Raw genomic sequence first — 114757 nt, 5'->3', positions numbered from 1 at the left:
GGAGGCCGTAATCTCGCGGATGCGGTTGACCTTCTGGGTGGTACCGATGAGCTCCTGCTTCTCCGGATCCACGGACTTGGTGGACCAGCGAGCGCGGGCATCGGTGGAGCCGGTGCTTGCCGACGCCTCCGGTGCCTTGCCCTCGCCGGCTGCCGCCAAGACGTCCTGCTTGCGGATGCGGCCGCCGACACCGGTGCCGGAGACCGTGGACAGGTCCACGCCGTGCTTCTCAGCCAGCTTGCGCACCAGCGGGGTGACGTACGGGACGTTGTCGCCGTTGTTGACCTTGGTGGAGGTCTCGGAAGCCTTCGGCTCAGCGGACGCGGCCGGCTTCTTCTCTTCGACCTTGTCTTCCTTGGCTTCTGCCTTTGGCTCTTCCTTCTTTTCCTCGGCCTTCGGCTCAGCCTTTTCTTCGGCCTTGTCTTCCTTGGCGGCTGGGGCGGCGGAGCCGTCGCCGACGCGGGCGATGACGGCGCCGACGTCGACGGTGTCGTCTTCCTCGGCGAGGATTTCAACGAGGGTGCCGGCGACCGGGGACGGGATTTCGGTGTCGACCTTGTCGGTGGAGACCTCGAGCAGAGGCTCGTCGACCTCGACGGTGTCGCCGACGGACTTCAGCCACTGGGTAATGGTGCCCTCGGTCACGGACTCGCCGAGTTCCGGCATTTCGACATCAGTCGCGTCGCCGGAGGCGGCAGGCTTGTCCTCGGACTTTGGCTCTTCCTTCTTTTCCTCGGCCTTCGGCTCAGCCTTTTCTTCGGCCTTGTCTTCCTTGGCGGCTGGGGCGGCGGAGCCGTCGCCGACGCGGGCGATGACGGCGCCGACGTCGACGGTGTCGTCTTCATCGGCGAGGATTTCGACGAGGGTGCCGGCGACCGGGGACGGGATTTCGGTGTCGACCTTGTCGGTGGAGACCTCGAGCAGAGGCTCGTCGACCTCGACGGTGTCGCCGACGGACTTCAGCCACTGGGTAATGGTGCCCTCGGTCACGGACTCGCCGAGTTCCGGCATTTCGACGTCGGTAGCGTCACCAGATGCGGGTTCCTCAGCTTCAGCCTCAGCGTCTTCAGGCTGCTTGTCGGGGGTCTCAGCAGCTTTCTCGGAGGAGTCTTCAGGGCTGGACTCATCAGCGGCCGGAGCGGACTCGCCTTCATCACCAATAATGGCGATGACCTCGCCGACATCGATGGTGTCATCCTCTTCAGCCTTGATTTCGAGGATGGTGCCGGACACCGGGGAAGGAACTTCGGTGTCGACCTTGTCGGTGGAGACCTCGAGCAAAGGCTCGTCAGCCTCAACGGTGTCACCGACGGACTTGAGCCACTGGGTAATCGTGCCCTCAGTTACGGATTCGCCCAGTTCGGGCATCACAACAGAGTGTGCCATAAGTTATAAGACTCCTCGAAAGTTGAAAGTAGTGAAACGCTAATGCTTGATTCTACAGCGTGACCGCTCACAGTGCGCACAGGTGGGGTGAATTGGGGCACCCTCTTCACGGGGTAGGCTGGAGAGTCATGTTCAACCTCTTCCGACGCAACAGCTCCCGATCTCAACTGCGCCCGCCCCGCGCACCGGGGGAGACCATCCGTGCGGAGGATGCTCAGGAACTTCAGTCCTGGGCCCAGGGGCGAGCGTATGTCGAGGCGTTTGTTGAACCGGAGACTGTGGTTAATGAGATGTCCGTAGTCGTCGTCGATGAGAACGGGGCCTTTATTCGGCGTCGCATCGGCGGACCGAAAGGCATTGACGCGGTGGCCAAGCTGCTTCGGTGCGATGTCTACGATGTCGAGGAAACCGGCTATCCCCAGCGCATGCGAGAGCGTATCGAACGTGAGCGCATCTTGCGCAAGCGCGAAGAACAGCGCGAACGCCGCGAGCGCTTCGAACAGCGCCAGCAGCGGAACCAGGGTTAACTAGTCTTAGTCGGGGGTTAATCCTGCACGATGGTGGCACCCGCTTCGGCGAGTTCTGCAAGCGCGGCTTCGCCCCGGGAGACGTCGACAGGCGCGCAGTAGTCCGCCAGAACACGCACGGAAAAGCCTTCCGTGAGGGCGTCGGCAGCAGTGGCGCGCACGCAGTGATCCGTGGCAATACCGACGATGTCTACGTCCGTGATGCCACGTGCGCGTAACCAATCCGCGAGCGCGGCGCCGTCAGCGGCTCCCTCGAACCCGGAATACGCCGCGGTGTACTCACCTTTGCGGAAGTAGGCCTCCGCCGGCCCGATGGATTCATGCATGGCGGCACCATAAGAATCAGCCACGCAGTGCACAGGCCACGAATCGACAAAGTCGGGGTTCTCAGAGAAGTGGCTTCCTGGGTCAATGTGCCAGTCCTGCGTGGCGACGATAATGTCGTAGCTGGGCTGGAGGGCGCCGATGCGATCAGCTACCTCGTTGCCCCGCTGCGTGGCGAGCGCGCCACCGGGACAGAAATCGTGTTGGACGTCAACGATGATGAGTGCGGGCTTCATGCGTGACAATTCTATACGCTGGGGGTCAATGAAAACACCGATTCCTTTTTACCTACAGAAAATTCTCAACTCCGTGCGCGAGGAGGACAGCGGCGCTGTCGCTGATTACATCCCGGAGTTGGCCGAGGCGAACCCGGACCAGCTCGGCGTCGCGCTGTGCTCGGTCACGGGCCACCTCTACAGTGCCGGCGATGCGGAGAACCGCTTTACCATCCAGTCCATTTCCAAGCCTTTTGTGTATGCCCTAGCTCTGCAGGAGTTGGGCCTTAATGAGGTCTGCGAGGTCGTCGGCCTCGAGCCTTCCGGGCAGGCGTTTAATGAGCTCTCCTTGGCCAACGATCACCGGCCAGTAAACCCCATGATTAACGCCGGCGCCATCGTGGTTAACCAGCTCATCAACGGCGTGGACTCCGCGGTGGAGGACCGCGTGGAGCGCATCCGTTGCTATGTGTCGAAGTTGGCGGGGCGCGAGGTAGACGTGGACAAGCGCCTGTGTGACTCCGAACTTGAGAACGCCGAACGCAACCTGTCCATCGCCCACATGCTGCGCTCCTACGGCATTATTCAAGACGATGCGCATGACGCAGTGCTGTCTTACGTCTCCCAGTGCGCGCTGTCTGTCGACGTCCGCGACCTCGCCGTCATGTCCGCGACCTTGGCCAACGGCGGGCGCCAGCCAGTGACGGGGGAGAAGATCCTGGACGCTGATGTCTGCCGCCTCACGCTTGCTGTGATGAGCTCGTGCGGCATGTACGACGGCGCCGGGCGCTGGATGGCGGAGGTGGGCATCCCCGCCAAGTCCGGCGTGGCCGGTGGTCTCATCGGCACGCTTCCCGGCCAGCTGGGCGTGGCCACGCTGTCGCCGCGCTTGGACGAGCAGGGAAACAGCGTGCGCGGCACCGCCATCTTCCAGGAGCTGTCCTCCGACATGGGGCTGCATCTGATGTCCACGGACAACCGCTTTGGTGTGCACCCGGTGCGCAGCGTGGATGAGGACGACGAGACTGCGATTATCCGCCTGCAGGGTCACATCAACTTCACCGCGACCGAAGCCATCCTCCACGAGCTGGAGGAGCGCCAGTTCTCCGAGAAGCGTCTGGCGCTGGACTTCTCTCAGGTCTCGGGCCTGCACCAGGTGGGTCGGCGCATGCTCAAGGAGGGGCTGCGCCGCCTCAAGGAGGAAGGCAACGAAGTCGCGCTGGTCGACGATAACGGGCTGGTCACCGACCGGGCCATGTCCGACGGCACCGTCCTCCCGCTGGCGGACAAGGAAGACTACGTCATCGCCGGCGAGGAGGTCTGAGCAGCGTGACGCTGCCCAGACATGGGGCCGTATCGATGCCGCTCAGGCGTGATTAGGACTCAGCAATCTCGCGCAGCACGGCCACCACGGTGCGCACCGGAACACCGGTGGCGCGCTTCGGGGTGTAGCCGCGCGGGGCGGAGCCGTTCCAGGACGGGCCGGCGATATCGATATGCGCCCACTCGATGCCCTCGCCCACGAACTGGCTGAGGTAGGTGCCGGCAAATTCCATGCCGCCTTCGCGCTTGACGTGGATGTTGCGGATGTCTGCCGCCTGGGACTTGAGCTCCTCGTCGTGCTCCTCCAGCAGCGGCATGGCCCAGGCATTCTCTCCCACCTCGCGGCCGATTTCGGCGAGGCGATCGCGGAAGAGCTCGGAGCCCATCACGCCCGCGGTGCGAGCGCCCAGCGCGACGATCTGTGCGCCGGTCAGCGTTGCGGTCTCGATGAGGTAGTCCGGCTTGTCCTCGCTGGCGCGCGCGATGGCGTCGGACAACACGAGGCGTCCCTCCGCATCGGTGTTGAGGACCTCGGAGGTGATCCCGCCGTAGTGCGTAATGACGTCACCCGGGCGGGTAGCGCCGCCGCCCGGCATGTTCTCCGCCAGCGGCAGGGTAGCGGTGATCTGGACCGGCAGCTTGAGCTTGGCCGCGGCGATGATGGTGGCCGCCATGGAGGCGGAGCCGCCCATGTCAGAAATCATGTCCCACATGCCGTTGCCCGGCTTCAGCGAAATGCCGCCGGTATCGAAGGTGATGCCCTTGCCCACGAGGGCAACGTGCTTCTTCGCCTTCTTCGGCTTCCAGCTCAGGCGTACCAGACGCGGCGGGCGGGCCGAACCCTTGCCCACGGCGAGGATGCCGCCGAAGCCCTGCTTCTCCAGCTGCTTTTCATCGAGCACCTCGACGTCGAGCCCGGCGTCCTTAGCCTGTGTGGACAGGAAGGCGGCATAGGTCTCTGGGTAGAGCTCGTTGGCTGGGGTATTGACCAAGTCGCGGGAGAGAAGGACGGACTCGGCCACGATGCGGGCGGCCTCGAGCTCCTCGGCCGCGGACTTGTCAGCAACCACGACGAAGTGGGCCGGCTTCTGGTCTCCGGAAAGCTCCGAGGAGCGAATGCCGCGGTAGGAGTAGCCACCGAGGATGAGGCCTTCGACGGCGGCGGACACACCGAAGTCAGCCAGGGTGGTGACGATGGTGCCTACTCCCGTGGTGGCGCGGGCGGCAGTGCCGGCGGCGCGGCGCAGGGCCTCGTCATCGAGTGCCTCGACATCGCCCAGGCCCAGCGCTATCACCTGCGCCGCACCTGCCTTCTGCGGGGCGGGGACCTTCACGATTTCCCCGGCCTTGCCCGTAGCGCCTACGGCGGCGAGGGCCTCATACGTCGAGCGCAGCGCGGACGAACCGAGCAGGGAGGTGCCCGGCACCTCCAGGCCGTCTTCGCCCGTGAAGGTGGCGATCAGCAGGGCGTCTGCCTGCTTGGGGGCCTTCTTGGCCAGCTCAACGGTGGGGAAAGCGCCGCGTGCGGGCAGTTCGAACGTGGAAGAAGCCACGATGTCCTCCTTGAGAAAGTGACAATGGGATACTCCTCACACAGTACCCGGGGCAGTGGCAGCCGCCGCGAGGGGTTGTACGGCAAGGGGCCGATCTGCGCATATTTCTGCATCTCTATAGGCGCCCAAGGGGTACGCTGTGAGACATGTTGAATTACACCGTGACGCGAACTGACACCCCTACCTCCCCGGAGCGCCTGCAGGAGATCCTGGAGAACCCGGGCTTTGGCAAGTACTTCACCGACCACATGGTGACGATTGACTGGACAGAGGAGAAAGGCTGGCACGACGCGCAGGTGCGCCCCTATGCTCCGTTTAGCATGGAACCGGCCTCCACCGTCTTCCACTACGGCCAGGCCATCTTCGAGGGAATCAAGGCCTACCGCCAGCCCGATGGCAGCATCGCTACCTTCCGCCCGGATCAGAATGCGCAACGTCTGCAGCACTCCGCGCAGCGTATGGCCATGCCGGAGCTGCCGGAAGAGGAATTCGTGGAGTCTCTGCGTCAGCTTGCCGCGGTTGACCAGGGCTGGGTCCCCGAAGCCGGCGGCGAGGCAGCCCTGTACTTCCGTCCCTTCATGATTGCCACGGATGTCTCCCTCGGCGTGCACCCGGCGCACTCCTACCGTTATGTGGTCATTGCCTCTCCTGCGGGCTCTTACTTCTCCGGCGGCATCAAGCCCGTGTCCGTCTGGCTGTCCACCGACTATGTCCGCGCCGCACCGGGCGGTACCGGCGCCGCCAAGTTCGCCGGCAACTACGCGGCCTCCCTACTGGCGCAGGCGCAGGCGGCGGAGAAGGGCTGCGACCAGGTGGTGTGGCTGGATGCCATCGACCGCACCTACATCGAGGAAATGGGTGGCATGAACCTGGCCTTCATCTACGGCGAGGAGGGGGACCAGACCCTGGTCACACCGGCGCTGTCGGGCTCCCTGCTGCCGGGCATTACCCGCAAGTCCCTGCTGCAGGTGGCAGAGGATATGGGGCTGAAGGTTGAAGAGCGTCGCATTTCCTATAAGGAGTGGGAGCAGGACGTTGCCTCCGGCGCGATGACGGAGGCCTTCGCCTGCGGTACCGCCGCTGTGATCACCCCGGTGGGCCACGTTTTGGGCACTGACGTGGATTTCCAGGTCAACAACAACGAGGCCGGTGCGACGACCATGGCGCTGCGCGAGCGCCTCACGGGCATTCAGCACGGCGCCGTGGAAGATACCCACGGCTGGCTGCACACTCTGGTGCCGGCCCAGTAAGAAGTACTGCTGGGCAGTTAGGCGAGCTCGGCGGCAAGCCGCACTAGCGGCAGAGCCGCGAGCGCGCCGAGGGGGTGTCCGGCGCGGAGATCCAATTCGAGAAGCGGGGTCAGCCCCAGCTCCTTGAGCGCGAGGGCGTACGCCGGCTCGGGGGAAGAGCTGCCGGCCCGCAGCCAGCCTTTCACGCCGGGGGCGCTGCGTTCGGCAAGAACGGCGGCGGTGGCGGCAAGGGGGCCGTCGATCAGCACGGGTGTGCGGCGCGCGGTAGCTTGGGCAATAAAGCCGATAAGTGCCGCCAGACTCGGGGAGCCGATGGTCTGCACGACCTCCCAGCCCTCCAGGTTGCGGGCGCGGAACATGGCATCGCGTACAACGGATACGCGGGCCTTCCACATGTCATCCATTACGCCGCCGCCAGTGCGCGTGCCCAGGATCGCCACCGGCTCCGTGCGGGTGATGCGGCCGAGGACAGCCGCGGCGACGGTCTCGCTGCCAATGCCTACATCGGAAGTAATGAGCAGGTCCGCACCAGAATTCACCTCGCGGTCCGCGGTCTGCATGCCCAGCGTGACGTGGTGTTCTAGATCCTCCGGGGACATGGCCGGGGAGGAATCAATCGCCGCGGACGGGGAGCAGTCAATGATGTCGAGGCCGACCTCCGCGCGCTGCGCCGCGGTCGTGAGGTTGTCCTTCCACCGCGCCTGGTCCTCCTTGTCATAAGGGCCAATAGCGGCGCCGTCAGTCGAGGGCTGCGCAATGCCGTGCGCGCCTGCAAAGACGATGGCGCGCGCCCGCGCTACGGGGGCGGCGTGCTCGGCGTCCTGGGCGGCGGCCAACCATGCAGCAATGTCCCCGAGGCGTCCGAACTCCTCGTTAGCGGGCGCAGCGGGATGCAGCTGGGGAACAGCGGTGAATTCAGGCATGGTCAGCTTCCTGGTGTAGGTGGGTGACTTTTCTAGACGGTGGCGCCGCGCTCCACCTGCGGGCGCGGGGTGCGCCACTTGCGCGGCTGAGTAGCGCGGGAGTAGGCGTAGAAGCCCAGCCCGAAACCAGCCTCCGTGGTGCCCGGGAACTTCAGGCGTACCGCGTTGTTGCACTTGCGGGAAAGCCAGAAGCCCTCGACGGCAAAGACCACAATCCAGATCATGGCCACGATGGAGATGGTGTTGGACAGGTTCGGGTTGCTGGCGCTGACGACCATGAGCACCAGCAGCACAACGGCAAAGAGCATGACCCACTCGTTGAGGAAGCGGCGGGAATCTACCCAGTTACGCACGTAGCGGCGCACATCGCCCTTATCGCGGGCGAGGAGGTAGCGCTCGTCGCCCGCCGCCATGCGCTCCTGGGCCTCCTTGTCGCGTGCGCGGTTCTCTTCGCGCTCCTTGCGCTTGTAGGCCTTCCATTCCTCCCTGGACATGGAGGCCTTGAGTTCCTTGCGGTGCTGGTAGCGCTGCGCGTCGGACATACCGTGAGGATCGCGCTTGACGCCGCGCGCAATCTCCTGTGCATCACGCTTCGGGGTGGGGCGGCCCTTGGGTGGGGTGTAGCCCTTGCGGTGCGGTGTCTCGGCGGCGGTTTTCTGCTCCGGTGCCGGGGTGTGCTCAGCAGGGGAGGCGTTCTTATCGTCTTTTTGCCACGGAAGTTTCACGCTGTTTAGCGTACAAGGTTGCCTAGACAAACTGGGAATGGGGCCACGCAAGTGGCGCCGGAAAGCGCTGGAAACAGGCGCGGCGAATGGACCCGGCAGTGTCGCCGGGAATAGCACCGGCAATAGCCCTGGGAATACAGCAGCGGGGCAGACGGTTGCACGTAGGTGACACGACAATAGTGAGCTGGGCATCCTTTATTCCTTGTGTGCAAGGGGGTAGGGTAGTGACCAGAAAATTCCGTACATATTAGAGGAGAAACTATGACCGCTCCCGCGTCTGCAACCGGAGTTATCCTGACCGAGGCCGCTGCTGCTAAGGCAAAGTCCCTGCTTGAGCAGGAAGGTCGCGACGACCTGTCCCTGCGCATCGCCGTCCAGCCGGGCGGTTGCGCCGGCCTGCGCTACCAGCTGTATTTCGACGACCGCACCCTCGATGGCGACAAGGTTGACACCATCGGCGGCGTGAACCTGGTCGTGGACAAGATGTCCATCCCGTACCTCACCGGTGCCAAGATTGACTTCGCTGACACCATCGAGGCACAGGGCTTCACCATCGATAACCCGAATGCGGGCGGTTCCTGCGCCTGCGGTGATTCCTTCAACTAAAAGGAGTCAACAGTAAAGCCCTCGCCGAAAAGGCGAGGGCTTTACTCATGCCGAGGGAGGGCGCTTAGAGCTTCACCGGATAGTCGCGCTGCTCAATCTGCGGGTCGATGCGGTTCTCCACAAAGATGCCGTGCCAGATCATGAAGGACAGTACGGTCCACAGGCGACGGGAGTGATCGGAGATGCCGTCTCGGTGCTCCTTGAGCATCTCGAGGACTTCCTTTTTGTTGAAGATGTCCTCGGTCTGAGACTCAGTGATCTGGTCCTGGGCCCAGCCGTAGAGCTCGTCGCCGGCCAGCCAGTGGCGCATAGGAACCGGGAAGCCCAGCTTCTTGCGGTGCAGCACGTGCGGCGGAACGATCTGCTCCATGGCCTTGCGCAGGGCGTACTTGGTGGTGCCGTGGGAAATCTTGAGCTCGTGCGGAATGGTCTCCGCCACCTTGAAGACTTCCTTGTCCAGGAACGGCACGCGCAGCTCCAGCGAGTTGGCCATGTTCATCTTGTCGGCCTTGACCAGGATGTCGCCGCGCATCCAGGTGAACAGGTCCAGGTGCTGCATGCGGGCCACCGGATCGAAGTCCTGCGACTGTGCATAAATCGGCGCGGTGACCTCGCGGTGGTCCCACTCGCGCTTGGCCCAGGGCAGTACTCGCTGCAGCTGCTCAAAGTTGAAGGAGCGAGCGTTGCCGTAGTAGCGCTCCTCCATGGTCATGGAGCCGCGGTTGAGCAGGGATTTGCCCTTCATACCTTCGGGAAGCACCTGCGACAGCTTGCCCAACCCCTGGCGCAGCGGGGAAGGGATCTTCTCAAACGGGGCCAGGGACAGCGGCTCCTTGTAAATGGTGTAGCCGCCGAAGAGCTCATCAGCGCCCTCGCCGGAGAGCACCACCTTGACGTGCTTGCGGGCCTCCTGGGCCACGAAATACAGCGGCACCAGGGAGGGGTCCGCCACAGGATTGTCCAGGTACCACATGATCTTCGGTACCGCGTCGGCGTATTCCTCGGGGGAAACAATCTTGACGATGTGCTCGACGCCGATCGCCGCCGCGGACTCGGCAGCTACGTCCACCTCAGAATAGCCCTCGCGCTCGAAGCCGGTGGTAAACGTGAGCAGGTCCGGATTGTGGCGCTTGGCCAGGGCGGCGATGGCGGTGGAGTCAATACCGCCGGAGAGGAAGGAACCGACGGTCACATCGGCACGCATGTGCTTCTCGACGCTATCCTCCAGCGCCCGCGCGATCTTGTCGAAGAGCTGCTGCTCTTCGCCCTGCTTGACCGGCTTAACAGGGAAGCGCGGCTTGAAGTAGCGGGAATTGTGTACCTTACCGCCCGGGGTGAGGGTGACGCTGGAGCCAGACTCCACGCGGCGGATGTTGGCGTGCAGGGACTCCGGCTCCGGCACGTACTGCAGGTCGGTGTAGTGCTCGATGGCGCGCTTATCAAGGCTCAGATCTAGACCTAGAGACTCCGCCATGCTGAGGATGCACTTCATCTCCGAGGCGAAAACGGTGCCCTTATCCGTGGTGGCGTAGTAGAGCGGCTTGATGCCGAACTGGTCGCGCGCAGCGAACATCGTCTTGGTCTCGGTGTCCCAGATGACAAAACCGAACATGCCGCGCAGGTGCTCAACCACGTCCTTGCCCCAGTGGTGGTAGCCCACCACGATGGGCTCGCCGTCGCCCTCGGTACCGAAGGTATAGCCGGCGGCGGATAGTTCCTCGCGCAACTCTACGTAGTTGTAGATCTCGCCATTGAAGGTGAGGGCGTAGCGCTCCGGGTTGTCCTCCGGACCCCAGCGCAGCGGCTGGTTGGAGTGCTCCAGGTCAATGATGGAGAGGCGGTTGAAACCGAATGCGGCGTCCTCATCGTGCCAGGTGCCCGCTGCGTCGGGGCCGCGGTGGCGCATGCAGGTCAAAGACTGCTCCAGGGCCGCCAGATGCTGGGCGGCGTTGTGCTCAGCGCTCAAAAACGCGCAAAGTCCGCACATAAACTTGTTGCTCCTTATATATGCAGGTTCGTCTGGCACACACTTTACGGTTCCGCCCCGACATTCGGCGAACCCCGCGCCGCGTTCCCCGTTAGGGTGCGAACTTTCGGTTGATGAGACAGTCTTGGCCTTGTGAATTGGATCATAGGCAAATGGGGGCAAGTGGGGGAGCTGGCGTGATCTTGCGCAGGTGGGCCGGTAACATGCCATCCGTTCAGTATTTATAGGGTGTATTCAGCCTCTATCCAGGCAGCTGAAAAGGTCTGAGATTCGAGGTTGATCCACTATCCTGATTGGGTAGGAATGCTCTGTGAGTATTCGAGAAGTTTGTGTGCACAGAAAGGCAGAACACACGTGGGACAGCGTAAACAACGCAACCTCGCCCGTAAGGCAGGCCTAGCGGGCGTTATCGCTCTGGGTGGCTTCGCACTGGCCGGTTGTGACGTCGCAGCTCCGACCGCCGTGGAGAACCTCCTCGGCTTCGGTTGGCCGAAGGGTATTACCCCTGAGGCGCACTCGATGTACAACTTCTGGATTTGGGTCTGGGTTGCTGCCTGGATCGTCGGCTTCACCATGTGGGGCTTGTTCCTGACGGCCATCTTCCGCTGGAGCGCGAAGAAGGCTAAGAAGGACGGCAAGGGCGAGTTCCCGAAGCAGCTGCAGTACAACGTGCCGCTGGAGATGGCCCTCACCATCATCCCGGTCATCATTATTATGGTGCTCTTCTTCTTCACCGTGCAGGCGCAGCAGAAGGTCACCGCTCTGGATAAAAACCCGGAGGTGACCGTGGATGTCACCGCGTACCAGTGGAACTGGAAGTTCGGTTACGCCGAGAACAAGGTTGACGGCGAGAACTACGAGGGCGCTGACACCGAGCGTCAGGAGCTGGCTGAGAAGACCGCTCACGACCCAGAGGGTGTTCCGAACGCCAACCCGATTCACGGCAAGTCCACCGGTGACATCTCCTACCTGAACTTCAACAAGATTGAGACCGTGGGTACCACTGAGGAGATTCCGGTTCTGGTTCTCCCGGCTGACACTCCGATTGAGTTCCGCCTCGCCTCCGGTGACGTATCCCACGCCTTCTGGGTTCCGGAGTTCCTGTTCAAGCGCGACGTCTACGCTCACCCGGAGAAGAACGCTCAGGAGCGTCGCTTCCAGATTGAGAAGATTGAGGAGAAGGGCGCATTTGTCGGCCGTTGTGCCGAGATGTGCGGTACCTACCACTCCATGATGAACTTCGAGGTTCGCGTTGTGGACCGTGCGGACTTCAACCAGTACCTCAAGTTCCGTGAGAACAACCCGGAGGCCACCAACGCCGAGGCTCTCGAGCACATCGGTCAGGAGCCGTACGCAGTCACCACGTCTCCGTTCAACTCCCAGCGCGATACCCGCGATGCCGACAACTTCGTTGACACCGCCGACGCGGCATAAGAAAAGGAACTGATTCACAATGCGTGCAACATCTAAGGTCTTCTACTCCATTGCGACCTACCTCTTCGTGTCGCTCATCGTATACGTCCTCGGCGTGAACTTCGTCAAGGATGACGGCTACCTCTACGGCCCCGAGTGGGTTGGCATCGTGGGCATGGTCCTCTCCGTGGTGCTTTGCATCATGCTCGGTGGCTACCTGCAGTTCACTGACAACCGTGTGGACGTTGTCCCGGAGGATTGGGAAGAGGCAGAAACTGAGGACGGCGCTGGCATTCTCGGCTTCTTCTCCCCGAGCTCCATCTGGCCGCTGGCTATGACCGGCTCCATCGCCGTTCTTGGTCTGGGTGTCATCTTCCTGTACTACTGGCTCATCGCCCTGGGTGCAGTTCTGCTCGTTACTTCCGTGACCGGCCTGTCCCTGCAGTACGGCCTGCCGAAGGAAAAGCACTAAGCCTTCCGCTTTGCGGCGCGTTAGCCGCGCACGACTTCTCTTGCCTCCGCTTCCCACTGTGTAGGGGAGCGGAGGTTTGTCGGTTTTGGCGCGTCGCACAGTGTTTAAAATAGTTCCCGGAAAAACGAAAATTTTGTGGGGTGGGGGAGTTGCGGGGATGCAGCGCGCTGCCTGGCGGCGTCCCCGTGAGTCAATCGCAGCACGTTATCGGCGGTTTTCTGCGGGGGTCAACCGAAAGTTGCAAACCTGCGATTTCGAGGCGTCAAAGCTTGTGATTTATCTCATTGCGGGAACCGTATCAAAAGCTTGAATTTTGTGACCGGCAGCGGTGTGGGCGGAAGGCCCTCGCGCACGGGGATCTTGGGGAGGTGCGCGACCTGCATCGATGGGGCGTCGGAAAGCGCGCGTAAAAGTTCCCGCAACATTTTGTCGTGCTGATCTCGCCGTCTACCTGTGAGTAGGTTGGGAAAGGATATGGTGCAGGCTCAAAAAGCGGGGGGAATTGAGATGACTTATGGGCTTTGACCGGCCATACTGTTATGCGTGACGAGCGTAGTTTCTAACCAAGGTATGGCAGCATCACGTGTTGCCGCGCTGAACCGACCCAACATGGTCAGCGTCGGCACCATCGTGTTCCTGTCTCAGGAATTGATGTTCTTTGCTGGACTGTTCGCGATGTGGTTCACCTCGCGTGCGAACGGCCAGGAGGGCGACTGGGCAGAGCACACCGCGCACATCAACGTGCCGATGGGCTTCATCATTACGACTGTCCTGGTCCTTTCCTCCGTGACCTCTCAGTTCGGCGTGTTTGCAGCAGAAAGGGGTGACGTATACAAGCTCCGACTCTGGTACTCGGTGACCCTCGCGTTGGGTGTTGTCTTCTTGGGCATCATGGCCTTCGAGTGGTCAGAGTTGATCATGGAAGGTGTGACGGTTCAGTCCTCCGTGTTTGGTTCGGTCTTCTACATTCTGACCGGTTTCCACGCGGCGCACGTGACTGCGGGTCTGATTTCCTTCGGAATCATCTTGGCGCGTATCAGCCGTTCCAAGTTCACGCCGGCACAGGCAACCGCGGCAATGGCAGTGTCCTACTACTGGCACTTCGTTGACGTTGTCTGGATTGGCGTGTTCGTAGTCATCTACCTAGTTCAGTAGGCCGTAGGCGCCGGAGCTTCCGGCCTACAGCCATTCATTTCCGTGTACGAGTTATCTAAAGGAAAATGATGGATAACATCCAGCAGCCCGCCGCAGTGGAGGAGACCACTGCCGCGGCTAAGAAGACCCGCCGTCGCCGCAAGGCGAAGCGCACGCTTGCTGGCGTCTTCGCACTGAGCATCGGTCTCACCGGTGCTGGTGTCTTGGCTTCCGCCTTGACCCCGGACGCTCAGGTGGCTACCGCTGCCAGGGATGACCAGGCCCTCGTTCAAGAGGGTAAGGACATCTACGAAGTCGCTTGTATCACCTGCCACGGCGCGAACCTCCAGGGAATCCAGGACCGCGGTCCGTCCCTCGTCGGTATTGGTGCCGGTTCCGTGTACTTCCAGGTGCACTCCGGCCGTATGCCGATGATGTCCAACGACGCTCAGGCTGAGCGCAAGACCCCGCGCTACACCGAGCAGCAGACGCTGGCTCTGGCAGCCTACGTGGCTGCCAACGGTGGCGGCGCTGACATCGTCTACAACGAGGACGGAACTGTTGCGCAGGAGTCCCTGCGCGGCGCGAACTACAACGGCCAGATTCAGGCCGAGGACGTGGCGAAGGGCTCCGAGCTCTTCCGCATGAACTGCGCGTCCTGCCACAATTTCACCGGCCAGGGCGGCGCGCTGTCCTCCGGTAAGTTTGCTCCGGAGCTTGGACCTGCTAGCGAGCAGGAGATCTACCAGGCCATGCTGACCGGCCCGCAGAACATGCCGAAGTTCTCCGACCGTCAGCTGACCGCGGACGAGAAGAAGGACATCATCGCCTACCTCAAGTCCGCGAAGGAAACCCCGTCTCCGGCCGGCTGGGACCTGGGCGGTCTCGGCCCGGTGGCTGAGGGTCTCGCAATGTGGATCATTGGCATCAGCCTTCTGTGCGTTGCCGCAATGTGGATTGGATCTCGCTCATGAGCAACGTAAAAAAGAATTACTCTCGCAAAGAGCTCGATGCTATGAGCAACGACGAGCTCGCCGCTCTCGGTACCGAGCTTGATGACGTGACCGTTGCGTTCCGCAAGGAGCGCTTCCCGGTTGAGGGCGACCCCGCTGAAAAGCGCGCCGCCGGCAACATCACCGTGTGGCTGCTCATTTCGGTCCTGATGGGTATCGCCTTCTTGGGCGTGTACCTGTTCTGGCCGTGGCAGTACAAGATGCTGGGGGAGGACGGCCTGTGGCTGCACACCCTCTACACCCCGCTTCTCGGCCTGACCGCCGGGCTGTGCATTCTGGGTCTTGGCTTTGCCATCGTTCAGTACGTGAAGAAGATTCTGCCGGAAGAGATTTCCGTGCAGCGTCGCCACGACGGTCCTTCTGAGGAAGTTGATCGCCGTACCCTCACCGCTCTGCTGAATGACTCCTGGAACACCTCCACTCTGGGTCGCCGCAAGACCATCATGGGTCTGCTCGGCGGCGCTGGCGTTCTCTTCGGTCTGACCGTGATTGCTCCGCTCGGCGGCGCAATCAACAACCCGTGGAAGAAGCGCCACGACCTCGACTACGCCGGCGACGGCACCCTGTGGACCTCCGGCTGGACCATGCACGAGAAGGGCGTCAAGCTCTACCTCGCACGTGACACCGGCACCATCGCTGAAAAGCACGAGGGCGAGTCTGGCTCGCACTACACCACCCGTGGCCTTGCCCGCCTGGTGCGTGTGCGCCCGGAGGACCTGGCCGCCGGCGGCATGGAGACTGTCTTCCCGCTCGCTGAGGAAGACGTCAACGATGGCGCCCAGTGGTCCGAGGAGAAGGATGTCTACGAGAATCACATGCACTCCATTCATGGAAACCGCAACGCTGTGATGCTCATCCGCCTGCGCAACGACGATGCCAAGAAGGCCATCGAGCGTCAGGGCCAGGAGGACTTCCACTACGGCAACTACTACGCCTACTCCAAGATTTGTACGCACATTGGCTGCCCGACTTCTCTGTACGAGGCGCAGACCAACCGCATTCTCTGCCCATGCCACCAGTCGCAGTTCGACGCGCTGCACTACGGCAAGCCGGTCTTCGGCCCGGCCGCCCGTGCTCTGCCGCAGCTGCCGATCGAGGTGGACGACGAGGGCTACCTCGTTGCCAAGGGCAACTTCATCGAGCCCGTCGGACCTGCATTCTGGGAGCGTAAGTCATAATGAGTAACAAACTTGCCAAGATGGGCAACAACATGGACGAGCGGTACTCCGCTGCCGGCGTCCTGCGTACCCAGCTAAACAAAGTCTTTCCCACCCACTGGTCCTTCATGCTTGGTGAGATGGCGCTGTACAGCTTCATCATCCTGCTGTTGACCGGTATCTACCTCGCGCTGTTCTTCGACCCGTCTATCACGAAGGTCATTTACGACGGCGCCTACACCCCGCTGAACGGCGTCGAGATGTCTCGCGCCTACGCCACCGCACTGGATCTGTCCTTTGAGGTTCGCGGCGGACTGTTCGTTCGCCAGATGCACCACTGGGCAGCCCTGATGTTCATGATGTCCATGGTGGCTCACATGCTGCGCATCTTCTTCACCGGCGCGTTCCGCCGCCCGCGTGAAGCAAACTGGATCATCGGTTGCGCGCTCATCCTGCTGGGCATGATCGAGGGCTTCCTCGGTTACTCCCTCCCGGATGACCTGCTCTCCGGCGTTGGTCTGCGCATTATGTCCGCCATCATCCTCGGCCTGCCGATCGTCGGCACCTGGCTGCACTGGGCCATCTTCGGCGGCGACTTCCCGTCCGACCTGATGCTGGATCGTTTCTACATCCTGCACGTGCTGGTTATCCCGGGCATCATCCTGGGCCTCATCGCGGCCCACCTCATCATGGTTTGGTTCCAGAAGCACACCCAGTTCCCGGGACCGGGCCGCGCAGAGAACAACGTCGTTGGCGTTCGCATCATGCCGGTCTTCGCCACCAAGGCAATCGGCATGGGCATGATGGTCGCTGGCGTGCTGGCGCTCATCTCCGGTCTGCTGACCATCAACGCCATCTGGACGCTTGGACCGTACAACCCGTCGCAGGTCTCCGCTGGTTCCCAGCCGGATATCTACATGCTGTGGACTGATGGTGTCGCCCGTGTCATGCCGGCATGGGAGCTCTACTTGGGCAACTACACCATCCCGTCCGCGTTCTGGGTAGCACTGCTCTGTGGCCTTATGGTCATCCTGCTGTTCGCTTACCCGTTCATTGAGAAGAAGCTGACGGGCGACGACGCTCACCACAACCTGCTGCAGCGTCCGCGCGACGTGCCGGTACGTTCCGCGATCGGCGCGATGGCCATCACCTTCTTCCTGCTGGTCACCCTGTCCGGTGGTAACGACCACGTGGCTCACTTCTTCCAGATCTCGCTGAACGCCATGACCTGGGTTGGCCGCATCGGTCTAATCGTTCTGCCCCCGATTGCCTACTTCCTGACCTACCGCATCTGCGTTGGTCTGCAGCGCTCCGACCGCGAGGTGCTGGAGCACGGCATCGAGACCGGCGTTATCAAGCAGCTGCCGAACGGTGCCTTCATCGAGGTTCACCAGCCGCTCGGCCCGGTGGACGAGCACGGCCACCCGGTCCCGCTGGAGTACGCGGGTGCACAGGTTCCGAAGCAGCTCAACCAGCTCGGCTTCGCCGACTCCGAGACCCAGGGCATCTTCGCTCCGGACGATCCGGCACTCATGTCTCGTGTCCACGAGATTCATGAGGAGAACCACCGCGAGGAGGCGGACATGTACCGCAACCTCAACGCCGCGAACCGTCGCGACGATGAAGAGAACGGCCGCATCTAGCGCCAGTTCCTTCTGAAACACGCTCACAAGGCCCGCTGCCCCTTAACGGGGCGGCGGGCTTTTGCGTTGCCTGTGTTGCCGCGGCACGTTTGTCGCGGTGTAGCTGGCGGTAGGGCGAATTGGGGTGTTCCAGAGGGCAGCAGCTCAGGCAGCTCACACAGGGCCTAACGCGCCTCCAGCAGCCCCACAACACGGATTGGCTAGGAAGTGGGACACCTCGGCCGCGTGCCTGTTTTCAGGAGTACCTATATATAGGGAAAGGCCGAGCGCACGTAACGCCTACGGAAGGCGAGCGCCATGGGGCAGACGTGAGGAAGTCACCAGGGTGGGAGTAGCTGACTCAACTGCCTCTTCTGCCCTCGCTGGGCGCTGGGATACGCGTGCGGTCATGAGGGGGCCGACTCAAACTGTTCACCTGCAGTTTACGTTGATTTGCGGGGTGGATTTTCATAACGTTGAGTAGCTCCTATTGCTTCTCATTCCGCCCTAACCGTGACCTGCCTGACACTAAAAGTGCAGGCAAACGCGTCGAAGAGCGGGGTAAAGATGGGGCGAAAAATCCCGCTGGGACGCCGCCACATGGCTTGTTTTAGCCCTGTGTGATGAAGGTTACAGTGCAAATTTTTTGCACTAACCACACTCGTGTTATTCGGCTTTGGTCTAGGAATTTGCAGCCGGAAATACGGTTCGTCCTTGCAGCGTGCGGCAAGGATTTGGGTTTCGGTCGGGTGATTTGTAGTGGCGGGATTAAGTTCTGTCTCGGAAGCGTGGAGGTTTGGTAACAGGAAGGTAACGGTGCCGGTTTTGGGGTTTCGACTCGACATGGCTTGTGATGGTTTCGTAACCTATTCGAGACATTGAGTTACAGACACGGTGAACGAACACCGGTGCTCAATACGAACTGAAGATTTAAGCGCCGCATCTGGCCCCTCCTAAATCCGGGGGCCGAGTGGAGATGGCCCTACAGGAACGGGTCATCGTCGAACGCTAGGCCCGCCCCTTGGGTCAGAGCCACCCCGCAGAAGTTTCCAGAACGGTAAACGCGGGGAGGTAGGCGCGCAGGAAGATTTGGAGTTTTTAATCGTGGCTAAGCACCGTCGTCAGGGCACCATGAACACCCGTCGTATCGCGACCACCGCTGCCGTTGCAGCAACCGCCGCCGTGACCGTCCCGGCCGCCGCAAACGCTGCCGAGGTTGTCGTGCCGAACACCGACATTCGCTTTGAGGTCAACGGCCTGGAGAACGTTCCGAACCTGGACCGCGTTCCGGATATCCAGAAGTACGTGCCTTCCATGGCAAGCAACCAGGGCAATGGCTACGCCGCTGCCGTCGAGGCCCCGGCACAGCAGGAGGCTCCGGCTCCGGCCCCGGCGCCGACCACTGCCGGCCAGAAGGCCCTGGAGGCTGCCCGCTCCGCTATCGGTGCACCGTACGTCTACGGCGCCAACGGCCCGAGCGCCTTCGACTGCTCCGGCCTGACCTCCTGGGCTTACCGCCAGGCTGGCGTGGACATCCCGCGTACCTCCCAGGCGCAGGCCGCCGCCGGTACCCCGGTGTCCCTGGACGCCCTGCAGCCGGGTGACATCATCGTGTACTACTCCGGTGCGTCCCACGTCGGCATCTACACCGGCAACGGCACCATCATTGATGCGCTGAACTCCGGCGTACCGGTTCAGGAGCGTTCCCTGAACTACATGCCGATCCACTCCGCCGTCCGCTTCTAAGGGCTGCGCATAATCTAGCTTTCACCCCTTCTGCCACCTTGATCGCTGCGGTGATCTCGGTGGGGAAGGGGTTCGGCTATTGTATGTGTGTGTAGTTTTATCCGGCACTGCGCTGGGTATATAATTCAGCTTGTTATTATCCTGTTCTTAGTTCCTTCGGGGGTGTCTCCAGTGCGTCGTCATCTCGCCACTGCCATCGCGGCTCTAGCCGTCTCCGCTGCTTCGGTGCCGGTTGTTATTCCGACTGCGATCGCGCAGGACGTCGACGAGGTCGGCAGTCCAGAGGCGGAGGACAACGGCGCGGGTGACGTGGCCGCACAGGACACGCAGGACCCGCAGGACCTTGGCGCGCTGATTGAGGAGATGGCGGACGTCGCCCAGCGTGTCTCTGCGAAGGGCGAGGAGGTCAAGGGCCTCGAGGACGAGCTGGCGGAGACGGAGAAGTCCATCGGGGAGCTCGAAGCCAAGGCTGAGGAGGCCCGCCGCGCGTCCGATGAGGCCGCCGGTGCGGTCGTCGAGCAGCAGAAGCGGATTGATGCGCTGGCGCAGTCGCGCTACCGCCGCGATTCGAATTCGCCCATCGCCGCTGCCCTTGACGCCGACGATGTTGCCAGTGCGGTTGAGCGCATGGGCTACCTCGGTGCGCTGTCCAAGGCAGCTAAGCGCGAGGAGGACGCCATGGTCGCGGCGTCGGCAGACGCAAAGAAGGCCCATGAGGACGCCGAGAACGCCACGGAGGAGGCGCGCCGCAAACGCGACGAGCTTGCTGCGCAGCGCGATGCCCTCCTGCAGGAGAAGTCCGATCTGGAGAATGAGCAGAAGGACCTCGAGGCAAAGGTGGACGCCTTAAGCCCGGAGGCCCGCGCGGCCTGGGTGGATCACTTCGGCGGCGCCACTGATGTTGACCTGGACGCCTTGGCCGATGGTTCCGGCTCCGCCGCCGTGCAGGCCGCGATGACCCGCCTGGGTGCGCCGTACGGCTGGGGTGCTGCGGGCCCCGACACGTTTGATTGCTCCGGCCTGATGCTGTGGAGCTACCAGCAGATGGGCAAGCAGATTCCCCGGACCTCCCAGGCACAGCTCGCCGGCGGTACGCCGGTGCCGATGGATCAGCTGCAGCCAGGTGACATCATTGGCTACTACCCGGGCGTGACCCACGTGGGCATGTACATCGGTGATGGTCAGGTGGTCCACGCGTCCACCTACGGCGTTCCGGTGGCTGTGGTGCCGTTGAACTCGATGCCGGTCCAGGGTGCGGTCCGGTACTAGCCGCATGGCACGCACGCTGCTGGTTACCAATGACTTCCCGCCGACTATCGGCGGGATTCAGTCCTACCTGCGGGATTTTTTGTCCACGCTGGACCCGCATACCGTGGTGGTCTTCGCCTCAACCCAGGACGCAGGCGCTGCTGCAGAGTATGACCACAGCCTTGACTACCAGGTGATTCGTTGGCCACGGAAGATTATGCTGCCGACACCAGCCACGGCGCGGGAGATGCAGCGCATCATCCGCGAGCATGACATCGACACCGTGTGGTTCGGCGCGGCCGCTCCTCTCGCTCTCATGGCGCAGCCGGCGCGCGCGGCGGGGGCGCGGCGCATTGTGGCCACGACGCACGGCCACGAGGTGGGCTGGTCCATGCTTCCCGGTGCGCGCCAGGTGCTGCGGCGGATCGGCAACACTGCAGACGTGGTCACCTACATTTCGGAGTACACGCGCCGGCGGCTGGTGGGAGCAATGGGCACGCACCCGCAGTGGGTGCACCTTCCGTCCGGGGTGAGCCTCGAAGACTTCGTGCCGGCCACCCCGGAGTTAAAAGTCCAGGCGCGTGCTCATTACGGTCTGGGGCCAGGCCCGGTCATCGTGTGCATCTCCCGTATGGTGCCGCGCAAGGGCCAGGACCAGCTGTTGCGGGCGATGCCGCAGGTGAGGCAGCGCCATCCGGATGCGCAGCTGCTCATCATCGGCCGCGGTGGGTACGAACCCACGCTGCGGGCCCTGGCAGAACTGTACTGTCCTGACGCCGTGATGCGCCAGGCGCGCGATACGGCGGAGCTGCGGCTGGCGCTGCAGGCAGCGGATATCTTTGCCATGCCTGCGCGCACGCGTGGGGGAGGCCTCGACGTGGAAGGCCTCGGCATTGTTTACCTAGAGGCGCAGGCGGCGGGCCTGCCCGTTATCGCCGGTGATTCGGGTGGTGCTCCGGAGACGGTTACCCCGGATACCGGCATTGTGGTGCGGGGCACGTCACTGTCGGAGTTGGAGGACGCCCTTGACGCGCTGCTTGGCGATGTCTCCCGGGCCGACCGCCTCGGCACCGCCGGGCGCCGCCACGTGAAGGAGAAGTGGACCTGGGAAATCATGGGGAAGCGCTTGCGCGCGGTCTTAGAATGTGACCGCGGGTGAGTTAGGGGTATATCCTACTAGTCATGCTTAATGAGACTCCCTCCGCCGACGGTGGCCAGAGTGGCCAGAGTGGCCTGACCATTGGCTTCGACATCGGCGGAACCAATCTGCGCGCCGCGGTGATTGACGCGTCCGGGGAGATTATTGATTCCACCAGCGTGCCCACTGCCACGACGGCAAAACAGCTGGAGGACGATATCGTGCGCTGCGTGGAGGAGCTTTCGGCATCCCACAATGTCAACGGCGTGGGCCTCGCCCTGGCAGGTTTTCTCGACCCCGAGTGCGAGGTCGTGCGCTTTGCCCCACACCTGCCGTGGAGGGACGCGCCGGTGCGCGAAATCCTGAGCCGGCGCTTGGACGTGCCCGTGCGCCTGGAACACGACGCCAACTCGGCCGCGTGGGGTGAATGGAGCTACGGCGCCGGACGCGGCGCCAAGGAATGGGTCTTTTTCGCCGTCGGCACCGGCATTGGCGCGACGTTGCTGACCGGCGGCACCATCTACCGCGGCGCGTTCGGCACCGCGCCGGAGTTCGGCCATCTCGTAGTCGATCCCGGCGGGCGCCAGTGCTCCTGCGGCAAGCGCGGCTGCCTGGAGCGCTACGCGTCCGGGACCGCGCTGCCGGATACGTGCGCGGATCTGCGCCCGAAGTATGAGACCACGCTCCCGTCCAACCCCAGCGGTGAGCAGATTACCGCTGCCGCGCGGAACGAGGACCCGTTGGCCGTCGCCGTGATGGAGGACTTCGGTCAGTGGCTGGGGCGCGGGCTTTCCATGGTGGCTGACGTGCTCGATCCGGAGCTCATTGTCATCGGCGGGGGCGTGTCGCAGGACGCGGATCTCTACCTCGATTCCGCCCGGAAGCGCATGGCGCAGGAAATCGTCGGTGCCGGGCATCGCCCCCTCGCGCGCGTCGCGACAGCAGAGCTGGGCTCCGCGGCAGGTATGATTGGCGTAGCCGATCTTGCCCGTCAGGGGAAGTAGTACTCACGACGAAAAGTCCCGCCGCGGATGTTACCCGCAGCGCTGGCATAACCAGATAGGAAGTGGAGCGATGCGAAACAAGTGGTATTGGGCTTTTAAGCACATCTTCTTCGGCCCCGCGCTGCGGGTGTGGAACCGCCCCTGGTCCGAGGGCATGGAGCGTATCCCGGAATCAGGCCCGGCCATCTTGGCCTCGTCGCACCAGGCGGTCATGGACTCCTTCTACTTCCCCCTGCTGTGTCCGCGGCAGATCACCTTCCTGGCCAAGAGCGAATACTTCACCACCCCGGGTTTTGAGGGTGGGCTGCAGAAATGGTTCTTTAGCTCCGTGGGCCAGGTCCCCATTGACCGCGTGGACAAGAACGCGAGCGACGCCATGCTCACCAGCGCCCAGCGCATCATGAACCGTGGTGACCTGTTCGGCATCTATCCGGAGGGCACACGCTCCCCGGACGGCCGCATTTACAAGGGCCGCACGGGCATGGCCCGCATCGCACTGACCACAGGGGAGAAGGTAATCCCCGTGGCGATGATCAATTCCCGCAAGGCCAACCCCATTGGCACGTGGATCCCGCGTCCCGCACGCGTGGGCGTGCGCGTGGGCGAGCCGATTGACCCGCTGGCCTGGGCGGCTGAGCGCGGGCTGGATCCGGAGGATCATGACACCGCCCGGGAGTTCACCGACTACGTGATGAAGGAACTAGCACAGCTCACCGGGCAGCCCTACGTGGACGTGTATGCCTCGGACGTGAAGGCCTCCTTGCAGGCGGGACATGGCTACCCGGCGGGGGCTGAGCTCGGCTCCTAGGAGCTCAGGCCGTTGTGCTGAGTGGCGCGCGGCGTGCGCTGCCTGACTGCTCGCTGCTCGCAATACTTGCCACGGCGCTGGCAGCCACCAACACCGCGGTGACGATGAAGTAGCCATTGCCCGGCACGTGCTGCCACCACGCCCACGTCAGCTCGAGTTGGTTATCGTGCGGCACGAGCCAGTGCCCGCGGGCCAGCAGTGTTGCCCAAGCCAAGGCTGCGAGGTACCACTGGCGCTGCACCACCAGGTACGCTGCGGCAAGGCTGAGGTACGTGAAGTGGTGGGACCACGACACCGGGGAACACAGTAAGGCCGCGGAGGAAGCGAGGAGGACCAGCACGGCGTCGGAGGCCGTGTGCTCCATGATCCACCACAGCGCGGCCACAATGAGGACGCAGCCAACCAGCCACAACACGTCGGTATGCTCCGGCGCGATCCTGCTCAGAACTCCGTGCAGCGACTGGTTGCCGGCGTACTCCAGTCTGCCGATGCGGGTGGAATCCCGCAGGGTGGACGTCCAATATGTCGCGGAGCTATCCGGCGCGACGAGGAATCCGAGCAGACCGCAGGAAATAAAGGTAGCCACCGCGGTGGCTAGCGCGCGCCAGTCGCGGCGCACGAAAAATACCGCGAGGAATACCGCGGGGGTGAGCTTGATAGCCATCGCAATTCCTGTGAGCACGCCGCGCCACGGGGAGCGCCGCCGCACCAGCAGGCAATCCACCACCACCGCCGCGGTGAGGAGCAGATTGACTTGGCCAAAGTACAGGGTTTGTGTCACGCTCTCCGTGGCCAGGCAGGCCAAAAGTGCCCAGGATGTCCACAGGATGGGCTGGGAAGTATCGGTACCCCGCGAGATGATCGCATAGAGGCTTATCCACAGCGCGGCCACGGAGGCAACTGTCACCAGGACGGACAGGGCCGGCAGCGGCAGCCAGGACAGGCTGGCGAACAACGCGGCGGCGAAGGGCGGGTAGGTAAAGGGCAGTGAGAATCCGCCGGAGAGCTCATATCCCTGGTCGTAGAGATTCTCGCCGCGCACCAGCGCGCGGCCGCCCTCCCGGTAGACGTCGAGGTCAATGTGATAGAAGGAGTCGATGCTGCCGGAACCGAACAGCGTGTTTACATTGATGAGCCAGTACAGGGACACGATGCCCGCCAGCACGAGCGGTACGAGAGGAGAACGCAGAGACTTGTGCACGGGCCTGAGTATAGGACCCAGTGGGCACGGGAGAGAATCAGGGGACTAGGCTTGGTTTTCGTGCGCTACTTCTACGACACCGAGTTCATCGAGGACGGATCGACCATCACGTTGGTGTCGATCGGCATCGTGGGTGAGGACGGTAGCGAATACTACGCGGTGTCCACGGACTTCAACCCCTCCGTGGCCAATGCTTGGGTGCGCGAAAACGTCTTGGACAAGCTCCCCAGTCCTGGGGACCCGGTGTGGAAGTCGCGGGAGACTATCCGGGAAGAAGTCTTGGAATTCCTGGGCCGGCACTCCACGCCCATTGAGCTGTGGGCCTGGGTAGGCGCTTATGACCACGTGGTCTTTGCCCAGCTCTGGGGGGATATGGCGGGCTTGCCGCGGGGTCTGCCGCGGTATACCCGGGAGCTCAAGCAGTACTGGGAGTTCGCCGGCCGGCCCAAGCTGCCGCCGGTCCCCAGCGGAAACCACGATGCGTTGGTGGACGCGCGCCACAACCTGGCCAAGTTCCGCGTGTGCGAGGAACTGCTGCCGCTCAGCCGCGGTAACCGCGTGATGAATTGCGGAAATTAACTCACGCTCAATTGGCGTAAGGTGGTTAAATACTCTGTGTGAGTTGGACAGTAGATATCCCCAAAGAAGTGCTTCCTGATCTCCCGCCGTTGCCGGAGGGAATCAATGAGAAGTTCCAGGACGCCATCGCGCGCGAAGCTAAGCAGCAGCCCAGCTGGGATCAGCTGCAAGCGGACAACGTGCGCAAGATTCTGGAATCCGTCCCGCCCATCGTCGTGGCCCCAGAGATTGAGGCCTTGAAGCGCAAGCTTGCCGACGTTGCCTTGGGCAAAGCCTTCCTCCTCCAGGGCGGCGACTGCGCGGAGACCTTTGAGTCCAACACGGAGCCGCACATTCGCGGCAACATTAAGACGCTGTTGCAGATGGCCGTGGTGCTGACCTACGGTGCGTCCACCCCGGTGGTGAAGCTGGGCCGTATTGCTGGCCAGTACGCCAAGCCGCGCTCGTCTGATCTGGACGGCAATGGTTTGTACAACTACCGCGGTGACATCGTCAACGGCGTGGAGGCCACGGAGGAGTCCCGCCGCCACGACCCCGCCCGCATGGTCCGCGCCTACGCCAACTCCTCGGCGGCGATGAACCTGGTGCGCGCGCTGACTCAATCGGGCACCGCGGACCTGTACCGCCTGCACGAGTGGAACCGAGAATTCGTGGCGAACTCCCCGGCGGGCGCGCGCTACCAGGCGCTGGCGGACGAGATTGAAAACGGCCTGGCCTTCATGAACGCCTGTGGCGTCTCCGATGAGACGCTGCGCTCGGCGGAGATCTACTGCTCCCACGAAGCATTGCTGCGTGACTACGAGCGCTCCATGCTGCGCTTAGGCCTCGACTCTAACGGCGAGACCAAGCTCTACGATCTGTCCGCGCACCAGCTGTGGATTGGCGAGCGCACCCGTGGCATCGACGACTTCCACGTGGCCTTCGCCGCGCTCATTGGTAACCCGGTGGGCATCAAGCTGGGCCCGGGAGTTACCCCGGAGCAGGCTGTGGAGTACGCAGAGAAGCTCGACCCCAACCGCGAGCCGGGCCGCCTCACCATGATCGCGCGCATGGGCCACGGCAAGGTGCGCTCCGTCCTGCCGCCGATTGTGAAGGCGGTGGAAGAGTCCGGGCACAAGGTGGTGTGGCAGTCCGATCCGATGCACGGCAACACCTTCACTGCCTCCAACGGCTACAAGACCCGTCACTTCGACAAGATCGTGGACGAGGTCCAGGGCTTCTTCGAGGTTCACCGCGAACTGGGCACCCACCCGGGCGGCGTGCACCTCGAGTTCACCGGTGAGGACGTCACCGAGTGCCTGGGTGGTGCAGAAGACATCACCGACGTGGATCTGCCGGGCCGCTACGAGTCCGCCGTGGACCCGCGCCTGAACACCCAGCAGTCGCTGGAGTTGTCCTTCCTCATCGCGGAGATGCTGCGCAACTAGCAGCTAATCCAGCGCTAATACGGCCTCCAGAGAATCGGCCACGTGCCGTATTCTCCGGAGCCAAACCACCACGCCGCCACGGCGACGGCAAGGGTGGCCACGCCCACCACAAGCAGGTAACCGATGAGGGACACCGCGCTGCGGTTGCTCACAGGCCGCTCCTCCGGTTCCTCCTCTGAGCCGGCGGGCGGGTGCGGTTCCTCCATCGGGGCCAAGGGGGCCGGCGGGGCAGGCGCGGGCTGTGTGGGCTGCGGAGGGGCGACCGGGGGCTCGACGCGGGTAGCGGTGAGGGGTGGTTCCTGCTGCGGCGTCTGGATCGCCGAGGTGGCCTCGAAGACGCGCGTATTGCCTGTGCCGGCAAAGTCCGTCGGCACCGCAGCCGTGCGCGCCGCGGCCGAATTGCGGGGTAAAGGAACGGTAAAGGCGGGCAGTGCCAGCTCCCGCGCCACGTCATCCAGGGCGTCGAGGAATTCTCCGGCGTCGGCGAAGCGCTCGGCAGGCTGCCGCGCGGTGGCGGTGGCCACGAGGGCGTCGAAAAGCATGGGCACGCCCTCGATGCGGGAGGAGGGCGCCGACACGTCCGCGTGTACACGCGCCGTCGCGTGCTCCAGCGGGGTATGCCCGTGGAAGGGAACGGTGCCCGTGAGCAGCTCGAAGAGGACGATGCCTGCCGAATACACGTCGGAGGCCGGGGTGATGTCGGCGCCGGTAACCTGCTCGGGGGAGAGGTAGCTGACGGTGCCGACAATCTGCCCGGAGCTATCGTGCTCCGCGCTGGCAGAGCGCACCAAGCCGAAATCGCCCACCTTGACCCGGTGGGTATCGGTGATGAGCACGTTATCCGGCTTAATATCGCGGTGAACCAGGCCGGCGCGGTGGACCTCGGTGAGCCCACTCAGTACCGCATGCATGACCCCGGCTGCGGCATGCGGGGGCATGGGCCCGCGCTCTGCCAGCAGCTCGCGCAGAGTGCCGCCGGTAATGAGCTCCATGATGAGGTAGATGGGAAAACCGTCGGCGGAGAAGTCGTGCACGCCGACCAGGTTGGGGTGGCTCAGTTGCGCCATCGCACGCGCCTCGCGCTCGAAGCGGTGCACGAAGACCGGGTCGTCGTGGTAGCGCTCATCCATGACCTTGGCGGCTACCGCGCGTCCGAGCCGCATGTCGACGCAGCGGTAGACCGTGGACATGCCGCCACGGGCGATCGGCTGATCGATGCGGTAGCGGCCCTCCAGAATGTCACCCACGTTCAGCCTTGTCATGGATTCCAGTATGGTCGATCCGCGCGCCGAAGTGTTATCCCGCTACAGTTGTGTCTGTGACTAATTCCGCGAACTCTGAGAACAATTCCCACCCAGAACTGGCGCAGCTTCTTGCTGATGAGGAGCTGCTGACGCTTAATGAGGTGGCAGAAAAGCTCGACCTTGTCATCACCCGCGTCTTTGACCTGCTTAATGCGCGCAAGTTCATTGCCTGGCGCGACCCGGACGGCAACCGCCTGGTGCCGGCGGCCTTCTTCAACGACAAGGGCGCGATTTCCAAATACGTCTCCGGTGTGATCACCGTGCTGTCTGATAATGGCTGGAGCGACAACGAGATATTGGCGCACCTGTTCACCGAGGATGATTCGCTGCCGGGGCGTCCCATCGACGCCCTGCATGGGCACCTAGCGCGCGAGGTTATTCGGCGCGCGCAGGCCTCGGCGTTTTAGCTTCTCCGTCAGTGGCGTGGGCTGTGGTTTGGGCGGTGGCGTCTACTCCATCAAAGATCCACTGCGTAGCCGACCACGCGGCCACCACCATCGCGATATCCCACCACCAGTTGTAGAGCTGGTGGTTTCCATCGCCGGAGAAGGCGACGCCGATAAAGAGCGTCACGCCGGTGGTGAGCTTGATGAGGTGCAGCGGCGGGCGGAACGTGCCCATGAGGGTGAGCACCGAGGCGTAGTACCACGGCAGCGTCACCGAGTTGAAGACGAAGGCCACCTGGTAGGCCGCGGCGGTGGCGGCGATGGCGCGGCGCACGCCCGTGCGGCCCCACCACCAGGCCAGCACCAAGCCGGCGAGCATGAGCACCATCGACACCGAGCGCAGCAGGGAGAGCACGGTGTTGTACGTGGTGTCGGGGGAGAAGAACTTGATGACGGGCACTAAAACGTCGGCAAGCAGCGTCGGCCCCGCCAGCGGATTGATGACCTTGGCGTTGCCGCTGATCTGGGACAGCCAGCCCCACGAGCTTCCCGACGCCCACGTGATCGCCGCCACGGCCACCGCAACCTCTGCGACCGCGATGATGCCGGAGGCCAAGAACACGCCGACGCGCTTGAGCGCGCCGCTGCCCTTCGGCGCCCAGTGGTGCAGCATCAGCCAGACAATGAAGGGCGCGGCGAAAATGGCCGTGGCCTTCAGCGATACCGCCACACCCACCAGCAGCAGGCTGGCATGGAACTTGTGGTGTACTGCGGCAAGCAGGCCGAGGGAGACCAAGCCGACCATGACGGATTCATTGTGCATGCCGCCGATAAGGTGCAGAAGCATCACCGGGTTTGCTACGCCGAGCCACAACGCCAGCGCCGGATCACCGCCGATGGCGCGGGCCAGGCGCGGGATAGCCCAGGCGATGGCCGCGAACCCCAGCACAGAAATGACCTTGTAGACGATGATGCCGGCAGCCACGTGCTCACCCACGAGGTGAGTCACCCCATTGCCCATCCACAGGTGCAGCGGGCCATACGGCGTGGTGGTATTGCGCCAGTCGTGGGAGACCTCGAGGAGGAACGGGCCGGGATTAACCGCCGCACCCTGGACGTACGGATCGAAACCATCGCGCACCATCGCCCCCTGCATGAGGTAGGAGTAGACGTCGCGCGAGGCCAGGGGAGCAGCAACGAGCAGCGGTGCAATCCACGCGGCCAGCATGCGGCGGATACGGTCCAGGCCGCCATTGGGCTGCGGGTTCTTCAGCTGCGGGGCGATGACCTGCCGGCCGGCCAGCACCCACGCGGCGACGAGGCCGAACAGGCCCACCCAGTAGAGCACCATGCCAATGTTGCGGCCGTGCCCGTAGGCCAAGAAACCAATGTTGAGGGCCTCGAGCACGCCGCCGCGGTTGCGGGTGGCGCCGCCCGAAAAGGACGCGAGTGCGAGGATGGCCGCGGACGCGACGCCCAAGGGAAGGGCGCCGGGAACGCGCACGCTTAGCGACGACTGTGTGCGCACCATGCTACATCCGGCGGGCAGTGGACTTGCGGGCGAGCTCCTCCAGGGTAGCGGTGACCTCTGCCGGCACGTGGGCATCCCCCAGGTGGGCTAGACCCGAGTGGGTAAGGTCCGTGATGCGCTGCTCGACGACGTCCGGTGCGCCCGAGTCCGCAATAATCTGCGCCATCCGCTCAATATCCGCTGGGTCGTCGGTGCTGCCGATCAGCCGGCGCAAGTCAGCCGCGGCGGCCGGATCGGAAGCATCAGCACGCTGCAGGGCCAGCGACAACAGCACGGTACGCTTGCCTTCCCGCAGGTCGTCTCCCGCCGGCTTGCCGGTGACAGTGGGATCGCCGAAGACACCAAGCAGGTCATCGCGCAGCTGGAAGGCTACTCCGATATCGCGGCCGTAGCCGCGGAAGGCGGCGATGAGCTTCTCCGGTGCCCCGGCGATGGCCGCCCCCAAGTGCAGCGGACGCTCGATGGTGTAGGCGGCTGTCTTGAAGCGGTTCACCGAATCCGCCAGGGCGGCGTCCTCAGACCCTTCTGCCTCCAGGCAAATATCGAGGATCTGGCCACCGATAACCTCTCGGCGCATACCTCGCCACGGTGCCCGCGCGCGGGCCAGTGCCTCCTGGCTCAGACCGGAGTCTTGGAACATGTCTTCTGCCCAGACCAAGGCCATGTCGCCGACGAGGATGGCGATGGATTGGCCGAAGAAGTCGGGGTCGCCCCCGAGGTTGAGCTCGCGGTGGCGCGCAGCCACCCCGCGGTGGACGGTGGGATTGCCGCGCCGGGTATCGGAGGCATCCACGATGTCATCGTGGATGAGGGCGCAGCCCTGGATGAACTCCAGCGCGGAGGCGGCGCGCAGCATCGCCTCCGGCGACTCGGGCCCCTCCAGGCCGCGCGCGCCAATAAAGCCCGCCCACGCGTAGAGCGGGCGGATGCGCTTTCCTCCGTCGAGGACGAAGGATTCCAGGTAGGACACGGCGTTGGTTACCGGCTGGCCAATGTTCACCAGCGCTTCGCGCTGTCCTTCCAGGAAGCGGTCAAGCTCCGTGCGGACAGCAGCGGGGATTTCGGCCAAGGATGGAATCTTCGGTTCACTCACACCTGTCACGATACCTGCCCTGGGTGGGTGATTAGGCGCTGGGCTACTCGGGGGGTGTGCGCTCCGCTGGGTGCGGTGGCTGCGGTGACTCAAGTGGCTGCAAGGGGACCGGGGCTTGGAGGATGGCGAAGGCGCGAGAATCAGCCGGATAGTACAGCTGGCGGAGGAAGTCCGTGAACCCCATCTTCCGGTACAGCCCAAAAGCGGAGTTGGACTCCTGCGGGTGCTCCGGCGTGGAGAGCAGGATAAAGCGCGCCGGGAGGTTCCAGGCCAAGGCCTCTAGCAACGCGCGGCCTAACCCCTGGCCTTGTGCGGCGGGCAGCACATGTATTTCAGCAAGCTCGAAGTAGTTATGGAGGACGTCTTCCTGCTCGGGGGAGGCGCCGCCCAGCCGGGTCAAGGCCCGGCGCAGCTCGCGGTCCCACCACGTGTCAGGAGAACCCAGGAAACCGTAGGCAAAGCCAGCAATTCCGGTCTCAGTGGTGGCTACGATGCAGCCGAATCCGGGGCGGATGAGATCCGTCTTCCAGCGGGCGATGGAGCTCTCGCGCACCGTGGGGGAGTAGTCCATGGCCGCGATGTAGATGTCCACCAGCTGGGGGACGGCGATGGCGAACTCTTGGGGCGTTAGGCGGCGCAGTGTGTAACTCACAATTTCAATAACAGCAGATCTGGCACAGAGGCGAAAGCCAGTCACGCCTTCGATGTGTCGAGTGCATGTTCGTTGGAAATGTGAATAGTCTCGAACAGCTATTGCCGTACTCGAACATGTGAACTAATGTGGGGAGTGGGTGTTCGGGTGCGGCTCTAGGGTGAGTCGCAGAACAGCAACAAAGGAGGATGGTCATGGCACAGGTAATTTCGGCAACGGCGGCACGCGGTCGCGGACGGGAGGCGCTGCAGATTGTGCGCCGTGATTGCTTTGTCGAGCAGGCTCTCGATCTGCTGTCGGCGGCCCGTGCAAGTGCGGCGCGGGGGCAGATGGAGGACGCACTGGAAATGGCGTACCGGGCCGCGCTGCGTGCAGCGGGCGCACGGGTGGCAGGTTCTACGGTGGGGCGCCGCAAGCGGTTGCCCTCGTCTGCGTGGGAGCAGGTGGCGCTTATTGGAGCAGCGGATGCTCAGTGGGCTGCGGAGTTCGGTGAATACTCGCGAGTGCGCTCCCGTGTTGCCTCTGGAATGGACCCGGTGCCTGCCGACGAAGTCGTGCTCGGGTACCTGGCGCTGGCTGCCCGCTACGTGGATGCGACCGAGTCGGAGCTTGGCTTTGGTGGCCTAGCCGCCTAGTGGGATGCCTGCTCTCGCGGTAGACCACCCTGGAGGGTGTGGGAGAAGATTCTATGTATCGTCGTGCGGAGAATGCGCAAACTGTATTCGCGGGAACTATCTAGCTATTCTTGACGTTACAGAGGTAGTACCCGATTAGCCCCCACACCCTACATGGAGGACACTGTGTCCCTTTCTGAGCACGAACAGCGAGCGCTGCGTGAAATTGAAGAGTCGTTGCTGGCCAACGATCCTAACTTTGGTGCGTCTGTGTCCGAGGATTCTTCCTTTGGCGGCGGCACTGGGGCAATCACGCTGCGCGGCGTAGCGCTGGTGGTTGTTGGTCTGTGCATGATGGTGGGCGGAATCGCGCTGGCGCAGCAGTCTCTGTGGTTTATTGGTCTGTCCATCCTTGGATTCTTGGTCATGTTTGGTGCTGGCGTGTGGATGCTGCGTGGTGGTTCGACTGCCTCGCCGGCTTCGGTCTCAGTTCCATCGCGCGGGCGCGAGGGGCAGCCGAAGAAGAGTGGTAGCAACGTGGGCAATCGCCTGGAAGATAACTTCCGCCGCCGCTTTGAGGGGCGCTAAGTGCATTGGCTGAGCGTTAAGTAGAGCCGAAGTAGTCCGCATCTCCCGGATTGGGAGGTGCGGGCTTTGGCGTTTTCGGGCCATTTTTCTGGCAAGCGGGACTCGATTGCTGCTTAAAGGGGGTTGTGGGGCATCTTCCCATTTCCCCCACTTTGCCCCACCAATTGCCGGAGGGCGCGCCTCTGTGGGGGAGAGTGGGGAGTGGTGGAAGGGGGAAGGCCGGAAGACGGGGGTAAAAGTGCAGGAGCCAGTGTGTGATGCTGCGTTAAGTGGGGCACGGTAGCAGAGTTAGAGATGCGGCTGATGGTGTTGGTGGTGCATTTTGTGGGGTATGTCAAGGGGACTCCGGGGAAATCTCCCCACCGGAAACAGTGCTGTTTATCTGCGGTTATGGGGAGACACGCGGATGTAATTTACTGGCAAGGTGTGGATGGTGGGGGAAAGTGGGGTAGAGTGGGGCGCATCGGTGGAGAAGTGTTCTTCTGCCGTAAGAGGAAACCGGAGTTTTTCGAGTGACAGGAAGGTGGACCCGGGATGTTTCTCGGTACCTACACTCCCAAGCTCGATGACAAAGGGCGGCTTACGCTTCCGGCGAAGTTTCGTGAAGACCTGGCTGGTGGCCTGATGGTCACAAAAGGCCAGGATCATTCCCTCGCGGTGTATCCGCGGGAGGAGTTCGCGGCGCGAGCTCGGAAAGCAGCGGCGGTGTCACGCACCAACCCGGACGCGCGTGCGTTCATTCGTAACTTGGCAGCAAGTGCGGACGAGCAGCGCCCTGACGGGCACGGGCGAATCACACTGTCAGCAGGGCACCGTGAGTACGCAAACCTGACTAAGGAATGCGTGGTCGTGGGTTCAGTTGACTTCCTTGAAATCTGGGACGCAGCCGCGTGGGCTGAGTACCAGGCGCAAACTGAAGACGCTTATTCGGCGGCTGACGCCGATGACGTACTAGCCGGCCTGCTTTAGCGGTCGGCGCGACAAGAGTGCGTGTACGGACTCTGCCCGAGGAAGATGATCTGGTGTACTTCCCCGACATCAGAAGCCTTCCTCGGACAGGGCCCTATACGCACTCGACTTTTATCGGGAATGAGAAAGCGACGAGCGGACGCAGGCGCCACAAGGAGAGGGGGTGCGAGGCCATGGCCCACGATGAGACGATCAACTACGACGTGAACGATAACCACGGTCACGTCCCCGTGATGCGTGCGCGCATGGCAGAGCTCCTTGCGCCCAGCGTGGAGGCGGCGGGGGAGAACGCTGTCATCGTGGACGGCACCCTTGGCGCCGGCGGTCACAGTGAGTACTTCCTTTCCCACTTTCCGCAGGCGCGCGTCATCGGGGTGGACCGAGATTCGGCCTCCCTGGCTGCCGCGACTGAGCGGCTTACAGGTTTCGCAGACCGTTTCGTGGGAGTCAACGCACGCTTCGATGAGGTAGGCGCGGCCATTGCCCACGGCGAGCATGAGATTTTCGCAGCGGCGCGAGACGCCGGCGTGGCCGGTGCGCTCTTCGATCTGGGCGTGTCCTCCATGCAGCTGGATCAGGTCGAGCGCGGGTTTGCCTACAAGACCGATGCGCCGCTGGACATGCGCATGGACCCGAGTCAGGGGATAACTGCCGCAGACGTGCTTAACACGTATAGCCACGGCGATCTGGCCCGAGTGCTCAAGACCTACGGCGATGAGCGCTTTGCCGGCAAGATTGCTTCCGCCGTGCTCAAAGAGCGCGAAAGGGAGCCGTTTAGCAATTCGGGGCGCCTCGTCGAGCTGCTTTATGCCACCATCCCGGCGGCCACTCGCCGCACCGGCGGGCACCCCGCCAAGCGCACCTTCCAAGCGCTTCGCGTCGAGGTTAACCGGGAGCTGGAAGCCATTGAGCAGGTCATTCCGGTAATCACGGACTCCCTCGCAGTAGGCGGGCGGGCTGTCTTCATGAGCTACCAGTCGCTCGAGGACCGCATTGTGAAGCAGGCCTTCAAGCAGCTAAGCACCTCGACAACGCCGGCGGGCTTGCCCATGGACTTGCCCGGTACGGCGGCACACTTCTCCATTGTCACGCGCGGTGCCGAAAAAGCGAGTGACGCCGAAATCGCGGAGAATCCCCGGGCTGCTTCCGTCCGCGTGCGCGCGCTGGAGCGTGTGGAGGGAACCCCGACCTTTCACGGACCGGGAGGCACTCCATGACACTTCGAGACCGTTTTCCACAAGCTACCCCGACCCGCGACCACGAGAGGACCCACACCATGGGCGCTAGCCGCGACTTCACCACCGGATCCGACGCCGCCGGGCGCGGCACCGCGCTGCTTGAGCGCGGCCGCCGCACTACTCCGCTGCCGAGCCGCACCCCGCATCGCGGGACGGTTCCGACGCGCCGCGTGCGGGAGGGCTTGGGCGGCAGCCGTCTCGGTTCTAAGCAGGTGGTCAGCCAGCGCGGGCGCCGCGTGGTGCAGCCGCAGAAGGCCTCCGGACTCTTCGGCCGGCTGTCCTTTATTGCACTCGGCATCCTCGTTGCAGGAGTCGTTGTAGCGCTCTGGTTGTCCGGCATGTCTACCTCTCAGACCTTCAAGATTCAGCAGCTCACCGCCCAGGAATCCACGCTGACGAACCAGCTGGAAACCCTTAACCGTGACCTGGAAAACGTCCGCTCTTCCTCGGATGTTGCTCGGCGCGCGCACGATGCCAACATGGGAATCCCGGTCCAGCCGGGCGTAGTGAGCGTCGATGAAGAAGGCAAGGTGGAGCAGAAGCGCGAGGCCACTCCGGAGAAGGAATCCGTCATCGACGTCAACGGCGAGCCGGTCCGTCCGGGCCAAGCCTCCAGTGACCCGAAGCAGACGTCCAATATGTCCGATAACCTCAACGCCCGCCCGCACCTGACGGAGGGCCAGCAGAACCAGGAGAACAACGGACAGGACGCGCCGGCCGCTAACACTCCGGGCGGTGCCCCGTCCGGCGAGCAGAACGTCGAGCTGCCGGACATCCCGGCGCAGGCTCCTTACGCAGCTCGTGGCTAGTTTCGTTGTGAACCATTGAGATTCAGTGAGATTCCCTGGTGCCCGCGCGTGCCTGCGCGGGCCCGCGGCGATCATAAGGCACAATTCGGGGTGAATCTGTCCGCCGTTCGTGCGGTGGGCTACCCGGCCAGTTCGCTGCAGAAAGAAAGGTGACGTGTGACTTCACCACATTCCGGTGGTAGGCGCCCGCGGCGCTCGTCGGCCGCCCGCGCCACTCGGTCAAACCGGGCTGCGCAGCCTTATGGCACGGAGCACCGCTCCCGGCAGCGCCCTGCCGCAGAGCGGGTTGTCCCAGCAACCCGGGACCGGAACCCGCGTACGGGAAAGCCTGCGGTCAGCCAGCAGCAGACTATGCGGCACCGCGTGCACGTCGTGGCTGCCATTTTGATGGTGGTCATGCTGGTATGGACCGGACGGTTGGCGTTGGTCCAGCTGGTCTGGGGGCCCGATCTTGCCGCCAAGGCAGCGGAGCAGCGCACCCGCGTGTACATCGATACCGCGGGCCGCGGAGAGATTGTGGACCGCGACGGGCAGCGTCTTGCCTACACCATGCGTGCCCGGTCCTTGACCGTGTCGCCTACGCGCCTGCGCGACGAGCTGCGTGAGCAGGAGGAGCAGCAAGCTACCGGCGAAGCTGACTTTGACGGCAAGTCCTCTGAGGACCAGCAGAAGTTCCTCGATGACAAGGTCACCAGCCGCCTCAACGACATGGCCAACGGTATCCCGGAGATGCTCAAGAGCGCTGGCGTTGATGCGGGCGATGTCGACCCGAAGCAGATCATGGATAAGCTGCGCGCGGATACCCAGTACGAGGTTCTTGTCCGCAACGTCGACCCGGACGTGGCCGTGGAGATTTCTGAGAAGTACCACGGCCTAGCCGCGGATGAGCAGCAGATCCGCCAGTACCCGAACGGGGCAATCGCCGAAAACGTCATCGGCAAGGTCTCGATGGACGGCCAGGGACAGTTCGGCTTCGAGGCCTCGGGAGACAGCACGTTGACCGGCATTGACGGCAGCTCCACCGAGGATGTCTCCGCCAGCGGTCAGGTAATTCCCGGCACGCTGCGTGATCAGGTGCCGACGACCGACGGCAAGAACGTCACCTTGACCCTTGACCTGGACCTGCAGACCTACGTGCAGCAGAAGCTGGAAAAGGCCAAGGCTAACTCCAAGGCGAAGAACGCTGAGGCAGTGGTGCTGGACGCCGCCACGGGCCAGGTGCTGGCCATGGCTAATACTGGAACGATTGACCCCAACAAGGATATTGAGAAGCAGTTGGATAAGGACAAGACCTTTGACAACCGCAGTATCTCGCACCCCTTCGAGCCGGGTTCGGTGGCCAAAATCATTACGGCCGCGGCCGTGATCCAGGAGGGGCTGTCCACCCCGGACGAGGTTCTCCAGGTCCCTGGCTCCATCGACATGGCGGGCGTCAACGTGTCTGACGCCTGGCAGCACGGAGTGGAGCCGTACACCACCACAGGTGTGTTTGGTAAGTCCTCCAACGTGGGCACCCTCATGCTGGCGGACCGCCTGGGGCAGGACAAGTACGACGACTATCTGAAGAAGTTTGGGCTGGGGCAGACGACGGGTATCGAGCTACCGAACGAGTCCGCCGGCTTGGTCCCGGACAAGTCGCAGTGGTCCGGCGGCACGTTCGCCAACCTGCCGATTGGTCAGGGTCAGTCGTGGACGGCTCTGCAGCTGGCTTCGATCTACCAAACGCTGGCTAACGACGGCGAGCGTATCGAGCCGCGCATCATCGACTCCGTGACGGGGCCGGACGGTACCCAGGAAGAGCTGGATCCGCCGGAGACCACCCGCGTCGTCAGCCCGGAAACCGCGCGTACGGTGGTGGATATGTTCCGCTCGGTCTTCCAGTCTGATCCGCAAGGTGTGCAGAACGGTACTGCCGGAAACGCCCAGTTGGAGGGCTACCAGCTGTCCGGCAAGACCGGCACCGCCCAGAAGGTGGATGAGGAAACCGGAGCGTATTCCAACTCGAAGTACTGGATCACGTTTGCGGGCATTGCGCCTGCCGACGACCCCCGCTTCGTCGTCGCGGTCATGCTCGATGAGCCAGAGTCCGGCGTCAACGATGACGGCTCGGGCGGACAGTCCGCGGCGCCGGTGTTTACGGACATCGCCTCGTGGCTGCTCAACCGCGACAACATTCCCACCTCCGCGCCGGCACCGCACTTGACGTTGCGCGCAGAATAGAGACGACTTCACAACTGAGAGGAAACACAGTGACAAGCAGCATCAGCCTTGAGCGTCTAGCAGCACTTGCCGGTGGCCGCGTGATCGGAGATGACTCGGTCACCGTCGACTGGTGCGGCCTCAACTCCGCCACGGTCCCGGAGGGCGGCCTGTTCGCGGCGCTGCCGGGAACCCGCGTGCATGGAGCACGCTACGCGGCGGATACCAAGGCGGCGGCCATCCTCACAGACGAGGCCGGCTGGGAGCTTCTCTCCGCAGAGCAGGAGGCGCGCCCCGTGCTCGTGGTGGAGGACATCCGCGAGATCCTCGGCCCCGTCTCGGCTGAAATCTACGGGCACCCCACCCGTGAGCTCACCGTCCTGGGAGTCACGGGTACGTCGGGCAAGACCACCACGAGCTACCTCCTCGAGGCTGGCCTGCTGCACGCCGGCTACTCGGTGGGTCTCATTGGCACGACGGGTACCCGCATCAACCGCGAGCCGGTTCCGACGTCCCTGACCACGCCGGAGGCGCCGACTCTCCAGGAGCTCTTTGCACGAATGGTTGCCGAGGGCGTGACCCACGTGGTCATGGAGGTCTCCTCCCACGCTTTGTCCCTCGGCCGCGTGCGGGGCACCCGCTTCGCCGTGGGCGGCTTTAGCAACCTCAGCCAGGACCACTTGGACTTTCACCCCACGATGGAGGACTACTTCGAGGCCAAGGCACTGCTTTTCGACGGCCCCCAGGCCGCCGACCAGGCCGTCATCTGTGTGGACGACGAGTGGGGCGAGCGTATGGCACGTCGCGCCGCCGAGCACCCGGTGAGCCGTGTGGCCACCACCCGCCCGGCGGGCGGCACCGGCGACGAGGCGGTCGACGTTTCTGCCCGCCAGCTCAGCACCGAGGCGACCGGCGCCCAGCAGGTGGAGCTCACCGTGGCCACCGGCGAGGCCGCCGGCAGCTACGAGTTCCGCCTTCCCATGCCGGGCGAATTCAACATCGCCAACGCCGCCTTGGCCACGGGAATGGCCGCGGCCATCGGACTGGCGCCGCGGGAGTTCCTCGCGGGCGTGGAGAAGGTGGCAGTGCCCGGCCGAATGGAGCGCATTGACCGCGGCCAGCAGTTTGTCGCGGTTGTCGACTACGCGCACAAGCCCGCCGCCATCGCGGCCGTGCTCGATACGCTGCGCGGACAACTAGAGGGAACTGCGGGCCGGATCGGCATCGTTGTCGGCGCCGGCGGCGACCGCGATTCCTCCAAGCGCCCGCTCATGGGCGCCGCGGCCGCCGAGCGCGCGGACCTTACCGTCGTCACTGACGACAACCCCCGCACCGAAGACCCCGCCACCATCCGCGCTGCGGTCATGCAGGGCGCGCGCGAGGCCAACCCGGACGGCGATATCCGTGAGGTTGGCTCCCGCGCGGCCGCCATCGATGAGGTCGTGGCGTGGGCCCAGCCGGGCGACGCCGTCATCGTCGTGGGCAAGGGCCACGAGGTAGGCCAGCTCATCGGAGACACCGTCCACCATTTCGACGACCGCGAAGAGATGGCGCGAGCGTTGGACTCCGTGCTGGGCAACCGCACTGGCAAGCAGGCGCAACCCACCGCGGCGGGGTACGGTGACAGCGACACCGTCCCGGCACGTGGGACAGCTACAGAATCTAAGGAGCAGGCATGATCGCGTTAACGCTCGCAGACATCGCCGACATCACCGGCGGCCGGCTCGATAGTGTCGAGGACCCCGACGCCCGCGTGACGGGCTTCGTCGAATTTGACTCCCGCAAGGTCACCCCCGGCGGGCTCTTCGTCGCGTTGCCCGGCGCCCGCGTCGACGGCCACGACTTTGCCCAGACCGCCATCGAAAAGGGCGCGGTTGCCGTGCTTGCGGCACGCCCGGTGGGGGTCCCCTCCATCGTCGTCGAGCCGCACGGCCGCGTCGAAGGCGACGGAGCTAATGCGGACATCTACGCCAACGATGAAGACGGCTCCGCCGCTGCCGTGGTGCAGGCTCTCTCCGCGCTGGCCCGCGCTGTCACCCAGCGTCTATCGGCCGAGCACGCCCTCAATATCGTCGGCGTGACCGGCTCCGCCGGCAAGACGTCGACCAAGGACCTCATCGCCACCATCTTCCGCGCGGTGGGGGAGACCGTGGCCCCGCCAGGCTCCTTCAACAACGAGATCGGGCTGCCGTACACCGCGCTGCGCTGCGACGAGCACACTGAGTACCTCGTGGCGGAGATGTCGGCACGCGGCATCGGCCATATCCGCCACCTCACGCACATCACCGCCCCGCGCATCGGTGTGGTGCTCAACGTGGGCACCGCCCACCTCGGCGAGTTCGGCTCCCGCGAAAATATCGCGCTGGCCAAGGGCGAGCTGGTGGAAGCACTGCCGAGCGCCGCCGACGGCGGTGTGGCGGTGCTCAACGCCGACGATCCCTTCGTCGCGGCGATGGCGCCGCGCACCACGGCGAAGGTGGTGTACTACTCCGCGGAGAACCGGCGGGGTGGGGCGCCGGCCGCGCAGTACTACGCCACGGACGTGGAGCTTGACGACGTCGCCCGTCCCTCCTTCACCCTGCACACCCCCAATGCTGCACCGCTTCCGGTGAAGCTCCAGGTCTTCGGCGCGCACCAGGTCTCCAACGCCCTCGCAGCCGCGGCCACGGCCATCGAGCTGGGGCTGTCCGCAGAGACCGTGGCCAGCGCCCTATCCGGGCACCGCATTGCCTCGGAGCACCGCATGGATGTGCGCACCCGCCGGGATGGCGTCACCGTCATCGATGACTCCTATAACGCCAACCCTGACTCCATGCGCGCGGCCATCGCCGCGCTGGCCTACACCGCGGCAGCGCGCCCCGACGCGCGTTCCATTGCGGTTCTCGGTGAGATGGGGGAGTTGGGCGCGGATGCCGATTCCGCGCACCGCCGCCTGGGCGAGGTTCTGGCCAAGTACCACGTGGATTACCTCGTGGCCGTGGGAGAGAACCCGAATTGCTGGGCAATGACCGAGGCGGCCGCGCAGCAAGGTATAACTACAAAGGTGTGCGCGGATGTTGATGCGGCCGCGAAGGCGGTCGACGCCATCCTGCGAACGGCCCCGGTGCGAACGGCCCCGGTCGGGGTCGACGATTGGGCCAGCCGCAGCGTCAAGGATGTGGTCTTGGTCAAGGCCTCGAACGCACAGCGTCTCTGGTTGGTCGCGGAACAGCTGAACCACAGCTAGCCGCTAGAAAGGATTGTCAAGCTCGTGACTCAGATCATCATCTCTGGTGTGGTCAGCTTCCTCGTAGCCATCTTTACCACCCCGGTCCTCATTCGGTACTTCTCCGATGCCGGCCGCGGCCAGGAAATCCGCGAGGACGGACCCAAGTCCCACCTGCGCAAGCGGGGCACCCCGACCATGGGTGGTCTCGCCATCCTGGCCGGTATCCTCATCGCCTACCTGGTGGTGGGCTTCTACGGGCTGGCCATGGGGCACGGCGGCTTTACGGTCTCCGGCCTTCTCGTCCTAGGCCTGACGCTGGGCCTGGGTGCCGTGGGCTTTGCCGATGACTTCATCAAGCTCTTCAAGCAGCGCAACCTGGGTCTGAACAAGAAGGCAAAGCTGATTAGCCAGCTGGTCCTGGCTTTGCTCTTCGGGTTCCTGGTGCTGCGCTTCCCGGATGAGTCCGGCCTCACCCCGGGCTCGACCAAGCTGTCCTTCATCCGTGACCTCAACACCTTCGACCTGGCGGTCGGCGGCACCGTCATCGGAACCATCGTGTTCCTCATCTTCATGTACATCCTGATTGCCGCGTGGTCGAATGCCGTTAACCTCACCGACGGCTTGGATGGCCTCGCCGCCGGCGTGACCGCTATCGTGATGGGCTCCTACTCGCTCATGACCTTCTGGCAGTTCCGCAACTCCTGTGCCGTCGACGTTACGGCCGGCTGCTACCAGGTCCGCGACCCGCTCGATCTCGCGGTTCTCGCGGCGGCAGGCCTGGGCGGCTGCCTTGGCTTCCTGTGGTGGAACGCCGCACCGGCGAAGATCTTCATGGGTGATACCGGCTCCCTGGCACTCGGTGGCCTCGTCGCTGGCCTGTCCGTGGCCAGCCGCACCGAGCTGCTCATGATCGTCATCGGCTCCATTTTCGTCATCGAGACCGTCTCCGTGGTCATCCAGATCGTGGTGTTCCGCACCACGGGCAAGCGCTTCTTCCGCATGGCCCCCATCCACCACCACTTCGAAAACGGTGGCTGGGCCGAGACCGCCGTGGTGGTGCGCTTCTGGCTGCTGGCCGCCATGGCCGCCATGGCCGGCGTGGCTATCTTTTATGGTGACTGGCTCACCGCAACTGGCATTGGGCTGAGCGCATAATGCTTCCTGACTTTCTTAACGGACGAGTCCTCATCGCCGGTGCCGGCGTCTCGGGCCGCGGCTGCGCAGCAGTGCTGCAAGGCCTCGGCGTGGATACCACGGTGGCCGACGGAAACCCGGAATCCCGCGCCCGCATCGCCACCGAGCTCGGCGTGGAGACCGTGGACGCAGCCACCGTCGAGCCGGCGGACTACTCCCTCGTCGTCACCTCTCCGGGCTGGCGCCCGGATTCGCCGCTTCTGGTCCGTGCGGCCGCTGCGGGACGCGAGGTCATCGGCGATGTTGAGCTGGCCTACCGCCTCGACCGCGCGGAAGTCTTCGGCGCCCCGCGCCGCTGGCTCGCGGTCACCGGCACCAACGGCAAGACCACCACCACGGGCATGCTGGCCGCGATCATGGCCGCCGACGAGCCCCGCTCCGGCCTGCGCTCCCAGGCCGTGGGGAACATCGGCGTCTCGCCCTTCGACGCGCTTGCCGCCGACCCGCGCGTGGATATCCTGGTCGCGGAGCTGTCCTCCTTCCAGCTGCACTGGTCTTCCCAGCTGCACCCAGAAGTAGGAGCGCTGCTCAACCTGGCGGACGACCACCTGGACTGGCACGGCTCCTTCGCCGCCTACGCCGCTGATAAGGCGAAGATCCTGCACGGCACCCACGCCGTCATCGGCATCGATGACGAGTACGTCCGCGAGCACTGGGCCGGCTCCACCTCCGCTACTTCGTTCACCCACACCGAGCCCGCCACCGGGCAGGTCGGCGTGAGCGAGGGCGGACTGCTGGTCAACGACGTTGCCGGGATGCGCGCCACCGTCATCGAGGACGTCACCACCATCCGGCCCGCCGGCATGGCGGGCGTGCTCGACGCCGCCGCGGCCGCCGCCATGGCAGCCCTCGCCGGCGCGCAGCCGGAGTCCATCACCGCCGGCCTGGAATCCTATGTCGTCGCGGGGCACCGCGGCGAGATTGTCCTTGAGCAGGGCGGCGTGACCTACATCGATAACTCCAAGGCCACCAATCCGCATGCCGCCGAGGTGGCGATGCGCGGGCTGGATTCCGTCGTGTGGGTTGCCGGCGGCCAGCTCAAGGGCGCCGACGTCACAGACCTCCTGCGCACCCACGCGGCGCGGTTGAAGGCGGCGGTGCTGGTGGGCGTCGACAAGCACGTGCTCGCCCGCGCGCTTCACGACGCCGCACCGCACGTCCCCGTCACCCTCGTCGACAGCCACGACCCCGCCGGCGCAATGGAGGAGGCCGTGGCTGCCGCGGTGCAACACGCCGACGCCGGCGATACCGTACTTTTGGCGCCGGCTGCGGCATCGTTGGACATGTACACCGGAATGAGCCAGCGCGGCGATCTATTCGCCGCCGCTGCCCGCCGCCTCGCCTAGTCAGGAGCTCTACGCCGTGACCGCCCCCACCTCCCAGAAGCCGAGCCGTACGCTGGGCCACCACCTGCGCGACATCCGCGACCGCATGAGCGCCTACCCCGGGCTGGACTACTTCATGCTGCGGGTGGCTATCTTTTCTCTCATCGGCATCGGCGTGGTCATGGCGTTTTCGTCGTCGATGGCCACGTCGCTCTCAGAGAGCGCGAGCCCGTGGTCGGCTGCTCTGCGCCAGTGTCTGCTGGTCGCCGCCGGTTTGTTTATCTTCTGGATCGCGCTGCGGATTTCCCCGCGCACGCTGCGGGCCTGCGTACCGTGGTTCCTGGGGCTTTCCGTTCTGCTGCTGATTTTGGTGCTGGTGCCCGGGGTGGGTACCGGCCGTGCGGAGGTGGGCTCGCAGTCGTGGATCATGCTGCCGGGCGGCGTGGCCTTCCAGCCCTCCGAGTTCGCGCGCGTAGCTGTGGGCATGTACGGCGCCTCGGCGCTGGCGGATAAGACGCACCGCTCGCTCAAGCTCACGGACCCGTTCATGATGTACTCCATCATCTCCGCCATCATGTTCCTGCTCATCATGGCGCAGGGGGACTTGGGCATGGCTGTGTCCATCGCCCTCATCGTGGTCTTCACCCTGGTCTTTGCTGGCGTGGACTGGCGCGTGCCCGTTGTCGTCGGCGTGGCCGGAGTGATTGGCATGACCACCGTGTTCTTGGCCGGTGGTTTCCGCTCCCACCGTTTCCACACCTATTTCGATGCTCTGCGCGGTAACATCGCCGACACGCAAGGTACCGGCTTCCAGGCCTACCAGGGCTTCCTCTCGCTTGCCGACGGCGGATTCTGGGGTGTTGGCCTAGGACAATCCCGCGCCAAGTGGTTCTACCTGCCGGAGGCGAAGAACGACTTTGTCTTCGCCATCATTGGTGAGGAACTCGGCCTGTGGGGCGGCGCGCTGGTGATCATCCTGTTTGCCGTCCTCGGTTACTTCGGGCTGCGCGCGGCCAAGCGAGCGCAGAACCAGTTCCAGTCGCTTCTCGCGGCCACCCTGGCAGTCGGCGTGGTGGTGCAGGCCTTTATCAACATCGGCTACGTCATCGGCATGCTGCCCGTGACGGGTATCCAGCTGCCCATGATTTCCGCGGGCGGTACGGCCGCGATTATCACCATCGGTTCGATGGGCCTGCTGTGCAACGTGGCGCGCCACGAGCCGCTGCAGGTCTCCGCCATGCAGAACTACGGCCGCCCGATGTTCGACCGCCTCTTCTTCGTGCCGGAGCCCACTCCACCCAACGAGCGCCGCGGTGGCGCGCACCGTGCCCCGTCTGACCGCCGCACCTCCCGCGGCGGCGGGGCATCAAAGCAGCGCACCCAGCGTGTCCAGGGCGACCAGCGCTCGTATCGCGACCGGGAGCGCAGCCGCGAGGAGCGCTTCGGCCGGGCGGTGACTGGGCGCGCGGATAGCGGCCGTGCAGGCAGGGACCGTCGGCGCGGCGAGCGCCGTTAAGCGCCTGCGGCGCTGGTAGCCTGTAGGGCATGAATGCCACGCCAATTTCCGTCGTCATCGCAGGTGGCGGCACCGCCGGACATATTGAACCCGCACTTGCCGTGGGGGAGGAGCTGCGTGCGAAGCACGGCGCCCGCATCACCGCTTTAGGCACCCCGCGGGGGCTGGAAAAGGATATCATTCCGGCCCGTGGTGTGGACCTGCGAATGATTCCCCCGGTTCCCGTTCCGCGCAAGCTCAATCTGGACTTGGCCAAGCTGCCGTGGCGCGTGGTGGACTGCGTGCGCCAGACGCGTGCGGTGCTCAAGGACGTCAAAGCAGACGCCGTCTTTGGCACGGGCGGCTACGTTGCCGCGCCCGCCTACCTGGCGGCCAAGTCCCTGGGCATCCCCTTCTTTGTGCTGGAGACCAACGCCTTGGCGGGCATGGCTAATAAGCTGGGCGTGCGCCTCGGCGGAACCGGCTTCAACGCGCAGGAAGGCTCCGGCATGACAGGCGAGGTCCTCGGCATCCCCGTGCGCTCCGGGGTGGGGGAGGACCCGGACGGCTCGAAGGCCGCTGCCGCTCGTGACGCGTGGAAGCTGCGTGCGGATTTGCCCACCGTCGTGGTTACCGGCGGCTCCCAAGGTGCGGTGAGTATTAACACCGCGGTGGCTGGCGCCATCGAGGACCTCAGCCAGGACTTCCAGGTGCTGCACGCGTATGGCAAAAAGAATCAGGCTCCCGTGCCGTGCGCGAACTACACCGCCGTGCCCTATATCGACGACATGGCTGGCGCGCTCGCTGTTGCAGACCTCATGGTGTGCCGCTCCGGCGCGATGACGGTGGCGGAGGTCTCCGCCGCCGGTCTGCCCGCGATCTACGTGCCGCTGCCGCACGGCAACGGAGAGCAGGCGCTCAACTCCCGGGCCCTCGTCGAGAGTGGGGCGGCCGTCCAGGTTCCCGATGCGGAACTAACCCCCGAGCGGCTCATCAAAGAGGTGCGCGCGATTCTGGATAACCCTGACACCTTGGCGTCGATGCGCGCTGCAACCCAGGCCAGCTCCGCGGGCGACGTGGCAGGGCGCATCGCTGAGCGCATCGTGGCCGCAGCCCGCAGCTAGTTCTCCCTGCGCGCCGCATCCCCTGCCGGGGTAGCGGCGCCACCTAATACACAGACTTGAAAGATTCACAGCATGACTGAAACTCCTTACACCGTCGGCAGCGTTGACCTCTCGCGTGTTCACATGGTGGGCATCGGCGGCTCCGGCATGTCGGGCCTGGCACGCATTCTCTTGATCCGGGACGCGGTGGTGACTGGTTCCGACGTGAAGAAGTCCACCGCCGTGGAGGTGCTGCGCACCATGGGCGCCACCATCGAGATTGGCCATAAGGCGGAGAACCTCGAGCTGGGCGGGGAGAAGCCTACGGTCGTGGTGACGTCGTTTGCGGCTATTCCGCAGGATAACCCCGAGCTGGCCGCTGCCCGCGCGGCGGGGATTCCGGTTATCCGCCGCTCCGACTTGCTGGCGGAGCTCATGGACGGCCATCGTCAGATTCTGCTGGCGGGCACCCACGGCAAGACGTCGACGACCTCCATGGCAGTCAACGCCCTGCAGCAGGCTGGCCTGGACCCCTCCTTTGCCATTGGCGGTCAGCTCAACCGGGCCGGCACCAATGCGCACTCCGGAACCGGGGAGGCGTTCGTGGCGGAGGCCGACGAATCCGATGCGTCGCTGCTGCGCTATAGCCCGACCGTGGCCGTTATTACCAATATTGAGCCGGATCACCTGGACTACTTCCAGACCCCGGAGCGCTACTACCAGGTATTCGATGACTTCGCGGACCGCATCGTCGAGGGCGGCTACCTGGTGGTGTGCCTGGAGGATGAGCACGCCGTGGCCACCGCGCAGCGCGCTGCGCAGCGAGGCATCCAGGTGCTGGGCTATGGCGGAAGCGACGCCGCCGTGGGCACCGACGTGCCGTGCGCGGCGGAAGTTCTTGAGGAGAACGTGTCCGCCACCGGCGCGCACGTTCGCGTGCGCCTCACGCTGCCGGAGCAGGGGCCGCAGGAACTGAGCTATGACCTGCACATCCCGGGCCACAACATGGTGCTCAACTCGCTTGCGGCGTTGCTTGCTGGCGCGTTGGCCGGTGGCGAACCGGACGCGCTGGCGGCGGGTCTGACCGATTTCACTGGTGTGCGTCGTCGCTTCGAGTTTCGCGGCGAGGCGGGTGGGGTGCGCGTCTTTGACGACTACGCCCATCACCCCACCGAGGTCTCCGCGGTGCTCACGGCTGCGCGTGAGAAGGTCGACGCAGAGGGTAAGGGAGCGCGTGTCATCGCCTGCTTCCAGCCGCACCTGTACTCCCGGACGATGAAGTTTGACGCGGAGTTTGCGCAGGCGCTCGCGCTTGCCGACGCCGCCGTGGTCCTCGACATCTACGGTGCCCGCGAGCAGCCGGTGGAGGGAATCACCTCCCGCATCATTACCGATAAGATGCCGGAAGACATGCCGGTAATCTTTGAACCGGACTTCTCCGAGGCTGCCGGCGACGCGGTGTCGCTGGCCCAGCCGGGGGACGTGGTGCTCACGATTGGCGCGGGAACGATTACCTATGTTGCCGGCGAAATTCTCCATGCGCTGGAGAAGAGCGCAGACCAGAAGGGCAAGGATGTCTAAGCGGACTGGCGTGCTCGCCGGCGGTGCGGTGCTCCTCGTTGCCATCGTGGCCGCGGTCGTGGTGTGGGCAGTTCCGATCCTGAAGGTGAGTTCTTTCGAGGTGGAAGGCAACGCCCACGTCACCCCGGAGGACGTCGAGCGGGCGAGTGGTGTGGCCAAGGGCTCGAACTTGGTGCGCCTCGACGCGCATGCGGCGGCCGGGGGAGTAGCCCAGCTTCCGTGGGTGGAATCCGCCACGGTGTCGCGGGCATTTCCGTCGACGGTGCACATCGAGGTCATCGAGCACGAGGCGGTGGCCTTCGTGCACGACGGTGACCAGACCGTGCTGGTGGATAACCAAGGCAAGGAGTTCGCCACGGATACCCCGCCGGCTGAGGCCATAGAGCTCACCGGCCATACCGACTCCGGATCGCCGGAAATGCAGGCGGCCGTGGACGCGGTCTCCGCGCTTCCTGCCGAGGTGCGCGAAAAGATCAAGACTCTGGAGGTCCGCGGGACCTACGACCTTACGTTTAAAACCAAGGACGATAAGATCATCTATTGGGGCGCGGCGGAGGATAATGCGAACAAGGCCATCGCCTTTGAGGACGTGCTCAAGCTGGAGGGTACGGAGTGGAACATCTCTAACCCCGCATTGGTGACTAGCCGCTAGCCACACTAGAAGCATCGAGAATTTTTTAGCCCAGCCCCCGCGGTCATCGCCGCGGGGGTTTCGCGTGCGCACACGCCCGCGGCGAGTGGGGCGGGTGGGACTGCTGTTAAGAAAACCCCACGTCAGCAACCCTAAAGTAAAGGTTGAGGGTACCGACACGCGGAAAAATGTGCGCCGAAATTACCCCGTTGTCGTTAAAGATGGAACTAACCGCCTCTCACGCGCAGGGGCGCCTCCTCGTTTACGTTGAACCTTAATCGAAAGGCCAGAGACCCCCGTATGATCTCAACTAGCAACAACCTCGCGGACATCAAGGTCGTCGGTGTCGGCGGCGGTGGTGTCAACGCCGTCAACCGCATGATCGAAGAAGGGCTCAAGGGAGTCCAGTTCGTCGCGATTAATACCGATTCCCAGGCGCTGATTTTCTCCGACGCCGACACCAAGCTCGACATCGGCCGCGAGGCCACCCGCGGTCTCGGCGCAGGCGCCAACCCGGAGGTGGGCAAAACCTCCGCCGAGGATCACAAGACCGAAATTGAGGATGCCCTCCAGGGCTCCGACATGGTCTTCGTGACCGCCGGCGAGGGCGGCGGCACCGGTACTGGTGCAGCACCGGTCGTCGCATCCATCGCCAAGAAGATGGGCGCGCTCACCGTCGGCGTGGTGACCCGCCCCTTCAAGTTCGAGGGCGCGCGCCGCACCCGCCAGGCAATGGCCGGTATCGAGGAGCTGCGTGAGGTCTGCGATACCCTCATCGTGATCCCCAACGACCGCCTCATGCAGCTGGGCGGCGAGGAGCTGTCCATCGTCGAGGCCTTCCGTGCCGCCGACGAGGTGCTCCACAACGGTGTGCAGGGTATTACCAACCTCATCACCATCCCGGGCATGATCAACGTCGACTTTGCTGACGTTCGCTCCGTGATGGCTGACGCCGGTTCCGCCCTCATGGGCATCGGCTTCGCCCGTGGGGACAACCGCGCACTCAACGCTGCCGAGCAGGCCATCAACTCCCCGCTGCTGGAGTCCACGATGGAAGGTGCCAAGGGCGTGCTGCTCTCCATCGCCGGCGGCTCCGACCTGGGCCTCCACGAGGTCAACGCCGCTGCCTCCATGGTGGAGGAGCGCGCCGATGAGGACGCCAACATCATCTTCGGCACCATCATCGACGACAACCTCGGCGACGAGGTCCGCGTGACCATCATCGCCACCGGCTTCGACGCCCAGGCCAACATGACCAGCCAGCCGGCCCACGGCGCGCAGCAGACCAACACCGCCACCCCGGCGGCCCGCCCGGGCTCGCTCTTCGACAACCGCGCCGAGGCAGCTCCCGAGCAGCGTGCCGAGGCTCCCCGCGAGGACTACTCCCGCGCCGAGGCGCAGCCGGCCCCGCGCGAGGAGTACGCACCGCGCCACTCCTACGAGCGCGAGCAGCCGGTGGAGCCGGCCCCGTCGAGCGGCCTGTTCACCAGCTCTGATCGCTTCCGCCACGACGACGCCCGTGACGCTCGCGAGGACTACCGCCGCGGCGAGCGCGATGACTACCGCCTGTCCCGCCCGAGCGAGCCGCGCGGCCGCGACTTCGACGACGACGGCGACGACGATCTCGACGTGCCTTCCTTCATGCGCTAGCGCGCCCGCGCTAGTGTGGAGTGCATGCCAGTAAACGAGGAAAATTCCGCACCCCAACGCCCCGTCCGCATGGTGTTTACCAGCCGTGCCGGCGGGGCGTCGTCGTCCCCGTATGACTCGTTCAACCTGGGCGGGCACGTCGGCGACGACCCCGCGGCCGTCGCGGCAAACCGCGACCGGCTCCTGCGGGCCACCGGGCTGGAGGACATTGTGTGGATGGAGCAGCTGCACACCAACACCGTGACGGTCGTGGGCGCTGAGCGCCGCGGCAATCCCGAACCGGTCGAGGCGACCGACGCCCTGGTCACCACCGAAAAGCGCCTAGGCCTGGGTGTCCTCGTGGCGGATTGCACGCCGGTGCTGCTTGTCGACGTCTCAGCAGGCGTCATCGGCACCGCCCACGCCGGTCGCCTCGGCGCGCGCAACGGTATTGTGCGCAACACGGTGAACACCATGGTTGACCTGGGGGCGAGGCCCGGCAGCATTCAGGTGCTGATGGGGCCAGCCGCCGCGGGGCGTAATTATGAGCTGCCAGAGGAGATGGCGCGGGACGTCGAGAAGCACCTGCCCGGCTCCCTCACGCGCACGGCGAAGGGAACCTGGGGCGTGGACGTGCGCACTGGTCTTGTGCGCCAGCTCATGGGGATGGGCGTGACGGCCATCGAGTCGGTCCCGCGCTGCACCATCGAAGACACCGATTTCTTTTCCTATCGCCGCGAGGGCGTCACCGGGCGCCAGGCCGGCGTGATTTGGTTGGAGGACTAAATGACTGACCCACAGGAGGCTCGCCGCGAAGAGTTGCGGGCAGGACTCGAGCGCACCCGCGCAGAGATTCAGCGCGCTGCCGAAGCCGCCGGCCGGCCCGCCCCACGCCTGCTCCCCGTAACAAAGTTCCACCCAGCTAGCGATATTGCGCTGCTGGCCGAGCTCGGAGTGCACGACGTGGCAGAAAACCGCGAACAAGAAGCGCGCGCCAAAGCCGAAGAGTTGCCGCAGGTGCGATTCCACATGATTGGCCAGATACAAACCAAGAAGGCCAACCACGTCGCCCGCTGGGCGCACAGCGTCCACTCGCTCGACTCCATCAAGCTGGCCCGCGCGCTCGATAAGGGCGTGGCGCTGGCGAAGGAACGTGGTCAACGCGAGGATACGCTGCCGGTGTATATCCAGGTCTCTGTCGACGGCGATACGGCCCGCGGCGGCTGCCCGCTCGACGACGTCGACGAGCTGGTCGCCGAGGTCGAATCCCTCGACCAGTTGGAGCTTCGCGGCATGATGGTCGTACCACCCCTGGGCAGCGACCCGCAGGCGGTGTTCGAGCAGGTACGGGAGCTGGCGGGGGACGTCGCTCAGCACCTGGGGCGTGGCCTCGAACTGTCCGCCGGAATGAGCGCTGATATGGCTGCAGCAATTGCGGCGGGTACTGATATCGTGCGTGTCGGAACCGGAATCATGGGGCCGCGGCCGCTAGGTTAAATGGCAACGCAAATGCGCATTTCAAGGCTGCAAACGTACAGCACACACTAGGTCAGAGGGAGACCCAGAATGTCACTGATTGATAGAACTAAGGAGTTCTTCGGGCTGGGCCCGATGGACATGGACGCCGACGACGCGTACTACGCCGACGAGCGCTCCTACAACACCCCGGCATACGCCGCGCCGTACGAGAAGCAGGAGGAAGAGGAGTTCGTGCCCACCATCGTGGCGCTGTCCCTCGTTTCCTTCAATGATGCAGCCAAGGTGGGCGGGCCCTTCCGCGACGGTGACGCAGTGGTCTTCGAGCTCACTGACGCCGACCGCGGCTCCGCTAAGCGCTTCGTCGACTTCGCTGCAGGTCTCTGCTTCGCGCTGGAAGGCCGCATGAAGAACCTGACCAAGAGCATGGATACCAGCCGCAAGGTCTTCGCCATTGTGCCGAAGGGTGCGGACATCTCCACCGTGGAGCTGGAGCGCGCCGCGCACCTGCGCTAAAACATCACCGGAAACGCCGCCGCAGATTTTCCTCCCCGTGTTGGCTTTGGGAGAGGAAAACCTGCGGCGGCGTTGGCGGTTTTGTATGCCCGTGGCGAACTGCCGGGGTAGGGAGTCACACCCGCGGGGGTGATTCCTATAGGGTCGAAATTTGTGAATGCTTTAGGTTCGATTCTTCTTGTCGCCGTGAATCTCTACTCGTGGATTCTGCTGGCGCGCATCGTCATCGAGATGATTGAGTCATTTTCGCGCCAGTTCAACCCGCCGCGCTGGTTCATGATGGTTGCTGAGGTGCTCTTTGTACTCACCGACCCGCCCGTTAAGGCCCTGCGCAAGGTCATCCCGCCGCTGCGGCTGGGCGGTATAGCGCTGGACGTATCCATCATTGTTTTGTTCTTGGCGCTGTCCATTCTTTCGCAGGTAATTCAGGTGGCATTTTTCGGCGCCGGCGGGCTGGCCGCGTAACCAACGGGTGTATTAAACCCTCCTGTTAACGTTGAGACTCTAGCGCACGTTAGATAATGTGTTGTTCTGGATACAATGAGTTACAAAAATCCGTATTATTAACCGCATATGTACCCGGCCTCTGGACCCACTAGAGGTTTGACCGATTTGTAAGGGGAAGAGAAGTCAATGCCACTGTCACCAGCTGATGTACACAACGTCGCTTTCAGCAAGCCGCCAATTGGCAAGCGTGGCTACAACGAGGACGAGGTGGATCAGTTCCTCGACCTCGTGGAGGATGCTCTTGCTCAGTTGCAGGACGAGAACGATGACCTCCAGGCACAGGTTGAGGACCTGAAGTCCCAGACCAAGGGCGGCGCTGCCGCTGGTGCCGGGGCAGCCGGTGGTGCCGCTGCAACCACGGTGGATGAGAATGCCGTGCGCAAGGAGGTCGAAACCAAGCTGCGCGCCGAGTACGAGGCGAAGCTGGCTGACTCCAAGCAGGAAATCGCCCGCGCTAAGGAAGAGACCAAGAAGGCGCAGGAGCAGGCCAAGACCGCCCAGGCTCAGGCTGCGCAGGCGGCACCGGCCGGCCAGCAGACGGACAACAGTGCGGAGCTGAAGGCCGCCCGCGAAGAGGCTGCGGCCGCCAAGCGCGAGCTGGAGGCATCCAAGAAGGAACTCGAGAACACCAAGAAGGAGCTCGATTCCGTAAAGAAGAACGCTGCTTCTTCTTCCGCCTCCACTGCCGCTGCAGGTGTGGCCGGCGCCGGCGCTGCCAAGGCCTCCGACGGCCTGGCTACCCCGGAGACCCACATGCAGGCCGCCCGCGTCCTGGGCCTGGCCCAGGAGATGGCGGACCGCCTGACCAACGAGGCGAAGGCAGAGTCCGAGTCCATGCTGTCTGAGGCACGTACTGCCGCAGAAAAGCAGCTGGCCGACGCAGACTCTCACTCCAAGGCCCAGCTGGCCGATGCGCAGAAGCGCTACGACGCTCAGCTGCAGGACGCAGACAACCGCTCCAAGAAGCTGGTGGCTGACGCCGAGAACAAGGCAAAGCAGACTGAGAACGACGCCACCTCCCGTGCTGAAGCGCAGATTCGCCAGGCACAGGAGAAGGCAGCTGCGCTGCAGGCGGACGCTGAGAAGAAGCACACCGAGGTTATGAACACGGTGAAGCAGCAGCAGACCGCTCTCGAGGCTCGCATCTCCGAGCTGCGCACCTTCGAGCGCGAGTACCGCACTCGCCTCAAGACGCTGCTGGAGTCCCAGCTCGAGGAGCTGGAGACCCGTGGCACCGCGGCTCCGAACGGTGAGGCTGGAAAGGCCAACAACTAAGAAGTGAACACACGGCGCCCCCGAAAGCGGGGCGCCGTTTTCTTTTGCCTTAATGCCTAGGCTGGGCGGACAGTAGCGGTGGTTAAGGCTGGGACGTGTAGGCTCTCGTAGTAGCTGGCTGCTATCTAAGGCGGCAGACACAGGTTTCGGCTTGAGCGGAAGGGGAGCGACGTTGCTCATTGGTGCACTCATTCTGGCCTTTGTGGCCTTCGTAGCGCTCGTGAACTATATCCTCACGGCGGCTGACTGGTCGCTCTACCTGCTCTTTGTGGCGGCCGGGGTGGGCATCGTGCTGTTTGTCGCGGACACTGTGGTCAAGATGCGCCGCAAGCACGACGAGTAGCCCCTAGCCTCAGGATTTCTCTGAGGATAAGGGCTGGGGGTCTACGGCTCGTCGGCGGCGGGTGGATCGCCGCGCTGCGGGGGTGGCCCGGTGGCTCTGTTTAGCGCTTGCCGGTCAGTCGGCGGTGGGGCAGGGCCGAATACGCGCCGGACGGTTCCAACAACCCGGGCCATGCGCCCGCGCCCCGGTGGGGCGTTGGGGTCATCCTGATTGATGCCATTGTGATACGGGCAGAGCATGACCAAATTTTCCGGGTTGGTAAATCCACCGTGCTTCCACGCGATGATGTGGTGTACCTGGCATTCATCCGCCGGGCGATTGCAGTCATCCCAGGCGCAGACGGGGGATTCTGCCATGGCCATAATGCGTTGCTTGAGGCTGGCCATCCGCTCCTCGCGGTACAGGTTGACCGGCCCTTGCACGGGGTGGAACAGCGTAGCCAGCGTGTCATCGAGGTCGATTTCCCCAGAGATGACCTTGTTGACGTAGTCTGCGCCAGTCATCGTGGCCCCGTTGGTCATGCGCAGGGTCACCTCTTCGCCGTCGCCGTCAAGGATCCGAGTGAGCGCATCCAGCGGGACGAGAATGTTGGTCTGCAGACCGCGGCGCGCAGGGGCACCTTTGAAGAAGGCCTGTTGGATGGACTCGATGGGGCGTTTGTCATCTACGGCGTCGTTAAGCGCGGCGATGACGTGGGACGGCGCAGTGATCGCCATCGTCCACGGCGCGTTGCGGCGGCGGAAAATCTTCACGCCTTCCTGCGGCTTAGGTGCGGTCCTGTGCTCCTTGAGCTTCTTCTTAGCTAAGGCCTCCATCGCCAGGGTGTCGGCACTGGTGCGGCACAGCTCCAGGCGCATCTGCCAGCCCAGAGCCAATGTCTTAGCTTTGCGTGCGTAGTGGTCGATGACTTCGAGCGTGGGCAGTGAATGGCGGCGCTGGCGGGCGGCCTTGACGGCGTCGCGTTGCATGCGCGTCATGGCCGTGGAACCGAAGAAGCTGCTGTGGAGGCGCACGAGTTGTGCGGCCGTTTTATCCGGCGCACCGGCGGCGATGAGGTCAGCCTCAGACATCCCTTCGCACCCGGCGACGACATCGATGCCGGCGCCGAGCGCAGTGAGGAAGTTCTGAAGTGCTGTCATGGTTCCTGAGCCTAAGAGCATCATCGTGCCGACTGCACTAGAAAGAATGTTCCTGTGAATAACCTTTTCACGCGTGCCTCACGGGTTTACCGGGGTTTCTATTTCGAGTTTTCGGGAACCCGGGCCTGTGAAAACTTGACCTGCTCGGTATACTTCCAAGCATATGCAGTGAGCCGGCAATCACCGGGGAGCATTCCGGAAGAACGTGGGGCGCACGTGCCTCATTAGTAGAACCGGGCGGGTAGGGACCGTCATCTCCTTCACACAACGAAGCGGAGCGCCGTGGCGCTCAAGCGGGGTGGTACCGCGGGCCTGAGGGCGCGTCCCCGCAGAAGCGAACGAGTGAAGGAAAGAATGATGAGTGAATCCACCGCCGGCGGCGAGAACGTGGGCAAGGTCTATCCCAAAGTAGACATGACCAGTGGCTCGACCCGCTTCCCCGATATGGAGCAGGAAGTCCAGAAGTACTGGAAGGCCGACGACACGTTTAAGGCCAGCCTGGAGCAGACCAAGGGCTGCCCTGAGTACGTCTTTTATGACGGCCCTCCCTTCGCCAACGGCCTCCCGCACTACGGCCACCTGCTGACCGGCTACGTTAAGGACATCGTCCCGCGCTATCGCACGATGGCCGGCAATCACGTCCCGCGTGTCTTCGGCTGGGACACCCACGGTCTGCCCGCAGAGCTGGAGGCAGAAAAGCAGCTCGGCATCACGGACAAGGGCCAGATCGAGGAGATGGGCCTGGAGAAGTTCAACGAGTACTGCGCCAAGTCTGTCCTCGAGTACACCGACGAGTGGGAAGAGTACGTCAACCGCCAGGCGCGCTGGGTGGACTTTGAGAACGGCTACAAGACCATGGACTTGGACTACATGGAGTCCGTCATGTGGGCGTTCAAGGAGCTCTACGACAAGGGGCTTATCTACCAGGGCTTTAGGGTTCTGCCGTACTCCTGGGCCGAGCACACCTCGCTGTCGAATCAGGAGACGCGTCTGGATGACTCCTATAAGATGCGCCAGGACCCGACCCTGACGGTGACGTTCCCCGTAGCGGGAGCACGTGAGGGGAGCGCGGCGGAGAAGACGCTGGCTGACAACGCCGAGCTTGCCGACGCCGCCTTCCTCGCCTGGACCACCACCCCCTGGACCCTGCCGTCCAACCTGGCTTTGGCGGTCCACCCAGAGGTCACCTACGTGCTGTTCAAGGCCACCGACGGTGACTTCGCCGGCCGCACCTTCATCATGGCCGAGGCCCTGGTGGGCACCCTAGCCAAGGAGCTGGGAGAGGCAGAGGTACTCAAGACCTTCCAGGGCTCTGAGCTCGAGGGCTTTAAGTACCAACCCATTTTCGATTTCTTCCCGGACGTCGAGAACGCCTACCAGCTGCTGCTGGCTGACTACGTCACCACCGAAGACGGTACCGGCGTGGTCCACCAGGCCCCGGCCTTTGGTGAGGACGATATGCTCACCTGCCAGAAGTACGGCGTGGGCCTGGTCATCCCGGTGGATGAGGACGGCAAGTTCACCTCCCAGGTGCCGCCGTACGAGGGCCAGCTGGTCTTTGACGCCAACAAGGCCATCATCAAGGATCTTAAGGCCGCCGGCCGCGTGGTGCGCCACGTGACCATCGAGCACTCCTACCCGCACTCCTGGCGCTCCGGCGAGCCGCTTATCTACATGGCGCTGCCGGCGTGGTTCGTCAAGGTGACGGAGTTCCGCGACCGCATGGTCGAGCTCAACCACAACGAGATTGAGTGGCTGCCGGAGCACATCCGCGATGGTCAGTTCGGCAAGTGGCTGGAGGGCGCCCGTGACTGGAACATCTCCCGCACCCGCTACTGGGGTGCGCCGATCCCGGCGTGGATCTCCGATAATCCGGAGTACCCGCGCGTGGACGTCTACGGCTCTCTGGACGAGCTGGAGCGTGACTTCGGCGTGCGCCCGACCAGTCTGCACCGCCCGTACATCGATGAGCTGACTCGCCCGAACCCGGATGATCCGACGGGGAAGTCGACGATGCGCCGCGTGCCGGACGTGCTGGACTGCTGGTTCGAGTCGGGCTCGATGCCGTTTGCGCAGAAGCACTACCCGTTTGAGAACAAGGAGTGGTTCGAGACCCACTCGCCGTCTGATTTCATCGTGGAGTACTCCGGCCAGACGCGTGGCTGGTTCTACCTGCTGCACGTGTTGTCCACCGCTCTCTTCGACCGGCCGGCGTTCAAGAAGGTGGTGGCGCACGGCATCGTGCTGGGCAACGATGGCCTGAAGATGTCGAAGTCCAAGGGCAATTACCCGAACGTGAATGAGGTGTTTGACCGCGATGGCTCGGATGCGATGCGGTGGTTCCTCATGTCTTCGCCGATCTTGCGCGGCGGCAACCTGATTGTCACCGAGCAGGGCATCCGCGAGGGCGTGCGCCAGGCCATCCTGCCGATCTGGAACTCGTACACCTTCCTGCAGCTCTACGCCTCCCAGGACGCGAAGTTCGACGTGAGCTCCACCAACGTGCTGGACCGCTACATCCTGGCGAAGACGCACGACCTGGTGAAGAACACCAACGATGCGCTGGCGAACACGGACATCGCCTCGGCGACGGAGGAGGTTCGACTCTTCGCCGACGCGCTGACCAACTGGTACGTGCGCCGTTCCCGCGACCGCTTCTGGGAGGGCGAGGAGGCCTACCCGGAGGCCTTCAATACCCTGTACACGGTCCTGGAGACGGTTTCCCGCGTGGTGGCGCCGCTCCTGCCGCACGTGGCGGAGGTTATCTACCGTGGCCTGACCGGTGAGCGTTCGGTGCACCTGGCTGCGTACCCGAAGGCGGAGGACTACCCGGCGGACGATGCCCTCGTGGCGGCCATGGATGCCACCCGCGCGGTGGCCTCCGCTGCGTCCTCGGTACGCAAGTCGAACAAGCTGCGCAACCGCCTGCCGCTGCCGAAGCTGACGGTGGCGATGCAGGATTCGGCGCGCCTGGCGGACTTCAAGGACATCATCCGCGACGAGGTCAACGTCAAGGACGTGGAGCTTACTGACGACGTCGACGCGGTCGGCACCTTCGAGGTGGTGTGCAACGCCAAGGTGGCCGGTCCGCGCCTGGGCAAGGACGTACAGCGCGCCATCAAGAACCTCAAGGCCGGCAACTACGTGCGCGAGGGCGAGGAGGTTGTAGTCGACGGCGACATCCGTCTCTCCCCTGAGGAGTACACGGAGCGTCTGCAGGCAGCAAATGCCAAGTCGACGGCTCGCGTGGAGGGCCTCGATGGTCTGGTTTCTCTGGACACCGAGGTGACTGAGGAGCTCGAGGCTGAGGGCTGGGCAGCTGATGTCATCCGCGGTCTGCAGGATGCCCGCAAGGCCGAGGACTTTGTGGTCACTGACCGCATCACCGTGTCCCTGTCGGTGCCCGCGGAGAAGGAGGAGTGGGCCAACCGCCACCGCGAGCACATCGCCGCGGAGGTGCTCGCCACCGACTTCACCGTCACCACGGAGGCGTTGGCGGCGGACGCGGGCCAGACGGTGCATGACGTGCTCAAGGGTGTCACCGCCACCGTGTCGAAGGCATAGAGGCTCGGACAACGCGAAAAGCTCCACTTCCCGGGAGGGAGAGTGGAGCTTTTCGCGTTGTTGGGGAAAGTTAGCGGCGGGCGCCCGGCAGGTGTGCGCGCCACGCCAGGATGACGTTGACCAGGCACAACAGGGCCAGGACGCTGCCGATGATGAAGAGGTTGGTGAACCCGATGTAGGGCGCCAAGGCACTGAAGGCCATGGGGATGAAGAAGCCGGTGTAGGAGATGGAGTAGTACACGGCGGTCAAGCCTGCTAGCTCGCGCTCACCCGCGATGCGCTGGACCTCAGAGAGGCCAGCGACAAGAGCGAGACCGTAGCCGGCGCCCATGGTGGCTGCTGCAGCAATGCCCAAGGGCAGAGAGAGGCTGTGTGCTGCGAAGGCAGACAGGATGGCACCGACGGTGATAACGCCCATGGCGATGGCGGATGCTCGGGCGGATTTGTGGGTATCCACCAAGCGGCCGAGCATCTGCACGCCCACACCACAGCCCAGGGTGATTACGGTCATGAGGCCGGAGAAGGCAATGGGGTTATCGCCCGCAGACTTCGACAGCAGCTGGGGCAGGAGCGCATAGGCGGCGCCGGCGCAGCCGAAGACCCACGGAGCCACCGGGATGACGACGCGGACGAAGCGCTTGTGGGCGGCGGCCGGGATGTGCAGCATTTCGAGCATCTCGCGCACGGTGAGATCCAGGATGGTGGTCTTTACCGTGCCGTGGCTGGGCTCGCGGGTCTCCGGGGTGTGGAGCAACCAGATTGCGGTGACTATTGTCAGCAGCATGTGGAGGGTGTAGGCGGTGTGGGTTGGCCACGGACCCCACTGTGCTAGCACGGAGGCGATACCGGCGCCAACGAGGAATCCGGCGGTCAAGCACAGCGACGCCTTGCGAGCGCCCGAGGCGGGATCGCCACCGGCGCGCGTGATGAGCTCCGTAATCCACGTCGAGCCCACGGCCATGACAAGACCCAGCGCCATGCCACACAGCACGCGACCCAGCGCGATGATAAGCGGCTCCTCCGGGGCGATGGACAGGAGGAAAGAACCGGCTAGCGAGAGGGGAGCGGCGGGCAGCAGCATCGGGCGGCGGCCGATAAGGTCCGAGAGCGGGCCGCCAATGAGCAAGGCCGGGATGATGCCGATGACGTAAGCGGCGAGGAGGCCGTTGACCGTGACCTGGGAGAAGTGGGAGGTCTCGCGGTACATCACCAAGAGCGGGGTGAACTCGTTGCCGCCCCAGGCCACGGCGACCATGGAGCCGGCCACAGAGAACCACGCGTGCGGGCTAAAGGCCTTCTCGGTGGCGGTTGCCTGGTGCGGCTGGTGGGTCTCGGGGGATAAGTCAGGTTCGGGGGCGGGCGCGTCGATCGACGGATTCGAATGCGCAGAAACGGTCACAGTTGCTTCCTTGAAGAGTTGAGATGGGATTCGAGTTCACTGAGGTATGTCTCCAGGTCGCCGGTACGCAAGGCGTCGGCAAGCAAGGAGTGTTGGGCAACGAAGGCGCGGGCGCGCTCGACGCTGCGCCCGATAGCCGTGGCGGTGAATCGCTGCTGGCGCTCGCGCAAGGTGTGGCCCAGGTTGGCCAGCAGGCGGTTGCCGCCGTTGTCCATGATGGTTTGGTGGAACTTGGCGTCGAGCAGGGTGTAGGCCCGCAGGTCGTCGGCATCCAGCGCGGCGTGTTGTTCCTTGATGGTGGCGTCGAGGACGTCGGCAATGTGCCCGCGCTCCTCGGCGCTTAAGGTGCAGATATGGCGAGCAGAGTTTTCGTCGACAAGCATGCGTGCCTCGTACACCTCGCGGATATCGCGGGGGCTAATCGGTACCACGAGCGCGCCGCGCTTCGGATACAGCTTGAGAAACCCCTCGACCTCGAGGCGGAGGAACGCCTCGCGCACCGGGGTGCGGCTCATGCCGAGCTCGGCGGCGAGGGCGGCCTCGGAGAGCATCTCCGATTCGTCGACCGCGTCCTCAATGATGCGCCGCTTGAGGTAGTCGTAGGCCCGTTCCGCAGCGGGTACTCTGTCTTTCTGCATGTATACATGATGCATGCATGCGGTGGGCAGCGTCCAGCGGACAGGGCGAATGGTGAGAGAGTGATCACACAGAAAGGGACTGAGACCCACTTCTCCATCCGGGCGCGGAGGGGTGCTAGAGGCGGGTGATGGTGGCCGAGGGGACGTCGACAAGCACTGCTTTACCCATGCCCACCCAGCCGATGAAGGGATCCTGGCTGAGGACCTCCGGGGTGTGGACGTGGCCGAGCACCCAGGCGTCGGCACCGGTGGCGGACAACGTCTGGGGAGTGAGCGGCAGGCACGTGCCCTTCGAGTACTCCCCGGTGACCGATGAATGCAGTAATCCAATCAGTGTCCCGTCCGCGGTGCGGGGTGGGAAGGTGAGCTCCCGCGGATCCGGGTCCGTGGCTACAGCCGCAGTCAGTACCGTGGCGCCCGCGCACTCGAAGGAATGAACCTCCGTGGAGTGGACGCGCACAGCCTCCGGCAGCTGCAGCTCGTGGTGGACGTCGTGATTGCCGGAAATGAAGTGCACCTCTGCGAAGAACTCGCACGCGCGCTCCATGACGGCATAAGCCTGCGGGAGGTACCGGCCCGGGTCCGCTGCGCGGTCGATGATATCCCCGAGACACACGCAGGCGCTGGCGCGGTGGGAGGCCTTTGAGAGCATGTCCAGCGCCCACTCGAGCCCGGGCGCGCCGGGGCGGCCGAGGTGGAGATCGGCGAAAACCAGGATGCTAGGCACGGGCCCTCCGGTTCTGCCACCAGGTGAGGATGACGAGGACCAGCGTGGAGGTGCCCACGCCGATGAGGGTCATGGCCATGGCTTCGGCGCGGTGGCCTTGGTCGAACTGGTTCATAATCCACGGTGCCAGGAGATTGAGCTGGCTGGGGCGGATGAGGGAGGACATGACCAGCTCGCGGAAGCCCACGAAGAACGCCAGCAGCCAGCCGGCAAAGATGCCCGGCGCCAGCAGCGGCAGAGTGATGGACCGCAGCGTGTGGCCGGCGGACGCGCCCGAGACTGCGGCGGCCTCATACACGCTGGGGGAGACCGCGCCGGCGGACGTCTTGATGTTTTGCACTGCCATGGGCAAGAACAGCACGGTAAACGCCATCACCAGGATGCCCATCGTGCCGTACGGCGACCACGGCAGCCACGGCGCGTTCCACAGGAGAATAAAGCCGATGGCCAGGACGATGCCCGGAACCGTATCCGGGGCCACAGCCAAAAAGTCCGCCGCGCGTGCGCTGACCATCTTCGTGCGCTGAGTGAGCAGCGTAATGGCAACACCCAGAATGACGGCAGTGGTGGCGCCGATAGCGCCGAGGGCGATGGAGCGCAGCAGCGCCTCTTGTGCGGTGGGCATCTGCAGAACGATGGCGAAGTAGTCGAAGGTGAGGTTCTGCGGGGTCGGCGGTGCGGAGCGCAGGATGGTCATCGCTGCCAGCGTGATGGAGATATAGGGGATGAGCACGGAACAGGCGACGATGAGAAAAATGATCACCCCGCCAAGCGCCGTGCCGGCGCCTCCCAGACGCAGCGCCACCTGGCGGGAGACTCGTCCGCCGCCGGTGAGGTCGCGGCGAGATACCCACTGCTGGAAGGCCCACGCCGCCACGCCCAGAGCGAAAAGGACGGAGGAGGAAGCGGCGGCGTCGGAAAAGCTCAGCGGGTCAATGGTGACGTCCTGGTAGATGGAGGACACCAGCACCTTGAAGCCGATGGCATTACCCAACGTCACCGGCGTGCCGAACTCGCCGGCCGCCTTGATGAAGACGATGAGTGCGCCGAGGGAGTAGGGGCCCACGACCGCCGGCATGATGATGCGGGTGGCCTGCTGCCAGCGGCTCGCGCCGGCGACTTGGGCCATCTCCAGGGAGGAGGCGGGGATGGAGGCAAGGCAGTTGCGCAGAATGAGGTAGAGGAAGGGGAAGAGCTCGCACGCCATGATGAACGCCATGCCCGGTACGGAATAGATGGCGTCGTGCGCGAGCTTGCCCACCGCATGACCGAAGAGCATTTCGGAGACTCCGCCGCGGCGGGTGAAGTCCATCCACGCCATCGCGGCGGCGAAGGGCGGGGTCATGAACGGGATCATGATGGCGATTTCTATCCAGTTCGCTGAGGAATACCGCGTCCACGCCCGCAGGAAGGCGAGGGGAGCGGCGAACAAGGTAGAAAAGACCACCACAAGGAGGGAGAGAACGATGGTATTGAGCAGCACCTGCCCCATACCCGGCTCCACAATCTTGTGGAGCGAGGAGGGCTCGTCCCGGTAGCCCAGCACTGCGCTGATGAGCACCGACACCAGCGGCGCGGCGACGAGGACCAGCAGGACAATCAGTACTGCGTAGATGCCGAGCCGGCGCTGCGGGGTGCGGGTGGTGGTGCTCATAGCGGGCTGCTCCGAAACGTGAGGACTGGAAGAGATGAACTGGGGAAGAGAAGCGGACTACTTCAGGTAGCGCTCGGCGAACTTTTCCTTGACGTCCTTGGAGGAGGACGCAATGCCATCGAGGTCCTCGTTGAGGGTCTGAATCTCATCCAACGTCGGGCCATTCTTCGGGGTGATCTCGGTATTAGCCGGGATCATGTTCTTGGAGGCGGAAATCTCCTGGGCCTCGTCGGAGAACATGAAGTCCACGAAGGCCTCGGCGGCGTCCTTGTTGTCCGTGGTCTTGAGGATCATGACCGGGCGCGGGGTGACGGTGGTGCCGGAGGAGGGGATGACGACCTCGAGCGGCTCGCCCTTGGCCTTGGCGGAGTAGGCGGAGTAGTCAACGCCACCGAGCACGACGCCGCGGGAGCCGGAGGTCACCTGGTCCAGGGCCGGGCCGTTAGCACCCTGCACCAGCATGCCGTTGTCGAAGAGCTTGTCAAAGAGCTCCCAGGTCTTGTCCTCGCCCCACTGTTCCACCATGGCGGCGATGAGGTCGGCGGCGGTGCCGGACTCGCGCGGATCCGGCATGATGACCTGATCCTTGTACTTCTCGTCGGCCAAGTCCTCCCAGTCCTGCGGGACAGAGTCGATCACGGAGGTGTTGGTCACGAGCGCGAGCGCGGAGCCGTCGCGGCCGGTGAAGGTACCGCTCTGGGAGGCCCAGGACGGGGTGATCTTGTCCGCACCCTCCGGGGTGTACTCCTCCAGCGCACCGGCCTTGTCCTGCTTGGAGGCAGCGGCCCAGGACGCCAGGTAGACCACGTCCGCCTGCGGGTTGGCCTCCTCTGCCTTGAGCTTGGCGGTGATCTTGCCGGTGGTGTCCGCGAAGACGTTGACCTTCACGTCGGTCTTGGCCTCGAAGGCCTCCACGAGGGCGTCGGTAAGCCCCTGCGGGTTCGCGGAGTAGTAGTCCAGCTCGCCGCTGAGCCCCTCCGGGGCCTCCCACTCCTGGGCGTTCGAGGTCTCAGAGCCGGAAGCGTTGTCGGCGGAGGAATCGGTGGAGTCAGCAGACTCGACGGAGCCGCAGCCCACGAGGGCCACGGCGGAGGCAGCGGATACAGCCAGAAGGGCAGAGAATTTCTTGGAGAACATGACAGAGTCCTTTGCGTAGCAGGTAATGAATAGAGGTCTAGTAGGCCAGACGGACAGCTTCCCCGCGCTGAACGCGGGTGCGGCTATAGGCCACCCAGGGGGTGTCCGAGCCGTCGACGTCGCAGTGCAGCTCGTAGCGCCCGCCGATGTATTGGGCGGTGCGCACGATGCCGTCCACGTGGTGCGGGAAAGAGCCGATGTCTTCCTCCGCGCTGAGGACGGTGAGGTTTTCCGGGCGGACATCGGGAAGCCCGGCGCGGCGGTTCATGGTGCCCACGAAGCCGCCGACGAAGTCCGTGGCGGGGGAGTCGTACAACGTGACCGGGTCGGCGAACTGCTCGATATGCCCGTCTTTCATCACCACGACGCGGTCCGACATGGACAGGGCCTCGGACTGGTCGTGGGTGACGTAGATGACGGTCAGGCCGAGGTCATGGGCCAGGGCGGTCAGCTCGGCGCGGATCTGCACGCGCAGGGCGGCATCGAGGGCGGAGAGGGGCTCATCCATCAGCAGCAGCTGCGGGTTGGACACCAGGGCTCGGGCGATGGCGACGCGCTGCTGCTGGCCGCCGGAGAGCTGGTTGGGGCGGGCCTGGGCCTTGGCGCTAATGCCCACCATGTCCATGCACGTGCGCACGCGCTCGGCGCGCTCTGCGGCAGAGAGCTTGTTGCCGGCGGTGGTTAGCGGGAACTCGATGTTCTTTTCCACCGTCATGTGCGGCCACAGCGCGAGATCCTGGAAGACCATGGACAGGTGGCGCTTGTTGACGGGAACGTTGGTGTGGGGGCCGAAGACTTCCTTGCCGGCAAAGGTGATGGTGCCGGAGTCCGGGGTTTCGAGGCCCGCGATGCAGCGCAGGAGCGTGGACTTTCCGCAGCCGGAGGGGCCGAGGATGGAGATGAACTCGCCGGGGTTGATGACGAGGTCAGTGGCGTGCAGGCCGGTGTTGTCCGCGAACTCGCGCTTGACTCCTTCCAGAACCACGTGGGCCTGGGAGGAGGGGTGTTGAGGCGAGGCTGGAGAATTCACGAGGAAACAAGTTAAACCGAAAAAGTAAATAAATTGGAGCAATTACATGGCGCGGCGGCGAAGGAAAGGTGAACAAATGGTGGCGTGTGGAGTAAGCGGAGAGGTGTTTTAGACTGGAGCGCATGCAACGCTGGGTCCTTCACATCGATATGGACGCGTTCTTCGCCTCCGTGGAGCAGTTGACTCGGCCGACGCTTAAGGGGCGTCCGGTGCTGGTGGGCGGCACTGGCGGGCGTGGTGTCGTGGCCGGCGCCTCCTACGAGGCTCGGAAGTACGGCGCCCATTCCGCCATGCCCATGTTCCGCGCGCAGCAGCTCGTCGGGTTCAAGGCGGTGGTGGTTAATCCGCGCCGGGCGGTGTATTCCGCGGCCTCGCGCCGGGTCTTCGACATCATTGCTGAGCACGCCGGGGTCATCGAGCAGCTCTCCATCGATGAGGCCTTCATGGAACCTGCCGCACTCGTCGGTGCCACGCCTGACGACGTCCGCGAGTGGTCCGAGAACCTGCGCCGCCTCATCCGGGAAGAGACCGGGCTTCCCAGCTCCATCGGGGCGGGCGCGGGCAAGCAGGCGGCGAAGATTGGTTCCGGGGAGGCCAAGCCGGACGGTACCTTCGTGGTGCCGCAGGAGCGCTTCGATGAGCTCATTCACCCGCTGCCGGTGGGCAAGCTCTGGGGCGCGGGCCCGGTCACGCAACAGAAGCTAGCGGCCATCGGCGTGGAGACGATCGGGCAGCTGGCTGCCATGAGCCAGAAGGAGGTGGAGATTTCCCTCGGCGGGGTGATGGGCCTGCAGCTGTGGCGCCTGGCCCAGGGAATCGATGACCGCGAGGTGGCCCCGCGCGCGATTTCCAAGCAGATCTCCACCGAGCACACCTATCCGAAGGATCTGCACACGGTGGCGGAGGTAGACGCGGCGCTTCACCGCGCGGCGGAGGGGGCGCACCGCCGCCTGCTGAAGGACGGCCGCGGCGCGCGGACGGTGACGGTGAAGCTGCGGATGGCAGACTTCCACATCGAGTCGCGCTCGGCCACCCTGCCGTACGCCACCGACGACCTGGAGATCCTCACCGCGAAGGCGCAGAGTCTCGCGCGCTACCCGGACGAGCTGGGGCCCATCCGTCTCGTGGGCGTGAGCTACTCGGGCCTGGAGGCCGCCCGCCAGGACATCCTCTTCCCAGAACTCGACCGCGAGGTGGTGCGCCCCGCCCCGGATACGGACTATGAGACCGGGGTCAGCGATAACCTGCCCGGCGCGAGCGGGCAGGCAACCGCGGCGGAGGGAGCGGCCGGCGGGGTGGACTCTGCGGACTCTGTGCCGCGCTGGCACGCCACCCAGGACGTTTACCATCCCGACTATGGACATGGCTGGATTCAAGGCACCGGCCACGGCGTGGTGAGCGTGCGATTTGAAACGCGCGCGACGGGCCCGGGTATCGCCCGCTCCTTCGCGGCTGACGACGAGCAGCTGCGCCCGGCCGATCCGCTGGACTCGCTGGCGTGGGAGGAGATACCGACAGAGGACGACGACGGCGAGGGGGACTAGCCCGCGGTATAGGACGCGGAACGCGACGCCGCGTTAAACAGAGAACCTACCGGGGTTCCGGTAGCCAGCGCCGCGGCGAGCATGATGCGGGCCTGGCCGGCACGGAACCCGCCGGAGGCCACGGCGCCTAGCTCCCCCAAGGTGGCGCCGCCACCCGCACCGCCATAGGCCAGCTTGGTGGCTCCGTAGGGAGTTCGAGTGCTGATCACCACGGGCACGCCTGCCTGCAGGGCACGAGCAACGCCAGTGCCCATCTCTTCGCCCATATTGCCCGAGCCCAACGCTTCGATGACGAGGCCGGAGGAGTGGGCCAAGGAGGCGTCGACAAGCGCGGCGCCCGCGCCCGGATAGGCGGCGATGATCTCCACGGGGTGCTCCGCCAGCTGAGCTAGGGGCAGGGGAGGCACTGTGGAATCACCCACCGGCAGCTCTTCAAAGCCCGCAAGGTGCGAGGTGTGCCACTTGCGCGCCGCGCGGCCCGGGATGGTCTTCCCGCCGAACTGCACCCACACACCCGGCTTTCCGGAGCGCACAAGGTCATAAGCATCGTGCAGGTTGCGCGGGCCGTCACCAGATGGGTGGTCAAAGGCGCGCTGGGCTCCGGTGAGCACGATGGGGCCGGCGCCCAGGTCAAAGAGAGACAAGGCCAGGGCGGTCTCCTCCATGGAATCCGTGCCGTGCGTGATGAGCACGCCCTCGATGTCCGGGCGGGCCAGCTGGTCGCGCACGCAGGCCAGCAGTTCGTCGAGGTCAGCCAAGGTAATGGAGCTGGAGTCCAGCGCGCGGAATTCCACCACCTCAATGTCGGGGCCCAGGGATTCAGCCAGCTGGTGGCCGTTGACGGTGGGGATCAGGGAACCATCGCGGGCAGTGGTGCAGGCGATGGTGCCGCCGGTGGCGATGAGCGCGAAAGTCATTGCACCAGGATACTTCAGGCGCAACGCTGCGCGGGAACCACAGGGTGGGGCGGGTGAGCGCTAGAGTGAAGAAAATAACCACGACCCCCTATGTGAGGAGTATCTGTGAAATCCATCAAGCTGAGCGCCGCCATCCTGGCTTTGGGCGCCGCCACCACCCTCGCCGCCTGCTCGTCTTCTGACGAGGGCAGCTCCACTGCCACCAGCTCTGACAAGACCGCCGGCGAGACCTCCGCGTCCCAGGTTGTTACCACCGAGATGCCCACCGTGGGGCAGCTCAACGAGATCCTGACCAAGGCCGCCGACCCGAATGTCCCGCAGGAAGAGAAGGTCAAGCTGGTCCAGGGCAGCGAGACGGCGCCGGAGCTGTTCGACGTCATGGCGCAGTCCCAGGCCGAGTCCGGAGCCACCTTTGAGGTCGTCGACCCGGTCGTTCCCGGCCTGATGCCGGATTCCGCGCTGGCCACGGTCAACATCAACACCCCGGACGGCCAGCAGCAGACCGCTGACCAGGTGGAGTTCATCAACGAGGACGGCTCCTGGAAGCTGTCCCAGTCCTGGGCCTGCGTGCTGGTGACCAACATTGTGCCGCCGGAGGAGGTCCCGGAGATGTGTGCGGATGCCTCCACCAACGGCGCGGACGCAGGCGCTGAGGGAGAGGCCGGCGCCGGTGCTGAGGCGCCTGCCGACGCCCCCGCGGCCGGCCAGGAAGAATCCCCCGCCCAGTAGCTTCCTATAAAGCTTCCTTTAGCTTCCCGCTACTCGCGGGAAGCGAACTCCATATCGGTGGCGCTGGCCTGCACCACGCGCAGGTCCGAGCCCTCCGCGCCGTAGGAGATGACGGTGGTCACGGACACCTCGCCCGCCGTGGGCAGTGGTTTGCTCAGGTCCACGGTGACGGAGCCCTCGGACTTCGTCGCGGTGTCGACCACCTTGAGCTCCTTGCCGCGCAGCTCCTCCGGGGCATCCGCGGCGTCGAAGGACAGAGCGCCTAAGGAAGGACGCTGCTCCACCGAGACGTTGAGCGTGGCACTGTCGCCGTCCAGCGAGTCCAAGGTGTAGGTGGTGGTCTGCAGCAGCGTGGACTCGCCCGTCACGCGGGACTCCACGCTCCACCGCGCGCCGAGGCCGATCTCTTCCTCGGGGAAGACCACCGGCAAAGCGGTGAGGCTGGTGATGGCCTGCTCGACACTGCTGCGCGCCTCATCCGTGGCCGCCTGCGGGGCAGCCAGGCGCAGAGAGTTCATCTGGCCGGTATCGGTGCCGCGCCAGCCAAACTGGAATCCCTCAGCGGAGGAGACGTCCGCGCCCTCTGCCTCCGGCGTGCCCACCGTGGCGAAGGCGTTGCGGCTGGCCGGCAGCTGGCCCTCCACGTCCTGAGTGGCCGCCTCCACGGAGGCTTCCAGGGGGAGCGTGACCTTGTCCTGCGCCTCGACCGCAGACTCCGCGCTTTTTTCGCTGCCGTCCTTGGCCAGCTGCTGGTCAAAGCCGGTGGCCACGGAGTAGGTGAGTTCTTGCTCAGAGTCGATGTCGTGGAAGGCCAGCACGCGGTGTTCTCCGTCTCCGGGGTCGAGGACGGTAACGCGCGGGGCGTCGAGAGGCAGGCCCACGGGTTCTTCCACCGGCTTGGCCGGTTGGGAGTAGGAACAGCCGGCGAGCGCGCCACTTACTCCCAGGGCGGCGGCGGACAGGACGGATAGGACTCTCACACGAAACACGCATTCCAAAATACCGGATGGGGCTGTTTAGAATAGAACGGGTGAAAGCAAGGAGACATATAGGAATGATGGCCGCGGTGGTGCTCACCGTCGCCGCAGTGGACCAGGCCGTCAAGCAGCTGATGCTGTCGATCCTCACCGAGGGCGAGGAGATGCCCGTGCTGGGCAACTGGTTCCGCTTCTATCTCCTGTTCAACCCCGGTGCGGCCTTCTCAATGGGAGGGGAGGGCTCCACCTGGCTGTTTACCACCATCCAGCTGGCCTTCGTTGTCGGCGTGGCCATTGCTGCACCCAGGATTCATGACAAGTGGCAAGCGCTAGGCCTGGCCATGATCGCGGGCGGGGCGCTGGGCAATCTCATCGACCGCCTAGTGCGCGAGCCCGGCTTCTGGTTTGGCCACGTGGTGGACTACATCTCCGTGGGCAGCTTCGCCGTGTTTAACATCGCGGACGCGTCGATTACGTGCGGCGTGGTGGTCTTTATCATCGCGATGCTTATGGCAGAGCGGAAGGAGGCTGAAGGCTCTGATGCGTGAAAGTCGTAGGTTGCCCGTGCCCGAGGGCCTGGAAGGCATGCGCGCCGATGCGGCCCTGGCCAAGCTTCTGGGCATCTCCCGGGCCAAGGTGGCGGAGCTGTGCGCGGCGGGCGACGTGGAAATTGATGGCGTTGCCGTGGGCAAGTCGGAGCGTCTGAGCGCCGGCGGCTGGATTGACGTCATGATGCCCGCCCCGGAGGAGCCGCTTATCCCCAAGGAAGAGCTGGTGGAAGGCATGGACGTCCTCTACGCGGACGAGGACGTTATCTGCGTGTTCAAGCCCGTGGGCGTGGCCGCGCACCCGACCCTGGGTTGGGAGGGACCCACCGTGATTGGTGGGCTTCGGGCGGCGGGCTACACGCTTGCTGACGCCGGACCTACCGAACGCAAGGGTATTGTCCACCGCCTCGACGTGGGAACCTCCGGAGTCATGGTGGTGGCCGCCAGCGAGCGCGCCTACTCCCAGCTGAAGACTGCCTTCCGCGAGCGCACGGTGGACAAGACCTACCACGCGGTGGTCCAAGGCCTGCCGGATCCGATCGTCGGCACCATCGACGCCCCGATTGGGCGCCACCCGTCGGCTGGCTGGAAGTTCGCCGTGGTGGAGGACGGCAAGCCGGCGGTCACGCACTATAAGCTGCTCGAGGCCTTCCGCGAGGCCAGCCTCCTCGAGGTTCACCTGGAGACCGGCCGCACCCACCAGATTCGCGTGCACATGTCTGCCACCGGCCATCCCTGCGTGGGGGACCCGATGTATGGCTGCGATCCGAACCTGGCCCAGCGCGTAGGCCTTATTCGCCAGTGGCTGCACGCGGTGACCCTGGGCTTTACCCACCCAGGCACCGGCAAGTGGTTCGAGTGCACAGCTCCCTACCCAGACGACCTCGAGCACGCCATTGAGGTCCTGCGCGGATGAGCAACAGACGAGCCACCAGCCAGCGCATCTACCGGCGCCGCCGAGTCGCTGCCCTGGCGCTGTTGGCAGTCGTGGCGCTGGCGGTGGTGCTGGCCTTTGGCGTGTTCGGCACGCAGCCCAGCACGGCGCTGCAGGGCGACCAATTAGGCCCGGACGGCTCCGAGACCGCCGCCGACTACCGCAACCGCGCCGAAGAATCCTTGGCGCAGGCGGATCAGCCGGCCTACGCCCTGGTCAACTTTCAGGAATCGCTGTCGCCGGCAGAGACCGCAGACGTCCTGAATTCAGCGCAGCGCATGGATGCCATCGTCATCGGGCTGGCGGCACCGGTCGCCGTGCCGGAGCCCACCGCGGGGGCGGACCGCAGAGACGTCATCCAGACGGCGCTGGACCGCGTGGCCGCTGCGGCGAGCCAGGCGGGCGGCACGCCACCGAGCAACGTCGATTCCGCCGTGGTGTACTCCGCCGGCGCGGAGTTGCGCGCCATCGCCGCAGACCCCAGAGTGGACAGCGTAGAGGTGGCGCCTGCCGATGCCGCGTGGGGCTCCTTTGGTGTGCGCCCGCGTGGCAACGTCGCCAGCGAATCCGCCGGCAGCTAAGTAGCAAGTACTGGAGAAAAAGGAGACTCAGCGTGCGTTTGTACCCGGACACGTCCACGTGGCCCGCTAACTACCGCTTTGCCTACATCCTGGTGTGGGCAGGAGCGATCATCACCGCGCTGGCCACCATCGCGTTGGGGTTTCTCGGCACCGATAGGATGACGCTGGCAATCTGCGCCATGGTGGCTCTCTATTGCATAGCCTTGGCCGTGCTCATGCCGCGCTGGGCGCTGAATGGCAAGGAAGAATCGGCCAAGCGCGCCAGGGCGAGTAAGGCCCGCGAGGAGCTGCGCCGGCGAAAGAAGCGTTAGGCAGTTAGGCGGCAGTCTCGTCGGTGGTGGCGTGTGGGGAGTGGCAGGTGAGACGTCGTGAAGCGCGGCCCCTGCGCACTAGGTCCGCCAGGTAGATGATGACCGCCACCCAGATGATGCCGAAGCCGATCCAGCGGGCGGTGGACATGTGCTCGTGGGTGATAAACAGCGCCCACAGCATCTGCATGATGGGCGTCATGTACTGCAACATACCCACGGTGGACAGGCGCAGGTGCTTCGCGCCCTGGGCAAAGCACAAAAGGGGCAGCGCGGTCACCAGGCCGGAGGTCACCAGCAGGAGGATGTGTACGGGGCCCTCGCTGCTAAACGTCGATTGGCCCTGCGCGTGCAGGTAGCCCAGGTAGATGAGCGCTAACGGCAGCATGACGAGCGTCTCCGCGGCCACCGAGCCCATGGCGGAGACGTTGAGGCGCTTCTTAAGCAGGCCGTAGATGCCGAAGCTGAACGCCAACGCGAGGGAATAATACGGCGCCTGGCCGGTCATAAAGGTCAGCCACAGCACCGCCACGAACGCGATGCTTACGGATACCACCTGGGCCTTCGTCAGAGTCTCCTTGAGGAAGACAATGCCCAGGGCCACGGAGACCAGCGGGTTGATGAAGTACCCCAGCGCGGCATCGGCCACGTGGTCGGTGTTGACCGCGATGACGTAGGTCCCCCAGTTGACGGTAATGGCCACGCCACATGCCAGCATCCAGCCCCACATCTTGAGGCTGAAGGCCTTAAGCTCGCGCCACCCGCCGGTGACCAGCAGCACCGCGGTGACGAGCACGGCGGTCCACACGATGCGGTGGGCCAGAATCTCGAAGGGGCTGGCGGGGCGCAGTAGCGGGAAGAAACCCGGGAAGAAGCCCCACATCAGGTAAGCAGCGATGGTGTACAGCACGGCTACATAACTTACAGAACCGCGGCTGCCGCAGGGGGTTTGACGTCCCCGCTAAGATGACCGCATGGCCAAAAACTCATCCTTCGTCCACCTGCACAACCACACCGAATTTTCCATGCTGGACGGCATGGCCAAGGTGGATATGTTGGCCGATGAGGTGGTGCGCCAGGACATGCCCGCCGTGGGCATGACGGATCACGGAAACATGTACGGCTCCAACGCCTTCTACCAAAAGATGACGAGCGCGGGGGTCAAGCCCATCATCGGCATCGAGGCCTACATGGCGCCGGAATCCCGCTTCAATAAGAAGCGCGTGCTGTGGGGAACCCCGGACCAGAAGCGTGACGACGTCTCCGCCTCCGGCGCGTACCTGCACCAGACCATGCTGGCGGAAAATGCGACCGGCCTGCACAACCTGTTCAAGCTGTCCTCCCTGGCCTCCTACGAGGGACAGCTGGGTAAGTGGCCGCGGATGGACGCCGAGCTCATCGCGGAGCATGCGGAGGGCATCATCGCCACCACCGGCTGCCCCTCGGGAGACGTCCAGACCCGTCTGCGCCTGGGGCAGTTTAATGAGGCCCTCGAGGCGGCTGCCATGTGGCAGGACATCTACGGCAAGGACAACTTCTTCCTGGAGTTGATGGACCACGGTCTGGATATTGAGAAGCGTACTCGCGACGGCCTGCTGGAGATCGGACGCAAGCTGGACCTGCCGCCGCTGGTGACCAATGACTGCCACTACGTGCTGGAATCCCAGGCGCCTTCCCACGAGGCCATGCTGTGTGTGCAGACCGGCAAGACCTTCATGGACCCGGATCGCTTCAAGTTCGGCGGCACCGGTTACTACATCAAGTCCGCCGCCCAGATGCGCGAGGTGTGGGACGAGATGGTTCCGGAGGCCTGCGATAACACGCTGTGGATTGCAGAACGCGTCCAGGACTACGGCGAGATCTGGGAGGAGCACACCCACGACCGCATGCCGATTGCGGATGTGCCGGAGGGCCACACGCCCACCTCGTGGCTCACCCACGAGGTCATGGAGGGCCTCAAGGATCGCTTTCCGGGCGGGGAGGTGCCGGAGGAGTACATTGAGCGCGCCAAGTACGAAATCTCCGTTATTGAGATGAAAGGCTACCCGTCCTACTTCCTCATCGTGGCCGAGCTCATCAAGCATGCCCGCTCCATCGGCATCCGCGTTGGTCCGGGCCGTGGCTCGGCCGCCGGCGCCCTCGTGGCCTACGCGCTGACCATTACCAACATCGACCCGATTGAGCACGATCTCCTCTTCGAGCGATTCTTGAACCCGGAGCGCCCGTCCGCCCCGGATATCGATATCGACTTCGACGACCGCCGCCGCGGCGAGATGATCACCTACGCCGCGGATCGCTGGGGCGAGGACAAGGTGGCGCAGGTGATTACCTTCGGCACCGTGAAGACCAAGCAGGCCATTAAGGACTCCGCCAAGGTACACTTTGGCCAGCCCGGCTTCCAGATGGCGGACCGCATCAACGGCGCCCTGCCGCCGGCCATCATGGCGAAGGACATCCCGCTCGCCGGCATCACCGATCCGGATCACGCTCGCTACTCGGAGGCCACCGAGGTCCGCCAGATGATTGAGACGGATCCGGACGTCAAGAAGATTTACGAGACCGCCCGCGGCCTGGAGGGCGTGGTCCGGCAGGCCGGCGTCCACGCCTGTGCGGTGATTATGGCCTCGGTACGCCTCATGGACCACATCCCCATGTGGAAGCGCCCTGCCGACGGTGCCTACATCACCGGCTGGGATTACCCGGCGTGCGAGGCCATCGGCCTGCTGAAGATGGACTTTCTGGGCCTGCGTAACCTCACCGTGATTGGTGACTGCCTGGAAAACATCAAGAAGAACCGCGGTGAGGAAATCCACCTGGAGGACCTCCACGCCGACGACCCGAATGCCTCCAAGGTCTACGACCTGCTTTCCCGCGGCGATACGCTGGGCATTTTCCAGCTGGACTCCGGCGGCATGCAGGAGCTGCTCAAGCGCATGAAGCCGACTGGCTTTAAAGATATTGTGGCGTCGCTGGCACTCTACCGCCCGGGCCCGATGGGTGTGAACGCCCACTGGGACTACGCGGACCGCAAGAACGGCCGCAAAGAAATCACTCCGATCCACCCGGAGTTGGAGGAGCCGCTCAAGGAGATCCTGGATGAGACCTACGGCCTCATCGTGTACCAGGAGCAGATCATGCGTATCTCGCAAAAGGTGGCCAACTACACCGCCGGCGAGGCAGATGGCTTCCGTAAGGCCATGGGTAAGAAGAAGCCGGAAGTCCTGGCGCAGCAGTACGACAAGTTCTGGGGCGGCATGAAGGACAATGGCTACTCCAAGGAGGCCATGGACGCGCTGTGGGGCACCATCGAGCCCTTCGCGTCCTACGCGTTCAACAAGTCCCATGCCGCCGGCTATGGCTTGGTGTCTTTCTGGACGGCCTACCTCAAGGCCTACTACGCGCCGGAGTACATGGCCGCGCTGCTGACCTCCGTGGGCGATAAGAAGGACAAGTCCGCCATCTATCTCGCCGACTGCCGTCACCTGGGCATCCGCGTGCTGTCCCCGGATGTCAATGAGTCCCAAGAAACGTTCCAGGCGGTGGGCGAGGACATTCGCTTCGGCATGGGCGCTATCCGCAACGTGGGTGGGGAAGTGGTCGATTCCATCGTGAAGACCCGTCGGGAGAAGGGCGCGTACACCTCCTTCTCTGACTATTTGGACAAGATCGAGCTGGCCGCCTGTTCCAAGCGCGTGACCGAATCCCTCATCAAAGCCGGTGCCTTCGACTCCCTGGGGCACCCGCGCAAGGGGCTCATGCTCATCCACGAGGACGCGGTGGACTCGGTGCAGACCACCAAGAAGGCAGCGGACAAAGGCCAGTTCAATCTCTTCGCTGGCTTCGGCGGCGGCGAGGAGGAGGGCGAGTCCGTCTCCGCGTTCGCCATCGACATCCCGGATGAGCAGTGGGATCGCAAGCACGAGCTGGCCCTGGAGCGTGAGATGCTGGGCCTGTACGTCTCCGGCCACCCGCTCGACGGTTTCGAGGAAGCCCTCAACGCGCAGATTGATACCCCCATCCCGAAGATCCTCAACGGCGAGGTGGGCAACGGCCAGGAGCTGGTCATTGGCGGCATCATCTCCGGCGTGGATAGGCGTTTTTCTAAGCGCGATGGCTCCCCGTGGGCCATCGTCAGCATGGAGGACCACAACGGTGCCCAGGTGGACATCCTGGTGTTCAACCAGGTCTATTCGCTGGTGTCGACGCAGATCGCGGAGGACAACATCATCCTGGCCAAGGTCCAGGTGAAGATCCGGGACGAGCGCATGTCCCTGTTCTGCTCGGATATCCGCGTCCCCGACCTGGGGCCTGGCAACGGTGCGGGCCTGCCGCTGCGGCTTACCATGCGCACGGACCAGTGCACGATGGACAACATTGCCCGGCTCAAGCAGGTGCTGGTCAACAACAAGGGTGAATCCGACGTGTACCTCACGCTGGTCGACGGCGAAGAGTCCACCATGATGGTCTTGGGTGATCACCTGCGCGTGGAGCGCTCGAGCAACCTCATGGGTGACCTTAAGGCCACGATGGGGGCGGGCATCCTCGGGTGAATTTAAGGTGCTGGGGAATCCCGTGGGACTGGTCCCTTACGCTATTCTAGACAGCATAGTCTAGAAGGAAGGAACCTGATTTCCCATGGTCAACAAGATTCGCACCACCCACGTGGGCTCATTGCCGCGCACGAAGGAGCTGCTGGAAGCCAACCTCGAGCGCTCCGCCGGCACCATCTCCGAGGAGAAGTTCCACGACATTTTGGAGCGCTCCGTGGCGGACGTGGTCAAGCGTCAGCTGGATCTCGGCCTCGACATCATTAACGAGGGCGAGTACGGCCACATCACCTCCGGCGCCGTGGACTACGGCGCGTGGTGGAACTACTCCTTTACCCGCCTGGGCGGGCTGACCATGACGGATAAGGACCGCTGGGAGATCGGTGACAAGATTCGCTCGGAGCCGGGCAAGATTCGCCTGTCTTCGATGAAGGACCGCCGCGACCGCGCCCTGTTCTCCGAGGCGTACAACGATCCGGATTCGGGCATCTTCACCGGCCGCAAGAAGGTGGCTAACCCGGAGTTCACCGGTCCGGTGACCTACATTGGTCAGGACCAGGTGGCAGCGGACGTGAAGCTGCTTGCCGACGCCCTCCCGGACCGCGCAGAAGGCTTCGTCGCCGCGCTGTCCCCGGGCGCTGCCGCGCGCCTTCCCAACAAGTACTACGACGATGAGTCCGAGCTCGTCCGTGCCTGCGGCGAGGCGCTCAAGGAGGAGTACAAGGCGATTACGGACGCCGGCCTGACCGTTCAGTTCGACGCTCCGGACCTGGCGGAGGCGTGGGACTCGGTGGTCCCGGAGCCGACGGTGAAGGATTTTCAGGCCTTCCTGCACGAGCGCATTGAGATTCTCAACGAGTCCATCAAGGACATCCCGCGCGAGCAGACCCGCCTGCACATCTGCTGGGGCTCCTGGCACGGCCCGCACGTCACCGACATTCCGTTCGCGGACATCATCGAGGAGATCCTGCAGGCCAAGGTTGGCGGCTTCTCCTTCGAGGGGGCTTCCCCGCGTCACGCACACGAGTGGCGCGTGTGGCAGGACCACACGCTTCCGGAGGGCACCGTCATCTACCCGGGCGTGGTCTCGCACTCCACCAACGCGGTGGAGCACCCGCGCCTGGTGGCTGACCGCATCATCCAGTTCGCGGAGCTGGTGGGCCCGGAGAACGTTATCGCCTCCACGGACTGCGGCCTCGGCGGCCGTCTGCACCACCAGATCGCGTGGGCCAAGCTCCAGTCCCTCGTGGAGGGCGCGGAGATCGCCACGAAGGAACTGTTCTAGTCAGAAAACAGAGGAAGGGCGCTGCGGAGAATTCCGCAGCGCCCTTTGGCGTCGGTGCGCTAAGACCAGGCGTGGTACGACTACTTGCCGGCCTTCGCTGCCTCTTCCTCGTGCTTCTTGGAGTTATCCCAGTAGAAGCCCATCGAGCGCAGGGTGGCGGCCAGCTGGTTGCGGAACTGTGGGTTGAACTGGACTGCCAGGGCCATCACGTTGACGCTGACGCCCAACAAGGAGGCAATGCCGGCCAGCCATGCGCCGATTTCCCTGGACGTCTCCGTCGGGCGGGCGGACTGAACCCATTCTGGCATCTCGTCCCACTCCTTCTGCAGCTTGGCTTCCTTCTCCGCATCAATACAGTCCGGAACCGCCGGCATACCGGAGGAGCCGTAGCCGTTAAGGACGCCCAAAGCCAGCTCCTCCGGGCCCATGAAGGACGAGCCCGCGGTGCCATCGGCAACAGCCTGTTCGTGCTCCTTCCGAGCCTGGTCGACCTGTGCCTTGCACTCCGGGGAGAGCTCAGAGGTGTTGACGTGGCCCACGTTGAGCGAGCTTCCGCCGTTGCTGCCGTTGCTCGAGGACGAGGACGACTCCTTCTTGGAAGAATCCTCGCCGGAGGAACCATCAGCGGAGGACTCCGGCTTGGCCGGGTCCGTCTTCTCAGCGTCCTGGTTAGCTTCCTGGCCAGAATCCTGCGCGGCGTCAGCGGCGCTGTCTGCGGCGGCCTCTGCCGTGCTGTCCGCAGCGCCGTCGGCGGCCGCCGGGGCAGACTCAGCGGTTGCCGGGGCAGGCGTCGGGGTGGTGTCCGCGGCGCTGGCAACCGGGGTGACCAATGCCAGGCTGGTAGCACAGACCGTAACGAGGGACGTGGAAAGACGCATAGCGGAAATTCTCCTTGAAGGTACGACAGGTGTAGGGAGCTAGTCGAAGCTCATTTCAATGTAGCAGCCTGCCCGGCTGGGCGTGTGCTTACAGGAACTTCTCCAGCTGTGCACGCAGCTCCGCAGGCACGGCACCGAGGACGAAGTCACGGATAGCCGGGTTGGTCATGACACCGGCAGCCACGGCGACACCCGCAATGATGCTGATGAGGGACCCCGTCAGGAAGCCACGGGAGGAGTAGGAGCTGGCGAGCTTTGCAGCGTCGTCGCCCTTGACCTTGCCGTCGTTGCTGTCGTTGCTGTCGTCGTCATCCTCGTCGGAAGCCAGCAGGTCCTCGACAGAAAAGACAGTGGTGGTGCCGGAGACCTCGTTGCCCACGAGCAGGAGGTACTCGCCGTTGGGGGAGTCCTTCTTGTCCACGAACGCGAAGCCCTCCGGGCCGAGGTCACCGGCGTCGGCGAACTCGTCGGTGGAGAAGTCGCGGTTATTGACGTAGGTCTCGAACTTCGCGTTCTGCGGGTCGGTGACGTCGTAGACAAAGATTCCGCCGACGCGCTCCGCGCCGATGAAGGCGTAGGTGCGCTCGCCCACGGTGCCGATGGTCAGCGCCTCCGGCTCCGGGCCCTTGTTGTCGGAGCGGTCATCGAACTCGGCGGAATCGTTGCTGGCGTTGTGGTGGAACACGCCTGCCTCGTTGAGCTCGGCGGTGATCTCCTCGAACTCGGAGCCGGAGTCGAAGACAACGTTGCCTTCGGAGTCGTAGATGCTGAAGGAGCGGGAACCAAAGGCAAACAGCTCGTCGAAGCAGCCCTTCTCCTCGTTCCAGCCGGAGGCGTTGGTGAGCTTCAGGTTACCGGCCTGCTTCTTGTCAGCCAGCTCCTCCAGGTTGGCATCACCCAGCGCGCCCTCGCACACCTTGCCGTCCTCAATGAGGTCCTTGAGCTCCACCTCATCGGTGTAGACGCCCGAGCCGCCGTCCTTTTCCTTCACGCCCCACTCGCGGGCATCGCCCTCGTTTGCGGTGGCGAAGTAGGTCTGGCCGCCGGCGGTGAAGGCGCCGATGGAATCCGGCATGGACAGGCCCTTCACTGGCACGGTGCGCAGCTCGGCCATGTCGTCCTTGTTGGACGGATCGATCGGTGTGGTGCTGTGGTCGGCGACGAAAGCCGGGACGATCTTCTCCACGGTGGCGGAGGCAATGTCGATGATGCCGATGGCGTTAGCCTCCTGCAGGGTGACGTAGGCCGTGCCGTCCTGGGATGAGATGTACTCCGGCTCGAAGTCGATAGAGGGCTTGGCATCGTGGTCCTCGGGTCCGAACACGCGCACGCCGGCGGGCAGCTCCTGGCCGTCGAAGGCCCTGAAATCCGCGGTGCGGGCGGCGGACTCGGCGGGGGCCTCCACGCCCTCCGGCAGCTCGATCACGGAGACGGAACCCTCCGGGTCCGTGACGTAGTCGGTGCCCTCAGTGTTGAGCTCGTTGGACGGCTCGCCCTCGTTGGCCAGCAGTGCGTGGCCGCCATCGGCGGTGATGTGCACGTTATCGGGCAGGGCGCCGACAGTGATGCGGCCCAGGATGGAGGACTCAAGGTCCTCGGCGGCGGCGTCAAAGAACAGCGCCTCGCCGTTCTCCGTCTTGTCTGCCTGCTGGACGGCAGCCACGGCCAGGCCATCCGGGCGCACGGCGACGGAGTTGATCTCCTTGTCCTCCCCGGCGGAGATGGAGCCGATGAGGGTGGGCTTGGTCGGATCGGCGGCATCGAGGACGTCGATCTTGCCGGAGCGGGCGTTGACGGTGAGGATGCGCTGGGAGGCCGGGTGGAACGCGACGATCTCGGCGGCGGACTCCTCGTACACACCGGACTCGTAGGTGCCGATGGGGGAGAGCTTCACGGACGCGTCGGCAGCGGAGTGCTCGTGGACGTCACTGACAATCGCCGCGTGTGCGGCGGGGGCGGCCAGGCTCAGGCTGGTGGCGGTAGCCACGCACAGGGTAAGAGCGCGGCGGGGGAAAGAGCGAGACATGCTTTAGGCTCCTTGTGAGATACGTTCCGGGTGGAATCTGTGGAGTGAGAAAACGGACGGTGAGAGAGCTCCCCGCCGAAGGGGCGGAGAGCAGCACGAACCACACTACGGTGACGAGCACACGAAGCGTGGGCAAAGAAGTAACGCGCAGTGAAGATTTGGGTAAACATCGGGTTAACCGGTCGAGCACTAGGTAATGTGCGCTGCGGGCTGACCCACCGGCTAGAATGAGCCACCATGAGTAGCACCCTGGAAGCCTTCGAGCCCGTCCACGCCTCTGACATCCAGCTGGCTCAATCGCGCATTAGCTCGGAGATTGCCCCGACCCCGCTGCAATACTGCCCGCGCCTGTCCCAGGAGACCGGCTACGAGGTCTACCTCAAGCGGGAGGACCTGCAGGACGTGCGCTCCTACAAGATCCGAGGCGCCCTCTACGGCATGTCCAACCTCGGTGACGAGCAGCGCGCGCAGGGAATCGTCACGGCGTCGGCAGGAAACCACGCCCAGGGCGTGGCCTACGCGTGCCGGACCATGGGAATCCAGGGCAAAATCTTCGTCCCGGAGCCCACGCCCAAACAGAAGCGCGACCGCATCCTTATCCACGGCGGGGACTGGGTGGAACTCGTTGTCACCGGCGCCAATTTTGACGAGGCCGCCGCGGCCGCACACGCCGACGCCGCAGCGCGCGGCGCGTTCTTCATCGAGCCCTTCGACGCCCGCGATACCGTCACCGGCCAGGGCACCGTCGCCGCAGAAATCGTCTCCCAGCTGTCCTCTCTGGGCAAGGCCCTCGACACCGTCGTGGTGCCCGTCGGCGGCGGCGGGCTCATCTCCGGCATCACGTCCTACCTGGCGGACATGGCCCCGCGCACGGCGGTGGTGGGGATTGAGCCGGCCGGGGCGGCGTCGTTAAGCGCTGCGTTTACCGCCGGCGAGCCGGTGACGCTGGAGACCGTCGATCCCTTCGTTGATGGCGCCGCCGTCAAGCGCATCGGCGCGCTGCCTTACCACATCCTTGAGGCCAACCAGGGCCGCCTTCACTGGGACACGGTGTCCGAGGGCGCGGTGTGCACGGAGCAGCTGGCCCTGTATCAAAACGAGGGGATTATCGCGGAGCCGGCCGGCGCGCTCAGCGTCACCGGCCTGCGCACGCTTAGCCTGCAGCCGGGCTCGACCGTGGTATGCGTGATTTCCGGCGGCAACAACGACGTGCTGCGCTACGCCGAAATCATGGAGCGCTCCCTGGTGCACCGCGGCCTAAAGCACTACTTCCTGGTGAATTTCCCCCAGGAGCCGGGACAGCTGCGCCACTTCCTGCAGGACATTCTGGGCCCGGACGATGACATCACGCTGTTCGAATATCTCAAGCGCAACAACCGGGAGACAGGCGCGGCACTGGTGGGCATTGAGCTGGGCACCGCCGGGGACATCGCGGGCCTGCTCGCGCGCATGGAGGAATCAAAGATTCACTGCCAGCAGCTGCAGCCCGGCACGCCCGAGTACGACTTCCTGGTCGCGTAATGCTGGAGAGTTATCAGCGCCCAGTAGCCGGCGAGCTCTACGAGCACGAGATTGAGATCAAGCGCTCCCGCTTCATTACCCTCATCGGGCGCGCGACGAATGAGGAAGAAGCACGCGCGCTTATCGACGCCGCCCGGGAGCGCTTCCCCGACGCGCGCCATCACTGTTCGGCGTACATCTATCACGTTGAGGCAGCGAACCCGGTGGAGCGCTCCTCCGATGATGGTGAGCCCTCCGGCACCGCGGGCAAGCCCATGCTGGATGTGCTCAAAGGCTCCGGGCTGTTGGACATCTGCGCGGTGGTGGTGCGCTACTTCGGCGGTATCAAGCTCGGCGCGGGCGGGCTGGTCCACGCCTACGGCGGTGCGGTGAGCGAGACGATGGAGCAGGTCGAGCGCGTCACCCGCGCCCTGCGGGAGCTGTATACCGTGGAGGTCTCCCACGCCGATGCCGGCCGCCTGGAAGCGGACCTGCGCAACCGCGGCGTAGACATTGTCGATACCGCCTATGGTCAGGCGGTGACCTACACCGTGTCCGTAGCGCCCGGCGGCGAGGAGGAACTCACCGCCACGCTGGCCGCGCTCACCCAGGGTGAGGTCGCCCCGCAGGAGGCCGGGACCGCCTGGGTAGAGCTCACTCGCTAGCCCCCAGCGAGTCTTCCGCACTCGGCACTGAGGCCTTGCCGGAGTGCTGTCCGGTTTGCTTGTAGGATTGACGGCATGACTATGCAGCGACGCCCCAATAATCCAATTGAGCAGCGCAAGCAGGCGGTGCGCACCCACGCCCGCAACGGCGCCATTGCCGTGGTGGGCGGCATCGGCGGCGGCATTCTGCTGGGCTGGGCGCTTACCGGTTTCTGGACCTGGATGGCCATTGGCCTCGTCGTCGCCGTGGTCGGCGGCGTCTACAACTGGGTAAAGATCCAGAAGATCGTCAACGAGAACCACAACCTTTAAAAAGCCCCATGGTCAACCAGCCTGACGGGCACCCAGTACGCATCGATGCCTGGGTATGGTCCGTGCGCATGTTCAAGACCCGCTCGGAGGCCGCCACCGCAGTGCGCGCCGGGCACGTTAAGCTCAACGGCAGCGCTACCAAGCCTGCCCAGCAGGTGGTCCCCGGCGACCGCGTCCGCGTCTGGCGCAACCACCACGAACATGACCTTGAGGTGCTCGCCACCGTGTCTAAGCGCGTGGGCGCGCCCGTGGCGCGGACCTGCTACATCGATCACGCGCCGCCACCACCGCCGAAGGAATTTCTCCCCTCGGTCCCCGTCCGCGCCCGGGGCACCGGCCGTCCCACGAAGAAGGAGCGCCGGCAGATGGATAAGTTCCGCGGCGGCTTCCGCTAGAAGGTATTTCGTTTTTACCAGTGAGCCCATCAGGGCAGAACTGGAGTCAGAAACTGTGAGCGAGTTAGTGGACTAACTGTTGCGGAAGTTCTTTAGCGCCTTGAGGCGCGCGTTCAAGCGGCGCTTGCGGTCGGGTCGGTCACCAGCAGCAGAGGTTGCGTTGATGTGCTGGGAGCCGAACTTGTTGAGCAACAAGTCGTCGATAAGCCTGACCTGACCCGGGCGGAAGCGGTAGCGCATCGCGTCATGCACGTGGGCAATGGCGTCATCATCCAGGAGTTTCTTGAGCTGGCTCAAGCGGGTAATGCCGTTGCTTTCTAGCAGCTCAGAAAGGAAGCGGTAGTGCTCCGAGCGTGAGCGTGGGAAGCGGTTTCCCAGAATGATGGCCAGTACGCCCGGCAGAGTTTCCGCAGTGAGCTCGATATCCTCGTCGGTCTCCGCGCGGGGCGCCTTGAGTGCCGCGATTTCATCGAACTGCTGATCCGCTAGCTCAATGAGACCCGCGGCCAATGTGAAAAGGCGATCCACCTGCGGGGAGGGCGGATTGGGGCCTTGCTTGTAGCGAATATCGTGCTCAAACTCCGCCCAGGCATGCTGGAGGACGGTGCGGATTTGTACCTCGAAGGTCCAGCCGACGTACGGTGCTAGCTCCTCCAGCGCCGCGGCGCTGTCTTCCGTGACCGTGAGGACTAGGTGATGGGAGCCGTAGCCGAATCCGCCGGAAATGCGGGTTTCCGCAGCCTTGTCCACCGAGCGTACGACCGTGAAGGTTTCACCCAGTACGGCAATGGTTTCCGGGATGACCGTGGAGTGGAAGACGTTGATGCGCACGCCGAGGACATCATGAATGTCCTCCCAGGGGGCGGGGTACATGAGCTCGCCGCTGGCGGTGCGCTTCTTCGCCTTGGCCTTGAGCGAAGGCCACTGCTTCACGCGGGTGGCCACGCGGTCGAAGATAATGCCGGCGTCGTTGAGCAGGTCCTCGATTCCGTCGCGGAAGTCTTGCGCCGCCGTCGGATGCGTGCGAACCCAGGAGTGGTATTGGTTGCTCAGGCGTGACATGGGGGACTCAGCCATGGGTGCGAACACGACTCCTTTCGTCAGCGGAAGTGACAGTGACGGCGGCCGAGGAGGAGTGAAGAGGGCTAGACCTCCACGGGAAAGCCGTTAGCCAATACTAGCGGTTGCAGGCTCAGCGTGGGCCGATGCCGTGGGCGCAGTTCGTTCGCGCGGCACGCGAGTTCCGTGGCCTGCTGCACGGACACATCGACCAAGGCATAGAGCGTGTGTGCGTCTGGGACCAGATAAGTGATCTGCTGGCCGTGTGTAATTCGGAGTAGGTGGTTGTCCAGCAGCGTAAAGGTCTGTGGGTGCGCTAGCCACGACGATGCCAGGCTGCGGTGGGCGCGGACCTCGAGACAACCCGGTGCGTTCTGGAGGCTGTGATCGGCGGGGCGAGTAAAGAAGCGCAGTCCCTGGTCCGTCAGCGCCCGGCGCTGCAGGTTGATCGCCGCGGCATCCCAGGCGCGGCGCACGGTGAGCCCCATGTCATCGAGGCTGCGGCGGCTAATTCTGGTGACAGCGGAGCCTTCGCTATGGAGCATGGCCATGGATAACGTGCGCGATAGCTGGATGCTCGCGGGCGAGTCAGAAAACCCATCGTCGCAGAGCTTCACCCCGTTCAGCTCCTCGCTGGGGCACAGCGAAGGAAGGAGATTTTCCGTCTGGAGCGGTGAGGCGGACAGTGGGGCGGATACGGCAACGGTCATGGCAGGACTCCAAAAGAGTGGAACTAAATGAGATTCGTACCCTTATTGGACTGCGCAGCTGGCCGTGCGGTTCCCGCCCCCTGGAAAAGTTTCCTTGGCGCCGTGAACGCGAAGTTTAGAAAGGTGGTGCCTCGTCGAGCTGGAGTTCTGCGAGCAGCTTCTCCGACGGCCAGATGGCAATGTCCTGACCTTTGCCTTGCAGCTCTTCGGCGCGCTTTTCCTTGGAGGTCTTCGTCGCCCACTGGCCCACGACGAGGATGGTGGTCTTCTTCGTCACGTTCTTGCCCACCTGGCCGCCGCGTTCTGCGATCTTGGACCACAGCAGCCCCTTGTCAAAGGGCTCGAAGTCACCGGTCAAGGTGACGTGTTGGCCATACAGTGCGCCTTCCGGATCGGCATCGGGGTTGGGATCCGGGATGGTGTCAGGCGTGGAGACTGATTGCCACGGGGCAGGTCCTCGGCGGTCGTTGCCACCTGACGTCGCACCGCCGGTGGAGCGGCCATTACCGGAGCCCGGTCCGGCAGATGTGGTTGAGCCAGACGCAGATGCGCCCGCCATGCGAGTCTTGTCCCGAAAATCCGTTCCGGCACCGAGGTCGGCGGCGGACAGTGGGGCGGTGTTGGCCCGCAGTACGGGGATGACGGACTCTTCGCTGAGCGTGCCGAGGGCAAACTCGCGGGAGGTAAAGAGGTCCTCGACGGAACCGGAATAGGAAAATCGGCGCGCCAACCCGGAGATGATTTCGCCGGCCGCACGGGCGTCGGCAGTAGCGTCGTGATGGTGGAAATCGTCCGCGCCGACGTAGGCGGCGACGGTGGGTAGCTTGTGGTTAGCCACGTCGATAACCCCGGCCCGGGAGGCATCGCGCGCGAGCGCCAGCGAACAGGCCAGACGCACGTCTGGGACAGGGGCCTCGGCCGTGCGCAGACCGGAGCGTAGCGCGGTGGAGTCGAATTGCGCGTTGTGGGCCACGAGCACGTCGCTTCCCAAGAACTCGAAGAGCTCCGCGGCGGCATCGGCAAACGGCGAGGCATCGGCCACGTCATCAGCGGTGATGCCGTGAATCTTCACGTTGATCTCGTCGAAGTGCTCCAGGCCCGGCGGGGGAGTGCACAGCCACGTGCGGGCCTCAGTCTCCTCGCCGTCGCGGAAGCGCACGGCACCGATCTGGCAGACAGAACCCCAGTTGTCGTTGGCAGTCTCCACGTCGACGGCGGTGAAGTTGAGCCCAGAGACACCGGCGCGTGCGGCAGGCGCCTCACCGCGCAGGGCCGCGGCGATGGCATCGGCACAGCCCTTCGCGTCCTGCCCCGGGGCAAAGCGAAGCGTGACCTCCTGCTCCCCGTGCATCACTACCTGACCGAAGCCAGTTGCCGTCGGCGCGGTGTAGTCCACCTCGCGCGCCCCGGCGAGGGGAATGTCCTCGTGGGCGGCAGCGCCCAAGGAGGCCGCGAGGAGGGAGCGGCGGAGAACCAGGGAATCGGCGGTGACGTCGACGACGACACCGTGGGCAGTGTAGGACACGGAATCCTTTCTAGAGGGAAGGGCGGGTGGCTAGTCAGGAGACTAGCCGGTGGGCGCTAGTTTTCAGCCGCGTCTTCGAAGACCGGCGGCTCGGTCTGGCGCAGAATCAACGTCGAGCGCGGCTGAACCACGATCGTACCTTCGGCGTCAATGAGCTTCTCCTCCTCCGGGTAGCCGCCGGAATCGGCCGTATCGACGATAAGGCGCCAGCTGGCTCCGAGGTCCTTCGTGGGGAGGGTGAACTCGATGTCCTCATGGTGAGCGTTGAAGATCATGATGAAGGAATCATCCGTGATGCGCTCACCGCGGGCAGTGGTCTCCGTAATGGCATTGCCGTTGAGGTAGACCATGAGGGCCTTGCCGAACTCGAAGTCCCAGTCCTCCGGGGTCATGAGTTTGCCCGAGGGAACCAGCCACGCGATGTCACGCTCCTTGACATCGGAGCCGAACGGGCCGCCGGCCAGGAAGCGCTCACGGCGGAAAACCGGGTGGTTGCGGCGGATGTTGATCAGGCGCTTGGTGAAGCCGTGCATGGCAGCGCTCTTCTCTTCCTCCAGCAACGACCAATCGATCCAGGAGAGCTCATTGTCCTGGCAGTAGACGTTGTTGTTGCCGTTTTGGGTGCGGCCCATCTCGTCGCCGTGGCAGATCATCGGCGTGCCCTGGGACAGCAGCAGGGTGGTGAGGAAGTTGCGGACTTGACGGCGGCGGAGCTTCTTGATCTCTTCGTCGTCGGTCGGGCCCTCCACGCCGTGGTTCCACGAGCGGTTGTGGGATTCGCCATCGCGGTTGTCCTCGCCGTTGGCCTCGTTGTGCTTGTCGTTGTAGGACACCAAATCCCGTAGCGTGAAACCATCATGCGCCGTAATGAAATTGATGGACGCGGTGGGGCGGCGGCCATTGTTGGCGTAGAGATCGGACGAGCCGGTCAGGCGGGAGGCGAACTCGCCCATCTTTGCCGGCTCCCCGCGCCAGAAGTCGCGCACGGTGTCGCGGTACTTGCCGTTCCACTCGCTCCAGATCGGTGGGAAATTGCCCACTTGGTAGCCATTGTGGCCCACGTCCCAGGGTTCCGCGATGAGCTTGACCTTGGACACCACCGGATCCTGCTGGACCAAGTCGAAGAAGGTGGCCAGCTTATCCACGTCGTCAAGCTCGCGCGCCAGGGTAGAGGCCAGATCGAAGCGGAAGCCATCGACGCGCATCTCAGTCACCCAGTAGCGCAGCGAATCCATGATGAGCTGCAGCGAGTGCGGGTGGCGAACGTTGAGGGAGTTGCCGGTGCCGGTGTAGTCCATGTAGTGCTCGGGGTTGTCATCCACCAAGCGGTAGTAGGCGTGATTATCAATGCCACGGAAGGCGATGGTGGGGCCCATGTGGTTGCCTTCGGCGGTGTGGTTGTAGACCACGTCGAGGATGATCTCGATACCGGCTTCGTGGAAAGCGCGCACCATGGCCTTGAACTCCGCCACCGCCTCGCCCGGCTTCTTGGCGTAGGCATAATCGGAGTTCGGGGCGAAGAAACCGAAGGTGTTGTAGCCCCAGTAGTTGCGCAGGCCCAGCTGGCGCAGGCGGTCATCCTGGAGGAACTGGTGGACCGGCAGCAGCTCCACGGCGGTAACCCCGAGGTCCTTGAAGTAGTTAATGATGGCCGGATGCGCCATGCCGGCGTAGGTGCCGCGCAGCTCCTCCGGGACATCGGGGTGGGTCATCGTCATGCCCTTGACGTGGGCTTCGTAGATGATGGTCTCATTGACCGGGGTGTGCGGGCGGTTGTCGCCGTGCCACTCGAAGAAGGGGTTGATGACCACAGAGAGCATGGTGTGGCCCAACGAGTCATCCTCATTGCGCCCGGTGCCGGGCTCATCGGCGAAGATATCGTAGGAGTACAGGGAAGCATCGCCGTCAAAGTCACCGTCGAAGGCGCGCGCGTACGGGTCCACGAGCAGCTTGGACGGATTGCAGCGCAGGCCTTTTTCGGGCTCGTACGGGCCGTGGATGCGGAAGCCGTAGCGCTGGCCCGGGGTGACGTTGGGTAGGTAGGCGTGCCACACGTGGGCGGTGACTTCGGTGAGCTCGACGCGCTCTTCGGTGCCGTCTTGGTCAATGAGGCAGAGCTCGACCTTGTCGGCCGCCTCGGAAAAAATTGCAAAGTTCGTGCCGGCACCATCGAAGGTGGAGCCAAGTGGGGAGGCGGAACCAGGCCACACCTGGCGAGAATAGGATGCGTTCGCGCGGGTCTCAGTCATGAGGCTTAGCTTAGCCAAATCTAGTCAGCTGCATCGGCCTACAGGGTGCGCAACCCCGCCACCACGAGTTCCGCAGCGCGCCGCGCGGCAGCGTCGACCTCCGGCGCGGCGGTGGAGGGCGCGGCGTCTGCCTGCGCTGCAGTGCTGAGCTGCGCGCGCGACTGCTCCATGAAGGCGGCGCCCAAAACGTAATGAATGAGAGTGCGGGCGGCCACGCCGATGCTGTCCGGCGTGGCATCAGGCACGGATCGGCGCAGGGCCGCGGTAAACAGGTCCTCGAGTTCCGTGCGGGTGGTTGCTTCCGGGTAGGCGGAACCGGCGATGGCCACCTCGGCCCCATCGCGCCAGCGCGCCAGCTCCGTGTGGAGGGAGCTGGCCAACTGAGCGGGGGTGTCTCCGGCGACGGGCGAAAGAATCTGCGCGGCCATAGCGGCGATGAGGGCCTGCTTGTTGGCCACGTGCCAATACAACGCGCCGGGGGCGACGCCGAGGGTGGTGGCGACGCGGCGCATGGTCACATCGGCCAGCCCGTAGGCCGTCAACAAGTCGAGCGCCGTGGAAACTATAGTGTTGCGGGAAAGGTGCACAATGTTGTACTGTACGCGGCCTACCGCAGCTGGGGTTCACAGGAATCTTCAAGGTCCCCGCTATGCATTCCTCAACCAGCGCTTGTTAAAATAGGTCGAAGTGCCCAAGAGTATTCGCTGCCTTCGCACGGCTGAAACCGGTGAGAGTTTCACAGGCGTTGCGGGGAAATGGCGGCGTAATTTCGCGCTCTCTGACATGAATTTTAGGAGTTATCCCTTGTCTTTTCTGACACCTGCCAAGAAGTCCCTCGTTGCTGTTGCGCTGGTCGCGCCTCTGGCTCTGACCGCCTGCAACTCTGACGGTGAGGACACGGTTTCTGATGCTTCCTCCGCCGTGAAGACCATGACGACTACGAAGGCTAGCGAAGAGACTTCCGCCCCGTCCGAATCTAAGGACAAGAAGGATGAAGACAAGGGCAAGTCCGAGGAGAACAAGGACGACGCCAATAAGGAAGGCGAGGAGCCGCAGCAGGAGGGCGAGCAGCCCCAGGCTGAGGGCGCAGCCCCGGAGAGCGTGACCAACCCGTTCGAGAACGGCGGTGACCCGTTCAAGGACATGCCGAAGGCGGAGCCGGTCCAGGGTGAGGCCGCAAGCCAGGAAGACGTCGACGGCATCAATAACCTGGTCCGCGGTCTGTACGACACGACCACGATGCGCCAGTTCATTAAGTACCTCCCGGATCACGCCTGCGCCGAGGTTCGCAACAACCCGGAGAGTGGCCTGAACAACATTGACTACAACCAGGTCCCGGATATCCCGATCAACCAGCTGCGTGACATGGTTGCCGCGTCCGGCCAGGGCGACGCCGGGATGGAGGACTTCAACTGGGACCAGACCGGCGTGGAGTCCATCAACGACGTGGTAGTCAACGGTGATGACGCTTCCGCCACCGTGAACGTCAACACCAACAAGGGCGTTGACAGCTCCACCATGCGCTTCAAGCGCGAGAACGGAAACTGGACCTTCTGCGGCTAGTACCTTCGGTTTCTCTTTGTGTCTCATCTGAGATTACCCCGCATACCCCGCGCCATTGGCTTTGGCGCGGGGTTGCTCGCGTTAGCACTGCTCCTGTTTTCGGCCGCCGGTGCGCTGTGGGGCCTGTGGCGACCAGCCATTACCGGGCACCGGGTGGACGGCGGTTACGCGGTAGACACTGTGGCCAACGTGCAGTTCGATTCCTTCATTACCTTTGCCGTGTGCACGGGCGTGCTGGGCATGGTGCTGGGAGCGGTGGCCTACCTGCGAGGTGTTGCCTACCGCGGCGTAGGAGTGCTCCTCTGGGTGGGGGTGGCCGGCGTAGCGGGTGCTGCGGCGTTCTACGTCTTTGGTGGGGTCACCGCCACCAGCTCGCCGGAGCGCCCGGGGGACGTCGTGGAGTTTGTACCCAAGTTTGCTCCCCACATTGCGTGGCTGGTGGCGCCATTTATGGCTATGTTCAGCTACTGGGCCGCAGTGTTCGTGGACGTCCCGGAGTTTGCGTCAACGAAAAGCTGGACGGGGGCGAATAAATAAGGAAAATAGGGGTTAAATCTCTCGTATCGTTCCTAGAGGAGACCCCTGATATGGACCTCGTCCTCGCCCTCGGCGAAAACCCCGATTACCCCTTGTGGCTGCGCGCCAGCCACCTCATCAACTTCATCCTCATGGGCCTGCTGCTGCGCTCCGGTTGGGAAATGCTCAGCTCCATGCCGCGCCTGTGGTGGAGCAACGATTGTGCGCCCGGCAAGGAATGGCTCAAGTTCACCAAGCGTGAGCTGCCGAAAGAAGAGGGTGTCTACACCTCGCTCATGGATGAGCTGTCCGCCTCGCCGCTTTTGACCCTGCCGGGCCGCGAAAACATCGGCCTGGGCCGCCACTGGCACGGCGTCTCAGTAATGCTATGGGTTCTCAACGGTCTGGTCTACGTCACGCTGCTCTTCGCCACGGGCCTGTGGCAGCGCATTGTGCCGACCTCCTGGGACATCATCCCGGAGGCGTGGGACAGCCTGCTGACCTACCTCAGCTTCCGGACCCCGGCGCTGGAGCACTTCGACCCCTATGACTCGCTGCAGCAGCTGGCGTACTTCGGCGTCATCTTCTTCCTTGCTCCGTTCATGATGCTCACCGGCGTGGCAATGGCTCCTGCCGTGCGTGTTCGCTTCCCGTGGTACGTCAAGCTGTGGGGCGGTCACCAGGGAGCGCGGTCCCTGCACTTTATCGGCATGGTGTTCATGTGCGTGTTTATCATCATCCACGTCTTCTTGGTTTTCTTCGTGCACCGCGAGCACAACATGGTGCACATGGTCTTTGGTGATGTCACCCCGGAGCGCTACGCCCAGGCCTTTACCACGATCGTGATCACCATCGGCGTCGTCATTGCCTTCTGGATTGGCCTGTCCTACTGGTCCCTGGCGGACCGTGCGCGTGCGCAGCGGCTTACCACGAGCATCACGGAGATTGGACGCAAGCTCTTCCTTAACTGGATGCACCCGGTGAAGCAGTCCAAGAACGCCTACACGGACAAGGACATTTCCCAGTTCCACTGGACCAACGGCCTGCCGCCGACCCCGGAGGAATCCCCGGAGTGGACCGCGTTCCATGACAAGAACTTCGAGGGCTATGAAATCACCGTGGCGGATGAGGTGACGGGAGCCTCCCGCGTGGTCACCCTGGAAGAGCTCAAGGCACTGCCGCAGCGTTCTTACGTGGCCACCCATACCTGCATGCAGGGCTGGTCGGCCACATCCAGGTGGGAGGGACCGGCGCTTGTCGACGTCCTTGGGCTCCTCGGCCCGCGCCCCGAAGGTGCTAACTACGTGATGATCGAATCCTATGGCTTGGCCCAGAAGATGTACGACAATCGCCCGCGTGAGCCTTTCTACGCGTGCTTCGACGTTGCTACTGCCTCGGAGGAGCAATCCATCCTGGCAATTAACCGCAACGGCCAGCCGCTCGAGGTGCACCTCGGCGCGCCGGTGCGCGCGCGTGTGGAGTCCAACCACGGCTACAAGGCGGTGAAGTGGGTGTCCAAGATCGCCTGGATTCATGACTATGCCGACTACGGCGACGGACGCGGAGGCACCCGTGAGGATTCGGCCCTGCAGGCCTTCAACGGGCGCATCTAAAAGACCTTAAGGGTAGCCGAGTACACTAACCGACATGTCGATTGTTTCTAGCTACTTTCAGGTCAGCGGCGTCAAGGATGACAATGACGTGCGCAAGGCCCTGCAGTCCCTGTATGACATCTTCGCTTCCCACGGTCTGGGCCAGGCCACGTTTGAGATCACCGATGCCGAACACGCACAGCTGGTGGTCAAGCACAAAGCGGACGTCGAGCCCTCGGTGGACGTGATGAATGAGGCGCTGGCGAAGGCCGGTGACTATCGGATCGTGGCCTAAGGCCTAGGCTCAGGCCTGAGCCAGAGAGGGGGACTCAGGGCCACGCGACGGGGGAGGAGCCGACGGCATCGTGGGAGATGTCGTCGATGCCGTGGAGGATGTGCTTGAGGCTGCGTCCGAGGGCGGAGACCAGTTGGACGTCGGAAAGCCCGGCGCCCGTCATCACCACGTAGTCCACGCGGACCTGGAGCCCATCCACGTTGGAGTGACAGTACGCCGAGGCTGAGCCGTTGGCGCGGTTCCAGTCGTTACAGATGAGAAAGATCTTGGAGAAGTCGCTGCCCTCCAGGTTGGGGTCCCAGTGGCCCTTGATGATGAGGCTGGGCCCAGAATCGAGGGCGAAGGCAAACAGGACGTCGTTGATCCAGGCGAAGATGGCGTCCTCGGACTCTGCCTGAAAGCGGCTGATTCCCAGGGAGGGGAGCATGTCCTTGAGGCGGGAAATGCTGACTTCGCGCACCGGATCCTCGGCCTCCTCAGCCTCCGCGGTGCTGCCGGATGCCGTGTCTTCCGGCTCGTCGAGGCTGCCGGGCAACGGGGCGGGGCGCTGGTGGCGCAGCCCAGGGAAGTGCGCGGCGAGCTCTTCTAGGTACGCTTCCGCGTTGTAGAGCGCCGGCAGGGTTGCCGCGGCAAGCTGCGCGGTATCCGGCTCGTTGTGCACCACGAAGAAGGAATGGCCCCACACCTTCACCGCGGTGGGGTGGTCGTAATCGAGCACGAGCTGGGGCGAGAGGCAATCGTGGTTCCAGTCGTTGACAAACTCACTGAGCTCCGGAATTTCCCCGAAACCCAGGGCGCGGTAGTGCGTGGTGCACAGCCGCAGAATGGAGTCACCTTCGCTGTCTATCCGGATGCGCGTTTCCCCGAGCGGCGGGTGGGGAAGGACCAGTTCCTGATCGGTAACCCGGAGGCAGTCGAAGTCCTCACGGAGGGCTAGCTGTTCCACGCGGTGGAGCAGAGCGGGATGCTGTGGGGTGTGCTGGCCGTCGGCGTCGTTATACATCTCGCCGCCTCTCTACACCGTCCGTTGGTGCGTGAATGTATCAGTAATTGCCCATTCTATAGCCTGTACCGTGGGGCTCGCTGGCTTTTTGGCGCGGATATGGTAATGATTGTTATAGGATATCGCGCATAATATACACAGTGTGAAGAAATAGTGTGGAAGACTCGAACCGAAGGGGCCTACAGCATGCTACAGACCATTGACCTGCGGGGGCAGACCCTCAGCACGTCCCGCTTGCGGCGCGTGCTGCCGCGCGGCGGCACCGACGTGTCCTCCGTGATGGGGACCGTGACCCCGCTGGTTGAGCAGGTGCGCACGGGAGGGGTGGCAGCGGCGCTGGACTACGGACAGCGCTTCGACGGAGTGCGCCCTGCAGCGATGCGCGTGAGCTCTAAGGATGTGGAAAAGGCCGCCGCGGAGCTTGATCCCACGGTGCGCGCGGCCATTGAGGAATCCATTGCTCGGGTGCGCGCGGTGCATGCGGATCAAAAGCCGGCTGCGCACACCACCTCGCTTGCCCCGGGCGCCACGGTGACCGAGGTCTTTCGCCCCATTGAGCGCGTAGGCCTCTACGTGCCCGGCGGTAAGGCGGTCTACCCATCCTCGGTCATCATGAACGCCGTACCCGCCCAGGAGGCGGGCGCGGAAGCGATGGTGGTGGCGTCGCCCCCGCAGAAGGAATTCGGGGGACTGCCGCACCCGACGGTCTTGGCCACCTGTCACATCCTAGGCGTCGATGAAGTGTGGGCCGTCGGCGGGGCGCAGGCCATTGCGCTGCTGGCCTACGGCGACGATGCGCCTGCCACCGGGGAGGAGGCACTGGACCCGGTAGACATGATCACTGGGCCGGGAAACGTCTTCGTGGCCGCCGCCAAGCGCGCAGTGCGCGGCGTAGTGGGCACGGACGCCGAGGCCGGGCCGACGGAGATTGCCGTCATTGCGGACGACTCCGCGGACCCCGTATTCGTGGCCTTGGACCTGATTTCCCAGGCGGAGCACGATCCAATGGCGGCCTCGGTGCTCATCACGGCCTCGCCGCAGTTGGTGCAGGCGGTCGACGCCGAAGTGGAGCAGCGCTACACAGCCACCGCCAACGCTGAACGGGCCGCGGAGGCGCTGCGCGGGGAGCAATCGGGCATCGTGCTTGTCGACGATATCGATGCCGCCATCGCCGTGGCGGACGCCTACGCCGCCGAGCACCTCGAGGTGCACACCGTCGATGCCCGCGCGGTGGCCGAGCGCATCCGCCATGCTGGGGCCATCTTCGTCGGTGACTACTCGCCGGTCCCGCTCGGGGACTACACGGCCGGCTCGAACCACGTGCTGCCGACCTCTGGGACCGCGCGGTTTAGCGCGGGGCTATCCACCCACACGTTCCTGCGCCCAGTCAACATCATTGAGTACGACCGCGTCGCGCTGGGGGAGGTGGCGGACAACGTCATTGCGTTCGCCAAGGCTGAGGCGCTGCCCGCGCACGGCGAGGCCATCGCGGCCCGCTTCACCGGCGCTCGTTCAACCAAGGAGGCATAGTCCGTGACTGACCTGAATCAACTGCCGCTGCGGGAGGAGCTGCGCGGGCGCAGCGCCTACGGCGCTCCCCAGCTCACCGTGACCAACCAGCTCAACACCAACGAAAATCCCTACCCGCCGTCGGAGGCGCTGGTGGCGGACCTCGTCAAGGCTGTGGAGAAGCACGCGCGTGAGCTTAACCGCTACCCGGAGCGCGACGCCGTGGCACTGCGCACCGCCCTTGCCAGCTACGTGACGGACCAGACCGGAGTGCCGGTCACCGCGGATAATGTGTGGGCAGCCAACGGCTCAAACGAGGTGCTCCAGCAGCTGCTCCAGGCCTTCGGCGGCCCGGGGCGCACGGCGCTGGGGTTTACGCCGAGCTATTCCATGCACCCCATTCTCAGCGCCGGAACGCAGACCGAATTTCTCGCCTGCCCGCGCGATGCGGACTTCCGCATCGATGAAGATGCTGCGCTGGCTGCCGTGGCAGAGCACCGCCCGGACGTCATTTTCATCACCACGCCGAACAACCCCACGGGGGACGTTACCCAGCTGGAGCTGGTGGAAAAGATAGTTCAAGCCGCGCCGGGCATCGTCATCGTGGACGAGGCCTACATGGAATTTTCCGCCTCCCCGTCCGCCACCACGCTGCTGGAGAAGTACCCCACACAGCTGGTGGTATCCCGCACGATGTCGAAGGCCTTCGACTTCGCAGGCGCGCGCCTGGGCTACTTCGTGGCGGACCCGGCGTTCGTAGAGGCCGTCATGCTGGTGCGCCTGCCGTATCACCTCTCGGTGCTCACCCAGGCCGCCGCTATCGTGGCGCTCGAGCACAAGGAAGATACCCTGCGCACCGTGGCGAAGCTCTCCGCCGAGCGGGACCGCGTGGTGGAACGCCTGCGTGAGCTGGGGTATTACGTGGTACCTAGCGAGTCGAACTTCGTGTGCTTTGGCCGCTTTACGGACCCGCATGTGGTGTGGCAGCAGTTCCTGGACCGCGACGTTTTGATTCGGGATAACGGGGTACCGGGCCTGCTGCGCGCCACGGTTGGGCTGCCGGAAGAAAACGATGCCTTCCTTTCTGCGGCGCAAGCGCTAGCGGATACAGTAGACATGGTGCACTAGCGAAGCAGCGGCTTCGCACGTGCGTGCCGCACATCCCCACATCTGCGAAGGAGGAGAGCACGACGATGAGTGTCGACGGAGCCACTACTCAGGACTATTCGCCCAGCGTCCGAAAGGGCCGCGTTGAACGCGCTACGGCGGAAACCAGGATCGTAGCGGAGATCAACCTGGACGGAACCGGCCAGGCTGATATCTCCACCGGTCTGCCGTTCTTCGACCACATGCTGACCGCGCTGAGCACGCACGGCGCTTTCGACCTCACCGTCCGCGCGGAGGGCGATGTGGAGATTGACGCTCACCACACCGTGGAGGACACCGCGATTGTCCTGGGCCAAGCCTTCCGGGAGGCGTTGGGGGATAAGGCGGGCATCCGCCGCTTCGGTTCCCAGCTGTTGCCCATGGATGAGACCCTGGTGGAGGCCGTCGTGGATATTTCCGGGCGCGCATACTTTGTCATGAATGGGGAGCCGGAGAATCTGCAGTGGCAGGTCATCGGCGGGCACTACGCCACGGTGATCAACCGGCACTTCTTTGAAACTTTTGCCACCCACTCGGCCACGACTCTGCACGTCAATGTCCGCTACGGGCGCGACCCGCACCACATCACCGAGGCCGAGTACAAGGCTGTGGCCCGCGTACTGCGTCAGGCAACTGAGCGCGATCCGCGCATAATTGGCATTCCGTCGACGAAGGGAGCACTCTAAACCACAATGAATATCTTGGTTCTCGTACTTTTCCTCGTTGCCGGTTTACTGGTGGGCGGCGCCTGGTCCGCCTATCAGAACGGCTCTAAGTTCATGACCGTGGTCGCCGGCGTGCTGGCCGCAGTGACGGTCGCAGCGGCGCTGGCCTGGTTGCTGGACATCTTCTCTGCAGGGACGGCGGCGAAATGAGCGGCACGGCTTCCACGAACCCAAAGAGCGTGTGGGCGGTAGCCGGCTTCAAGGAGACGATGATTGCGGTCGTCTCCGCCTTCGGCGCGTGGTCGGTGCTGCTGCCCGTGGTGCCGCTGGCGGTTCTAGACGCCGGTGGCACCGCTACTCTGGCGGGCGCGACGACGGGTGTGTTCATGCTGGCCACGGTGCTCACGCAGATGCTGACGCCGATGCTGTTGCGCCAGTGGGGATACCGGCCGGTCATGGCCATGTCTGCGTTGCTGCTGGGCGTTCCGGCCTTGGGGCATATGCTGGGCGACGCCGCCCCGATCGCCCTAGGCTTCTCCGCGCTGCGCGGCATCGGCTTTGGCGCACTGACCGTCTCAGAAAGCGCCCTCATCGGCGAAATTTCTCCTCGCCGCCTGCTGGGCAAGGCCACCGGCATTTTCGGCCTCTGCGTCGGCGCTGCCCAGATGGCCTTCTTGCCGGTCGGCGTGGCCATCGCTGGGGCAGTGGGGTATAACGCCGTATACCTGCTGGCCGCGGCCCTAGGCTTGCTGGGTTTTGGCACCAGCGTGCTGGTGCCCAAGATTAAGGCGGCGCCGCTGGGCTCGTCGGACCCCGCGGATACTACGCCGCGCGCACCCATGTGGAAGCTTGTCCTCGTGCCGGCTTTGGCGCTCACGAGCTTCTCGGTGAGCTACGGCGTGGCCTCGAACTTTATCTCTCCGGCTGTGCGAGAGCTCGACCCGGAGCGCGGCGCCGTCTTGGGCGGACTCATGCTCTCCGTCATCGGCGGATCCGGCATGATCGCCCGCTACATTGCCGGCGTGGTGGCAGACCGCGCGGGCCAACCTGGCACGCTGATGATCCCGGCACAGGCCTTCACCGTCGTCGGCGTGGGGCTCATTGCCGCGGTGCTGAATCAGCAGTGGCCGGTGTGGTGGCTGGTGCTGGGCGCCGTTCTCTACGGCGCGGGCTTCGGCATTGTCCAGAACGAGGCCTTGCTGTCCATGTTTGACCGGCTTCCGCGTGAGCGGCTGTCTGAAGGCTCGGCGGTGTGGAACATCTTCTACGACGGCGGCACGGGTCTGGGCTCCACGGTCCTGGGCGGGGTCGTGGCACTGACCGGATACGACGGGGCGTTTGCCACCGGCGCTGCCATCATCGCGCTGGGCCTGCTCATGACGCTGGCAGACCGAGCGCTTGGCAAGACTCGCGTGAGCGAGACCAACGATATTAAAACCCGACTCCGCAGGATTCGACAGCGAAAGGCCTAGTTACATGACAGTAAAGAAGATCGCGCTGCTGGATTATGGCGCGGGAAACGTGCGCTCCGCCGTGCGCGCCCTCGAGCGCGTGGGCGCAGACGTCACCGTGACCCAGGATCCGGCCGTGGCCGTGGAGGCGGACGGCCTCCTGGTACCCGGCGTGGGCGCCTTCGCGCACTGCATGGAGGGCCTCAAAGCCGTGCAGGGCCCGCGCATTATTGGCCAGCGTCTGGCCGGTGGGCGGCCGGTCCTAGGCATCTGCGTGGGCATGCAGGTCCTCTTCGATTCGGGCGCCGAGCACGGCGTGGAGACCGCCGGATGCGGTGAGTGGCCGGGAAGCGTCGAAAAGCTGCACGCAGACATACTGCCGCACATGGGGTGGAACACGGTGGACATCCCCGACAACAGCCGGATGTTCGCGGACATCGACCCCGAGGACCGGTTCTACTTCGTCCACTCCTACGCCGCGCGCCGCTGGGAGCTCGACACTGAAATTACCGAGCCGCCTAAGGTGGCGTGGGCGGACTACGGCGGGGACCGCTTCGTGGCCGCCGTGGATAATGAGACACTGTGGGCCACCCAGTTCCACCCGGAAAAGTCCGGGGACGTGGGCGCACAGTTGCTGAAGAACTGGATCGCAACGCTCTAAAAGCGTGGCAGAATGCTCTGTTGCATTCGTTGACCCGGATTTTCCGAAAGGTAGACTACACACCATGAGCTTTACAGTGTTGCCCGCGGTCGACGTCGTCGATGGCCAGGCGGTCCGCCTGGACCAAGGCGAGGCCGGAACCGAGAAGTCCTATGGCTCCCCGCGTGAGGCGGCCCTGACCTGGCAGTCCCAGGGCGCGACGTGGCTGCATGCGGTGGATTCTGGACGCCGCCTTCGGCCGCGGCTCCAACCACGAGTTGCTTGCGGAAATCACCACAAGCGTCGATCTGCAGGTGGAGCTGACCGGCGGGATTCGAGACGACGAATCCCTGGCCCGGGCGCTGGCCACCGGCGCGCGCCGCGTGAACATCGGAACCGCCGCGCTGGAGAACCCGGAATGGATCGCCCGCGTGCTGGCGGAACACGGGGACCGCATCGCAGTGGATCTGGCGGTGCGCGAGGTCGACGGCGAATGGCGCACCCAGGGCAATGGGTGGGTCTCCGACGGGGGCGACCTGTGGGAGGTGCTCGAGCGCCTCGACTCCGCCGGATGCACGCGCTTCGTGGTCACTGATGTGTCCAAGGACGGAACGCTGAAAGGACCGAACATTGAGCTGCTGCGTGAGGTTGCTGCGGCGACCGACGCCGCAATCACCGCCTCCGGGGGAATCTCCACTCTGGAGGATCTCCGCAGCCTCGCCCTGTACGAGAACGAGGGAATCGACTCCGCCATTGTGGGCACAGCGCTGTATGAGAAGCGCTTCAGCATGGAGGAGGCCCTAGCCGCAGTCTCCGAGGTCACCCCGCTGCCGGCCGAGGACTACATTGACCCGATCGAGGAGGTCTAAGCCATGTCAGACAATGCTTTTCAGGCTTCCCAGGCTTCCCAGGCCGGTGGACACGGCGGACTGTCGGATCCGCGGGAACTCGTCGCTTTCGCCGAAGCCGTCGTGGACCAGGTCGATGACCTCTTCCGCTCCGGCCTAGGCGCCCCGCCCGCCCGATTTAAGGGTGAGGGCGACTTTGCCACGGAGGTCGACCTGCAGATTGAGCAGCACCTGCGCCAGACACTGACCCAGCTGACCGGCATCCCAGTCTACGGCGAGGAATCCGGCGGCAGCCTGGAGGAGACCGTATGGGTCGTTGACCCCGTTGACGGCACCGCTAACTACTCCGCCGGCAACCCCTGCTGCGGCATCCTGGTCTCGCTGCTGCACGAGTCCAAGCCCGTCGTTGCGGTCGCGGATTTTCCGCTGCTGGGCCGGCGCGTGGTGGCCGCTGAAGGCATGCCGCTGCGCTCCAGCGGTGGACCCGCCACCGGTTTCGGCGGTGGGGAAGAAGCCTTCGGATTCGACGAGGGGCGCGGCCACGTCGGCTGCTCGTCGCACCTGCCCACCGCGCTTTTCGACGACTTGCGTGAGACCGGCCTGCGCCCGCGCATGACCGGCTCCGTGGGCTTAGATAACGCCTTTGTGGCTCAGGGTGTTTTCGACGGCGCGGTAAACTTTTCGCCGCATCCGTGGGACAACGCCGTCGGCGCGCTCATCATCAAGTCTGCTGGCGGGCGAGTGAGCGACCCCGACGGTAACGAGTGGACTGCGGCGTCGAAGGGCCTGGTCGCGGGCACCCCGCAGGTCCATGACACCATCCTGGACGCCATCGCGCGTAACCCGCACGGGCGCCGCTAACGGTGCTAGCCTCTCGCGTCTGCGATTAGCCGCTTCCTGTTTCCCAATCCCACAGATCCCATAGAGGGGAGAGTCACCATGGCGCTTGCCGTGCGCGTAATCCCGTGCCTCGATGTCGACCACGGACGAGTGGTCAAGGGCATCAACTTTGATAACTTGCGCGATGCCGGGGACCCGGTTGAGTTGGCCGCCCGCTACGACGAGCTGGGCGCTGATGAACTCACCTTTTTGGATGTCTCCGCCTCCAAGGACGGGCGGGGAACCATGCTTGACGTGGTCAAGCGCACGGCCGACCAGGTTTTCATCCCGCTCACCGTGGGCGGGGGCGTGCGCTCCGTTGAGGACGTGCGGGAATTGCTGCATGCCGGGGCCGACAAGGTCTCGGTGAATTCCTCCGCCATCGCGCGGCCGGAGCTGCTGCGTGAGCTGGCGGACGTGTTTGGCTCGCAATGTATCGTGCTGTCCGTGGACGCCCGCCGCGCGGCCGACTATCCCAGCGGATTTGAGGTCACCACGCACGGCGGCACGCAGGCGGCAGGCTTGGACGCCGTGGAGTGGGCGCGCCGCGGGGAAGAATTGGGAGTCGGTGAAATCCTGCTCAATTCGATGGACGGCGACGGCACGAAGAAAGGCTTCGACATCGAGCTCATCACCGCCGTGCGCGAGGTGATGTCTGTCCCTGTCATCGCCTCCGGTGGGGCGGGCGCGGCCGCAGACTTCCCGCCGGCCATCGCCGCCGGCGCGGATGCCGTACTGGCAGCCAGCATCTTCCACTTCGGTGAGGTAGAAATCTCCGCCGTCAAGCAAGAACTTAGTGCCGCCGGCTACGAGGTGCGCGCATGACTGACAACGCCACAGCTGCGGAGCTGGTAGGCACGTATGAGCTCGACCGCGAGATAGCCGCGCGCCTTAAGCGCAATGCGGCCGGACTGGTCCCCGCCGTGGTCCAGGCCGAGACCGGTGAGGTTCTCATGCTGGCCTGGATGGATGACCATGCATTGGCGTACACGCTGGCAACGCGCCGCGGGACCTACTACTCCCGGTCCCGGCAGGAGTACTGGATCAAGGGGCTGACCTCAGGACATACCCAGGAAGTGCGCGGCGTGCGCCTCGATTGCGATGGCGATACCATCTTGCTGACCGTGCGGCAGTCAGGGGGCGCCTGCCATACCGGGGACCGCACCTGCTTCGATGCCGATGACTTGTTGGGAGAGGATAACAATGGCTAGGCGCATAGGGCCGATTCTGATGCTGGTGGGCGCCATTGTGCTGTGGCTGTCCTCCCGCATGACGTGGGTGAAGGCAGCGGTAGAGGATGACAAGGCCGGCTCCAGCGTGGCGGAGCTGTCTGGCTCGCTGTGGTCGCTCGAGCTCATCGCGTTGACCGTGGTGATTCTGGCAGGCAGCGTTGCAGCGCTGGCTGTGCGGCGCACCGCCCGGCGGATCGTGTCCGGCTTGACGGCCCTCGCCGCGGCGGGCGTGGCATGGCGCCCGCTTACGCTGCTTACCGCCGGTCCTGCGGCCGAGCGCGCCCAGGAGCTTCTGCAGGGCGGCACGAACGATACGTCGGTGGATGCGACGTCCATCTCCGACTGGGCCTCGGTGCTCAGCGCCGATACGCAGGCGGCCGGTCCGGCGGTGGCCCTTGTGGGGGCTGCCGTGGCCCTGTTCGGCGCGGTGATGGTGGCCAGCAACCCGGGCACTGACAAGCCACGTTCGGCAAAGTACGAGACGCCGGCGGTGCGCCAGGAGCGCCTCCGCGAGGACTTGGAGAATTCGCAGGATTCCGGGCGCGTGATGTGGGATGCGCTGGACGCGGACATCGATCCGACCGATACGGCGGCCCCGCGCACGGACGGCCCCGCGGGCCGTGAGTAGGCACTCCGCCTGCCCCCGGATTTCCGGTGCGGGCCGTGCGCGCGCTAGCCTAAGTGTGATCTCAATCGCCATCCATGTCGCCCTTGTGAGTTTCCCTTCCGGAGGGAGGTGCTGATGCCCACCCCGATCGCTGTTGACCATCTTGTAGCAGGCGTGCTTGCCGACGTCGCCGCGCGCGAAGCCCGCGTGTCCTTTAAGGAGGTCAAGGCGCGCTCCCGGGACATGGAGGCACCCCGCGATGCCGCCGCCGCATTGTTGCGCCCCGGGTGCTCCATCATCACCGAAATTAAGCGCGCGGTTCCCTATGCCGGGGAAATTGCGCACCTGTCCAGCCCGCACTCGGTGGCCACAATGGCGCACGATCTCGAAGAAGCAGGCGTCCACCTCATGGCCTGCCAGACGGACCGGCGGCGTTTCCACGGCTCGCTCGAGGACATGCGGGTGGCACGGGCTGCGGTGGATCTACCGATGATCTGCCGCGACATCATCGTCGACCCCTACCAGATCCACGAGGCCCGCTGCTATGGCGCCGACGCCATTCCTTTGCAGGTGGAGCTGCTGGATCAGGCCCGCCTGGAGTCGCTGCTGGACCGGGTGGAATCCTTAGGCATGACCGCGATCCTGGAGGTGCGCAACTGCGCCGAGGTGGATCGGGTGATTAAGGCGGGTGGAACCGTCGTGGCCGTCAATGCATGGTCTTTGGCCTCTGATGCTATTCATCGGGAGGCCTTTTCTACTATCTCCCCGGGGCTGCCGGAATCCATCACGCGGATTGCCGTGGGAGGGGTTAACAACCCGCGCAACGTGCTGTCCTACGCCGCGCACGGGGCGGATGCCATCATGGTGGGGGAATCCGTGATGGCGGCGCAGGACCCGATGGCGCTGGCGCGCTCGCTGGTGGCCGCCGGTCAGCACCCGGCCTGCCCGTCGCGCAAGACCTCTTAAGCCACACGAGCGCCGCCGCACTGCGCGTGCGTTGTCGAAGTTGTACTTTTCAGGCACACTATTTTTCGTGCAGATTTACAACCTGGCTAACATTCCCTCCCCGCCACAAGGCGTGTGGCACCTTGGACCGCTGCCGATTCGTGCCTACGCCCTGTGCATCATCGCCGGCATTCTCGTCGCGATGTGGATGACAGTGCGGCGCTACACCGCCCGCGGCGGCAACGCGGACGTGGTGTGGGACGCGGCCATCGTGGTGATCCCCGCCGGCATCGTGGGCGGGCGCCTCTACCACGTCATCACGGACAACGATAAGTACTTCTGTTCCACGTGTGATCCCATCGATGCTCTCAAGATCACTAACGGCGGCTTGGGCATCTGGGGTGCCGTGGCGCTGGGTGCAATTGCCTTGTGGGTGATGTTTAAGGTCAAGCGCATCCCGCTGGGCCCGTTCGCGGACGCCGTGGCGCCCGGGCTCATCCTGGCGCAGGCCATCGGGCGCTTGGGCAATTGGTTTAATCAGGAGCTCTACGGGCGAGAGACGGACGTGCCGTGGGCGCTGGACATCTACAATCGCGTCAACGCCAACGGTGACTACGCGCCCATCAGTGGCCGCTCTACCGGTGAGGTCCTGTTCTCGGTGCACCCGACGTTCCTGTACGAGCTGCTGTGGAACGTTGCGGTCTGCCTCTTCCTCCTATGGGCACACAAGGCGTGGAAGCTGGGCCACGGGCGCGTCTTCGCCCTCTATGTCGCCGGCTATACGTTGGGCCGCTTCTTTGTGGAGAACATGCGCGCCGACGAGGCCACCCACATCTTCGGGCTGCGCGTCAACGTGATTGTCTCCGTGGTCTGCTGTGTGGTGGCCCTCATCGTGTACTTCAGGCTTCCGAAGGGGCAGGAGACTCCGGCCGAGGTGGATCCGAGCAACGTGGCGGACACCGACGCTGCTCAAACGACCCCGCGCTAGCCCCTGGAAGGGGAGAGTAGCCCGGATCACAGAACTTTTTTGAGGGCCTGGAGCGGGCGGGGGGAGGCGTCGGCCAGCACTGCCCCATAAGCCCAGACATGCCCGGTCACGCCCGTTTGTGACCGAAAAGTGGTGGCGTGTTTGTTTGCTTTGGCCGGGCCATAAGAGCCGCTGGAAACGATCCAATTGCGTTATTCAGTAGCCGAGACCAGCGAAGAGGGGTAGTTTGGGAACCGTTAGAAGCTCCCGATGTGAGTAAGGCATTCCATGTTGGATAGAAGAACCAAAATCGTTTGTACTCTGGGTCCCGCTGTGGCAAGCAAGGAGGGAATCCTGGGCTTGGTTGAGGCAGGTATGGACGTCGCACGTCTGAACATGTCTCACGGCGACCACGCAGATCACGAAGCGAACTACCGCTGGGTCCGCGAAGCCACCGATGAAACCGGCCACGCCGTGGGCGTCCTGGCTGACCTTCAGGGTCCGAAGATCCGTCTGGGTCGCTTCGTCAACGGTGAGGAGATGTGGAAGGACGGAGAAATCGTCCGCATCACCGTCGATGACATCGAAGGCACCCACGACCGTGTCTCCACCACCTACAAGGGCCTGGCCAAGGACGCCAAGCCGGGCGACCGCCTGCTGATCGACGATGGCAAGGTCGCCGTCGTGTGCAAGGAAGTCGAAGGCAACGACGTCATCTGTGAGGTCACCGAGGGTGGCCCGGTTTCCAACAACAAGGGCGTGTCCCTGCCGGGCATGGACATCTCCGTGCCGGCCCTGTCGGAGAAGGACATCGCTGACCTGCGCTTCGCCCTGAAGCTCGGCGTTGACATCATCGCCCTGTCCTTCGTCCGCTCCCCGGCGGATGTGGACAAGGTTCACGAGATTATGGATGAGGAAGGTCGCCGCGTTCCGGTTATTGCCAAGCTGGAGAAGCCGGAGGCTGTCGATGCCCTCGAGTCCATCGTGCTGGCCTTCGACGCCATCATGATTGCCCGTGGTGACCTCGGCGTGGAGGTGCCGCTGGAGCAGGTTCCGCTGTTCCAGAAGCGCGCCATCCAGATCGCTCGCGAGAACGCTAAGCCGGTCATCGTGGCAACCCAGATGCTGGATTCCATGATTTCCAACCTGCGCCCGACCCGTGCAGAGGCTTCCGACGTGGCCAACGCTGTGCTCGACGGCGCAGATGCCGTCATGCTCTCCGGCGAGACCTCCGTGGGTATCGACCCGCAGAACGTTGTGCGCACCATGTCTAAGATTGTGCAGCACGCCGAGCAGGGCAGCTCCGTGCCGCCGCTGACCCACGTGCCGCGCACCAAGCGCGGTGTGGTGTCCTACTCCGCACGCGATATCGCAGAGCGCCTCAACGCCAAGGCTATCGTCGCCTTCACCACCTCCGGCGACACCGCTAAGCGCGTCGCCCGCCTGCACTCCCAGCTTCCGCTGCTGGCATTCACCCCGAACCCGGCCGTTCGCTCGCAGCTGGCCCTGACCTGGGGTGCAGAGACCTTCCTCAGCCCTGAGGTCAAGTCCACCGATGACATGATGGAAGCCATCGATGAGGCGCTGCTGGGCATGGATAAGTACGAGGAAGGCGACATGATTGTCGTCATCGCTGGTACTCCTCCGGGAATCTCTGGCAACACCAACATGATTCAGGTTCACCAGCTCGGTCTGGCCGTCCAGCAGAAGTAAGTCACACTTCCTTCGGAACAACAGCGCCGCCGCTGCCTCGCTTGAGAGGCCGCGGCGGCGCTTGTTGGTTTTACTGTACCGTTCTTAGGCCGGCTCACGGGAAGAGCTGAAAAAAGGGGCGGTTGATGGCAACCGCCCTCATGCGATGCTCCCCTAGGGAGGCAGAGATACTACTTGGCCGAGATAGGCGTCGGGGCCAGCTTCCAGACCTCGTTGGCGTAGTCCGCGATGGTGCGGTCGGAAGAGAAGCGGCCGGAGTAGCAGATGTTCAGCCACGCCTTCTTGGCCCAAGCCAGCTCGTCCGCGTCATAATCGGCGGCCATGCGGTCACGCGTCTCGCGGTAGTCCGCGAAGTCACCCAGGACGTAGTAGGTGTCCTGTGCGTCCTCGCCGAAGCCATCGAGCAGGGAGGAGCGCAGGTCACCGAACATGCCGTTGTTTTCCGCGCCCAGGGTGCCGTCGGTAAAGGCATCGAGCACGCGGGACAGGCCGGGCACGCTGTTGTAGAGCTCGCCCGGGTTGTATTCGGCGCGCAGCTGCGGGATCTCCTCGTTGCGGGCGCCGAAGATGTAGGCATTCTCTTCGCCCACAGCCTCGACGATCTCCACGTTGGCGCCGTCCATGGTGCCCAGGGTGAGAGCGCCGTTCATCATGAACTTCATATTGGAGGTACCGGAGGCCTCCTTGCCGGCCACCGAAATCTGCTCGGAGACGTCCGCTGCCGGGATGATGTGCTCGGCGGGGGAGACGTTGTAGTTCTCCACAAAGGCCACGTGCAGAATGTCCTTGGTTGCCGGATCGTTGTTGACCAGCTCGCCGACGGTGTTGATGAACTTGATGATGGCCTTGGCGCGGACGTAGCCCGGGGCGGCCTTGGCGCCGAAGATGAAGGTGCGCTTCGGCACGGATTCGCCATCGACCTTGACGCGGAAGTACAGGTCCAGGATGTACAGCGCGTTCATGAGCTGGCGCTTGTACTCGTGGAGGCGCTTGATCTGGACGTCGAAGATAGAGTCCGGATCGACCGTCTCGTTCTGGTGGGACTCGATCCAGGTGGCGAAGTCCTGCTTGTTGGCGCGCTTGATGTTGATGAGCTGGCGCAGGACCTTCTCGTCCTCAGCCAGCGGGGCGAGCTTGGCCAACTGCGTGAGGTCGGTAACCCAGTCATCGGAGCCAGCCTGCTCCGTCAGCAGCGCGGACAGGCGCGGGTTGCACATGCGCAGCCAGCGGCGCGGGGTGACGCCGTTGGTCTTGTTGTTGAACTTCTCCGGCCACAGCTCGTGCCACTCGGAGAGGGTATCGGCCTTGATGATCTCGGTGTGCAGTGCTGCCACGCCATTGATGGAGTAGGCGGCGTAGCAGGCGATCCAGGCCATGTGGACGTGTCCGTCGGAGACCGGAGCCATGTAGTCGATGCGGCCCTGATCGAGCCCACGCTGCGCCATGTCCTCGCGGAAGCGGCGGTCAATCTCCTCCACCAGCTGCCAGATGCGCCAGAACAGCTTCTGGAAGATGGAGACCTCCCAGCTCTCCAGGGCCTCTGCCAGGACCGTGTGGTTGGTGTAGGCGAAGGTCTCGGTGACAACCTTCCAGGCCTCGTCCCAGCCCATCCCGTGCTCGTCGAGAAGCAGGCGCAGCAGTTCCGGAATGGCAAGCACCGGGTGGGTGTCATTGAGCTGGATGCAGTTGTACTTGGCAAAGCCGGTGAGATCCTCGCCGTGGTGCTCAATGTAGTTGTCAATCATCTGCTGCAGTGACGCAGAGACGAAGAAGTACTGCTGACGCACACGGAGGACCTTGCCCTCGTACGTGGTGTCATTGGGGTAGAGGACGCGGCAGATGTCCATGACGCGCTCGCGGTCCACGATGGCCTCGGTAAAGCGCTGGGAGTTAAACGCGTCATAGTCGAACTCGTTGATGGGTTCAGACTTCCACAGGCGCAGGGTGCCGACGTTGTCGGTGCCGTAGCCGGTGATCGGCATGTCATAGGGGATGGCGCGCACGTCCATGTCGTCGAAGTGGACCAGGCGCTGCTCGGAGGCGCGGCGAATGACAAAGTCGTAGCCGTTTTCCATCCAGGCATCCGGCTCCTCGTGCTGGAAGCCGTTGTCGAAGCTCTGACGGAACAGACCGTAGCGGTACAGCAGGCCGTAGCCGGTCACCGGGTAGTCCTGGGTGACGGCGGAGTCAAGGAAGCACGCGGCGAGGCGGCCCAGGCCACCGTTGCCCAAGGCGGCATCGTGCTCGGCCTCGAGAACATCCGCGAGCTCGTGGCCGGCGGCTTGCGCGGCGGCGCGGGCGTCATCGACCAAGCCGACGTTGGTCAGGTTATTGAGCAGCGCGCGACCCTGCAGGAACTCAGCGGAGAAGTAGTGCTGCTGGCGCGCGGCCGCGTAGGCGCGGCGGGTGGCCTCCCAATTATCGGCGATCTGCTCCATGACGGAGGATGACAAGCCGGACCAGAACTTGCGGTTCGAGGCAGAAGGCGGGGTCACGCCGGCAGCGGCGCGAACGTGCCCGGGAACAGCGGTCTGAAAATCGGAATGCTGTGGCTGGCTCATGAAAAGTCCTTACAGTTGAGCGGAAAACAAAATCCAACTCTCAAGAGTAACCAGTTCAGGCACGGCCTGCAGAATGGTGAAAGGCTCCAGTAGTGGGCCGAACTAGTCCGCGCTGCGCCCCAGGAAGGACAGCACCGCGGCAGCACCCGCGCGGGTCGCGGAGTCCATCGTGGGGGCGTAGTCCGGTAGGAACGTGGACTGGTGGTTGACCGGCGGATTATCGCGTTGATCCTCTGGGGTGCAGCCGACAAACCAGAAGTTGTACGGCACGCCCCAGGCCTGCGGGAGATAGCAGAAATCCTCCGAAACTGTGGCGGGTTCCGCTGTGACAGATAGCTCGCCGAAGACGTCGTCGAAGGCGGCGCGCACGGTGCTGTGCACGGCGTCGTCGTTATCCGTGACCTCCCCGTGTGCGTAGTACTCGAAGGTGGGCTCGGCCGGGCAGCCGGAGGCCACGCACTCCGCGCGCACCATGCGCTCCAGTGACGCGTAGACGCGCTGGGCCAGCTCAGGCTTGTAGTAGCGGGTGTTGAGGACGAGCTCGGCGCTGTCCGGGATGATGTTGTTCTTGTCGCCCGAATGCAGCTCGCCGACGGAGATGACGAAGAAGTCGTGCGGGGCGACCTCGCGGCCCACGATGGCCTGCAGGCGGGTGACCACCATGGCGGCGACATAGGACGGATCGATTGCCTCGTGCGGCATGGAGGCATGCGCGGAGCGGCCGGTGATGTGGATGCGCAGCGAATCGCAGCCGGCCAGAATCGGGCCGGCGACGGACTGGACCTGGCCGGCGGGGCCGGGCATGACGTGCTGGCCCAAGCAGACGTCGGGCTTCGGCACGCGCTCGGTGAGGCTATCCGCCACCATGTACTTCGCGCCCATGGAGGACTCCTCAGCGGGCTGGAAGAGGGCCAGGAAAGTGCCCTGCCAGGACTCCCGGTGGGCGTCGATAAGCGCGCAGGCGCCCAGCAGCGCGGTGGTGTGGACGTCGTGCCCGCAGGCATGCATGGCGCCGTTCGTGGCGGCGAACTCGACGCCGGTCTCCTCAGTCACCGGCAGGCCGTCGAAGTCCGCGCGCATCAATGCAGTGGGGCCGTCGCCGTTGCGGAAGATGGCTACCATGCCAAAGCCGCCGATGCCCGTGACCACCTCGCAGTCGTAGGACTTTAGCTGCTCCAGGATGCGCCCGGCGGTGCGCTCCTCCTCGTGGGAGAGCTCCGGGTGGGCGTGCAGGTCCTCATAGAAGGCGCGTTGCCAGCTCAGGTCGACCGAGCCGGCCGTGAGTAGGTGCGCGAGCGCCGGGTTAACTGTGGGATCTGCCATAGTCCTCATCCTTTAACTTAGGGTAGGGTTACCTTCATGCCAATGATTCAGTTTGACGTTCTAGTGCCGGATGACCACGCGGAGCGGGTGGCCGAAATCTTTTCAACCGCAACGCACAAGCTCGTGGACAACGGTTCGCTAGCCTCCGCCGACGTTACTCGCGTGGCGGAGCCCACGATTCCGGAGGGGCTGGAGGAGCAGCTGCGCCAGACCTACCGCGACGAGCATGAGGACCGCGACCTCGAGGGTGCGCACGTGCACCGCTACGCCATTGAAGTCACGGGGGTTACCGGGTCTGTCAATCAGCTCACCATGGTGCTCTCCCGCCTGCTCACTCCCCACGCAGTACTGCCCAAGGACCACGTTCTGCTCGAGGACGAGGTGGCCCATGAGCGCCCCGCCATCTTCCCGTGGGCGGTGCAGGTTAACCCCTAGGCGGTGGCACGTCGGGGGAGTGCCTAACCGCGGGGCAGGGACTGAATGAAATCTTCGGTGAGGCGCGCGGCGGCGTCGCTAAGCTGCTGCGTCACAGTGTCTGCTGGCTCAAGCTGCTGCACCAGCGAGCCGTCCGGGGTGTCTTCCGTGACGGAGCCGGCGATGATGCCCAAGCGGGTGGGCTTGTCCGCTCCGGTGGGCTCCGCGGCGAGTTCTGCCACGGTGCCCACCACCTTGCCGGTCAGGGACTGCTCGTCAAAGCGGCCCTCGCCGGTGATGACGAGGTCCGCCTCGGCCACGCGTTCGGGCAGGCGGAGTGCCTCGGCCACGAAGCGTCCGCCCGGAACGACCTCGCAGTGCTCCTCGTTTCCCCACAGGGTGCGCGAGAGCCAGCTCAGTGCAATCGGTACGCCGCCGGCCGCGCCCATGAACGGCGCCTCCGGATCCGTTCCGGTGACCTCGCAGAGCTGCAACATCGCTCCGGCGAGGAGTGCTATCTGCTCGCCCTCGGCGCCCTTCTGGGGGCCGTACATGGTGGCGGCCTGTACGGGGACTGCGCGGGTATCGGTCACCAGCGTGTAGTCCAGCATGCCGGCCTTCATGTTGAGCTGGGCGGTGTCGATGTGGTCGAGGCGCACCAGGGGTGCGCCGCCCTTGGGGAGTGCATACCCGCGCGAGTCGTGCGCCGCCGCCCCGAGCGCTGCCAGAATACCTAGGCCGCCGTCGATGCTGGCGGTTCCGCCCAGCCCCAGCGTGATGCGGCGCGCGCCCCGGGCCTCGGCGTCGGCGATGAGCACGCCCGTGCCGTAGGAATCGGCGTGGAGGGGATCTAGGGCATCGGCCACGGCAGGCAGGCCGGTCGCCGCCGCGACGTCGATAAATGCCTCGTCGCCGACGAGCACGTAGCTGGCCTCGGTGAGCCTGCCCACGGCGTCGGTGGTGGGCAAGGTGATGGTCTGTCCCGGGGTGCCGCGCCGGGCCACGGCGGCGCTGGCGAGGACCTCCGCGGTGCCCTCCCCGCCATCGGCCATGGGGAGGGTGGTCACGGTCGCGTCAGGGAAGGAGCCTGCCAACGCGCGCCGTACGCCCAACGCAATCGCGGCGGCGGCTTCAGCGGCGGTGGCGGTGCCTTTAAACGAGTCTGGGGCAACGAGAATTCGCATGCCCACGAGTATATGGGGCCTCATCTGGCGGCTTAATTTCAGGGCGCTGAGCTGGGCGTGAGGAAGAAATCAGTACGCACGTCTTGCAATTTAGGTCAATTGATAGAAAACTAATCGGTGTTCATTGACTCACGTGGTGGTCTCGAGGCTACCGCAGCATGGAAGGATCGCAATGTCCATCGACCAGCAGATTTCTGACTATTACAGCAAGCTCCTCAAGCGTAATGCGGGCGAGCCGGAATTCCACCAGGCCCTGTCTGAGGTTCTGGATTCGCTCAAGATCGTCCTTAACAAGGACCCGCACTACGCTGACTACGGCTTGGTCGAGCGCCTCTGCGAGCCGGAGCGCCAGCTCATCTTCCGCGTGCCGTGGGTCGATGACAACGGCGATATTCAGGTCAACCGCGGCTTCCGCGTCCAGTTCAACTCCGCGCTCGGCCCCTACAAGGGTGGCCTGCGCTTCCACCCCAGCGTGAACCTGGGCATCATCAAGTTCCTCGGCTTCGAGCAGATCTTCAAGAACTCCCTGACCGGCCTGCCCATCGGCGGCGGCAAGGGCGGCTCCGACTTCGATCCGAAGGGCAAGTCCGACGCCGAGGTCATGCGTTTTTGCCAGTCCTTCATGACGGAGCTGCACAACCACATTGGTGAGTACCGCGACGTCCCGGCCGGTGACATCGGCGTGGGCGCCCGCGAGATTGGCTACCTCTTTGGCCAGTACCGCCGCCTGGAGAACAAGCACGAGTCCGGCGTGCTCACCGGCAAGGGCCTGACCTGGGGAGGTTCCCTCGTGCGTACCGAGGCCACCGGCTACGGCCTGGTGTACCTGACCTCCGAGATGATGAAGACCCACGGCGAGTCCTTCGATGGCGCCAAGGTCATCGTCTCCGGTTCCGGCAACGTGGCCATCTACGCAGCCGAGAAGGTCCAGCAGCTGGGCGGCACCGTCGTGGCCATGTCCGATTCCTCCGGCTACATCACCACCCCGAACGGCGTGGACCTAGAGCTGCTCAAGGACGTCAAGGAGGTCCGCCGCGAACGCATCTCCGCCTACGCCAAGGAAGCCGGCGAGGGCGTGGAGTACCACGCGGGCGGCAACGTGTGGGAGGTCCCCGCAGACGTGGCCCTGCCGTGCGCCACCCAGAACGAGCTGGACGGCGACGCCGCGAAGCTGCTGGCGGAGAACAAGGTGCGCTACGTTGCCGAGGGTGCGAACATGCCGTGCACCCCGGAGGCCGTGCACTACTTCCTCAACAACAACGTGGCCTTCGCGCCGGGCAAGGCAGCCAACGCCGGCGGTGTGGCAACCTCCGCGCTGGAGATGCAGCAGAACGCCTCGCGTGACTCCTGGTCCTTCGACTACACCGACCAGCGACTGCACGACATCATGTCCAACATCTTCAAAAACATTGACAAGACCTCCAAGGAATACGGCCTGGAGGGAGACTATGTGGCCGGCGCGAACATCGCGGGCTTCAAGAAGGTCGCGGACGCCATGCTGGCACAGGGCGTTATCTAAGCACACTTCCTAACGGCAATCCGACACGCTCTACCTCCCGCGGCATGGCCTGCGGGAGGTTTTCGCTGTACACACCCGCGTGGGATACGGGGCGGCGGCGTGGGCCTTGGTTAGGCTGGTGCCATGTACCGCGTTTTTGAGTCCCTTGATGAACTTGTTCGCAACCTGGAGCAGGCGTATGCCGTTCCGATGACCTCCAACTGCATGGTTCCGCGCCACGAGATGCTCGCGCTTCTCGACGATTTGCGTAACGCCCTCCCCGTCGAAATGGACGACGCCCAGGATGTCCTGGATAAGCAGGATGAGATCCTGCAGGGTGCCGAAGAGCGCGCCCATGCGATTATCTCCGACGCAAACGCGGAGGCCGATGACACCCTAGCTCGCGCGCGGGAGGATTCCGATGCCATGCTGGCCGAGGCTCAGCATCGCTCCACCACGATGGTGGCCAAGGCCGAAGACGAGGCGGCCAACCTGGTCGATGACGCCCGCGCCGACGCTGAGCGCACCCGCTCCCAGGCCGACGAGGAGTACCAGCGCACCGTCGCCGCCGGCCAGGCGGAGCAGGAGCGCCTCGTCTCCGAGTCCGAGGTGGTCCGCCGCGCTGATGATGAGGCGCACCGCATTGTCGAAAGCGCACACTCTGAGTCCAACCGCCTGCGCACCGAGTGCGATGAGTTTGTCGATGCCAAGCTGGGCGAGTTCGAATCCACCCTGTCCGACCTGCTGCGCACGGTGAACAATGACCGTTCCGCCCTGCGCCG

Annotated in this window: 104 protein-coding genes and 1 pseudogene (2 of these 105 only partly in view); 73 read left to right on the top strand and 32 right to left on the bottom strand. The window is 64.3% G+C overall.

What is annotated here, in order from left to right; genetic code table 11:
- Positions 1 to 1386, bottom strand: partial view of a 2-oxoglutarate dehydrogenase, E2 component, dihydrolipoamide succinyltransferase gene (gene sucB / locus ACKFR8_RS04960; RefSeq protein ID WP_408930738.1) — the 5' portion only. The gene continues 669 nt to the left of window position 1, outside the view; the window shows 1386 of its 2055 coding nt (coding positions 1–1386); its start codon is at positions 1384 to 1386; its stop codon lies beyond the left edge, outside the window.
- A 128-nt stretch (positions 1387 to 1514) separates the two neighbouring features.
- On the opposite strand from sucB, the gene ACKFR8_RS04955 reads away from it, so the two are divergent.
- Complete coding sequence (locus ACKFR8_RS04955; protein ID WP_296131143.1) at positions 1515 to 1913, top strand: oxidoreductase; 399 nt, start codon at positions 1515 to 1517, stop codon at positions 1911 to 1913.
- A gap of 17 nt (positions 1914 to 1930) precedes the next feature.
- Here ACKFR8_RS04955 and ACKFR8_RS04950 read toward each other — a convergent pair whose 3' ends face one another.
- Positions 1931 to 2473, bottom strand: a complete 543-nt coding sequence (locus tag ACKFR8_RS04950; protein ID WP_408930737.1) for an isochorismatase family protein — start codon at positions 2471 to 2473, stop codon at positions 1931 to 1933.
- A gap of 28 nt (positions 2474 to 2501) precedes the next feature.
- On the opposite strand from ACKFR8_RS04950, the gene ACKFR8_RS04945 reads away from it, so the two are divergent.
- Positions 2502 to 3776 carry a glutaminase gene (locus ACKFR8_RS04945; protein ID WP_408930736.1) on the top strand — a complete coding sequence of 425 codons (1275 nt, stop codon included), beginning with the start codon at positions 2502 to 2504 and terminating at the stop codon, positions 3774 to 3776.
- A gap of 52 nt (positions 3777 to 3828) precedes the next feature.
- Here ACKFR8_RS04945 and ACKFR8_RS04940 read toward each other — a convergent pair whose 3' ends face one another.
- Positions 3829 to 5328 (bottom strand): leucyl aminopeptidase, encoded by a 1500-nt coding sequence (locus ACKFR8_RS04940; protein ID WP_408930735.1) that lies wholly within the window; start codon positions 5326 to 5328, stop codon positions 3829 to 3831.
- Positions 5329 to 5474: 146 nt separating this feature from the next.
- On the opposite strand from ACKFR8_RS04940, the gene ACKFR8_RS04935 reads away from it, so the two are divergent.
- Positions 5475 to 6578 (top strand): branched-chain amino acid aminotransferase, encoded by a 1104-nt coding sequence (locus ACKFR8_RS04935; protein WP_408930734.1) that lies wholly within the window; start codon positions 5475 to 5477, stop codon positions 6576 to 6578.
- Positions 6579 to 6595: 17 nt separating this feature from the next.
- Here the strand turns inward: ACKFR8_RS04935 and ACKFR8_RS04930 are convergent, their stop codons facing one another.
- A complete protein-coding gene (locus tag ACKFR8_RS04930; RefSeq protein ID WP_408930733.1) occupies positions 6596 to 7501 on the bottom strand; it encodes a nicotinate-nucleotide--dimethylbenzimidazole phosphoribosyltransferase in 906 nt (301 codons plus the stop codon).
- Between the two features lie 32 nt (positions 7502 to 7533).
- Positions 7534 to 8226, bottom strand: a complete 693-nt coding sequence (locus ACKFR8_RS04925) for a DUF3043 domain-containing protein (protein ID WP_408930732.1) — start codon at positions 8224 to 8226, stop codon at positions 7534 to 7536.
- Between the two features lie 261 nt (positions 8227 to 8487).
- Here ACKFR8_RS04925 and ACKFR8_RS04920 point away from each other — a divergent pair, with 261 nt between their 5' ends.
- Positions 8488 to 8832 carry a HesB/IscA family protein gene (locus ACKFR8_RS04920; RefSeq protein ID WP_296131117.1) on the top strand — a complete coding sequence of 115 codons (345 nt, stop codon included), beginning with the start codon at positions 8488 to 8490 and terminating at the stop codon, positions 8830 to 8832.
- Between the two features lie 64 nt (positions 8833 to 8896).
- Here ACKFR8_RS04920 and asnB read toward each other — a convergent pair whose 3' ends face one another.
- On the bottom strand, positions 8897 to 10819 hold the full coding sequence (asnB, locus tag ACKFR8_RS04915) for an asparagine synthase (glutamine-hydrolyzing) (RefSeq protein WP_408930731.1): 1923 nt from the start codon (positions 10817 to 10819) through the stop codon (positions 8897 to 8899).
- 354 nt (positions 10820 to 11173) lie between these two features.
- Between asnB and ACKFR8_RS04910 the strand changes: the two genes are divergently transcribed.
- From ACKFR8_RS04910 to ACKFR8_RS04860, 11 genes are all read left to right on the top strand, one after another.
- Positions 11174 to 12253: an aa3-type cytochrome oxidase subunit II gene (locus tag ACKFR8_RS04910; protein ID WP_296131111.1), complete on the top strand. Its 1080-nt coding sequence runs from the start codon at positions 11174 to 11176 to the stop codon at positions 12251 to 12253.
- Positions 12254 to 12272: 19 nt separating this feature from the next.
- Positions 12273 to 12704, top strand: a complete 432-nt coding sequence (locus ACKFR8_RS04905) for an aa3-type cytochrome oxidase subunit IV (RefSeq protein ID WP_296131108.1) — start codon at positions 12273 to 12275, stop codon at positions 12702 to 12704.
- Positions 12705 to 13274: 570 nt separating this feature from the next.
- A complete protein-coding gene (locus tag ACKFR8_RS04900) occupies positions 13275 to 13859 on the top strand; it encodes an aa3-type cytochrome oxidase subunit III (protein WP_296131103.1) in 585 nt (194 codons plus the stop codon).
- 65 nt (positions 13860 to 13924) lie between these two features.
- Positions 13925 to 14812 (top strand): cytochrome bc1 complex diheme cytochrome c subunit, encoded by an 888-nt coding sequence (locus tag ACKFR8_RS04895; RefSeq protein ID WP_296131100.1) that lies wholly within the window; start codon positions 13925 to 13927, stop codon positions 14810 to 14812.
- Positions 14809 to 16029, top strand: a complete 1221-nt coding sequence (locus ACKFR8_RS04890; protein ID WP_296131098.1) for a cytochrome bc1 complex Rieske iron-sulfur subunit — start codon at positions 14809 to 14811, stop codon at positions 16027 to 16029. Before ACKFR8_RS04895 ends, ACKFR8_RS04890 begins: the two co-directional genes overlap by 4 nt.
- A complete protein-coding gene (locus ACKFR8_RS04885; RefSeq protein ID WP_306507299.1) occupies positions 16029 to 17651 on the top strand; it encodes a cytochrome bc1 complex cytochrome b subunit in 1623 nt (540 codons plus the stop codon). Before ACKFR8_RS04890 ends, ACKFR8_RS04885 begins: the two co-directional genes overlap by 1 nt.
- Before the next feature lie 1083 nt (positions 17652 to 18734).
- Entirely contained in the window at positions 18735 to 19376 is a 642-nt protein-coding gene (locus ACKFR8_RS04880) for a C40 family peptidase (RefSeq protein WP_306507300.1), read from the top strand.
- 171 nt (positions 19377 to 19547) lie between these two features.
- On the top strand, positions 19548 to 20645 hold the full coding sequence (locus tag ACKFR8_RS04875; protein ID WP_408930730.1) for a C40 family peptidase: 1098 nt from the start codon (positions 19548 to 19550) through the stop codon (positions 20643 to 20645).
- 4 nt (positions 20646 to 20649) lie between these two features.
- Positions 20650 to 21783, top strand: coding sequence for a glycosyltransferase family 4 protein (locus ACKFR8_RS04870; RefSeq protein WP_408930729.1), 1134 nt, complete (start codon positions 20650 to 20652; stop codon positions 21781 to 21783).
- 23 nt (positions 21784 to 21806) lie between these two features.
- A complete protein-coding gene (locus ACKFR8_RS04865; protein WP_408930728.1) occupies positions 21807 to 22766 on the top strand; it encodes an ROK family protein in 960 nt (319 codons plus the stop codon).
- Between the two features lie 70 nt (positions 22767 to 22836).
- On the top strand, positions 22837 to 23574 hold the full coding sequence (locus tag ACKFR8_RS04860) for a lysophospholipid acyltransferase family protein (protein ID WP_408930727.1): 738 nt from the start codon (positions 22837 to 22839) through the stop codon (positions 23572 to 23574).
- 4 nt (positions 23575 to 23578) lie between these two features.
- On the opposite strand, the gene ACKFR8_RS04855 is transcribed toward ACKFR8_RS04860, so the two are convergent.
- Positions 23579 to 24775 (bottom strand): glycosyltransferase family 87 protein, encoded by a 1197-nt coding sequence (locus tag ACKFR8_RS04855; protein ID WP_408930726.1) that lies wholly within the window; start codon positions 24773 to 24775, stop codon positions 23579 to 23581.
- A gap of 60 nt (positions 24776 to 24835) precedes the next feature.
- Between ACKFR8_RS04855 and ACKFR8_RS04850 the strand changes: the two genes are divergently transcribed.
- Positions 24836 to 25354, top strand: coding sequence for a polyadenylate-specific 3'-exoribonuclease AS (locus tag ACKFR8_RS04850; protein WP_408930725.1), 519 nt, complete (start codon positions 24836 to 24838; stop codon positions 25352 to 25354).
- 38 nt (positions 25355 to 25392) lie between these two features.
- The gene (locus tag ACKFR8_RS04845) at positions 25393 to 26781 is read left to right on the top strand and encodes a class II 3-deoxy-7-phosphoheptulonate synthase (protein WP_306507307.1); all 1389 of its coding nucleotides are present in this window, start codon (positions 25393 to 25395) and stop codon (positions 26779 to 26781) included.
- A gap of 14 nt (positions 26782 to 26795) precedes the next feature.
- Here the strand turns inward: ACKFR8_RS04845 and ACKFR8_RS04840 are convergent, their stop codons facing one another.
- Positions 26796 to 28043, bottom strand: coding sequence for a protein kinase domain-containing protein (locus tag ACKFR8_RS04840; protein WP_296131069.1), 1248 nt, complete (start codon positions 28041 to 28043; stop codon positions 26796 to 26798).
- A 50-nt stretch (positions 28044 to 28093) separates the two neighbouring features.
- Between ACKFR8_RS04840 and ACKFR8_RS04835 the strand changes: the two genes are divergently transcribed.
- Positions 28094 to 28492, top strand: coding sequence for an Rv2175c family DNA-binding protein (locus ACKFR8_RS04835; RefSeq protein WP_296131067.1), 399 nt, complete (start codon positions 28094 to 28096; stop codon positions 28490 to 28492).
- On the opposite strand, the gene ACKFR8_RS04830 is transcribed toward ACKFR8_RS04835, so the two are convergent.
- Genes ACKFR8_RS04830 through ACKFR8_RS04820 form a run of 3 tightly spaced genes read right to left on the bottom strand, consistent with a single transcriptional unit; the run spans position 28461 to position 31747 of the window.
- Positions 28461 to 30002, bottom strand: a complete 1542-nt coding sequence (locus ACKFR8_RS04830) for an alpha-(1->6)-mannopyranosyltransferase A (protein ID WP_408930724.1) — start codon at positions 30000 to 30002, stop codon at positions 28461 to 28463. The two genes, ACKFR8_RS04835 and ACKFR8_RS04830, sit on opposite strands and share 32 nt — an antisense overlap.
- A 1-nt stretch (position 30003) precedes the next feature.
- Complete coding sequence (locus tag ACKFR8_RS04825) at positions 30004 to 31104, bottom strand: polyprenyl synthetase family protein (protein WP_408930723.1); 1101 nt, start codon at positions 31102 to 31104, stop codon at positions 30004 to 30006.
- 34 nt (positions 31105 to 31138) lie between these two features.
- Entirely contained in the window at positions 31139 to 31747 is a 609-nt protein-coding gene (locus ACKFR8_RS04820; protein ID WP_408930722.1) for a GNAT family N-acetyltransferase, read from the bottom strand.
- 194 nt (positions 31748 to 31941) lie between these two features.
- Between ACKFR8_RS04820 and ACKFR8_RS04815 the strand changes: the two genes are divergently transcribed.
- From ACKFR8_RS04815 to ACKFR8_RS04715, 21 genes are all read left to right on the top strand, one after another.
- Positions 31942 to 32382 carry an SAV_6107 family HEPN domain-containing protein gene (locus ACKFR8_RS04815; RefSeq protein WP_408930721.1) on the top strand — a complete coding sequence of 147 codons (441 nt, stop codon included), beginning with the start codon at positions 31942 to 31944 and terminating at the stop codon, positions 32380 to 32382.
- Positions 32383 to 32547: 165 nt separating this feature from the next.
- Entirely contained in the window at positions 32548 to 32949 is a 402-nt protein-coding gene (locus tag ACKFR8_RS04810) for a DUF3040 domain-containing protein (protein WP_296131051.1), read from the top strand.
- 534 nt (positions 32950 to 33483) lie between these two features.
- Positions 33484 to 33918, top strand: coding sequence for a division/cell wall cluster transcriptional repressor MraZ (mraZ, locus tag ACKFR8_RS04805; RefSeq protein ID WP_296131049.1), 435 nt, complete (start codon positions 33484 to 33486; stop codon positions 33916 to 33918).
- Positions 33919 to 34091: 173 nt separating this feature from the next.
- Positions 34092 to 35135 carry a 16S rRNA (cytosine(1402)-N(4))-methyltransferase RsmH gene (rsmH, locus tag ACKFR8_RS04800; RefSeq protein WP_408930720.1) on the top strand — a complete coding sequence of 348 codons (1044 nt, stop codon included), beginning with the start codon at positions 34092 to 34094 and terminating at the stop codon, positions 35133 to 35135.
- A 59-nt stretch (positions 35136 to 35194) separates the two neighbouring features.
- Positions 35195 to 35965, top strand: coding sequence for a hypothetical protein (locus ACKFR8_RS04795; protein WP_408930719.1), 771 nt, complete (start codon positions 35195 to 35197; stop codon positions 35963 to 35965).
- Positions 35966 to 36316: 351 nt separating this feature from the next.
- A complete protein-coding gene (locus ACKFR8_RS04790; RefSeq protein ID WP_408930989.1) occupies positions 36317 to 38185 on the top strand; it encodes a peptidoglycan D,D-transpeptidase FtsI family protein in 1869 nt (622 codons plus the stop codon).
- 29 nt (positions 38186 to 38214) lie between these two features.
- Positions 38215 to 39843, top strand: coding sequence for a UDP-N-acetylmuramoyl-L-alanyl-D-glutamate--2,6-diaminopimelate ligase (locus ACKFR8_RS04785; protein ID WP_408930718.1), 1629 nt, complete (start codon positions 38215 to 38217; stop codon positions 39841 to 39843).
- On the top strand, positions 39840 to 41390 hold the full coding sequence (murF, locus tag ACKFR8_RS04780; protein WP_408930717.1) for a UDP-N-acetylmuramoyl-tripeptide--D-alanyl-D-alanine ligase: 1551 nt from the start codon (positions 39840 to 39842) through the stop codon (positions 41388 to 41390). Before ACKFR8_RS04785 ends, murF begins: the two co-directional genes overlap by 4 nt.
- 24 nt (positions 41391 to 41414) lie before the next feature.
- Positions 41415 to 42527, top strand: a complete 1113-nt coding sequence (mraY, locus tag ACKFR8_RS04775) for a phospho-N-acetylmuramoyl-pentapeptide-transferase (RefSeq protein ID WP_306506696.1) — start codon at positions 41415 to 41417, stop codon at positions 42525 to 42527.
- Positions 42527 to 43912: a UDP-N-acetylmuramoyl-L-alanine--D-glutamate ligase gene (gene murD, locus ACKFR8_RS04770; RefSeq protein WP_306506697.1), complete on the top strand. Its 1386-nt coding sequence runs from the start codon at positions 42527 to 42529 to the stop codon at positions 43910 to 43912. Before mraY ends, murD begins: the two co-directional genes overlap by 1 nt.
- A gap of 16 nt (positions 43913 to 43928) precedes the next feature.
- On the top strand, positions 43929 to 45407 hold the full coding sequence (locus ACKFR8_RS04765; protein WP_296131030.1) for an FtsW/RodA/SpoVE family cell cycle protein: 1479 nt from the start codon (positions 43929 to 43931) through the stop codon (positions 45405 to 45407).
- A 29-nt stretch (positions 45408 to 45436) separates the two neighbouring features.
- Positions 45437 to 46510, top strand: coding sequence for an undecaprenyldiphospho-muramoylpentapeptide beta-N-acetylglucosaminyltransferase (gene murG, locus ACKFR8_RS04760; RefSeq protein WP_306506699.1), 1074 nt, complete (start codon positions 45437 to 45439; stop codon positions 46508 to 46510).
- Between the two features lie 72 nt (positions 46511 to 46582).
- Positions 46583 to 48070 carry a UDP-N-acetylmuramate--L-alanine ligase gene (murC, locus tag ACKFR8_RS04755; protein WP_408930716.1) on the top strand — a complete coding sequence of 496 codons (1488 nt, stop codon included), beginning with the start codon at positions 46583 to 46585 and terminating at the stop codon, positions 48068 to 48070.
- A complete protein-coding gene (locus ACKFR8_RS04750; protein WP_296131020.1) occupies positions 48063 to 48722 on the top strand; it encodes a cell division protein FtsQ/DivIB in 660 nt (219 codons plus the stop codon). The genes murC and ACKFR8_RS04750 overlap by 8 nt, the downstream gene beginning before the upstream one ends.
- Before the next feature lie 279 nt (positions 48723 to 49001).
- Complete coding sequence (gene ftsZ / locus ACKFR8_RS04745) at positions 49002 to 50351, top strand: cell division protein FtsZ (protein ID WP_408930715.1); 1350 nt, start codon at positions 49002 to 49004, stop codon at positions 50349 to 50351.
- A gap of 24 nt (positions 50352 to 50375) precedes the next feature.
- On the top strand, positions 50376 to 51116 hold the full coding sequence (gene pgeF, locus ACKFR8_RS04740) for a peptidoglycan editing factor PgeF (RefSeq protein ID WP_408930714.1): 741 nt from the start codon (positions 50376 to 50378) through the stop codon (positions 51114 to 51116).
- The gene (locus tag ACKFR8_RS04735; RefSeq protein ID WP_296131012.1) at positions 51117 to 51827 is read left to right on the top strand and encodes a YggS family pyridoxal phosphate-dependent enzyme; all 711 of its coding nucleotides are present in this window, start codon (positions 51117 to 51119) and stop codon (positions 51825 to 51827) included.
- A gap of 69 nt (positions 51828 to 51896) precedes the next feature.
- Positions 51897 to 52322 carry a cell division protein SepF gene (locus ACKFR8_RS04730; protein ID WP_408930713.1) on the top strand — a complete coding sequence of 142 codons (426 nt, stop codon included), beginning with the start codon at positions 51897 to 51899 and terminating at the stop codon, positions 52320 to 52322.
- Positions 52323 to 52475: 153 nt separating this feature from the next.
- A complete protein-coding gene (locus ACKFR8_RS04725; RefSeq protein ID WP_408930712.1) occupies positions 52476 to 52787 on the top strand; it encodes a YggT family protein in 312 nt (103 codons plus the stop codon).
- A gap of 168 nt (positions 52788 to 52955) precedes the next feature.
- Complete coding sequence (locus tag ACKFR8_RS04720; protein ID WP_408930711.1) at positions 52956 to 54104, top strand: DivIVA domain-containing protein; 1149 nt, start codon at positions 52956 to 52958, stop codon at positions 54102 to 54104.
- A gap of 151 nt (positions 54105 to 54255) precedes the next feature.
- A complete protein-coding gene (locus ACKFR8_RS04715) occupies positions 54256 to 54447 on the top strand; it encodes a hypothetical protein (protein WP_408930710.1) in 192 nt (63 codons plus the stop codon).
- A gap of 41 nt (positions 54448 to 54488) precedes the next feature.
- On the opposite strand, the gene ACKFR8_RS04710 is transcribed toward ACKFR8_RS04715, so the two are convergent.
- A complete protein-coding gene (locus ACKFR8_RS04710) occupies positions 54489 to 55586 on the bottom strand; it encodes an HNH endonuclease signature motif containing protein (protein ID WP_408930709.1) in 1098 nt (365 codons plus the stop codon).
- A gap of 357 nt (positions 55587 to 55943) precedes the next feature.
- On the opposite strand from ACKFR8_RS04710, the gene ileS reads away from it, so the two are divergent.
- Positions 55944 to 59150: an isoleucine--tRNA ligase gene (gene ileS, locus ACKFR8_RS04705; protein ID WP_408930708.1), complete on the top strand. Its 3207-nt coding sequence runs from the start codon at positions 55944 to 55946 to the stop codon at positions 59148 to 59150.
- 70 nt (positions 59151 to 59220) lie between these two features.
- Here ileS and ACKFR8_RS04700 read toward each other — a convergent pair whose 3' ends face one another.
- The 6 genes from ACKFR8_RS04700 to ACKFR8_RS04675 all read right to left on the bottom strand — a co-directional run bounded on the left by ACKFR8_RS04700 (position 59221) and on the right by ACKFR8_RS04675 (position 65735).
- Positions 59221 to 60405 carry an MFS transporter gene (locus ACKFR8_RS04700; protein ID WP_408930988.1) on the bottom strand — a complete coding sequence of 395 codons (1185 nt, stop codon included), beginning with the start codon at positions 60403 to 60405 and terminating at the stop codon, positions 59221 to 59223.
- Between the two features lie 140 nt (positions 60406 to 60545).
- A complete protein-coding gene (locus tag ACKFR8_RS04695; RefSeq protein WP_296134201.1) occupies positions 60546 to 61187 on the bottom strand; it encodes a GntR family transcriptional regulator in 642 nt (213 codons plus the stop codon).
- Between the two features lie 115 nt (positions 61188 to 61302).
- Positions 61303 to 61914: a metallophosphoesterase family protein gene (locus ACKFR8_RS04690; protein WP_296134203.1), complete on the bottom strand. Its 612-nt coding sequence runs from the start codon at positions 61912 to 61914 to the stop codon at positions 61303 to 61305.
- Complete coding sequence (locus ACKFR8_RS04685) at positions 61907 to 63568, bottom strand: ABC transporter permease (RefSeq protein ID WP_296134204.1); 1662 nt, start codon at positions 63566 to 63568, stop codon at positions 61907 to 61909. Before ACKFR8_RS04685 ends, ACKFR8_RS04690 begins: the two co-directional genes overlap by 8 nt.
- A 57-nt stretch (positions 63569 to 63625) precedes the next feature.
- The gene (locus ACKFR8_RS04680) at positions 63626 to 64705 is read right to left on the bottom strand and encodes an ABC transporter substrate-binding protein (protein WP_408930707.1); all 1080 of its coding nucleotides are present in this window, start codon (positions 64703 to 64705) and stop codon (positions 63626 to 63628) included.
- Positions 64706 to 64742: 37 nt separating this feature from the next.
- Positions 64743 to 65735, bottom strand: coding sequence for an ABC transporter ATP-binding protein (locus ACKFR8_RS04675; RefSeq protein WP_296134207.1), 993 nt, complete (start codon positions 65733 to 65735; stop codon positions 64743 to 64745).
- Positions 65736 to 65857: 122 nt separating this feature from the next.
- On the opposite strand from ACKFR8_RS04675, the gene ACKFR8_RS04670 reads away from it, so the two are divergent.
- On the top strand, positions 65858 to 67279 hold the full coding sequence (locus ACKFR8_RS04670; protein WP_296134208.1) for a DNA polymerase IV: 1422 nt from the start codon (positions 65858 to 65860) through the stop codon (positions 67277 to 67279).
- On the opposite strand, the gene ACKFR8_RS04665 is transcribed toward ACKFR8_RS04670, so the two are convergent.
- Positions 67276 to 68196 (bottom strand): asparaginase, encoded by a 921-nt coding sequence (locus ACKFR8_RS04665; protein WP_296134210.1) that lies wholly within the window; start codon positions 68194 to 68196, stop codon positions 67276 to 67278. The genes ACKFR8_RS04670 and ACKFR8_RS04665 overlap by 4 nt on opposite strands.
- Positions 68197 to 68301: 105 nt before the next feature.
- On the opposite strand from ACKFR8_RS04665, the gene ACKFR8_RS04660 reads away from it, so the two are divergent.
- The gene (locus ACKFR8_RS04660; protein WP_296134212.1) at positions 68302 to 68925 is read left to right on the top strand and encodes a hypothetical protein; all 624 of its coding nucleotides are present in this window, start codon (positions 68302 to 68304) and stop codon (positions 68923 to 68925) included.
- 29 nt (positions 68926 to 68954) lie between these two features.
- On the opposite strand, the gene ACKFR8_RS04655 is transcribed toward ACKFR8_RS04660, so the two are convergent.
- Positions 68955 to 69914: a DUF6263 family protein gene (locus tag ACKFR8_RS04655; RefSeq protein ID WP_296134213.1), complete on the bottom strand. Its 960-nt coding sequence runs from the start codon at positions 69912 to 69914 to the stop codon at positions 68955 to 68957.
- Positions 69915 to 69982: 68 nt separating this feature from the next.
- On the opposite strand from ACKFR8_RS04655, the gene lspA reads away from it, so the two are divergent.
- Genes lspA through ACKFR8_RS04635 form a run of 4 tightly spaced genes read left to right on the top strand, consistent with a single transcriptional unit; the run spans position 69983 to position 72276 of the window.
- A complete protein-coding gene (gene lspA, locus ACKFR8_RS04650) occupies positions 69983 to 70450 on the top strand; it encodes a signal peptidase II (protein WP_373692259.1) in 468 nt (155 codons plus the stop codon).
- On the top strand, positions 70443 to 71366 hold the full coding sequence (locus ACKFR8_RS04645) for an RluA family pseudouridine synthase (RefSeq protein WP_296134215.1): 924 nt from the start codon (positions 70443 to 70445) through the stop codon (positions 71364 to 71366). Before lspA ends, ACKFR8_RS04645 begins: the two co-directional genes overlap by 8 nt.
- On the top strand, positions 71363 to 71965 hold the full coding sequence (locus tag ACKFR8_RS04640) for a hypothetical protein (protein ID WP_408930706.1): 603 nt from the start codon (positions 71363 to 71365) through the stop codon (positions 71963 to 71965). The genes ACKFR8_RS04645 and ACKFR8_RS04640 overlap by 4 nt, the downstream gene beginning before the upstream one ends.
- Positions 71966 to 71997: 32 nt before the next feature.
- Positions 71998 to 72276, top strand: a complete 279-nt coding sequence (locus tag ACKFR8_RS04635; RefSeq protein ID WP_296134218.1) for a permease — start codon at positions 71998 to 72000, stop codon at positions 72274 to 72276.
- A gap of 4 nt (positions 72277 to 72280) precedes the next feature.
- Here the strand turns inward: ACKFR8_RS04635 and rarD are convergent, their stop codons facing one another.
- The gene (rarD, locus tag ACKFR8_RS04630; protein ID WP_408930705.1) at positions 72281 to 73183 is read right to left on the bottom strand and encodes an EamA family transporter RarD; all 903 of its coding nucleotides are present in this window, start codon (positions 73181 to 73183) and stop codon (positions 72281 to 72283) included.
- 64 nt (positions 73184 to 73247) lie between these two features.
- Between rarD and dnaE the strand changes: the two genes are divergently transcribed.
- Together dnaE and ACKFR8_RS04620 are read left to right on the top strand one after the other, a co-directional pair.
- Entirely contained in the window at positions 73248 to 76823 is a 3576-nt protein-coding gene (gene dnaE / locus ACKFR8_RS04625; RefSeq protein WP_408930704.1) for a DNA polymerase III subunit alpha, read from the top strand.
- Between the two features lie 85 nt (positions 76824 to 76908).
- Complete coding sequence (locus tag ACKFR8_RS04620) at positions 76909 to 78105, top strand: cobalamin-independent methionine synthase II family protein (RefSeq protein WP_296135015.1); 1197 nt, start codon at positions 76909 to 76911, stop codon at positions 78103 to 78105.
- Between the two features lie 80 nt (positions 78106 to 78185).
- Here the strand turns inward: ACKFR8_RS04620 and ACKFR8_RS04615 are convergent, their stop codons facing one another.
- Positions 78186 to 78983 carry a hypothetical protein gene (locus ACKFR8_RS04615; protein ID WP_408930703.1) on the bottom strand — a complete coding sequence of 266 codons (798 nt, stop codon included), beginning with the start codon at positions 78981 to 78983 and terminating at the stop codon, positions 78186 to 78188.
- 88 nt (positions 78984 to 79071) lie between these two features.
- Positions 79072 to 81009, bottom strand: a complete 1938-nt coding sequence (locus ACKFR8_RS04610) for a choice-of-anchor I family protein (protein ID WP_408930702.1) — start codon at positions 81007 to 81009, stop codon at positions 79072 to 79074.
- 237 nt (positions 81010 to 81246) lie between these two features.
- Here ACKFR8_RS04610 and ilvA point away from each other — a divergent pair, with 237 nt between their 5' ends.
- The 4 genes from ilvA to ACKFR8_RS04590 all read left to right on the top strand — a co-directional run bounded on the left by ilvA (position 81247) and on the right by ACKFR8_RS04590 (position 83881).
- Positions 81247 to 82530, top strand: a complete 1284-nt coding sequence (gene ilvA, locus ACKFR8_RS04605; RefSeq protein ID WP_408930701.1) for a threonine ammonia-lyase IlvA — start codon at positions 81247 to 81249, stop codon at positions 82528 to 82530.
- Positions 82530 to 83174, top strand: coding sequence for a YigZ family protein (locus tag ACKFR8_RS04600; RefSeq protein ID WP_408930700.1), 645 nt, complete (start codon positions 82530 to 82532; stop codon positions 83172 to 83174). Before ilvA ends, ACKFR8_RS04600 begins: the two co-directional genes overlap by 1 nt.
- A gap of 75 nt (positions 83175 to 83249) precedes the next feature.
- Entirely contained in the window at positions 83250 to 83486 is a 237-nt protein-coding gene (locus ACKFR8_RS04595) for a hypothetical protein (protein WP_296131276.1), read from the top strand.
- A gap of 8 nt (positions 83487 to 83494) precedes the next feature.
- Positions 83495 to 83881 (top strand): RNA-binding S4 domain-containing protein, encoded by a 387-nt coding sequence (locus tag ACKFR8_RS04590; protein ID WP_296131279.1) that lies wholly within the window; start codon positions 83495 to 83497, stop codon positions 83879 to 83881.
- Positions 83882 to 83953: 72 nt separating this feature from the next.
- Here the strand turns inward: ACKFR8_RS04590 and ACKFR8_RS04585 are convergent, their stop codons facing one another.
- From ACKFR8_RS04585 to ACKFR8_RS04565, 5 genes are all read right to left on the bottom strand, one after another.
- Positions 83954 to 84958 carry a GTP pyrophosphokinase gene (locus ACKFR8_RS04585; protein WP_408930699.1) on the bottom strand — a complete coding sequence of 335 codons (1005 nt, stop codon included), beginning with the start codon at positions 84956 to 84958 and terminating at the stop codon, positions 83954 to 83956.
- 68 nt (positions 84959 to 85026) lie between these two features.
- Positions 85027 to 85650 carry a hypothetical protein gene (locus ACKFR8_RS04580; RefSeq protein WP_408930698.1) on the bottom strand — a complete coding sequence of 208 codons (624 nt, stop codon included), beginning with the start codon at positions 85648 to 85650 and terminating at the stop codon, positions 85027 to 85029.
- Positions 85651 to 85765: 115 nt separating this feature from the next.
- Positions 85766 to 87175: an exonuclease domain-containing protein gene (locus tag ACKFR8_RS04575; RefSeq protein ID WP_296131286.1), complete on the bottom strand. Its 1410-nt coding sequence runs from the start codon at positions 87173 to 87175 to the stop codon at positions 85766 to 85768.
- Positions 87176 to 87231: 56 nt separating this feature from the next.
- Entirely contained in the window at positions 87232 to 89424 is a 2193-nt protein-coding gene (glgX, locus tag ACKFR8_RS04570; RefSeq protein WP_408930697.1) for a glycogen debranching protein GlgX, read from the bottom strand.
- A 38-nt stretch (positions 89425 to 89462) separates the two neighbouring features.
- A complete protein-coding gene (locus tag ACKFR8_RS04565) occupies positions 89463 to 90011 on the bottom strand; it encodes a TetR family transcriptional regulator (protein WP_408930696.1) in 549 nt (182 codons plus the stop codon).
- Between the two features lie 217 nt (positions 90012 to 90228).
- Between ACKFR8_RS04565 and ACKFR8_RS04560 the strand changes: the two genes are divergently transcribed.
- The 4 genes from ACKFR8_RS04560 to ACKFR8_RS04545 are packed head-to-tail and all read left to right on the top strand — an operon-like array spanning position 90229 to position 93390.
- Positions 90229 to 90987, top strand: a complete 759-nt coding sequence (locus ACKFR8_RS04560) for a hypothetical protein (RefSeq protein ID WP_408930695.1) — start codon at positions 90229 to 90231, stop codon at positions 90985 to 90987.
- 18 nt (positions 90988 to 91005) lie between these two features.
- A complete protein-coding gene (locus tag ACKFR8_RS04555) occupies positions 91006 to 91524 on the top strand; it encodes a hypothetical protein (protein ID WP_408930694.1) in 519 nt (172 codons plus the stop codon).
- A gap of 50 nt (positions 91525 to 91574) precedes the next feature.
- A complete protein-coding gene (locus tag ACKFR8_RS04550; protein ID WP_408930693.1) occupies positions 91575 to 93116 on the top strand; it encodes a molybdopterin-dependent oxidoreductase in 1542 nt (513 codons plus the stop codon).
- Between the two features lie 34 nt (positions 93117 to 93150).
- Positions 93151 to 93390: a hypothetical protein gene (locus tag ACKFR8_RS04545; RefSeq protein WP_296131301.1), complete on the top strand. Its 240-nt coding sequence runs from the start codon at positions 93151 to 93153 to the stop codon at positions 93388 to 93390.
- 34 nt (positions 93391 to 93424) lie between these two features.
- Here ACKFR8_RS04545 and ACKFR8_RS04540 read toward each other — a convergent pair whose 3' ends face one another.
- Positions 93425 to 94393: a YbjN domain-containing protein gene (locus tag ACKFR8_RS04540; protein ID WP_296131303.1), complete on the bottom strand. Its 969-nt coding sequence runs from the start codon at positions 94391 to 94393 to the stop codon at positions 93425 to 93427.
- 186 nt (positions 94394 to 94579) lie between these two features.
- Between ACKFR8_RS04540 and hisD the strand changes: the two genes are divergently transcribed.
- The 14 genes and pseudogenes from hisD (at position 94580) to pyk (ending at position 106995) form a co-directional block, all read left to right on the top strand.
- Positions 94580 to 95923 carry a histidinol dehydrogenase gene (gene hisD / locus ACKFR8_RS04535; protein ID WP_306506722.1) on the top strand — a complete coding sequence of 448 codons (1344 nt, stop codon included), beginning with the start codon at positions 94580 to 94582 and terminating at the stop codon, positions 95921 to 95923.
- Between the two features lie 3 nt (positions 95924 to 95926).
- A complete protein-coding gene (locus ACKFR8_RS04530) occupies positions 95927 to 97030 on the top strand; it encodes a histidinol-phosphate transaminase (RefSeq protein WP_306506723.1) in 1104 nt (367 codons plus the stop codon).
- A 65-nt stretch (positions 97031 to 97095) separates the two neighbouring features.
- Complete coding sequence (hisB, locus tag ACKFR8_RS04525) at positions 97096 to 97734, top strand: imidazoleglycerol-phosphate dehydratase HisB (RefSeq protein ID WP_306506724.1); 639 nt, start codon at positions 97096 to 97098, stop codon at positions 97732 to 97734.
- A 6-nt stretch (positions 97735 to 97740) separates the two neighbouring features.
- A complete protein-coding gene (locus ACKFR8_RS04520) occupies positions 97741 to 97923 on the top strand; it encodes a hypothetical protein (RefSeq protein WP_306506725.1) in 183 nt (60 codons plus the stop codon).
- Positions 97920 to 99185, top strand: coding sequence for an MFS transporter (locus tag ACKFR8_RS04515; protein ID WP_408930692.1), 1266 nt, complete (start codon positions 97920 to 97922; stop codon positions 99183 to 99185). The genes ACKFR8_RS04520 and ACKFR8_RS04515 overlap by 4 nt, the downstream gene beginning before the upstream one ends.
- Positions 99186 to 99189: 4 nt before the next feature.
- Complete coding sequence (hisH, locus tag ACKFR8_RS04510; RefSeq protein ID WP_306506727.1) at positions 99190 to 99825, top strand: imidazole glycerol phosphate synthase subunit HisH; 636 nt, start codon at positions 99190 to 99192, stop codon at positions 99823 to 99825.
- A gap of 64 nt (positions 99826 to 99889) precedes the next feature.
- Positions 99890 to 100673 (top strand): annotated as a pseudogene (gene priA, locus ACKFR8_RS04505) (bifunctional 1-(5-phosphoribosyl)-5-((5-phosphoribosylamino)methylideneamino)imidazole-4-carboxamide isomerase/phosphoribosylanthranilate isomerase PriA).
- A 60-nt stretch (positions 100674 to 100733) separates the two neighbouring features.
- Complete coding sequence (locus tag ACKFR8_RS04500) at positions 100734 to 101513, top strand: inositol monophosphatase family protein (RefSeq protein WP_408930987.1); 780 nt, start codon at positions 100734 to 100736, stop codon at positions 101511 to 101513.
- A 78-nt stretch (positions 101514 to 101591) separates the two neighbouring features.
- Positions 101592 to 102356, top strand: coding sequence for an imidazole glycerol phosphate synthase subunit HisF (gene hisF / locus ACKFR8_RS04495; protein WP_408930691.1), 765 nt, complete (start codon positions 101592 to 101594; stop codon positions 102354 to 102356).
- Entirely contained in the window at positions 102353 to 102742 is a 390-nt protein-coding gene (gene hisI / locus ACKFR8_RS04490; RefSeq protein ID WP_408930690.1) for a phosphoribosyl-AMP cyclohydrolase, read from the top strand. The genes hisF and hisI overlap by 4 nt, the downstream gene beginning before the upstream one ends.
- Positions 102735 to 103391, top strand: a complete 657-nt coding sequence (locus ACKFR8_RS04485) for a TIGR02234 family membrane protein (protein WP_408930689.1) — start codon at positions 102735 to 102737, stop codon at positions 103389 to 103391. Before hisI ends, ACKFR8_RS04485 begins: the two co-directional genes overlap by 8 nt.
- A 114-nt stretch (positions 103392 to 103505) precedes the next feature.
- Positions 103506 to 104336, top strand: coding sequence for an indole-3-glycerol phosphate synthase TrpC (locus ACKFR8_RS04480; RefSeq protein WP_306506732.1), 831 nt, complete (start codon positions 103506 to 103508; stop codon positions 104334 to 104336).
- Between the two features lie 67 nt (positions 104337 to 104403).
- Positions 104404 to 105303: a prolipoprotein diacylglyceryl transferase gene (gene lgt / locus ACKFR8_RS04475; protein WP_408930688.1), complete on the top strand. Its 900-nt coding sequence runs from the start codon at positions 104404 to 104406 to the stop codon at positions 105301 to 105303.
- 270 nt (positions 105304 to 105573) lie between these two features.
- Complete coding sequence (gene pyk / locus ACKFR8_RS04470) at positions 105574 to 106995, top strand: pyruvate kinase (RefSeq protein ID WP_408930986.1); 1422 nt, start codon at positions 105574 to 105576, stop codon at positions 106993 to 106995.
- A 170-nt stretch (positions 106996 to 107165) separates the two neighbouring features.
- Here pyk and ACKFR8_RS04465 read toward each other — a convergent pair whose 3' ends face one another.
- On the bottom strand, positions 107166 to 109556 hold the full coding sequence (locus ACKFR8_RS04465) for a glycogen/starch/alpha-glucan phosphorylase (protein WP_408930687.1): 2391 nt from the start codon (positions 109554 to 109556) through the stop codon (positions 107166 to 107168).
- A gap of 102 nt (positions 109557 to 109658) precedes the next feature.
- Positions 109659 to 110879, bottom strand: coding sequence for an amidohydrolase (locus ACKFR8_RS04460; RefSeq protein ID WP_408930686.1), 1221 nt, complete (start codon positions 110877 to 110879; stop codon positions 109659 to 109661).
- A 36-nt stretch (positions 110880 to 110915) separates the two neighbouring features.
- Here ACKFR8_RS04460 and ACKFR8_RS04455 point away from each other — a divergent pair, with 36 nt between their 5' ends.
- A complete protein-coding gene (locus ACKFR8_RS04455) occupies positions 110916 to 111314 on the top strand; it encodes a hypothetical protein (protein WP_408930685.1) in 399 nt (132 codons plus the stop codon).
- Positions 111315 to 111337: 23 nt separating this feature from the next.
- Here the strand turns inward: ACKFR8_RS04455 and ACKFR8_RS04450 are convergent, their stop codons facing one another.
- Positions 111338 to 112477, bottom strand: coding sequence for a glycerate kinase (locus ACKFR8_RS04450; RefSeq protein WP_408930684.1), 1140 nt, complete (start codon positions 112475 to 112477; stop codon positions 111338 to 111340).
- A gap of 172 nt (positions 112478 to 112649) precedes the next feature.
- Between ACKFR8_RS04450 and gdhA the strand changes: the two genes are divergently transcribed.
- Positions 112650 to 113996 carry an NADP-specific glutamate dehydrogenase gene (gene gdhA, locus ACKFR8_RS04445; RefSeq protein WP_408930683.1) on the top strand — a complete coding sequence of 449 codons (1347 nt, stop codon included), beginning with the start codon at positions 112650 to 112652 and terminating at the stop codon, positions 113994 to 113996.
- 123 nt (positions 113997 to 114119) lie between these two features.
- Positions 114120 to 114757 carry the 5' portion of an ATP synthase F0 subunit B gene (locus ACKFR8_RS04440; protein ID WP_408930682.1) on the top strand. The gene runs 148 nt beyond the window's last position, so only the first 638 of its 786 coding nucleotides appear in the window; its start codon is at positions 114120 to 114122; its stop codon lies off the right edge, out of view.

This window comes from Corynebacterium axilliensis, from assembly GCF_046097495.1.
GTDB lineage: Bacteria > Actinomycetota > Actinomycetes > Mycobacteriales > Mycobacteriaceae > Corynebacterium.
This window is presented reverse-complemented; position numbering and strand designations above follow the sequence as displayed.

What these genes read in the sequence shown, in the direction of transcription:
- ACKFR8_RS04550 (WP_408930693.1), top strand. Translation starts at nt 91,575, where the DNA reads ATGGACCTCGTCCTCGCCCTCGGCGAAAACCCCGATTACCCCTTGTGG.
- ACKFR8_RS04450 (WP_408930684.1), bottom strand. Translation starts at nt 112,477, where the DNA reads ATGCGAATTCTCGTTGCCCCAGACTCGTTTAAAGGCACCGCCACCGCC.
- hisB (WP_306506724.1), top strand. Translation starts at nt 97,096, where the DNA reads ATGAGTGTCGACGGAGCCACTACTCAGGACTATTCGCCCAGCGTCCGA.
- ACKFR8_RS04920 (WP_296131117.1), top strand. Translation starts at nt 8,488, where the DNA reads ATGACCGCTCCCGCGTCTGCAACCGGAGTTATCCTGACCGAGGCCGCT.
- ACKFR8_RS04830 (WP_408930724.1), bottom strand. Translation starts at nt 30,002, where the DNA reads ATGGTGCGCACACAGTCGTCGCTAAGCGTGCGCGTTCCCGGCGCCCTT.
- ACKFR8_RS04670 (WP_296134208.1), top strand. Translation starts at nt 65,858, where the DNA reads ATGCAACGCTGGGTCCTTCACATCGATATGGACGCGTTCTTCGCCTCC.
- ACKFR8_RS04515 (WP_408930692.1), top strand. Translation starts at nt 97,920, where the DNA reads ATGAGCGGCACGGCTTCCACGAACCCAAAGAGCGTGTGGGCGGTAGCC.
- ACKFR8_RS04595 (WP_296131276.1), top strand. Translation starts at nt 83,250, where the DNA reads ATGACTATGCAGCGACGCCCCAATAATCCAATTGAGCAGCGCAAGCAG.
- ACKFR8_RS04735 (WP_296131012.1), top strand. Translation starts at nt 51,117, where the DNA reads ATGACTGACCCACAGGAGGCTCGCCGCGAAGAGTTGCGGGCAGGACTC.
- ACKFR8_RS04615 (WP_408930703.1), bottom strand. Translation starts at nt 78,983, where the DNA reads ATGCGTCTTTCCACGTCCCTCGTTACGGTCTGTGCTACCAGCCTGGCA.
- ACKFR8_RS04840 (WP_296131069.1), bottom strand. Translation starts at nt 28,043, where the DNA reads ATGACAAGGCTGAACGTGGGTGACATTCTGGAGGGCCGCTACCGCATC.
- ACKFR8_RS04895 (WP_296131100.1), top strand. Translation starts at nt 13,925, where the DNA reads ATGATGGATAACATCCAGCAGCCCGCCGCAGTGGAGGAGACCACTGCC.
- ACKFR8_RS04585 (WP_408930699.1), bottom strand. Translation starts at nt 84,958, where the DNA reads ATGGCTGAGTCCCCCATGTCACGCCTGAGCAACCAATACCACTCCTGG.
- ACKFR8_RS04955 (WP_296131143.1), top strand. Translation starts at nt 1,515, where the DNA reads ATGTTCAACCTCTTCCGACGCAACAGCTCCCGATCTCAACTGCGCCCG.
- ACKFR8_RS04700 (WP_408930988.1), bottom strand. Translation starts at nt 60,405, where the DNA reads ATGGTCGCCGTGGCCTGGGGCGGCAACGAGTTCACCCCGCTCTTGGTG.
- hisH (WP_306506727.1), top strand. Translation starts at nt 99,190, where the DNA reads ATGACAGTAAAGAAGATCGCGCTGCTGGATTATGGCGCGGGAAACGTG.
- rsmH (WP_408930720.1), top strand. Translation starts at nt 34,092, where the DNA reads ATGGCCCACGATGAGACGATCAACTACGACGTGAACGATAACCACGGT.
- ACKFR8_RS04620 (WP_296135015.1), top strand. Translation starts at nt 76,909, where the DNA reads ATGGTCAACAAGATTCGCACCACCCACGTGGGCTCATTGCCGCGCACG.
- murD (WP_306506697.1), top strand. Translation starts at nt 42,527, where the DNA reads ATGCTTCCTGACTTTCTTAACGGACGAGTCCTCATCGCCGGTGCCGGC.
- ACKFR8_RS04795 (WP_408930719.1), top strand. Translation starts at nt 35,195, where the DNA reads ATGGGCGCTAGCCGCGACTTCACCACCGGATCCGACGCCGCCGGGCGC.
- ACKFR8_RS04860 (WP_408930727.1), top strand. Translation starts at nt 22,837, where the DNA reads ATGCGAAACAAGTGGTATTGGGCTTTTAAGCACATCTTCTTCGGCCCC.
- ACKFR8_RS04665 (WP_296134210.1), bottom strand. Translation starts at nt 68,196, where the DNA reads ATGACTTTCGCGCTCATCGCCACCGGCGGCACCATCGCCTGCACCACT.
- gdhA (WP_408930683.1), top strand. Translation starts at nt 112,650, where the DNA reads ATGTCCATCGACCAGCAGATTTCTGACTATTACAGCAAGCTCCTCAAG.
- ACKFR8_RS04600 (WP_408930700.1), top strand. Translation starts at nt 82,530, where the DNA reads ATGCTGGAGAGTTATCAGCGCCCAGTAGCCGGCGAGCTCTACGAGCAC.
- ACKFR8_RS04870 (WP_408930729.1), top strand. Translation starts at nt 20,650, where the DNA reads ATGGCACGCACGCTGCTGGTTACCAATGACTTCCCGCCGACTATCGGC.
- ACKFR8_RS04580 (WP_408930698.1), bottom strand. Translation starts at nt 85,650, where the DNA reads ATGACCGTTGCCGTATCCGCCCCACTGTCCGCCTCACCGCTCCAGACG.
- ACKFR8_RS04905 (WP_296131108.1), top strand. Translation starts at nt 12,273, where the DNA reads ATGCGTGCAACATCTAAGGTCTTCTACTCCATTGCGACCTACCTCTTC.
- ilvA (WP_408930701.1), top strand. Translation starts at nt 81,247, where the DNA reads ATGAGTAGCACCCTGGAAGCCTTCGAGCCCGTCCACGCCTCTGACATC.
- ACKFR8_RS04900 (WP_296131103.1), top strand. Translation starts at nt 13,275, where the DNA reads ATGGCAGCATCACGTGTTGCCGCGCTGAACCGACCCAACATGGTCAGC.
- glgX (WP_408930697.1), bottom strand. Translation starts at nt 89,424, where the DNA reads ATGACTGAGACCCGCGCGAACGCATCCTATTCTCGCCAGGTGTGGCCT.
- ACKFR8_RS04480 (WP_306506732.1), top strand. Translation starts at nt 103,506, where the DNA reads ATGCCCACCCCGATCGCTGTTGACCATCTTGTAGCAGGCGTGCTTGCC.
- ACKFR8_RS04935 (WP_408930734.1), top strand. Translation starts at nt 5,475, where the DNA reads ATGTTGAATTACACCGTGACGCGAACTGACACCCCTACCTCCCCGGAG.
- hisD (WP_306506722.1), top strand. Translation starts at nt 94,580, where the DNA reads ATGCTACAGACCATTGACCTGCGGGGGCAGACCCTCAGCACGTCCCGC.
- ACKFR8_RS04680 (WP_408930707.1), bottom strand. Translation starts at nt 64,705, where the DNA reads ATGTTCTCCAAGAAATTCTCTGCCCTTCTGGCTGTATCCGCTGCCTCC.
- ACKFR8_RS04695 (WP_296134201.1), bottom strand. Translation starts at nt 61,187, where the DNA reads ATGCAGAAAGACAGAGTACCCGCTGCGGAACGGGCCTACGACTACCTC.
- ACKFR8_RS04720 (WP_408930711.1), top strand. Translation starts at nt 52,956, where the DNA reads ATGCCACTGTCACCAGCTGATGTACACAACGTCGCTTTCAGCAAGCCG.
- ACKFR8_RS04750 (WP_296131020.1), top strand. Translation starts at nt 48,063, where the DNA reads ATGTCTAAGCGGACTGGCGTGCTCGCCGGCGGTGCGGTGCTCCTCGTT.
- ACKFR8_RS04710 (WP_408930709.1), bottom strand. Translation starts at nt 55,586, where the DNA reads ATGACAGCACTTCAGAACTTCCTCACTGCGCTCGGCGCCGGCATCGAT.
- ACKFR8_RS04685 (WP_296134204.1), bottom strand. Translation starts at nt 63,568, where the DNA reads ATGAGCACCACCACCCGCACCCCGCAGCGCCGGCTCGGCATCTACGCA.
- ACKFR8_RS04950 (WP_408930737.1), bottom strand. Translation starts at nt 2,473, where the DNA reads ATGAAGCCCGCACTCATCATCGTTGACGTCCAACACGATTTCTGTCCC.
- ACKFR8_RS04930 (WP_408930733.1), bottom strand. Translation starts at nt 7,501, where the DNA reads ATGCCTGAATTCACCGCTGTTCCCCAGCTGCATCCCGCTGCGCCCGCT.
- asnB (WP_408930731.1), bottom strand. Translation starts at nt 10,819, where the DNA reads ATGTGCGGACTTTGCGCGTTTTTGAGCGCTGAGCACAACGCCGCCCAG.
- ACKFR8_RS04865 (WP_408930728.1), top strand. Translation starts at nt 21,807, where the DNA reads ATGCTTAATGAGACTCCCTCCGCCGACGGTGGCCAGAGTGGCCAGAGT.
- ACKFR8_RS04455 (WP_408930685.1), top strand. Translation starts at nt 110,916, where the DNA reads ATGCCAATGATTCAGTTTGACGTTCTAGTGCCGGATGACCACGCGGAG.
- ACKFR8_RS04730 (WP_408930713.1), top strand. Translation starts at nt 51,897, where the DNA reads ATGTCACTGATTGATAGAACTAAGGAGTTCTTCGGGCTGGGCCCGATG.
- ACKFR8_RS04945 (WP_408930736.1), top strand. Translation starts at nt 2,502, where the DNA reads ATGAAAACACCGATTCCTTTTTACCTACAGAAAATTCTCAACTCCGTG.
- ACKFR8_RS04540 (WP_296131303.1), bottom strand. Translation starts at nt 94,393, where the DNA reads ATGTATAACGACGCCGACGGCCAGCACACCCCACAGCATCCCGCTCTG.
- murF (WP_408930717.1), top strand. Translation starts at nt 39,840, where the DNA reads ATGATCGCGTTAACGCTCGCAGACATCGCCGACATCACCGGCGGCCGG.
- ftsZ (WP_408930715.1), top strand. Translation starts at nt 49,002, where the DNA reads ATGATCTCAACTAGCAACAACCTCGCGGACATCAAGGTCGTCGGTGTC.
- ACKFR8_RS04790 (WP_408930989.1), top strand. Translation starts at nt 36,317, where the DNA reads ATGCGGCACCGCGTGCACGTCGTGGCTGCCATTTTGATGGTGGTCATG.
- ACKFR8_RS04885 (WP_306507299.1), top strand. Translation starts at nt 16,029, where the DNA reads ATGAGTAACAAACTTGCCAAGATGGGCAACAACATGGACGAGCGGTAC.
- hisF (WP_408930691.1), top strand. Translation starts at nt 101,592, where the DNA reads ATGGCGCTTGCCGTGCGCGTAATCCCGTGCCTCGATGTCGACCACGGA.
- ACKFR8_RS04520 (WP_306506725.1), top strand. Translation starts at nt 97,741, where the DNA reads ATGAATATCTTGGTTCTCGTACTTTTCCTCGTTGCCGGTTTACTGGTG.
- ACKFR8_RS04610 (WP_408930702.1), bottom strand. Translation starts at nt 81,009, where the DNA reads ATGTCTCGCTCTTTCCCCCGCCGCGCTCTTACCCTGTGCGTGGCTACC.
- murG (WP_306506699.1), top strand. Translation starts at nt 45,437, where the DNA reads ATGAATGCCACGCCAATTTCCGTCGTCATCGCAGGTGGCGGCACCGCC.
- ACKFR8_RS04640 (WP_408930706.1), top strand. Translation starts at nt 71,363, where the DNA reads ATGAGCAACAGACGAGCCACCAGCCAGCGCATCTACCGGCGCCGCCGA.
- ACKFR8_RS04485 (WP_408930689.1), top strand. Translation starts at nt 102,735, where the DNA reads ATGGCTAGGCGCATAGGGCCGATTCTGATGCTGGTGGGCGCCATTGTG.
- ACKFR8_RS04465 (WP_408930687.1), bottom strand. Translation starts at nt 109,556, where the DNA reads ATGAGCCAGCCACAGCATTCCGATTTTCAGACCGCTGTTCCCGGGCAC.
- ACKFR8_RS04460 (WP_408930686.1), bottom strand. Translation starts at nt 110,879, where the DNA reads ATGGCAGATCCCACAGTTAACCCGGCGCTCGCGCACCTACTCACGGCC.
- mraZ (WP_296131049.1), top strand. Translation starts at nt 33,484, where the DNA reads ATGTTTCTCGGTACCTACACTCCCAAGCTCGATGACAAAGGGCGGCTT.
- ACKFR8_RS04590 (WP_296131279.1), top strand. Translation starts at nt 83,495, where the DNA reads ATGGTCAACCAGCCTGACGGGCACCCAGTACGCATCGATGCCTGGGTA.
- ACKFR8_RS04645 (WP_296134215.1), top strand. Translation starts at nt 70,443, where the DNA reads ATGCGTGAAAGTCGTAGGTTGCCCGTGCCCGAGGGCCTGGAAGGCATG.
- ileS (WP_408930708.1), top strand. Translation starts at nt 55,944, where the DNA reads ATGAGTGAATCCACCGCCGGCGGCGAGAACGTGGGCAAGGTCTATCCC.
- murC (WP_408930716.1), top strand. Translation starts at nt 46,583, where the DNA reads ATGACTGAAACTCCTTACACCGTCGGCAGCGTTGACCTCTCGCGTGTT.
- hisI (WP_408930690.1), top strand. Translation starts at nt 102,353, where the DNA reads ATGACTGACAACGCCACAGCTGCGGAGCTGGTAGGCACGTATGAGCTC.
- ACKFR8_RS04815 (WP_408930721.1), top strand. Translation starts at nt 31,942, where the DNA reads ATGGCACAGGTAATTTCGGCAACGGCGGCACGCGGTCGCGGACGGGAG.
- pgeF (WP_408930714.1), top strand. Translation starts at nt 50,376, where the DNA reads ATGCCAGTAAACGAGGAAAATTCCGCACCCCAACGCCCCGTCCGCATG.
- ACKFR8_RS04545 (WP_296131301.1), top strand. Translation starts at nt 93,151, where the DNA reads ATGTCGATTGTTTCTAGCTACTTTCAGGTCAGCGGCGTCAAGGATGAC.
- lspA (WP_373692259.1), top strand. Translation starts at nt 69,983, where the DNA reads ATGGCCGCGGTGGTGCTCACCGTCGCCGCAGTGGACCAGGCCGTCAAG.
- dnaE (WP_408930704.1), top strand. Translation starts at nt 73,248, where the DNA reads ATGGCCAAAAACTCATCCTTCGTCCACCTGCACAACCACACCGAATTT.
- ACKFR8_RS04890 (WP_296131098.1), top strand. Translation starts at nt 14,809, where the DNA reads ATGAGCAACGTAAAAAAGAATTACTCTCGCAAAGAGCTCGATGCTATG.